Source organism: Streptomyces sp. NBC_01142 (assembly GCF_026341125.1).
In the GTDB taxonomy this organism is placed as follows: Bacteria; Actinomycetota; Actinomycetes; order Streptomycetales; family Streptomycetaceae; genus Streptomyces.
In genome coordinates this window covers 1-109,717 of record NZ_JAPEOR010000003.1, presented here as the reverse complement: position 1 = coordinate 109,717, position 109,717 = coordinate 1, and the positions used below count along the sequence as shown (strand labels likewise).

Annotated in this window: 118 protein-coding genes and 4 pseudogenes (1 of these 122 cut by a window edge); 57 read left to right on the top strand and 65 right to left on the bottom strand. The window is 69.8% G+C overall.

The window, feature by feature from the left end:
- The 11 genes from OG883_RS34570 to OG883_RS34520 form a co-directional block, all read left to right on the top strand.
- Positions 1-1,159 carry the 3' portion of an AAA family ATPase gene (locus OG883_RS34570; protein ID WP_266550048.1) on the top strand. Its footprint begins 149 nt before the window's first position, so 1,159 of the gene's 1,308 nt are visible here — the last part of the coding sequence; its start codon lies off the left edge, out of view; the stop codon is at positions 1,157-1,159.
- Positions 1,160-1,366: 207 nt separating this feature from the next.
- The gene (locus OG883_RS34565; protein ID WP_266550045.1) at positions 1,367-1,675 is read left to right on the top strand and encodes a hypothetical protein; all 309 of its coding nucleotides are present in this window, start codon (positions 1,367-1,369) and stop codon (positions 1,673-1,675) included.
- A 54-nt stretch (positions 1,676-1,729) separates the two neighbouring features.
- Positions 1,730-1,927, top strand: coding sequence for a hypothetical protein (locus OG883_RS34560; RefSeq protein ID WP_266550042.1), 198 nt, complete (start codon positions 1,730-1,732; stop codon positions 1,925-1,927).
- A complete protein-coding gene (locus OG883_RS34555; protein ID WP_266550039.1) occupies positions 1,927-2,115 on the top strand; it encodes a hypothetical protein in 189 nt (62 codons plus the stop codon). The genes OG883_RS34560 and OG883_RS34555 overlap by 1 nt, the downstream gene beginning before the upstream one ends.
- Positions 2,116-2,126: 11 nt before the next feature.
- Positions 2,127-2,630 (top strand): hypothetical protein, encoded by a 504-nt coding sequence (locus OG883_RS34550; protein WP_266550036.1) that lies wholly within the window; start codon positions 2,127-2,129, stop codon positions 2,628-2,630.
- Between the two features lie 64 nt (positions 2,631-2,694).
- Complete coding sequence (locus OG883_RS34545) at positions 2,695-3,069, top strand: hypothetical protein (RefSeq protein ID WP_266550033.1); 375 nt, start codon at positions 2,695-2,697, stop codon at positions 3,067-3,069.
- Entirely contained in the window at positions 3,066-3,425 is a 360-nt protein-coding gene (locus OG883_RS34540; protein ID WP_266550030.1) for a hypothetical protein, read from the top strand. The genes OG883_RS34545 and OG883_RS34540 overlap by 4 nt, the downstream gene beginning before the upstream one ends.
- On the top strand, positions 3,422-3,667 hold the full coding sequence (locus tag OG883_RS34535; RefSeq protein WP_266550027.1) for a hypothetical protein: 246 nt from the start codon (positions 3,422-3,424) through the stop codon (positions 3,665-3,667). Before OG883_RS34540 ends, OG883_RS34535 begins: the two co-directional genes overlap by 4 nt.
- A 143-nt stretch (positions 3,668-3,810) precedes the next feature.
- The gene (locus OG883_RS34530) at positions 3,811-4,050 is read left to right on the top strand and encodes a heavy metal-binding domain-containing protein (RefSeq protein ID WP_266550026.1); all 240 of its coding nucleotides are present in this window, start codon (positions 3,811-3,813) and stop codon (positions 4,048-4,050) included.
- A 164-nt stretch (positions 4,051-4,214) separates the two neighbouring features.
- Positions 4,215-5,531: a helix-turn-helix domain-containing protein gene (locus OG883_RS34525; protein WP_266550023.1), complete on the top strand. Its 1,317-nt coding sequence runs from the start codon at positions 4,215-4,217 to the stop codon at positions 5,529-5,531.
- A 210-nt stretch (positions 5,532-5,741) separates the two neighbouring features.
- Positions 5,742-6,779, top strand: coding sequence for a tyrosine-type recombinase/integrase (locus OG883_RS34520; RefSeq protein ID WP_266550020.1), 1,038 nt, complete (start codon positions 5,742-5,744; stop codon positions 6,777-6,779).
- A gap of 78 nt (positions 6,780-6,857) precedes the next feature.
- Here the strand turns inward: OG883_RS34520 and OG883_RS34515 are convergent, their stop codons facing one another.
- The 5 genes from OG883_RS34515 to OG883_RS34500 form a co-directional block, all read right to left on the bottom strand.
- Positions 6,858-7,175 carry a hypothetical protein gene (locus tag OG883_RS34515; protein WP_266550018.1) on the bottom strand — a complete coding sequence of 106 codons (318 nt, stop codon included), beginning with the start codon at positions 7,173-7,175 and terminating at the stop codon, positions 6,858-6,860.
- 107 nt (positions 7,176-7,282) lie between these two features.
- Entirely contained in the window at positions 7,283-7,519 is a 237-nt protein-coding gene (locus tag OG883_RS47045; protein WP_353963149.1) for a helix-turn-helix transcriptional regulator, read from the bottom strand.
- Between the two features lie 332 nt (positions 7,520-7,851).
- Entirely contained in the window at positions 7,852-8,361 is a 510-nt protein-coding gene (locus OG883_RS34510) for a hypothetical protein (RefSeq protein ID WP_266550016.1), read from the bottom strand.
- A 198-nt stretch (positions 8,362-8,559) separates the two neighbouring features.
- Positions 8,560-9,645: a methyltransferase domain-containing protein gene (locus tag OG883_RS34505; protein WP_266553078.1), complete on the bottom strand. Its 1,086-nt coding sequence runs from the start codon at positions 9,643-9,645 to the stop codon at positions 8,560-8,562.
- 16 nt (positions 9,646-9,661) lie between these two features.
- The gene (locus OG883_RS34500) at positions 9,662-9,808 is read right to left on the bottom strand and encodes a hypothetical protein (RefSeq protein ID WP_266550014.1); all 147 of its coding nucleotides are present in this window, start codon (positions 9,806-9,808) and stop codon (positions 9,662-9,664) included.
- Between the two features lie 517 nt (positions 9,809-10,325).
- Here OG883_RS34500 and OG883_RS34495 point away from each other — a divergent pair.
- On the top strand, positions 10,326-10,904 hold the full coding sequence (locus tag OG883_RS34495) for a DUF5919 domain-containing protein (RefSeq protein ID WP_323181030.1): 579 nt from the start codon (positions 10,326-10,328) through the stop codon (positions 10,902-10,904).
- 281 nt (positions 10,905-11,185) lie between these two features.
- On the opposite strand, the gene OG883_RS34490 is transcribed toward OG883_RS34495, so the two are convergent.
- The 13 genes from OG883_RS34490 to OG883_RS34430 form a co-directional block, all read right to left on the bottom strand.
- Positions 11,186-13,354 (bottom strand): cell division protein FtsK, encoded by a 2,169-nt coding sequence (locus OG883_RS34490; protein ID WP_266550008.1) that lies wholly within the window; start codon positions 13,352-13,354, stop codon positions 11,186-11,188.
- An 87-nt stretch (positions 13,355-13,441) separates the two neighbouring features.
- The gene (locus tag OG883_RS34485) at positions 13,442-13,636 is read right to left on the bottom strand and encodes a DUF6257 family protein (protein ID WP_266550005.1); all 195 of its coding nucleotides are present in this window, start codon (positions 13,634-13,636) and stop codon (positions 13,442-13,444) included.
- Positions 13,629-13,946, bottom strand: coding sequence for a hypothetical protein (locus tag OG883_RS34480; RefSeq protein WP_266550003.1), 318 nt, complete (start codon positions 13,944-13,946; stop codon positions 13,629-13,631). The genes OG883_RS34485 and OG883_RS34480 overlap by 8 nt, the downstream gene beginning before the upstream one ends.
- An 81-nt stretch (positions 13,947-14,027) precedes the next feature.
- The gene (locus OG883_RS34475; protein WP_266550002.1) at positions 14,028-14,330 is read right to left on the bottom strand and encodes a hypothetical protein; all 303 of its coding nucleotides are present in this window, start codon (positions 14,328-14,330) and stop codon (positions 14,028-14,030) included.
- A complete protein-coding gene (locus OG883_RS34470; protein WP_266550000.1) occupies positions 14,327-14,806 on the bottom strand; it encodes a hypothetical protein in 480 nt (159 codons plus the stop codon). Before OG883_RS34470 ends, OG883_RS34475 begins: the two co-directional genes overlap by 4 nt.
- A 51-nt stretch (positions 14,807-14,857) precedes the next feature.
- Entirely contained in the window at positions 14,858-15,388 is a 531-nt protein-coding gene (locus OG883_RS34465) for a hypothetical protein (RefSeq protein ID WP_266549999.1), read from the bottom strand.
- Positions 15,385-15,645: a hypothetical protein gene (locus OG883_RS34460; RefSeq protein WP_266549997.1), complete on the bottom strand. Its 261-nt coding sequence runs from the start codon at positions 15,643-15,645 to the stop codon at positions 15,385-15,387. The genes OG883_RS34465 and OG883_RS34460 overlap by 4 nt, the downstream gene beginning before the upstream one ends.
- On the bottom strand, positions 15,632-15,946 hold the full coding sequence (locus tag OG883_RS34455; RefSeq protein WP_266549994.1) for an HNH endonuclease: 315 nt from the start codon (positions 15,944-15,946) through the stop codon (positions 15,632-15,634). The genes OG883_RS34460 and OG883_RS34455 overlap by 14 nt, the downstream gene beginning before the upstream one ends.
- Positions 15,946-16,131 (bottom strand): hypothetical protein, encoded by a 186-nt coding sequence (locus tag OG883_RS34450; RefSeq protein WP_266553075.1) that lies wholly within the window; start codon positions 16,129-16,131, stop codon positions 15,946-15,948. The genes OG883_RS34455 and OG883_RS34450 overlap by 1 nt, the downstream gene beginning before the upstream one ends.
- A gap of 5 nt (positions 16,132-16,136) precedes the next feature.
- The gene (locus OG883_RS34445; RefSeq protein WP_266549991.1) at positions 16,137-16,499 is read right to left on the bottom strand and encodes a hypothetical protein; all 363 of its coding nucleotides are present in this window, start codon (positions 16,497-16,499) and stop codon (positions 16,137-16,139) included.
- A complete protein-coding gene (locus OG883_RS34440) occupies positions 16,496-16,669 on the bottom strand; it encodes a hypothetical protein (protein ID WP_266549989.1) in 174 nt (57 codons plus the stop codon). Before OG883_RS34440 ends, OG883_RS34445 begins: the two co-directional genes overlap by 4 nt.
- Positions 16,666-17,412 (bottom strand): hypothetical protein, encoded by a 747-nt coding sequence (locus tag OG883_RS34435; protein ID WP_266549986.1) that lies wholly within the window; start codon positions 17,410-17,412, stop codon positions 16,666-16,668. The genes OG883_RS34440 and OG883_RS34435 overlap by 4 nt, the downstream gene beginning before the upstream one ends.
- Before the next feature lie 112 nt (positions 17,413-17,524).
- The gene (locus tag OG883_RS34430) at positions 17,525-17,974 is read right to left on the bottom strand and encodes a hypothetical protein (protein ID WP_266549983.1); all 450 of its coding nucleotides are present in this window, start codon (positions 17,972-17,974) and stop codon (positions 17,525-17,527) included.
- Between the two features lie 207 nt (positions 17,975-18,181).
- Here OG883_RS34430 and OG883_RS34425 point away from each other — a divergent pair, with 207 nt between their 5' ends.
- The 3 genes from OG883_RS34425 to mug all read left to right on the top strand — a co-directional run bounded on the left by OG883_RS34425 (position 18,182) and on the right by mug (position 20,571).
- A complete protein-coding gene (locus OG883_RS34425) occupies positions 18,182-18,385 on the top strand; it encodes a hypothetical protein (RefSeq protein WP_266549981.1) in 204 nt (67 codons plus the stop codon).
- Between the two features lie 195 nt (positions 18,386-18,580).
- Complete coding sequence (gene purB, locus OG883_RS34420; protein WP_266549979.1) at positions 18,581-20,023, top strand: adenylosuccinate lyase; 1,443 nt, start codon at positions 18,581-18,583, stop codon at positions 20,021-20,023.
- Positions 20,020-20,571: a G/U mismatch-specific DNA glycosylase gene (gene mug, locus OG883_RS34415; RefSeq protein ID WP_266553073.1), complete on the top strand. Its 552-nt coding sequence runs from the start codon at positions 20,020-20,022 to the stop codon at positions 20,569-20,571. Before purB ends, mug begins: the two co-directional genes overlap by 4 nt.
- Before the next feature lie 111 nt (positions 20,572-20,682).
- On the opposite strand, the gene OG883_RS34410 is transcribed toward mug, so the two are convergent.
- Positions 20,683-21,120 carry a hypothetical protein gene (locus OG883_RS34410; protein WP_266549977.1) on the bottom strand — a complete coding sequence of 146 codons (438 nt, stop codon included), beginning with the start codon at positions 21,118-21,120 and terminating at the stop codon, positions 20,683-20,685.
- 34 nt (positions 21,121-21,154) lie between these two features.
- Between OG883_RS34410 and OG883_RS34405 the strand changes: the two are divergent.
- Positions 21,155-21,463, top strand: a pseudogene (locus tag OG883_RS34405) (DNA-binding response regulator); the annotation flags it as partial.
- An 87-nt stretch (positions 21,464-21,550) separates the two neighbouring features.
- Positions 21,551-22,708 carry an ROK family transcriptional regulator gene (locus OG883_RS34400; RefSeq protein WP_266549974.1) on the top strand — a complete coding sequence of 386 codons (1,158 nt, stop codon included), beginning with the start codon at positions 21,551-21,553 and terminating at the stop codon, positions 22,706-22,708.
- Between the two features lie 75 nt (positions 22,709-22,783).
- Here OG883_RS34400 and OG883_RS34395 read toward each other — a convergent pair whose 3' ends face one another.
- A complete protein-coding gene (locus OG883_RS34395; RefSeq protein WP_266549971.1) occupies positions 22,784-23,548 on the bottom strand; it encodes a GntR family transcriptional regulator in 765 nt (254 codons plus the stop codon).
- A 250-nt stretch (positions 23,549-23,798) separates the two neighbouring features.
- The gene (locus tag OG883_RS34390; protein ID WP_266549969.1) at positions 23,799-24,683 is read right to left on the bottom strand and encodes an RNA polymerase sigma-70 factor; all 885 of its coding nucleotides are present in this window, start codon (positions 24,681-24,683) and stop codon (positions 23,799-23,801) included.
- A gap of 173 nt (positions 24,684-24,856) precedes the next feature.
- Here OG883_RS34390 and OG883_RS34385 point away from each other — a divergent pair, with 173 nt between their 5' ends.
- The gene (locus OG883_RS34385) at positions 24,857-25,687 is read left to right on the top strand and encodes an alpha/beta fold hydrolase (RefSeq protein WP_266549966.1); all 831 of its coding nucleotides are present in this window, start codon (positions 24,857-24,859) and stop codon (positions 25,685-25,687) included.
- A 220-nt stretch (positions 25,688-25,907) separates the two neighbouring features.
- Here OG883_RS34385 and OG883_RS34380 read toward each other — a convergent pair whose 3' ends face one another.
- Positions 25,908-26,327 (bottom strand): VOC family protein, encoded by a 420-nt coding sequence (locus OG883_RS34380; protein WP_266549963.1) that lies wholly within the window; start codon positions 26,325-26,327, stop codon positions 25,908-25,910.
- Positions 26,328-26,529: 202 nt separating this feature from the next.
- On the opposite strand from OG883_RS34380, the gene OG883_RS34375 reads away from it, so the two are divergent.
- From OG883_RS34375 to OG883_RS34350, 6 genes are all read left to right on the top strand, one after another.
- Positions 26,530-28,107 (top strand): alkaline phosphatase, encoded by a 1,578-nt coding sequence (locus OG883_RS34375; RefSeq protein WP_266549960.1) that lies wholly within the window; start codon positions 26,530-26,532, stop codon positions 28,105-28,107.
- Between the two features lie 56 nt (positions 28,108-28,163).
- Positions 28,164-28,583, top strand: a complete 420-nt coding sequence (locus tag OG883_RS34370) for a hypothetical protein (RefSeq protein WP_266549957.1) — start codon at positions 28,164-28,166, stop codon at positions 28,581-28,583.
- A 143-nt stretch (positions 28,584-28,726) separates the two neighbouring features.
- Positions 28,727-28,990, top strand: coding sequence for a transcriptional regulator (locus OG883_RS34365; protein WP_266553071.1), 264 nt, complete (start codon positions 28,727-28,729; stop codon positions 28,988-28,990).
- A gap of 63 nt (positions 28,991-29,053) precedes the next feature.
- Positions 29,054-30,538 (top strand): SWIM zinc finger family protein, encoded by a 1,485-nt coding sequence (locus OG883_RS34360; RefSeq protein ID WP_266549955.1) that lies wholly within the window; start codon positions 29,054-29,056, stop codon positions 30,536-30,538.
- Complete coding sequence (locus tag OG883_RS34355; protein WP_266549954.1) at positions 30,535-33,273, top strand: DUF6493 family protein; 2,739 nt, start codon at positions 30,535-30,537, stop codon at positions 33,271-33,273. The genes OG883_RS34360 and OG883_RS34355 overlap by 4 nt, the downstream gene beginning before the upstream one ends.
- Before the next feature lie 76 nt (positions 33,274-33,349).
- A complete protein-coding gene (locus OG883_RS34350; protein WP_266549952.1) occupies positions 33,350-34,717 on the top strand; it encodes a GNAT family N-acetyltransferase in 1,368 nt (455 codons plus the stop codon).
- On the opposite strand, the gene OG883_RS34345 is transcribed toward OG883_RS34350, so the two are convergent.
- Complete coding sequence (locus OG883_RS34345; RefSeq protein ID WP_266549951.1) at positions 34,653-35,852, bottom strand: PLP-dependent aspartate aminotransferase family protein; 1,200 nt, start codon at positions 35,850-35,852, stop codon at positions 34,653-34,655. The genes OG883_RS34350 and OG883_RS34345 overlap by 65 nt on opposite strands.
- Positions 35,853-35,911: 59 nt before the next feature.
- Here OG883_RS34345 and OG883_RS34340 point away from each other — a divergent pair, with 59 nt between their 5' ends.
- Together OG883_RS34340 and OG883_RS34335 are read left to right on the top strand one after the other, a co-directional pair.
- Entirely contained in the window at positions 35,912-36,394 is a 483-nt protein-coding gene (locus OG883_RS34340) for an Lrp/AsnC family transcriptional regulator (RefSeq protein ID WP_266549948.1), read from the top strand.
- A gap of 48 nt (positions 36,395-36,442) precedes the next feature.
- A complete protein-coding gene (locus OG883_RS34335) occupies positions 36,443-38,125 on the top strand; it encodes a DUF885 domain-containing protein (protein ID WP_266549945.1) in 1,683 nt (560 codons plus the stop codon).
- Positions 38,126-38,384: 259 nt separating this feature from the next.
- Here the strand turns inward: OG883_RS34335 and OG883_RS34330 are convergent, their stop codons facing one another.
- A complete protein-coding gene (locus OG883_RS34330; RefSeq protein WP_266549943.1) occupies positions 38,385-38,888 on the bottom strand; it encodes a rhodanese-like domain-containing protein in 504 nt (167 codons plus the stop codon).
- Between the two features lie 94 nt (positions 38,889-38,982).
- Here OG883_RS34330 and OG883_RS34325 point away from each other — a divergent pair, with 94 nt between their 5' ends.
- Positions 38,983-39,429: an Lrp/AsnC family transcriptional regulator gene (locus OG883_RS34325; protein ID WP_266549940.1), complete on the top strand. Its 447-nt coding sequence runs from the start codon at positions 38,983-38,985 to the stop codon at positions 39,427-39,429.
- Positions 39,430-39,438: 9 nt separating this feature from the next.
- On the opposite strand, the gene OG883_RS34320 is transcribed toward OG883_RS34325, so the two are convergent.
- The 3 genes from OG883_RS34320 to OG883_RS34310 are packed head-to-tail and all read right to left on the bottom strand — an operon-like array spanning position 39,439 to position 44,312.
- Positions 39,439-42,480 (bottom strand): SMC family ATPase, encoded by a 3,042-nt coding sequence (locus tag OG883_RS34320; RefSeq protein WP_266549937.1) that lies wholly within the window; start codon positions 42,478-42,480, stop codon positions 39,439-39,441.
- Entirely contained in the window at positions 42,477-43,643 is a 1,167-nt protein-coding gene (locus OG883_RS34315; RefSeq protein WP_266549934.1) for an exonuclease SbcCD subunit D, read from the bottom strand. The genes OG883_RS34320 and OG883_RS34315 overlap by 4 nt, the downstream gene beginning before the upstream one ends.
- A 42-nt stretch (positions 43,644-43,685) precedes the next feature.
- Positions 43,686-44,312 (bottom strand): YigZ family protein, encoded by a 627-nt coding sequence (locus OG883_RS34310; RefSeq protein ID WP_266549932.1) that lies wholly within the window; start codon positions 44,310-44,312, stop codon positions 43,686-43,688.
- A 94-nt stretch (positions 44,313-44,406) separates the two neighbouring features.
- Here OG883_RS34310 and OG883_RS34305 point away from each other — a divergent pair, with 94 nt between their 5' ends.
- The gene (locus OG883_RS34305; RefSeq protein ID WP_266549930.1) at positions 44,407-44,814 is read left to right on the top strand and encodes a CoA-binding protein; all 408 of its coding nucleotides are present in this window, start codon (positions 44,407-44,409) and stop codon (positions 44,812-44,814) included.
- A gap of 47 nt (positions 44,815-44,861) precedes the next feature.
- Here the strand turns inward: OG883_RS34305 and OG883_RS34300 are convergent, their stop codons facing one another.
- Positions 44,862-45,416, bottom strand: a complete 555-nt coding sequence (locus OG883_RS34300; protein ID WP_266549927.1) for a YbaK/EbsC family protein — start codon at positions 45,414-45,416, stop codon at positions 44,862-44,864.
- Positions 45,417-45,459: 43 nt separating this feature from the next.
- Entirely contained in the window at positions 45,460-46,032 is a 573-nt protein-coding gene (locus OG883_RS34295; RefSeq protein WP_266549924.1) for a helix-turn-helix domain-containing protein, read from the bottom strand.
- 93 nt (positions 46,033-46,125) lie between these two features.
- Between OG883_RS34295 and OG883_RS34290 the strand changes: the two genes are divergently transcribed.
- A complete protein-coding gene (locus tag OG883_RS34290; protein ID WP_266549921.1) occupies positions 46,126-46,992 on the top strand; it encodes a DMT family transporter in 867 nt (288 codons plus the stop codon).
- On the opposite strand, the gene OG883_RS34285 is transcribed toward OG883_RS34290, so the two are convergent.
- The 4 genes from OG883_RS34285 to OG883_RS34270 form a co-directional block, all read right to left on the bottom strand.
- Positions 46,989-47,732 carry a DapH/DapD/GlmU-related protein gene (locus OG883_RS34285; protein ID WP_266549919.1) on the bottom strand — a complete coding sequence of 248 codons (744 nt, stop codon included), beginning with the start codon at positions 47,730-47,732 and terminating at the stop codon, positions 46,989-46,991. The two genes, OG883_RS34290 and OG883_RS34285, sit on opposite strands and share 4 nt — an antisense overlap.
- 115 nt (positions 47,733-47,847) lie before the next feature.
- A complete protein-coding gene (locus tag OG883_RS34280; RefSeq protein ID WP_266549917.1) occupies positions 47,848-48,381 on the bottom strand; it encodes a gamma carbonic anhydrase family protein in 534 nt (177 codons plus the stop codon).
- A 72-nt stretch (positions 48,382-48,453) separates the two neighbouring features.
- Positions 48,454-49,110, bottom strand: coding sequence for a DedA family protein (locus tag OG883_RS34275; protein WP_266549914.1), 657 nt, complete (start codon positions 49,108-49,110; stop codon positions 48,454-48,456).
- A gap of 96 nt (positions 49,111-49,206) precedes the next feature.
- A complete protein-coding gene (locus tag OG883_RS34270; protein ID WP_266553068.1) occupies positions 49,207-49,644 on the bottom strand; it encodes a DUF4442 domain-containing protein in 438 nt (145 codons plus the stop codon).
- Between the two features lie 109 nt (positions 49,645-49,753).
- Between OG883_RS34270 and OG883_RS34265 the strand changes: the two genes are divergently transcribed.
- Positions 49,754-50,761, top strand: a complete 1,008-nt coding sequence (locus tag OG883_RS34265) for a hypothetical protein (protein WP_266549912.1) — start codon at positions 49,754-49,756, stop codon at positions 50,759-50,761.
- Positions 50,762-50,828: 67 nt separating this feature from the next.
- Here the strand turns inward: OG883_RS34265 and OG883_RS34260 are convergent, their stop codons facing one another.
- The 3 genes and pseudogenes from OG883_RS34260 to OG883_RS34250 form a co-directional block, all read right to left on the bottom strand.
- Positions 50,829-51,674, bottom strand: coding sequence for a spermidine synthase (locus OG883_RS34260; protein ID WP_266549910.1), 846 nt, complete (start codon positions 51,672-51,674; stop codon positions 50,829-50,831).
- A gap of 89 nt (positions 51,675-51,763) precedes the next feature.
- The gene (gene tuf, locus OG883_RS34255; protein ID WP_266549908.1) at positions 51,764-52,948 is read right to left on the bottom strand and encodes an elongation factor Tu; all 1,185 of its coding nucleotides are present in this window, start codon (positions 52,946-52,948) and stop codon (positions 51,764-51,766) included.
- A 280-nt stretch (positions 52,949-53,228) separates the two neighbouring features.
- Positions 53,229-53,926: pseudogene (locus OG883_RS34250) on the bottom strand (DNA alkylation repair protein).
- Positions 53,927-53,975: 49 nt separating this feature from the next.
- On the opposite strand from OG883_RS34250, the gene OG883_RS34245 reads away from it, so the two are divergent.
- The 6 genes from OG883_RS34245 (at position 53,976) to OG883_RS34220 (ending at position 59,872) form a co-directional block, all read left to right on the top strand.
- Positions 53,976-54,683 (top strand): TVP38/TMEM64 family protein, encoded by a 708-nt coding sequence (locus OG883_RS34245; RefSeq protein ID WP_266549907.1) that lies wholly within the window; start codon positions 53,976-53,978, stop codon positions 54,681-54,683.
- A 228-nt stretch (positions 54,684-54,911) separates the two neighbouring features.
- Positions 54,912-56,921, top strand: coding sequence for an ABC transporter ATP-binding protein (locus OG883_RS34240; protein WP_266549906.1), 2,010 nt, complete (start codon positions 54,912-54,914; stop codon positions 56,919-56,921).
- Between the two features lie 353 nt (positions 56,922-57,274).
- On the top strand, positions 57,275-58,150 hold the full coding sequence (locus OG883_RS34235; protein ID WP_266549904.1) for an undecaprenyl-diphosphate phosphatase: 876 nt from the start codon (positions 57,275-57,277) through the stop codon (positions 58,148-58,150).
- 53 nt (positions 58,151-58,203) lie between these two features.
- Positions 58,204-58,377 carry a hypothetical protein gene (locus OG883_RS34230; protein WP_266549902.1) on the top strand — a complete coding sequence of 58 codons (174 nt, stop codon included), beginning with the start codon at positions 58,204-58,206 and terminating at the stop codon, positions 58,375-58,377.
- Positions 58,378-58,470: 93 nt separating this feature from the next.
- A complete protein-coding gene (locus OG883_RS34225) occupies positions 58,471-58,686 on the top strand; it encodes a hypothetical protein (protein WP_266549900.1) in 216 nt (71 codons plus the stop codon).
- A gap of 28 nt (positions 58,687-58,714) precedes the next feature.
- The gene (locus OG883_RS34220) at positions 58,715-59,872 is read left to right on the top strand and encodes a methyltransferase (protein ID WP_266549898.1); all 1,158 of its coding nucleotides are present in this window, start codon (positions 58,715-58,717) and stop codon (positions 59,870-59,872) included.
- Positions 59,873-59,899: 27 nt separating this feature from the next.
- On the opposite strand, the gene OG883_RS34215 is transcribed toward OG883_RS34220, so the two are convergent.
- Positions 59,900-60,526, bottom strand: a complete 627-nt coding sequence (locus OG883_RS34215; RefSeq protein ID WP_266549895.1) for a flavin reductase family protein — start codon at positions 60,524-60,526, stop codon at positions 59,900-59,902.
- A gap of 84 nt (positions 60,527-60,610) precedes the next feature.
- Here OG883_RS34215 and OG883_RS34210 point away from each other — a divergent pair, with 84 nt between their 5' ends.
- The 3 genes from OG883_RS34210 to lnt all read left to right on the top strand — a co-directional run bounded on the left by OG883_RS34210 (position 60,611) and on the right by lnt (position 63,987).
- The gene (locus tag OG883_RS34210; protein WP_266549892.1) at positions 60,611-61,606 is read left to right on the top strand and encodes an aldo/keto reductase; all 996 of its coding nucleotides are present in this window, start codon (positions 60,611-60,613) and stop codon (positions 61,604-61,606) included.
- A 51-nt stretch (positions 61,607-61,657) separates the two neighbouring features.
- Positions 61,658-62,116: a nuclear transport factor 2 family protein gene (locus tag OG883_RS34205; protein WP_266549889.1), complete on the top strand. Its 459-nt coding sequence runs from the start codon at positions 61,658-61,660 to the stop codon at positions 62,114-62,116.
- Positions 62,117-62,418: 302 nt separating this feature from the next.
- A complete protein-coding gene (gene lnt, locus OG883_RS34200) occupies positions 62,419-63,987 on the top strand; it encodes an apolipoprotein N-acyltransferase (protein ID WP_266553066.1) in 1,569 nt (522 codons plus the stop codon).
- Here the strand turns inward: lnt and OG883_RS34195 are convergent.
- Entirely contained in the window at positions 63,911-64,816 is a 906-nt protein-coding gene (locus OG883_RS34195) for a Gfo/Idh/MocA family protein (RefSeq protein ID WP_266553063.1), read from the bottom strand. The genes lnt and OG883_RS34195 overlap by 77 nt on opposite strands.
- Before the next feature lie 11 nt (positions 64,817-64,827).
- Positions 64,828-66,048 carry an FAD-dependent monooxygenase gene (locus OG883_RS34190; protein WP_266549886.1) on the bottom strand — a complete coding sequence of 407 codons (1,221 nt, stop codon included), beginning with the start codon at positions 66,046-66,048 and terminating at the stop codon, positions 64,828-64,830.
- 81 nt (positions 66,049-66,129) lie between these two features.
- Here OG883_RS34190 and OG883_RS34185 point away from each other — a divergent pair, with 81 nt between their 5' ends.
- Together OG883_RS34185 and OG883_RS34180 are read left to right on the top strand one after the other, a co-directional pair.
- On the top strand, positions 66,130-66,723 hold the full coding sequence (locus tag OG883_RS34185; protein WP_266549883.1) for a TetR/AcrR family transcriptional regulator: 594 nt from the start codon (positions 66,130-66,132) through the stop codon (positions 66,721-66,723).
- 40 nt (positions 66,724-66,763) lie between these two features.
- A complete protein-coding gene (locus OG883_RS34180) occupies positions 66,764-67,276 on the top strand; it encodes a DinB family protein (protein WP_266549881.1) in 513 nt (170 codons plus the stop codon).
- A 54-nt stretch (positions 67,277-67,330) separates the two neighbouring features.
- Here the strand turns inward: OG883_RS34180 and OG883_RS34175 are convergent, their stop codons facing one another.
- The 7 genes from OG883_RS34175 to OG883_RS34145 form a co-directional block, all read right to left on the bottom strand.
- Positions 67,331-67,804: a hypothetical protein gene (locus OG883_RS34175; RefSeq protein WP_266549879.1), complete on the bottom strand. Its 474-nt coding sequence runs from the start codon at positions 67,802-67,804 to the stop codon at positions 67,331-67,333.
- 131 nt (positions 67,805-67,935) lie between these two features.
- Positions 67,936-68,619 (bottom strand): uracil-DNA glycosylase, encoded by a 684-nt coding sequence (locus OG883_RS34170; RefSeq protein ID WP_266549876.1) that lies wholly within the window; start codon positions 68,617-68,619, stop codon positions 67,936-67,938.
- A 68-nt stretch (positions 68,620-68,687) separates the two neighbouring features.
- The gene (locus OG883_RS34165) at positions 68,688-70,268 is read right to left on the bottom strand and encodes an ABC transporter substrate-binding protein (protein ID WP_266549873.1); all 1,581 of its coding nucleotides are present in this window, start codon (positions 70,266-70,268) and stop codon (positions 68,688-68,690) included.
- 117 nt (positions 70,269-70,385) lie between these two features.
- On the bottom strand, positions 70,386-71,156 hold the full coding sequence (locus OG883_RS34160; RefSeq protein WP_266549871.1) for an SDR family oxidoreductase: 771 nt from the start codon (positions 71,154-71,156) through the stop codon (positions 70,386-70,388).
- Between the two features lie 16 nt (positions 71,157-71,172).
- Entirely contained in the window at positions 71,173-71,934 is a 762-nt protein-coding gene (gene fabG, locus OG883_RS34155) for a 3-oxoacyl-ACP reductase FabG (protein ID WP_266549868.1), read from the bottom strand.
- A gap of 148 nt (positions 71,935-72,082) precedes the next feature.
- Positions 72,083-72,466, bottom strand: coding sequence for a DUF3037 domain-containing protein (locus OG883_RS34150; RefSeq protein WP_266549865.1), 384 nt, complete (start codon positions 72,464-72,466; stop codon positions 72,083-72,085).
- Positions 72,463-73,290, bottom strand: a complete 828-nt coding sequence (locus OG883_RS34145) for a HipA family kinase (protein WP_266549862.1) — start codon at positions 73,288-73,290, stop codon at positions 72,463-72,465. Before OG883_RS34145 ends, OG883_RS34150 begins: the two co-directional genes overlap by 4 nt.
- Positions 73,291-73,415: 125 nt before the next feature.
- Here OG883_RS34145 and OG883_RS34140 point away from each other — a divergent pair, with 125 nt between their 5' ends.
- The 3 genes and pseudogenes from OG883_RS34140 (at position 73,416) to OG883_RS34130 (ending at position 74,701) form a co-directional block, all read left to right on the top strand.
- Positions 73,416-73,811 carry a molybdopterin-binding protein gene (locus OG883_RS34140; protein WP_266549859.1) on the top strand — a complete coding sequence of 132 codons (396 nt, stop codon included), beginning with the start codon at positions 73,416-73,418 and terminating at the stop codon, positions 73,809-73,811.
- A 66-nt stretch (positions 73,812-73,877) separates the two neighbouring features.
- Positions 73,878-74,123, top strand: a pseudogene (locus OG883_RS34135) (hypothetical protein); the annotation flags it as partial.
- Between the two features lie 83 nt (positions 74,124-74,206).
- Positions 74,207-74,701, top strand: coding sequence for a molybdopterin-dependent oxidoreductase (locus tag OG883_RS34130; RefSeq protein ID WP_266549856.1), 495 nt, complete (start codon positions 74,207-74,209; stop codon positions 74,699-74,701).
- Between the two features lie 226 nt (positions 74,702-74,927).
- On the opposite strand, the gene OG883_RS34125 is transcribed toward OG883_RS34130, so the two are convergent.
- Positions 74,928-75,347: a molybdopterin-binding protein gene (locus OG883_RS34125; RefSeq protein ID WP_266549855.1), complete on the bottom strand. Its 420-nt coding sequence runs from the start codon at positions 75,345-75,347 to the stop codon at positions 74,928-74,930.
- Positions 75,348-75,627: 280 nt separating this feature from the next.
- Here OG883_RS34125 and OG883_RS34120 point away from each other — a divergent pair, with 280 nt between their 5' ends.
- From OG883_RS34120 to OG883_RS34110, 3 genes are all read left to right on the top strand, one after another.
- Complete coding sequence (locus tag OG883_RS34120) at positions 75,628-76,023, top strand: molybdopterin-binding protein (protein ID WP_266549854.1); 396 nt, start codon at positions 75,628-75,630, stop codon at positions 76,021-76,023.
- A gap of 101 nt (positions 76,024-76,124) precedes the next feature.
- Entirely contained in the window at positions 76,125-76,934 is an 810-nt protein-coding gene (modA, locus tag OG883_RS34115; protein ID WP_266549852.1) for a molybdate ABC transporter substrate-binding protein, read from the top strand.
- A gap of 90 nt (positions 76,935-77,024) precedes the next feature.
- Positions 77,025-78,965, top strand: a complete 1,941-nt coding sequence (locus tag OG883_RS34110) for an ABC transporter permease (protein WP_266549849.1) — start codon at positions 77,025-77,027, stop codon at positions 78,963-78,965.
- 227 nt (positions 78,966-79,192) lie between these two features.
- On the opposite strand, the gene OG883_RS34105 is transcribed toward OG883_RS34110, so the two are convergent.
- Positions 79,193-83,281, bottom strand: a complete 4,089-nt coding sequence (locus tag OG883_RS34105) for a bifunctional nitrate reductase/sulfite reductase flavoprotein subunit alpha (protein WP_266549847.1) — start codon at positions 83,279-83,281, stop codon at positions 79,193-79,195.
- 541 nt (positions 83,282-83,822) lie between these two features.
- Between OG883_RS34105 and OG883_RS34100 the strand changes: the two genes are divergently transcribed.
- Entirely contained in the window at positions 83,823-85,994 is a 2,172-nt protein-coding gene (locus tag OG883_RS34100; protein WP_266549844.1) for a prolyl oligopeptidase family serine peptidase, read from the top strand.
- A 73-nt stretch (positions 85,995-86,067) separates the two neighbouring features.
- Positions 86,068-86,517 carry a Rieske (2Fe-2S) protein gene (locus OG883_RS34095; protein WP_266549841.1) on the top strand — a complete coding sequence of 150 codons (450 nt, stop codon included), beginning with the start codon at positions 86,068-86,070 and terminating at the stop codon, positions 86,515-86,517.
- Here OG883_RS34095 and OG883_RS34090 read toward each other — a convergent pair.
- A complete protein-coding gene (locus OG883_RS34090; protein ID WP_266549838.1) occupies positions 86,504-87,154 on the bottom strand; it encodes a cysteine hydrolase in 651 nt (216 codons plus the stop codon). The two genes, OG883_RS34095 and OG883_RS34090, sit on opposite strands and share 14 nt — an antisense overlap.
- Positions 87,155-87,278: 124 nt before the next feature.
- Here OG883_RS34090 and OG883_RS34085 point away from each other — a divergent pair, with 124 nt between their 5' ends.
- Positions 87,279-87,746, top strand: coding sequence for a pyridoxamine 5'-phosphate oxidase family protein (locus OG883_RS34085; RefSeq protein ID WP_266549835.1), 468 nt, complete (start codon positions 87,279-87,281; stop codon positions 87,744-87,746).
- A gap of 84 nt (positions 87,747-87,830) precedes the next feature.
- Here the strand turns inward: OG883_RS34085 and OG883_RS34080 are convergent, their stop codons facing one another.
- Positions 87,831-88,748: a LysR family transcriptional regulator gene (locus tag OG883_RS34080; protein ID WP_266549832.1), complete on the bottom strand. Its 918-nt coding sequence runs from the start codon at positions 88,746-88,748 to the stop codon at positions 87,831-87,833.
- A 74-nt stretch (positions 88,749-88,822) separates the two neighbouring features.
- On the opposite strand from OG883_RS34080, the gene OG883_RS34075 reads away from it, so the two are divergent.
- On the top strand, positions 88,823-89,818 hold the full coding sequence (locus OG883_RS34075) for a DMT family transporter (protein ID WP_266549829.1): 996 nt from the start codon (positions 88,823-88,825) through the stop codon (positions 89,816-89,818).
- Positions 89,819-89,964: 146 nt separating this feature from the next.
- Here OG883_RS34075 and OG883_RS34070 read toward each other — a convergent pair whose 3' ends face one another.
- The 3 genes from OG883_RS34070 to OG883_RS34060 all read right to left on the bottom strand — a co-directional run bounded on the left by OG883_RS34070 (position 89,965) and on the right by OG883_RS34060 (position 92,799).
- Positions 89,965-90,990, bottom strand: coding sequence for a DMT family transporter (locus OG883_RS34070; protein ID WP_266549826.1), 1,026 nt, complete (start codon positions 90,988-90,990; stop codon positions 89,965-89,967).
- Between the two features lie 161 nt (positions 90,991-91,151).
- Positions 91,152-92,228, bottom strand: coding sequence for a DMT family transporter (locus OG883_RS34065; RefSeq protein ID WP_266549823.1), 1,077 nt, complete (start codon positions 92,226-92,228; stop codon positions 91,152-91,154).
- A 31-nt stretch (positions 92,229-92,259) separates the two neighbouring features.
- On the bottom strand, positions 92,260-92,799 hold the full coding sequence (locus OG883_RS34060) for a Clp protease N-terminal domain-containing protein (RefSeq protein WP_266549820.1): 540 nt from the start codon (positions 92,797-92,799) through the stop codon (positions 92,260-92,262).
- A 272-nt stretch (positions 92,800-93,071) separates the two neighbouring features.
- On the opposite strand from OG883_RS34060, the gene OG883_RS34055 reads away from it, so the two are divergent.
- Positions 93,072-93,500 (top strand): SRPBCC family protein, encoded by a 429-nt coding sequence (locus OG883_RS34055; RefSeq protein ID WP_266549818.1) that lies wholly within the window; start codon positions 93,072-93,074, stop codon positions 93,498-93,500.
- A gap of 134 nt (positions 93,501-93,634) precedes the next feature.
- On the opposite strand, the gene OG883_RS34050 is transcribed toward OG883_RS34055, so the two are convergent.
- A complete protein-coding gene (locus tag OG883_RS34050; protein WP_266549815.1) occupies positions 93,635-94,249 on the bottom strand; it encodes a PadR family transcriptional regulator in 615 nt (204 codons plus the stop codon).
- Between the two features lie 996 nt (positions 94,250-95,245).
- Between OG883_RS34050 and OG883_RS34045 the strand changes: the two genes are divergently transcribed.
- On the top strand, positions 95,246-95,485 hold the full coding sequence (locus OG883_RS34045) for a DUF397 domain-containing protein (protein WP_266533135.1): 240 nt from the start codon (positions 95,246-95,248) through the stop codon (positions 95,483-95,485).
- A gap of 164 nt (positions 95,486-95,649) precedes the next feature.
- Positions 95,650-96,540: a helix-turn-helix transcriptional regulator gene (locus OG883_RS34040; RefSeq protein WP_266533132.1), complete on the top strand. Its 891-nt coding sequence runs from the start codon at positions 95,650-95,652 to the stop codon at positions 96,538-96,540.
- On the opposite strand, the gene OG883_RS34035 is transcribed toward OG883_RS34040, so the two are convergent.
- The 11 genes and pseudogenes from OG883_RS34035 to OG883_RS33985 form a co-directional block, all read right to left on the bottom strand.
- The gene (locus tag OG883_RS34035; protein WP_266541112.1) at positions 96,537-97,361 is read right to left on the bottom strand and encodes an SAM-dependent methyltransferase; all 825 of its coding nucleotides are present in this window, start codon (positions 97,359-97,361) and stop codon (positions 96,537-96,539) included. The genes OG883_RS34040 and OG883_RS34035 overlap by 4 nt on opposite strands.
- A 179-nt stretch (positions 97,362-97,540) precedes the next feature.
- Positions 97,541-97,966: a hypothetical protein gene (locus tag OG883_RS34030; protein WP_266533129.1), complete on the bottom strand. Its 426-nt coding sequence runs from the start codon at positions 97,964-97,966 to the stop codon at positions 97,541-97,543.
- Between the two features lie 197 nt (positions 97,967-98,163).
- Complete coding sequence (locus OG883_RS34025) at positions 98,164-98,352, bottom strand: hypothetical protein (RefSeq protein ID WP_266533127.1); 189 nt, start codon at positions 98,350-98,352, stop codon at positions 98,164-98,166.
- 273 nt (positions 98,353-98,625) lie between these two features.
- Complete coding sequence (locus OG883_RS34020; protein WP_266533125.1) at positions 98,626-98,790, bottom strand: hypothetical protein; 165 nt, start codon at positions 98,788-98,790, stop codon at positions 98,626-98,628.
- A gap of 49 nt (positions 98,791-98,839) precedes the next feature.
- Complete coding sequence (locus tag OG883_RS34015; protein WP_266533123.1) at positions 98,840-99,706, bottom strand: IS5 family transposase; 867 nt, start codon at positions 99,704-99,706, stop codon at positions 98,840-98,842.
- A 231-nt stretch (positions 99,707-99,937) separates the two neighbouring features.
- Positions 99,938-101,098, bottom strand: coding sequence for an IS701 family transposase (locus OG883_RS34010; protein ID WP_266533120.1), 1,161 nt, complete (start codon positions 101,096-101,098; stop codon positions 99,938-99,940).
- A gap of 76 nt (positions 101,099-101,174) precedes the next feature.
- Positions 101,175-102,148: pseudogene (locus OG883_RS34005) on the bottom strand (IS5 family transposase).
- Positions 102,149-102,220: 72 nt separating this feature from the next.
- Positions 102,221-103,411, bottom strand: coding sequence for a TniB family NTP-binding protein (locus OG883_RS34000; protein WP_266549812.1), 1,191 nt, complete (start codon positions 103,409-103,411; stop codon positions 102,221-102,223).
- 5 nt (positions 103,412-103,416) lie between these two features.
- Positions 103,417-105,552 (bottom strand): transposase, encoded by a 2,136-nt coding sequence (locus OG883_RS33995; RefSeq protein WP_266549809.1) that lies wholly within the window; start codon positions 105,550-105,552, stop codon positions 103,417-103,419.
- Positions 105,552-106,319 carry a TnsA-like heteromeric transposase endonuclease subunit gene (locus tag OG883_RS33990; protein WP_266549806.1) on the bottom strand — a complete coding sequence of 256 codons (768 nt, stop codon included), beginning with the start codon at positions 106,317-106,319 and terminating at the stop codon, positions 105,552-105,554. The genes OG883_RS33995 and OG883_RS33990 overlap by 1 nt, the downstream gene beginning before the upstream one ends.
- The gene (locus OG883_RS33985; protein ID WP_266549804.1) at positions 106,316-108,106 is read right to left on the bottom strand and encodes a TniQ family protein; all 1,791 of its coding nucleotides are present in this window, start codon (positions 108,104-108,106) and stop codon (positions 106,316-106,318) included. Before OG883_RS33985 ends, OG883_RS33990 begins: the two co-directional genes overlap by 4 nt.
- Positions 108,107-108,176: 70 nt before the next feature.
- On the opposite strand from OG883_RS33985, the gene OG883_RS33980 reads away from it, so the two are divergent.
- From OG883_RS33980 to OG883_RS33970, 3 genes are all read left to right on the top strand, one after another.
- Entirely contained in the window at positions 108,177-108,431 is a 255-nt protein-coding gene (locus tag OG883_RS33980) for a helix-turn-helix domain-containing protein (protein WP_266549802.1), read from the top strand.
- Between the two features lie 12 nt (positions 108,432-108,443).
- Complete coding sequence (locus OG883_RS33975) at positions 108,444-109,067, top strand: TniQ family protein (RefSeq protein ID WP_266549799.1); 624 nt, start codon at positions 108,444-108,446, stop codon at positions 109,065-109,067.
- Positions 109,068-109,135: 68 nt separating this feature from the next.
- Positions 109,136-109,687: a hypothetical protein gene (locus OG883_RS33970; protein ID WP_266549796.1), complete on the top strand. Its 552-nt coding sequence runs from the start codon at positions 109,136-109,138 to the stop codon at positions 109,685-109,687.
- Positions 109,688-109,717: the final 30 nt, after the last annotated feature.

Genomic DNA, 109,717 nt, shown 5'->3' with positions numbered 1-109,717 from the left:
CGCCAGCAATGGCGCGCACCCGCCCGAGGAAGAAGGGCCCCGCAGGTCGCTGCTGTTCAGGCCCGCATCGGCCATCAAGATCCGGCCCGTCCGCTGGCTATGGGACACCACGCCGGAAGGCGCGCCGCCCACCTCGCACGGCCGCATCCCCATGTACTCGCTCGCCATCGCGGCCGGCGGGCCCGGCATCGGGAAGTCGCAGTACGCCGTGTGGATGGTCGCGCGCATCACGACCGGCACCTTGCCCGGCGAACTATGGGGTAAGCCGCGGGGAGTCATCTACGCCGCGGCCGAGGACTCCTGGGCAATGACGATTGCGCCGCGGCTCATTGCAGCCGGCGCCGACATGAATCTCGTATGGCACGTCTCGGTACGGGATGACGAGCAGGCATATGCGCGCCTCACGCTGCCTCTGGATACCTCGCTCCTCGGCCAGGAGGCGGAGCGGTACAGCGTGGCGCTCCTCGTCATGGATCCGCTGCTCTCGTACATCGACAAGGGCATCAACGACTACCGGGCGGCGGAGGTCCGGCAAGCCCTCGAGCCGCTGGTGGCTGCCGCGGACAGGCACCACTTCACCATCCTCGGCCTGGCCCACTTCACCAAGGCTGGCGGAGCGGATCCGCTCTCCCGTATCGCCGGATCCGGCGCGTTCGGTCAGCTCATCCGCTGCCTCATCGCGTTCGCCAAGGAAGAGGGCGAGGACGGGGCCGACAGCCGGTTCGTCATGTCGCTCGAGAAGAACAACCTCGGCCGTCTCGGGCTCCCGTCATACGAGTACGTGATTCAGCCGGTCACGGTGCCCACAGAGGAAGGGCCGTCCTACGTCTCGAGGTTCGTCCTCGGCGACGAGACGACCACCTCGGTACGTGAGGTCATGCGAGACGAGTCCGTACCCAGTGGCGACCGTGCCGAAAGTGACGAGATCCGCGTCTGGCTTCGCGACTACCTGACCGACCTCGGCGGATCTGCGGAGCAGGCCGACGTCATGAAGGACTCGCAGAAGCTCGGGTACAGCAGGTCTTCCGTCTACCGGGCAAAGACCAAGCTGCGTCTCGTCACCCGGCCCCGCGGATTCGGCAAGGGCAAGACCTCGGACTGGTACCTGCCGGAAGCTGCGCCTTCGGACCAGGACGAGGAGTCATCCGACACACGCTGAGACGAATGGGACGACTGAGAAACATGGACCTGACCTGCATCTATGCCAACAAGGGGAGATGAGACGAATGGGACGACTGATGGAACGCATGACATGCAGTCGTCTCACCCCAGCTCAAGCGTCCCACCAATCGTCTCAAGGCAAAACAGCAGGTCGGAGCCAATAGTCCCAACAATCTCAACAATTCCCCTTTACGTAGGAGACACCGTGACCACATCCACCGTCATCGCCCTGGGCGACGACCGCGACACCAAGTACATCGTGCAGACCATCCCCGTCAGTACCGGCAAGTGCAGCCACGGGCACGGCAGTTGCGGCAAGCCCGGTGTCATCGCCGTCCGCAACACCATCGACCAGCAGCACCCGACCGAGGTCAGCACCTATCGGGTCACTGTGTGCGCCGAGCACCAGGACGGCGCCGCCCATATGCACGCGGTCTGGGTGGCCAGCGCCCGCGAACTGCAGGACCCCGTCAAGAACGCCGAGTTCCTCGCCAGCGCCGGGGTGACCGACTGATCCGCACGCAAGCGCCGAGCCCGGCACCACCCAGCATCCATCAAGGAGAAGCCCGTGACCGACACCCGCCGGCTGTACCAGCGTCCCCTCGCCAGAGCCCACGCCCTCGCCGAACAGTGGGCCGACGACCAGACGCCCATCACCCGCGCCGAAGCCGCCCGCCAGCTGCTCGAGGCCATCAACCCGGACGGCTGGACCGAGACCGACCAGCCCACCGCCGGCCTCACCCTCGTACCCGCGGAGGTCCCGTGATGGACGTCAACGACGTCGTACAGGAACGCATAGCCGCCGCCCGCCGGAAGGCCGAGAACGACAAGCGCCGCCGCGAAGAACTCGCCGCAGCCCGCAAGCGCGGCCTCGCCTACCGGCACGCCCAGAAGCTCCGCAACCTCGCCAACAGCCTCAACAACCAAACCCTCGCCGCATCCGGCGCCCACTGAAGGAGATCCCCATGCACAACGCATTCAGCTTCACCGTCGGCGGACGTCGCGTCGAACTCCCCTCCCTCGAGCACGTCCCCCCGAAGCTCCGCACCTCCCTCGAGAAGGCCCTCGAAGCCCGCGAAGCCATCGACACCGCCCGCAAGGCCGAAGAGACGTGCGGCCACGGCACCGGCCCCAAGCGCGCCAAGTACGAGACCGCCGTCACCGAGGCGCGCGAAAAGGCCGAAGCCGCCTTCACCGCCGCCGCCGACACCGCCAACGCCACCGCAGGCGAGTGGGTCACCTACTGCGACGACGGATACCGGGCCGCGATGATCGAGTTCGAGAAGGCCCGCGAGACCGCAGCAGCCGCGCTTGAGAAGGCCGCCGGCTTCGCCCGGGTCAAGCCCATCGCGACCAGCAAGCCCTACGCCCTCGCCGTCGACCGCCGCCTGAACGGCAAGGCCGTACCCACCCTCAGCTTCATGGCCGGGCAGCTCCGCGAGTTCAACGCCCCCGGCATCGACGACTAGCCACCCCGGCCGGGCCTCGAGACGGGGCCCGGCCCTCGCCGCGACCACGAGGGGACGACCGCCGATGTCCACAAATGACCTGCAGAAAAAAGATGAGGCCGCGCTGCTCCTCGCCCGCGGCATGACCTCCGACAAGGTCGGCGAACAGGTCGGCGTGACCGGGCGCACGGTCCGCCGGTGGCGCGAAGACCCCGACTTCGAGGCCGACGTCCGCAGCGCGCGTACCGCCCTCCTCGGCGAAGCCGTCGCAGCATTGGGAGCGGCAGCCGGCGACGCCATCGTCGTACTCCGTTCCGCTCTCACCGACGACTCCGTCAACGTCCGCATCCGCGCCGCCACGGTGCTCATCGGCGCGCTGCCCAGCTTCAGCGAGCACGCCGAACTAGACGCCCGCCTCACGGCCATTGAGACGGCTCTCGAGAAGGGACAAGCCGCATGAAGGGACGCAGCATCCGAGCCCGCCTCGACCGGCTCGCCGAGCAGGTCACCATCCTCGGGCCGGAGCAGCCCGAGTGCCGGTACCACGGCCAGGCCTGCCAACTGGGCGCAGCCTGGCCGCTGCCGCTGCTCGACCAGGACAGGGAACTGCAGCAGATGATTCGCGCCGCACGGATCAAGGCTCGCAAGCCCGTTGACTTTCCCGAGCTGGCCGACCCGCTCACCACCGACATCCACGAAGCGCTGTCGCCCGAGGAGCGGCAGGAGCGGCGGCGCGAGGCTCAGCAGCTGCTCGCCGAAGCCAAGGCCCGAGTCGCAGTCGAAGAGGCCGAGATCATCAACGGAGGAATCGTATGAGCAGCGAGCAGAAGACCCGGCCGGCTACAGCCGCGGAGAAGTTGGCGGCACGCGCCCGGGGCGAGGAGATCCCTGAGCTGATCGTGCTGCCGAGCGTGTCCTCGAGTGAGCAGCACCTGGCCCGTATGCGGGAGCGCCGTGCGGAGCCGGAGCGCAGGCCGCCGGGGGTGAGTACCGCGGATTGGTTCGCACGGCACTATCAGCCGCAGGACGAAGACGAGGGGCCGGACGACGCGGCCTGAACCATCTCGAGCGCCCGGCTGGTCACCACGACGGCCGGGCGCAGCCATGTACGGGTGTACCGAATGGATACCCCATCTGCCGGGGCTGCTCATACGGCCCAACTGCACTCGCTGCACCTCGGGCCCTGCTCGAAGCTGAGGCTATGGACCTGTACACAACCGATGCGATCCCCGTCTCCAGCAGTCCCCCTATCCGTAAGGCGTGGCTCGTTTCCGCACGGGACCAAGTCAGTGACGAACACGCCGTGTCGGCACTCGAGGAGCGGGCGGCCTCGGAAGGGGCCGACGCCATCGTTGGCCTTCGGATCGCCATGTCGCAGTCGGAGAGCGACAGGGGCTTCGGATGGACGTTCCTGGCCTACGGCACCGCGGTCAAGCGCTAGGGGCATTGATCGCCGTCCGCAACCCAAGGGGTCTAACCGCATAGGGGATGCGTTTTCCTGCCCCTGACCTGCGGGTTAGGTGGCCTGATGGCACCCGTATGGCACGATTTGGCGGACAGGGAAATGCCGAGACGCGGCCAGAGGTGCGCTCCTATGCTGGCGCGATGGCCAGCACATGGACCCGCATTCACCAGGAACTCGGCGTTCCGCCCGGCCCTCTCACCTACGAACTGGTCGCGCAAGCCGCAGCCGACATCGACGGGGAGCGGGATGATCTCGACTGGAAGCGCGACCTTCCGAAGAAGGCTGAACCCGGCGAATGGAACGAGTTTGCGAAAGACGTCGCCGCGATGGCAAACGCCCGCGGCGGCCTGCTGATCTATGGCGTTCGCAACGACCGCACCATCACAGGTGTTGACCCCCAGGCGGTCAACACCGAACACCTGCACAAGTGGCTGCGAGCCAACACCCAGCCCTACGTGGCCGGCGTCGACGCGTACACGCAATCGTCGGCTGACGGCAGCAAGACCGTCCTTGTGGTCGACGTGCCCGCGAGCGCCATGGCGCCCCACTTTGTGCTGGGGAGCTCGCAGCGGGACAGGCAACTGCAGGCCTTCGCTGTTCCCTTCCGGTACTCAGACCACACGGGGTGGCTCGCCGAACACGAGATCGACCGGGCCTACCGGGACCGCTACGCCCGGCAGGCCGCAGCCGACGAGGCCCTGGAGCGGCATCTTGAGCACGCCCGCGAGGTGGTCCTGACCGGCGACCCGTCGGTCGCATGGCTGATCGTCGTATCGCGGCCTGCACGGCCCATCCCCCCGCTCGTGCCGTCCCCTGCCCGGCACGAAGCAAATGACGTCTTGAGTGCCGCGCTCAGAACCGCAGCCGACATACAGGGGGAATTCCGTACTCCGGGGCTGATGCGTAGCACCCTCGTCGGAAACCCTCAGGTCGGTCTACAACGGTGGGTTGAGGGCAACTTCCTGCATCCGTTCAAGGGGCCGCTCCCAAAGGGTCGGTTGCTGATGGTGGAGCTGCACCACGACGGGACGGTCGTGTACGCCGTTGACGTATCCAGTTTCGTGCTCGCTAAGAACGCCGGACCGAATACTCCGAATGTCGCGCCATATCTTCCGGTGGAATCCCTGGTTGTGCAGGTCGGCGTGTGCGAAGCGGTGGCCCTGGCGCACGAGTTCAGGATGGCCCGCCGCATCGACAGCAGTACCGACCTCACCGCTGTGGTCACCTGCAATCCGGAAGCTCATAGACGCGGCAGTCAGCCCTTCGCCGGGTTCGCGCCAGTCCTCGAGAGAAACGGGTTCATGGACGTGCCCTCGGGCGCCCGGTGCCCGACAAAGCTCCTTCCCGCAGGTTCCGAGCTGCCTCCGGCACCGGATTCGGCGGCCCTTCGCGACTGTGCTCAGTCGCTCTCCGCCGGCGTTCTGAATCAGCTCGGCATCGAGTCCATCTTCATCTGACCTTGCGCGCCGATGCCCCGCCCTTGGCGCTGTTCGGGGGCGGGGCGTCGGCGCACCAGTGCAAGCAGCCAGTGAGCACGGATAAGACGCCTCAGCGGTACGCGCGGGCACCGACAGCCCGGATTCCGGCCGTTGCCCTAGGGCAACACTCTGGCTCCTGATAATCTTTATTCTCTGGAGTTAGAACGCGACTGTATCGAGGGGGAGTTCATGACCGACATCGAGCGCTACGAAGCGGCACCCGCGCCAGTTCGACGCCAGCTGTCGCCGGAAGCGCAGGCCGCCCTCGCCGCTGGCCGCGCTGACTCCACGCGCCGCGCCTACCGGCAGGACCGCGAGGCGTTTGTCGCCTGGTGCGCAGCCCGCGGAGAGCGGCCGGTACCCGCGACGCAGGATCTCCTCGTCGAGTACGCCACGCACCTGACCCTGACGCCGCGCCCCCGCACCGGCCGGCCCGCCTCGCCGAGCTCCATCGAGCGGGCCCTGTCCGCCATCACGACCATGCATGCCGAACTCGCCCAGCCCCGACCTGAGACGAAGGGCGCCCGTACCGTCCTCGCCGGCTACAAGCACCGGCTCGCCGAGAACAAAGGCCCCGGGGCCAGGCAGCGCCAGGCGAAGGCCGCCGTGCCGACCGCGCTACGGCAGATGCTCGCCACCCTCGACCGGGACACGCTCATCGGGAAGCGAGACGCCGCCATGATGCTCCTCGGCTACGCGGGAGCGACCCGGTCCTCGGAGCTGGTCGGCCTCGACATTGGCGACCTCGTCGAGTGCGAGGAAGGTTTCATGGTCCAGATCTACCGGGTGAAGATGAAGGCCTTCACGGACACGGCCGTGCCCTACGGCAAGAACCCAGGGACCTGCCCGGTACGCGCGGTGCGCGCGCTGATCGCGGCCTTGCGCAAGTCGGGCCGTGCCGACGGACCGCTGTTCGTTCGCATCGACCGACACGGCCGCATCGCCCCGCCGATGATGCGCCACGGCAAGCCGATCGGTGACCCGTCCGGCCGACTCACCCCCGACGCAGCGTCCGATGTCATCGAGCGGCTGGCTGATGCGGCTGGCATGCAAGGGCGTTGGCGCGGCCACTCCCTGCGCCGGGGTTTCGCGACCGCGGCGGTACAGGGAGGGGCGACGATGCTCCGCACGGCGCGGCAAGGCGGCTGGGCGGACAACTCCACTTCCCTCGCCCGGTACTACGAGGCCGGCGACCCTTGGGAGGACAACCCCGTCACGGGACTGTGAGCCTCAACTGGCTTCCCTGAAGGAAGTATGTCGCCGAAGGGTCCGCACTGATGCGGACCCTTTCGTCATGCGCGCCGACTATCGGCCTGGCTTCCAGTCGGTGTCGAGGATGGCGGCGTGCACGGCAGCGACGATCATTGTGATGGCGAGGACTCCGCCAACCCAGTTCCCGGGATTTCCAGTCAGTGGCTGCCCGAGCATGCCCACGGGATAGATGATTCCCGCGTAGATCGCTGCCGGAGCGAAGCTGATCACGCCCTTCTTTGCCGCGATGAAGAACAGTGCCGGTGCAAGCAGTCCGGCCGACAGCACGACGGCCACCACCCATTTCACCTTGTGGGCGCTGCTCTCATACATGCGGGCTCGGATCGGCGCATTGATGTACGGGTTGGCCATGAAGTCCCCCTCAGGATTCGTGGGGAGACAGCGTGACGCGCTGGCCTCAGGTGCGAGGAGTCTTTGGGTGAACCTCGCCGCAGGACTGCCGGCCCCTGCTATGGCATTCAGGCGGCCTCGGTGCGGCGCGGGTGGTCGCGGCCCGCATCGTTGACCGCGGCAGCCAGCAGCACGACCCTTTCGACTTCGTCGACCTCTAGCAGCCCCGCGAGGCAATGAGCTACCGATACGGACGGGCACCGCTCCCCGGCCTCGAGATGCGCCAGGTAGCCAGGGGATAGGCCAGCCTGCCGGGCGAGCTCCCGCAGGCCTAGCCCCGCCAGCTCCCGCGCTTGCCGCAGCATCGGGCCGAGCTCTGGCGACGGCATGCGCCTCACTCGGATCTCAACCACCACAACCCCCCAAGGGTGACGAATCAAAGGTCATAGTCAAGTATCACCTTTGAATCAATGGTCGCGGTGGGCCCTTGGATCTACACTCCAACCAGGATTAGCGCGGGTCGGCGCACAGGTAGCCCAGGCAGGGCACAACGGACCCACCGGTCACCGCAGACGAAGCTGCCTACGACCGGGCAATAGCTTGCCTCAAGACCAAGAAGCAGAGCGTCAAGGTCACGGTCGACCTGGACACCCGGCAGGCGGCCGACCATGTAGTAGCCGTCGGCGGCTCCATGAGCTCAACTCAACGAGGCGGCGAACTTCCCCTGCTCCGCTTCATCGGAACCGATGGAGATCTTGCCACGGTGAGACACCTCGACCTGGTAGATCTTGCTCCCCTTCGGGACATCCGGAACCGACACAGGGAACGCGCACGCCAGGGTGAATCCCGAGCCGGAGTACTTCGGCTCCCCCAGCGAGCCAGTAGCCACGACCTTGCCGGCCGCGTCGTAGACCGTGACCGCAGCCCCGGGAATGATGTCCGAATAGCCGCCCAGGCCGCGGCAGCCCCCGGTGCTGGGGCGACCGATCTCGCTACCGCCGCCGACCAGGGTCATGGTGCCCTTCAGCTCGAACGCATCGGTTGCGCCCCAAGTGGACGCGGAGACGGCCCAGACGCCGCCCACAATCCCCGCACCGACAGCGACGCCAGCAAGGCCGCTCAACAGCCAAGCAGGCCGCCGATGCTGCGGCTTCTGGTCAGGGGTGTGGTCAGGCATTGCGGGCACAGGGGCCTCGTTGGCAGACATTCATGGATGGTGACAGAGGCACACAACGTGGGTGCCGCTGTAACCAGTTCGTGACGGAGTGAAGTGTCATGCCCAGGCGCACAGGCGGCGCGTGTGCTCCACCCCGGGCCCGAGAACGTCGACCAGACGGCATCTGGGACTGACGAAGCCCCGGCCTGTCCGCGACGGGGGACGCAGACAGACCGGGGCTGGCTTTCTCTATGCGGCGGGCTGGACCCTGGTGCGTGGCTCACGCAGCCACACGTGCTGACCGTCCGCGTCCACGGTCAGGCCGAACTCTTCGGCGTCGGGCGAGTCGAGCGCGGCGTACTCCAAGAACACCTGCTCGATCTCCTCCCACAGGTTCCCGGCGCCGTACTGCCAGACGTCCTCGCCCGTGGCTGCGGTCGCTGCCGAACCGTCCCGGCGGCTGGCCCACACCTGAACGTGACCGGGCTTCTCGCTGTGCCACATCGACACACCGGGCAGGCGGGCCCCGGCGTACAGCGCGAACCCGAGGGTCAGCATCCCCGCCGGATCCGGCCCACCCTTCCGAGAGCGGGCAGTCGACGAGTCGACCGGCGCCCCGGCGCCCAGACGGTGCGAGCGCATCGGCATGTACGACGCTCCGCCACGGAACGGGCCCGACGCAATGCCGTCCCCCTGGACAGTGAGCTGGACCAGGGCGCCGCTCCAGAAGTCGCGGGCGATCGGCGAGACGATGACGCCACCCGGCCGGACCTGCTCGACGAAGCCCCGCGGGATGTGCCGCAGAGCGCACGTAGCGATGAGTCGGTCGAAGGGCGGCACGCCTGGCCACCCTTCCTCGCCGTCCCCGCACCGCAGCTGCGGCATGTAGCCGGCGGCGTGCAGGTTGCTCGCCGCAAGCTCTGCCAGGGCGGGGTCCAGTTCGACGCTGTACACGTTCTGCTCGCCGAGCCGCTCAGTCAGCAGCGCAGCGACATACCCGGATGCTGTGCCGATCTCGAGGACGCGATGCCCGTCCTCGATCTGCAGGTGGCCGAGCATCTTCGCCACCATGGACGGCTGGCTGTTGGACGAGGTGGCCACACCGGGCCCCCCCTCGGCGCCGTCGTCGATCTGGATGACGACCGGCTCGTCACTGTGCACCAGCTCTAGCCAGGCGGCGTGCGAGGTGATGGGCTCGCACGCCTCGGGGGCCTGGCGCCAGATGTGCTCGGGGATGAACAGGTCGCGGGGCACGGCGGTGAACACCTGGCGCCACCGGTCGTCGAGGAGCCCGCGGCCTGCCAAGCCTTGGACGAGGTCGGCGTATCCCTGCATCTGTGCGGTGTCCACGTCAGCCGCCGATGTATCGGCCGCCGCTGCCGTCCGGGGAGGGCGGCGTGGGCGGAGGGGTCCACGGCTTGATCGGCGCGGGCTTGCCGCCGTGCTTGCCGTCGTCGGCCGCTTCGGCCGGGGTGTGGTTGGGCTGGGCCGTGGTCATGAGCCTCACTCCAATTCGATGTCGGGCGAGCTGACGACGATCAGGCGGTACTGCCGTCTCACGACTGGCGGCAGCGCGGGCACCGGCACGGCGGGTACATCATCGAGCCGGGAGGGATGCTCCCCCCTTCGGGGAGCTCGATCGCTGCGCTCTCCGGTTCACCGAGCGCGATGCCGTCGCGCGATGCCATCAGATCTCTGAGCGTCTCCCTGGCGGGTGACTTCTCGACTGCCTGCCTGTCCGTCATACCCCAAAGGTGGTGCACCCGTTGGGACGTTTCTACGGACGCGGCACAGACGGCTGGGCCGCTTCGGCGCTATCGTCCTAGAAAGCCGAAACGTCCTCGGGGGACTCCTTGAACACAGTCCTGCGCGATGCTATGGCCGGTGCAAACATGACTGTCGGCCGACTCGCTCGTACAGTCGGCGTGACGGTTAAGACGGCCGAACGGTGGTTATCCGATCCGTCACGGGTCCCCCATCCACGGACCCGCGCTGACGTACAGGTCGCGTTGGGAGTGAGCGCAGAGGTGCTGTGGCCGAAGGCCGTGCGGTCGGCCGTGAAAACGGGGCCGGACCGCGAGATCGTGGCGGCGTACCCCTACCGCAACGCCTGCCCAACCTCGGTGTGGGCCTCCCTGATAGACGGCGCATCGCAGTCCATCACCTTCGCCGGCTACACCAACTACTTCATTTGGCAGGAACACTCGCGTCTCGGCGACCGCCTGCGGCGTAAGGGCGAGGACGGCTGCCAGGTGCGTTTTATCGTCGGCGATCCCGAGTCGGAAGTGACGCGGCGCCGCGAGGAGATCGAGGGCGTGCCGCTCACGGTGAGCACCCGTATCCGCATCACCCTGGATGCACTGGAGAAGATCCGGGAGGCGCCCGGCCTGCAGGCCCGGTATAGCGACGAGCACATTGCCCTCAGCGTCTTCGCGTTCGACGATCAGATGCTGGTGACGCCCCATATCTCGAACCTGCTCGGGCACGAGTCGCCGATGCTGCACCTGCGGCGCCTCGGCGAGGATGGCCTGTACGACCGGTTCGCGTCCCACGTGACGGCACTGTGGGAGACCGGGCGCCCCGTCTGGTCCTGAACGCACGAATGCGCCCCCTGCCACCCGAAGGTGAGAGGGGGCGCTGCTGTCCGGCCGCCTCTACCGGGCGCCGGCGTCGCGGGTGCTTATCCATGCGTGGTGATGCCCACGCCGGAATGGGCGGGGGCTACAGGATCGGGCCCACGGGAGGGATCCGGGCGTAGGGCTCAGACCCCTCTACGGGCCTCTACTTCGCAGGTCAGGCCCCTCTACAGGGGGGATCTACCGCCGTAGAGGGCTCCCGCTACTTCCGGGCCCCCATCGGACCCGTCCGTGCGGGCCTAGTTGGGGGTCTCGGTAGAGGGAGGGGGCTCTACCGCCCGCGCGGCGAGGAGCAGTTCCTCGGGCACGGCCGCCTCCAGATCGGCCCGCCGGTACCCGGCAAGATTCTTGCCCTTGATGTTGATCTGCTTCGTGGTCCGCTTGACCCCGGCGCTGTCCAGCTCCGCGGCAAGCTTGTCGAGATCCCAGTCCCCGTACCGGTCCTCGTCGGCGTTGACCAGGCGGGCGAGCAGGTCGACGGAGTGCATCCGGTCCGAGTGCCGCATCACGTCGAGCGCGTCGGACAGCACGGGGTCGATGGTGAGGCCGGCCAGTCCGGCAGCTGCCGCGACGTCCCCGGACGCATCCCCGGTGATCTGTCCCAGAGGCTCGCGCAGGGCCCGCCCCTTGAGGCACAGGGCGTTGAACTCGGCCGTGGTGAGCAGGTCGTTCTTCACCGTGGCGTGCGACGCCGGCCCGGTCACCAGCACGGTCACGCCCTTGTGGTCCTCGGACAGCAGCGAGGCGTCGGCGCCCATGGCGGCCTTGCCCGAGCCGAGGACCATGTCGCTGCTCGTCTTGTCCGTGACCTGGGTGCAGCAGCGGATGGTGATGATCTCCCGCAGCTTGGTCGGCACGCTCTTGGCGTCCGGGCGCTGGCTCGCATAGTTGCTGATGAACCCGGCGGCCGGCCCGCGGCGAGCGAGGCGCCCGAGGTCGTCGACGATCTCCTCGCGCACCTTGTCGTCGACGGCGAGGAAGCATTCCTGCAGCTCGTCGACCGTGATGAAGATGAACGGCAGCTTGTACTTCTCGATGATGGCCGGGGTGAGCTTCCCCTCGGGGCAGATGGACGTCGGCAGGCCCCGGAGCAGGGTGAACCGGCGCTCCATCTCGGCCAGCAGTTCCTTCAGCATCGCGATGAACGCGGCGATCGCGTCATCCTCGGCACCGAGGACCAGGCGGTGCGCGACGTGCCGCATCCCCATCCAGTCCTGCCCGCCCTTGAAGTCGGCCACGTAGTGCCGCACCCACGGGTCGAGCAGGCCCGCCGCCGTCATCAGTCGCTGTGTGAACGTCTTGCCCCTGCGGGGCAGGCCACCGAAAAACATCGACTGCCACACGACCGGTACGGCGATGCGGTTGCCGCGCGCATCCTGCCCGAACGGCACCGGCTCCCAGATGGAGAACCGCTCCAGCTTGGCCAGCGGCGACGGGGTCGGCTCCGCCAGGTAGGGGTCATCGTCCGCAACCCACATCGACACGCGGCCGGCGTTGCCACCCTTGGCCGCACGCACGCGGGACGCGATGACCTGGATCTCGTCTACGCCGAGCTCCTGCGCGATGACTTCCCGCTTCGCGAGCACGTCGGATGCGGTCTTACCGCCTCCTCGGGGCATGTCGAAGATCACCGCCCAGCCGCGGCCGTCACGTACCGGGCCCATGACGCAAGACACCCGCGGACCGTCCTCGTCGCCCTTGCCGCTTTTCAGGAGGCCGGCGGCGCGCAACGCGTCGTTGAGCTGCTGCGCAGACATGTCCACCTTGATCGGCGGCACGCCATGGTCGAGCAGGTGCGTCTCCTTGCCGCGCCCCAGGTACGCCAGCGGGGTCACCATGGCCGTTGTCATACCGGTCTGCAGCAGCGGGTCGGCCAGCATGAGGCCGGTCGCAGCCGCGGCGACACCCACGGCCGCGGCCCCGAACCGCCAACGGCGGGTCTCGGTACGGGCGGCGTGCGCCAGCTGCAGCCGCACTCCCAGCTCTACGTCCTCGGGTCGGGCCTTGCACTGTGCCCGCAGCGCCCGGATGGCCGCCGTGTGGTCCTGCGCGGACAGGGTGGGCCACATGCCAACCGTCGCCCGGTAGAACCCGCGTGCAGCCAAAAGGACCGTCTTCACCAGGTACTTGGGGGCACGGAGCCCGTGGTAGCGGGTGTGCCACCAGGTAAGCCGGCCGAACGCCTGGACGTTCGCCAGGATGGATGCCTTCGAGCGGGCCCATGCGGGGAGAACGGGCGCGTCCGGCACGGTCAGCCAGTCCGCCAACGGGTTGTCAGGGCGGTCGACCGCCTCGACAACCTCGGGCACGACCGGTGCCGGGGCCGCGGGGGCTTCCTCGGCAGGCTTCAACAGGTTCAGCTTCGTCACTGCGTGCCCGTTGACCGGGCCCGCCAGGGTTTCCGTCATGCTGGTCTCTCCTGCTCTCTGCTGAGTGGCGGGTGGCCCGGGGCGGCCGGACTTCCTTGGCCGGTGTACGGCCGCCCCGGGGCGTAGCTACTTCCTGGCTTTGGCTTCGCGTTCCTCGCGCTTGCGGGCGCCCTCGAGGACGCGTTCGACCTTGCGCTGTAGGTCGCCCTGGTAGACGTCGCCGGTGGGGGAGTTGCTCGCGGCGAGCCCGCGCTTGGCCATCCGTGCGACGAGCCAGGCAACCTTGGTCTTCTCGCCGGCGGTGAGCTTCGGCTCAGCCATTGGAGCCGCCGCGGACCTGGTCGAGGCGGCTCGGGGTGCCGGCGGGGGCGTGCTCGTCGATGTCCCGGAGCAGCGCCTCGATGTGCCGGAGGTTGCGGACGGCCTCTGCGTAGTAGTCGTCGAGGGTGAGGTCCTGCTCGTTGCGTGCGGCGTCGGCGATCTGGGCGGGGGTCGTGCCGGCGGTCCGCGCGGCGGTCTTGGCCAGGTCGGCATTGGCGACGGTCCACGCGTCCGGGGCCGGGCTGGCCTTCAGCTTCGCTGTGGCGTCGACGACCCAGGCGGCGGCGTCCTGCTGGCTCTTCTTGGACATGACGGTCTCCTGTCGTTGTGGGGCTGGGCTGTCCGGCCCCTCCGCACCCCCACGGGCAGGCCGTGGAGGACGGAGGGACCGTCAGCGGCCCTTCTGGAAGTCGCGCCACATGGAGCGCAGGACGAGGACACAGATGGTCAGAGCCACCGCGGAGATCGCGACGGCTACGGCGGACACGGCGACGGTGAGCAGGAAGACGGATCCGCCCACCCCGATGCCGATCCACTTCCCGGCACTGCCCGACGACTGCTGTACGGGCGCCGGCGGGGCTGCCTGCTGCTGGGTGAGCTGCTGTGCCTGCAGTACCGCCTTGATGAACGCCAGGTGCTCCGAGTTGCTGGCCGCTTCGACCGCATCCTTGGCAGCCTTCTCCAGATCGCTCATGACGCCACCTCCGGCCACACGAGCGCCGGCCACTGCTGCTTGGGAGGCTCCGCCTCGCGCTGCTCGTCGAGGCGGGCGAACACCTTCTTCACATACGAGGTGCTGCGGGTGGACTGACGGGCCGTGTCGGCAACTGAGGTGCCCATCACCCAGCACGCCCGGATGACATTCGCCGCCGCTTCGGTCGGCAACCGATCCGCTGGTTCGTCGGACACCTCCTCGTCGTCGTCGAGCGCGGGGACCACGGCGGGCCACACCTTGCGGTCACCGCAGATGACCAGCCGCTTCACGGGCGCCGCAGCAATCGCGGGCACCGGCTCCTCGAGCGCGGTGTCGGTCACCTCGGGCAGGGTGTCCACGGACACCTCGACACGCTCGATGACCGTCTCGACGGCAGGCTGCGGGGTGCCGACGCTGAGCATGTCCGCCAGAGCTGCGTCAGCGCCCTCACGGAGCCGCTCGCGCTGCACCTGCACCAGGTGCGCGCCCAGCTCCGCATCACCCTCACCGACGCGTGCGGCCAGCCGTCACGACGCGCGCAGCGACCGCTTACGGGCCCGCTCGCTCGGATGGTTCGCCGCACGGGCACGGTGATACGCCAGCCGCTGCACCGTATCGGCATTCCGCCGCTGCACCTCCATGTCCATCCCCGTGCGGTGCACCACGATCCGGCGGGCCAGCAGGCCGATACCTTCAGCCGAGGCAGACATTGCCATCGGCGTCATGCCGTAGACAACAGCCTCGGTACCGCTGTCGGCGACCACGATGCCGGTCAGCGCAGCGGCGATCGGAGCCAGCCACAGACCGGCCCGCACCGGCGTCGGGGCCGACTGGCCCAGCATCGTCAGCCCGACCATGACCAGCGCCAGGACCAGAGTCACGCCCTCGCCGGCCGCGACCACACCGAGCGCGGTAGCCGCCCGGCCAAACTCGGTCACGATGTTGGTGTACGTGCCCCACCCGCCGGCGACACCAGCCCCGATCATGGGGGCGGTGGCGGCGACCAGGACGACCTTCTGCCCTCGGGTCAAACGGGCCTGCGGTTCGCTGGCGCTCATCGTCGGCCCCCTTTCTGATCATCGAATCCGGAGTAGTCGCCGGGCGGATAGACGTAGTTGGAGAGGGCGCCTTCGGCAGCCACGACCGCGGCCCCTGCTAGCGATGCGGCGAGAGCGGCGCCGGAGTGCCCGTTGTCGGCGAGGGTGTCGGCGAGCATCGCCGCGCCCTGGGAGGCCCGGCGAGCCGAGGCGGGCGACCCGTCCCCGTTCGTCATGGCGCTGTACAGGGCGTCGCGCGCCCGGTCACGCAGTCCCATGACGGCCCCCGCCCTGGCAGGCAGCCCGCCATACGGGACTGGTGCGCACCTTGCAGAGCAGGACCACGGCCACCGTGTACGGCAGCCGGTCGGCCTTCGCCGTGTTGCAGGACGAGCAGGCCAGCACAAGATTCCACTGACGCCCGGTCTTCCACGCGCTGTACGGGATGTAGTGGTCGAACGTCGGCCGGCGGTTCTCGGTGAACGGGGCCCGGCAGTAGAAGCACCACCAGCCGCAGCCCTTCCGCGACGCCAGCCGCTCGGCCAGGCGAGCACGATTCTTCGAGTTGATGCGCGCCATCACTCGCCCACCTCCCCGCCGAGGCGGGCGATGGCGTGGGCGAACAGGTTCATGCCGTGCTGGTCGTCGATGGCCGTTGCCACGACCAGGTGAGAGAAGAGGGCGGGTACCGGGGGGAGCCGCCGCTCCGACCGGTCCACAGCGCGTAAGGCTGCGTGCTCGGTCGGGCGACGGATCGGCCACATGCTGCTCACTGGCCTGCCTCCTCGATGGCCGCGGCCAGGCGCGCCCGCAGCTCGGGAATCGTCACCGCGGCGAACGTCGCCAGCCGGGCCGCCAGCTGCTGCAGGTCGTCCTGGTCGTACTCGTGCTCACCGCCGGCGAACTCGACCGCCACGAACGGCACTCGGCCGAGAATGCTGTACGGCCACTGGCACAACTGGCCCGACGCCAGCACCTCGCCCTCGAGGAACACCTCGAGCGGCTGGCCGTTGTGGCTGATGTCCGAGCGGGCCCCGCCCGCCGGGTGCACGCCCGTGCACCAGGACGACTCAGGCAGCGTCACCGGGCCGTGGTCGCTCGTCTGCACCGTGACGGTGCGGCCGGGGCTCACGGGGTCTCCTCGGTCGTCAGCTCGATGACGGTCAGAGCGGCGCGCATCGTGCTGCGCAGGTCGCCGATGTGGCCGGCCAGGTCACGGACGTAGGTCGTCGACTGGAGCCTCTCCTGTAGCGCATCGACGAGGAGTCGCTGCACCAGGGCCAGAGCCTCGGACTCGTTCACGCCGCACCGCCGGCGCGGTTGAAGAGGCGCACCGTGCGGGCCTTGTGACGCAGCCGCGCGGCGAACGCCACCAGGTCGTCCGCCAGTTCCTCGGCCATGTCCGGCGTCACGTAGGCGTCCGTCGACGCGCCGTCGTTGATGACGATGTGCGCGGCCCTCAGACGCCGGTCACTCGCCGCCGGGTCCGAGGCGATGGTGGCGTAAATCTCGGAGTGAGCGGTGTCGTCGTCGGTGAGGGTCAGCACCTGCAAGACGTCCGCGTCCGAGTAGTGCATGACGTCCTCGAGGCAGCCCTCGCGGTCGCTGTGGTCGACGACGCACCACTCGGGGCACTCGATGTAGACGACCTGGGCGCGGCCGGACGGGCCGACCTTCGCGGGCACCAGGCGGGTCAGCTTGCGGTCGGCGAGGTACTCCGGGTCGAGCGACTCCGGCAGGATGTGGTGCCGCCTGATGACGGTGTGCGCGAACTCCAGCGCCTCCGCCAGGTCGCTGTCCGGGCCGACGTGGAAGACGTAGCCGCCGGCCTCGTCGCGCCCGAAGTCGGTCGTGGTGTCGCCCTCGCCGCGGTCGCGGATCGCCAGCTTGATGCCGTGCGCGGTGAGGAGGGCCTCCAGCTTGCTGCTCGCGGTCCGCTCGGTGGCGGTCGGCTGCTTCGGGATGCCGGGGAGGGTTCCCTCGACCGGGTACGGCGTGACGATCGAGCCGGACGGCTTGACGTAGGACGGTACGGTTTCGTACATGGTCGACTCCTTGTTGCTGAAGGGTCTGACCCAGGCCCCGGGCCGGTGTTCGTAGCACCGCCCGGGGTCGTCCCGTTTCTGTACGGGACAGGTCAGGGATGGGACTTGATGACTAGGCGGCGACCAGCTCGGCCGCGGTCTCGTCCTCGTCGGCGGCGGCCAGGCGCTCGACCTTGAGGGACGGGGCGGCCGACTTCATCGGCACCGGGCCCAGACCGAGGCGCTTGTACGTGGCGCGGATCTCGTCGAGGTCGGCGGTCTGACGGTTCGAGATCACCCGGGACACGAGCCACGCGCCGTAGCGGCCGGCGGGCAGACGGTCCAGCAGCTTCTTCGCGGCGCGCTTGCCGCGGTCACCCGCACGGGCCAGCTCGGCGGCCTTGCTGTACTGCCCGGCTGCGGCCTCGATGTCCTCGATGGCGGGCATCTCGTCGGCCTCGTACAGGCCGGCCTGCTCGGCAGCGATGGCCTCGGCGGGGGCGTCCGACGCGAGGACGTTGCTGGCAATGTCGAATGCGGCGGAGGCGAGGCGGCCGGCCTGGCGGATGAGGGACTTGATCACAGCGAGCTCCTGGTTGCTCAGGTGTTCCGTGAGACCCGCAGTCGGTGTTCGTAGCACCGCCGGGGCCAGCTTGCGCCAGCTGGTTTCCCTGCCGACACCTCAACTCTAGGGAACATCGTGTTCCCTTGTCAACGCGTCCGACCTAGGCAATTACGCCTCAGATAGGTAACATCAAGTTCCATGGATGCGAATGGAACACTAAGTGCCATGGATAAGCGATCACTGGAACACCTGGCAGGCCGCTTCAGAGAGGCCGAGACCCGGACCAGGATTCTCAGGCTCGAGCTGGCCGCAGCGATCCGACAGGCGGACGCGGACGGTGTCCTGCAGAAGGACATCTGTGAGGCAACCGGGTACACGCGCCAGCAGGTCCGCCGGATCGTTCAGGCGGAGGACGAGACCGCCGAGTAACCGCCGGCCAGGCCCCGGAACGCGAAGAAGCCCGCCATCGTGGCGGGCTTCAGCTGTATGCGGCGGGCGCTGACGCGTCTCACACCTGTCTCACAGACTGCGCGTGATGAGCTGTCCGGAGAGCCCCTGAACTGGCCTCCCTGGACTATATGGACGTTCAGTGGCCGCCCTGGGCGGCGGGTAAGCTCTACTCACGTGACTGCTGTGTCTGCGAAGCCTCGCATCCCCAATGTCCTGGCCGGCCGCTACGCCTCTGCGGAGCTCGCCGTCCTGTGGTCCCCCGAGCAGAAGGTCAAGCTGGAGCGTCAGCTCTGGCTCGCGGTACTGCGCGCCCAGAAGGACCTCGGCATCGACGTGCCCGAGGCCGCCCTCGCCGACTACGAGCGGGTCCTCGACCAGGTCGACCTGGCCTCGATCGCCGAGCGCGAGAAGGTCACCCGCCACGATGTGAAGGCCCGCATCGAGGAGTTCAACGCGCTGGCGGGCCATGAGCACGTCCACAAGGGCATGACCTCGCGCGATCTGACCGAAAACGTCGAACAGCTCCAGATCCGCCTCTCGCTGGAGCTGATGCGCGACCGCACGGTCGCCGTGCTCGCCCGTCTTGGCAAGCTCTCCGCCGAGTACGCCGAGCTGGTCATGGCAGGGCGGTCGCACAATGTGGCCGCGCAGGCCACCACGCTCGGCAAGCGTTTCGCGACCGCGGCCGACGAGCTGCTGGTGGCGTACGGACGGCTCGAGGACCTGCTGGCCCGCTACCCGCTGCGCGGCATCAAGGGCCCGGTCGGCACCGCACAGGACATGCTCGACCTGCTGGGCGGGGACGCGGCGAAGCTCGCGGAGCTGGAGAAGCGCATCGCCGGGCATCTGGGCTTCGCGCACGCCTTCACCTCGGTCGGCCAGGTCTACCCGCGATCGCTCGACTACGACGTGGTGTCCGCGCTGGTGCAGCTGGCCGCCGCGCCCTCCTCCGTCGCCAAGACGATCCGGCTGATGGCCGGGCACGAGCTCGTGACCGAGGGCTTCAAGCCCGGTCAGGTCGGCTCCTCCGCGATGCCGCACAAGATGAACACCCGCTCCTGCGAGCGTGTCAACGGCCTGATGGTCATCCTGCGCGGCTACGCCTCGATGACGGGCGAGCTGGCGGGCGACCAGTGGAACGAGGGCGATGTCTCCTGCTCGGTGGTCCGCCGGGTGGCGCTGCCCGATGCGTTCTTCGCCTTCGACGGCCTGCTGGAGACGTTCTTGACGGTGCTCGACGAGTTCGGCGCGTTCCCCGCCGTCGTCGCCCGTGAGCTGGACCGCTACCTCCCCTTCCTCGCCACGACCAAGGTCCTGATGGGTGCGGTGCGCGCGGGCGTCGGCCGCGAGGTGGCGCACGAGGCCATCAAGGAGAACGCGGTCGCCTCGGCGCTGGCGATGCGTGAGCAGGGCGCCGAGCGCAATGAGCTGCTCGACAAGCTCGCCGCGGACGAGCGGATCCCGCTGGACCGGGCGCAGCTGGACGCGCTGATGGCCGACAAGCTGTCGTTCACCGGCGCGGCGGGCGACCAGGTGGCGGCGGTGGTCTCCCGGATCGAGGAGATCGCCAAGCAGCACCCGGAGGCTGCGGGCTACACCCCGGGGTCGATCCTCTGACCCCCGACGAGCTCGAAGCCGCCCGCGACCGCCTCGTCCCCGATGTCGTCGCGGGCGGCCTGTCCGTGCTCTTCTGCGGTATCAACCCCGGGCTGATGTCGGCGGCGACGGGGCATCACTTCGCCCGCCCCGGCAACCGGTTCTGGCCGGTGCTGCATCTGTCGGGCTTCACTCCGCGCCGCCTGGCGCCCGCGGAGCAGGACGAGCTGCTCACCTACGGTCTCGGCATCACGAACGTGGTGGCGCGGGCGACCGCCCGCGCCGACGAGCTCGGCGACGAGGAGTTCCGCGCGGGCGGAGAGCTTCTGCGGGCCAAGGTGGAGCGGCTACGGCCCCGATGGCTGGCGGTCGCCGGGGTGACGGCGTACCGCACGGCCTTCGGCGACCGCGCGGCGCGGATCGGGCCGCAGGAGCGCACGATCGGCGACACCAGGATCTGGGCGCTTCCCAATCCCAGCGGACTCAACGCGCATTGGACGGCGCAGACGATGGCCGAGGAGTACGGCAGGCTCCGCGCGGCGGCGGAGGCCGACGCAGACCCCGTGTAGGTCACCGGCCCGCCCGGTGGCCGGTCCCCGGGCCGATCACCGCTCGGGGTTCGGGCCGGGCCGGGTGTTCTCGCTGGTCCCCCCGGCCGGGGGCTCAGCGAGATCCCCGCGCTAGGGCGGGTCGACCTCTGTCACCACGGTCACCAGCCGGAACGCGAGCTCCGTGTCCCACTGCGCGACACCTACGGCGATCCAGCGGCCCTCTCTCCTCCAGATGCGGAGATACGGGATGCTGTTGCTCAGTTCGTACCAGGGCTCCGGTATCTCTTCCCCCTCCATGCCCCGGATCAGCACGCCGGCGAGGCTGAACATGTCCGCCACGCCCCAGCGCTCGCCGAGCAGCACCGCCAGTGCCTCGCACTCCGCTTCGTACTGCTCCGCCACCTCGGTCCGTCGGCTGCCGCCGTCGTCCAGGAAGTCCTCGCTGGTACGGAGCTCGGCGAGGTGGTAGCCCGGGCCGCTGGTGACCACGCCCGATCTGCCGCGCTCCGCAGGGAAGGCGCGGACGCGCAGCAGGTCGATGATGTCGAGATGCCGTGCGATGGTCATGCAGTCAGTAAACCTGCCACCACTGACAATTGGCGACGCGTACGTGTACGAGGCGCTGCGCGCCGGGGCCGACGGATTTCTGCTCACGCCGCCCGGCCGGCCGAGCTCGTCCACGCTGTGCGACTGGTGGCGAGGGCGAGTCACTGCTGTTCCCCGCTTCGGTGCGGGAGTGGTCCTGCGGCTGATGGCCAAGGGGCTTTCCGACGCGGGAGGTTGGGGCCCAGCTCGTCGTCGGCACCGAGACGGTGAGAACGCATGTCAGCAGCGTGCCGGCAGAGTTGGGCGCCCGGGACCGCGGGAGGTCATCGCCGCATACGAGTCCGGATTCGTGGCCCCGGCATGAATTCCGCACGCCCCGGACACCGCTCGCCGCGCCAGTTGCCAGCGAGTACGATCCGCTTGACATGCGCGCGAGCTGGGAGGACACACGGTGGGGCGGCTGACCGGCGGGGACCCGTCGCTGCTGCGGCGTATCAATTCCGCGGTGGTACTCCATGCACTGCGGGGCGCTGACTCCCCCACGCTCACCGATCTGACCCGGATCACCGGGCTGTCCCGGCCGACGGTGGAGGGCGTGGTCGAGGGGCTCATCGAGGCCGGTCTGGTGGTCGAGAGCGTTCCCGATGAGGGCGGGACCCGCCGTCAGGGACGTCCGGCCCGGCGGTTCAGGTTCCGGGCCGAGGCCGGTCATCTGCTGGGGATCGAGATCGGACCGCACCGGGTCGCCGTGCTCCTGTCGGGCCTGGACGGGCGCATCATCGGCGCCGGTTCCCGCGAAGTGCCGGAGACGGCGCCCGCGGACGAGCGGCTGGAGCGGGTACGCGTGGTCGTCGCCGAAGTACTGCGGCGGGCCGGTGTCGCGCGCAGCAGCCTGCGGGCGGTCGGGGCCGGCTCCCCGGGGATCGTCGAGGCCGACGGGACCGTACGGCTGGGGACCGCGCTGCCCGGCTGGACCGGACTGGCGCTCGGCGAGCGGCTGCGCAGATCGTTCCGGTGCCCGGTGCTGGTGGAGAACGATGCCAATGCCGCCGCGGTCGCCGAACACTGGAAGGGTGCGGCAACCGAGTCGGACGACATCGTCTTCGTGCTCGCGGGCCTCAGCCCCGGTGCGGGGTCGCTGATCGGCGGGCGGTTGCACCGCGGCTTCGGCGGCGCAGCCGGTGAGATCGGTGCGCTGCATCTGCTGGGCCGCGAAGTGACCCCGGAGAAGCTGCTGTCGACGACCGACGAACCGCTGCACCCACTCGACGAGCAGGCGGTGGCCGATGTCTTCGCCCTCGCCAAGCAGGGCGACTTCCGGGCACAGGCGGCGGTCGAACGGTTCATTCAGCGTCTTGTGCACGATGTGGCGGCGCTGGTGCTGGCCCTCGATCCGGAGCTGGTGGTGATCGGCGGCTGGGCCGCGGGCCTGGACGGCGTACTCGATCCGCTGCGCGACGAGCTGGCCCGCTACTGTCTGCGCCCCCCTCGGGTGGCCCTCTCTTTGCTCGGCGAGGCGGTTGTGGCGACCGGCGCACTGCGCCTTGCCCTCGATCATGTCGAGGAGCAGCTCTTCGCCGTGGAGAGAACGGTGACGGCCCGCCGCTGAGCATGAGCTCACGTGCGAGCTCACGTGCGACGGGCCGTAGGAAGAGGAGCGGGCAGGCCCGGGCGAGTGCGCTGCTCAGGACGCGCGGCGCTCCTGGTCGTGGTGGCTGATCTCCACGTCGCCCGAGTCCCCGAAGGTGAGCCGGCAGGTGTCGGCGCGGTAGGTGGCGACCGAGACGGCAGCGGTCCTGCCCGCCGAGAGGTAGCGGGTGGTGACGACCAGGACGGGCGCGCCCGGCAGCCGGTCCAGCTCCTTGGCGTCGTCGGCGCGCGCCGACCCCAGCTCCACGGCGCGGTCCTGGCCCTCGAGGTCGAGCCGCTGGAGCTCACGCAGTACGGCGCGGGCGCGAGTGGGCCCCGACGGCGCGTCGATGGCCGAGAGCTCGGGCACGGACGAGGCCGGCACATACAGCAGCTCTGCCGCGACCGGCTGTCCATGGGTGACGCGCAGCCTGCGCACGGTGTGCGTCTCTTCGTCGACGTCCGTGTCGAGCAGACGGGCCACCGACAGCGGCGGCACCACTGTCGTGCAGTCGACGGACTGCCAGACCTCCTGGCCGGCTCCGGGCCAGCCGTGCTGCGTGGTCGAGACATCGACGCCCATGCGCGGCGGGGCGACGGTCGTGCCGACGCCGCGGCGGCGCTGCAGCCGGCCCTCGAGCTCGAGCTGCTCGAGTGCCTGCCGGAGGGTGGCGCGGGCGACTCCGAAACGAGCGGCGAGATCGCGCTCGTTCGGCAGGATCTCCCCGACCGCGAAGTCCGAGTCGAGTGCTTGGCCGATCACGGTCTTGAGGTGCCAGTACTTAGGCTCCGGCACTGTTTCCAGCTGCGTGGTCCCCACCCTGATCCTCCGCAATCGCCGTGTCAGCGGCGGCTATTTCCGCGCCCTTGTTTATTAAAGGTTCTTGCACTAACTCTGCCGACCATAGGACGGCCCACTCCTTTGGTCAAGACCAATGCTGTGCCGGTCACGCAGCGGAACGGACTGGATTCGCAGAGCGTTCACACGACGTTCGTACCCTGTGGGGCGCACACGGCAAAGACCCCGTGGCCGAATCTGGACACGGGGTCTGACGTGCGACGGAAGCGTCCTACACCGAAGCCAGCGAGGTGAGTTTGTCGGGGTTGCGTACGACGTAGACGCACTGGATGCGTCCGTCCAGAACCTCCAACTGGAAGACGCTGTCCGGCTTTCCCGCGGAGAGGACGAGCAGTGCGGGGGAACCATTGAGCTCCACGAAGCGGAGTTCCATCTCCTGGATCGGCTGCTGCGCCACCGCGCAGAGGAACCGCCCCACCTTGTCGGCGCTCTCCAAGACACGCAGCGGCGCCTTGGACTTGCCGCCGCTGTCGCCCACGAGGCGGACATCGGGTGCCAGCAGGGACAGAAGTTCCTCCAGGTCACCGCCGGACGCGGCGGCCAGGAAGCGCTCGGTCAGATCGCGGCATTCGGCCGGGTCCACGTCGTAGCGGGGCTTGCGCTCCTCGACGTGCCGGCGCGCTCGGCCCGCGAGCTGCCGCACGGCCGCCTCGGACCGGTCGAGCGTGGTGGCGATCTCTCCGTACGGGAATCCGAAGGCCTCGCGCAGGACGAACACCGCGCGCTCCAGTGGCGACAGCGCCTCCAGAACGACCAGGACGGCGAGCGATACGGAGTCGACGAGAACGGCGCGTTCCGCCGCATCGGGGACGGTGTGCCCGAAGTCCGTGGCGATCGGCTCGGGCAGCCAGGGGCCCACGTATGCCTCGCGCCGCGACTGAACGTGCCGCAGCCGGTCGATGGCCAGGCGGGTGGTGATCCGTACGAGATAGCCCCGCGGCTCGAGGACGTCGGTCCGCTCCTCGGCCGACCAGCGCAGCCAGGCGTCCTGCACCACGTCCTCGGCATCGGCCACGCGACCGAGCATGCGGTAGGCCACACCGGTCAGGACGGGCCGGTTCTCTTCAAAAACGTCGGTCACGGAATCTGTAGCCACCCCTCCATCCCAGCCGACCGCGCATCGGCTGTCCAGGCGACATGGGTGCGTCACTCAGCACACTGAGCGACGGCATCCGTGCGGCCCCTTGAACTGAAAGCTACCGAACGGTAATTGTTACTGACAGGCTGTCTACAACGTACGTACGCGGGCGAAAACAGGGAGCAGCAAGCATGGCCGAGAAAATCTCGTTCTCCATCGCGTCACCCCGGGGCAGCCACGCGCTGTCCGTCACCTATGAGCGCGCCGGCGCCGGTGAACCCCTGCTGCTCCTCCACGGCATCGGGCACCACTGGCAGGCCTGGGAACCGGTGATGGGAATCCTGGCCGCCGAGCGCGACGTCATCGCCGTCGATCTGCCCGGCTTCGGCACCTCCCCCGCACTGCCCCACGGCGTGCCGTACGACCTCGGCACCGTGTCCTCGATGCTCGGCTCGCTCTGCGAGGCACTGGAGGTCGAGCGCCCCCATGTCGCGGGGAACTCCCTCGGCGGACTGTTCGCCCTGGAGCTGGGCCGCGCGAAGCTCGTACGGTCGGTGACGGCGCTGTCCCCCGCCGGTTTCTGGTCGGCGGGCGAGCGCCGCTATGCCTTCGGCACACTGCGCGCGATGCGACTGGGGGCCCGGGCGATGCCGCTGCCGATGATCGAGCGGCTGTCCCGCACAGCCGCCGGGCGGGCGGCGATGATCAGCACCATCTACGCCCGGCCGGGGCGGCGTTCAGCCGAGGCGACCGTCGCCGAGACCCTTGCCCTGCGGGATGCCACCGGATTTCACGAGACGCTCGCCGCCGGTCTCGACGTCCTGTTCACCGACGATGTGCCGGATGTGCCGGTCACCATCGCCTGGGGCACCCAGGACCGGCTGTTGCTGCGCCGCCAGGGCATCAGGGCCAAGCACGCCATCCCCGGTGCGCGGCTCGTCCGGCTGCCGGGCTGCGGCCATGTCCCCATGAACGACGACCCCGCGCTCGTCGCGCGCGTCATCCTGGACGGGAGCCGCTGACCTGAGCGCGGGAGCCGCCGACCTGAGGGCGGGTCGCCGACCTGAGCGCGAAGGCCCCCGGGGCGAGCGTCACTCCCGCGGCGACCGGCGCGCTGCCCGCCGCCTGTGCCACGCCGTACGTCCTTGTGCTCGCGGCGGGCGCGGCCAGCGCGCCCGGGGCGGGAACCGGACCGGACCGGAGAAGGGTCACACGCATCCGGCCCCGCCCCGGTGAAAGGTCTCAGGCCAACGGGTCGTTGGACCAGCCACGTCGGCACAGGACCAGTCGGTAGCCGTCGGGGTCCTCGATGGTGACACCCCACTCGTTCCAGTACGGATTGGGTGAGGTGACCCGCTTTCCGCCGTGCTCTTCCAGCCGGGCCACCAACTCGTCCGGCACCGGCTCCTCGAGATAGATCACCAGCAGATCCTCCTCGGTGGGGCGCGGCTGGACGGGGCGGCCGGCCTCATGGACCAGTTCGAGGTGCCAGGAGGCGTCAGGGCGGGCGAGCATCAGCAGCGCGTGCTCACCGGGTGCCTCGCCACCCTCGTCCCGGTAGACGACGCCGAGGCCGAGCCCTCCGGACCAGAAGCGCTCCGCCGCCCCCAGATCGCGGGACGGGCGGGCAATGCGGATGTGCGACTGACCGTCGAACGGCATCGAGGTCCCCCTTCGTCCCCCGCACCGTACACAGCCCGTGATCAAGAGATCGATCGGTCATTGGTCCTGCATCGCACGGCGTAGGGCCAGTTGTCCCGTGGGGGTCGTGGGTCCGTTGTTCACTCGGGGTTCGCGTGCCCGCCTCGGCCGGGCACTAGGCATGGCACGGCACACCGGCCCGACCTGCCCAGGAGGCGCAGCGATGTCCCACAGCCCGCGGATTTCGTCCCCCGACCGCCGTTCTGTTCTGCGCGGCACGCTCGCCGCCTCTGCGGCGCTGGCACTGCCCGCGGTGAGCGCGGCGCCCGCGCTCGCGCGTTCCGGCCGCCCGCGCGCCGCGTGGGGTGTGCAGACGGGCGGTGTCACCTCCTCGTCCGGCCTGGTGTGGGTGCGCTCCGACCGGCCCGCCCGGATGATCGTGGAGACCTCCGCGACGGAGTCCTTCCGGCGCGCACACCGGTGGCACGGCCCGCTGCTCGGCGCGGGCACCGACTTCACCGGAACGACGTCGCTGCGCGGTCTGCCCGCGGGTGAGCAGGTGCACTACCGCGTCACGCTCGCCGACCCCGACGACCCGCGCCGCACCGGCGAGCCGGTGTACGGGACGTTCCGTACCGCGCCCGCGAAGCGCCGCGAGGGCGTCCGTTTTCTCTGGTCGGGCGATATCGCGGGGCAGGGCTGGGGCATCAACCCGGACATCGGCGGTTTTCGCGCGTACGAGGAAATGCGCGCTCTCGACCCGGACTTCTTCCTGTGCAGCGGGGACACGATCTACGCGGACGGTGTGATCGAACCGAGTGTGACGCTGCCGGACGGCCGGATCTGGCGCAACATCACCACCGAGGAGAAGTCCAAGGTGGCCCAGACACTGGCCGATTTCCGCGGGAACTTCCGCTACAACCTGCTCGACGAGAACGTCCGCCGCTTCAACGCCCAGGTGCCGACGGTCGTGCAGTGGGACGACCACGAGGTGCGCAACAACTGGTACCCGGGACAGATTCTCGACGACCCCCGCTACGCCGAGAAGAGCGTCGACGTCCTCGCCGAGCGCTCGATGCAGGCCTTCGGAGAGTACTTCCCGGTCTCGACACTCCCCGCGCACCGGCGCGAGGGCCGCGTCCACCGGGTGGTGCGCTACGGTCCGCTGCTGGACGTGTTCGTCCTCGACATGCGTACGTACCGCAACGCCAACTCCCCCGGCCGGCAGCCCGCCGACGAGCACGGCATCCTCGGTACCGAGCAGCTCGCCTGGCTGAAGCGTGAGCTGTCGCGATCGCGCGCGACGTGGAAGGTGATCGCCTCGGACATGCCGCTCGGCCTGGTCGTGCCGGACGGCTCCGCGAACTTCGAGGCCGTCGCGCAGGGCGACCCGGGCGCTCCGCTCGGCCGCGAGCTGCAGATCGCCGAGCTGCTGCGCTGCATCAAGCACCGCCGGATCACGGGCACGGTGTGGCTCACGGCGGATGTGCACTACACCTCGGCCCAGCACTACGCCCCGGAGCGGGCGGCCTTCAAGGACTTCGCCCCGTTCTGGGAGTTCGTCTCGGGGCCGCTGGCCGCCGGCGGCTTCCCGGCCAACGCCCTGGACGGCACCTTCGGCCCCGATCGCGTCTTCGTCCGGGCACCGGAGCGCGCGAACCTCTCACCGCTGGAGTCCCCGCAGTACTTCGGGGAGGTCGACATCGACGGCGGCAGTGGCGAGTTGACGGTACGGCTGCGCGCGGAAGGCGGAACGGTCCTGTTCAGCAAGGTGCTTCAGCCCGGGCGGGTGGGGCAGTAGGCGTACGGATCTCTCCCTATTTGCCAGATTGGAAAGTAACTGCCATTGTCGCAAGTATGACCGAACAGATGGACGCCGCAGCGGCGTTGAAGCACGCGAACCAGGTGGAGGGCGCCACCCGCCGCGACAGCGGGTGGTACGCGCGGTATCTCGTGGTCTTCGCCGTCGGCCAATTGGTGCTGGTGCCGATGGCGGTGCTCTGGCGCGGGCCGGCCGCGGCGATCGTCTTCTCCCTCACCAATGGCGTGCTGATCGGTGGTCTCAGCCTGTACGCCTCCCGGCAGCGCGTCATTCGCAGGGGGTTCGGCGCACGGCACGGCTCGGTGATCGGGTCCTGGGGGGTGGCGTTCGGCGTCACTGTCGCGCTGGGCGGTACGGCCTTCGAGGACAGCGCATTCCTCGCCGTGGCCGGTGCCCTTGCCTGCGCGCTGCCTCCTGCGATCGGAGCATGGCTGGAGACGCGGCGGTCGGCATGACGGAGAAGACCGAGAAGACCGGCACACCGGAGAAGCCGGAGAGGCCGGAGAGGCCGGAGAGGCCGGAGAGGCCGGAGCACGAGGCGAAGTCGGAGAGGGAGGCGAAGGAGGCGGGCACTCATCCTCGCCACGCACTCGCCCCGCTGCTCACCTCGCCCGTCCGGCTGTCGATCGTGGCGGCCCTGGCGCCGCTGGACAAGGCCGAGTTCGCATTCGTACGCGATCTGGTCGAGGTCACCGACTCGGCTCTGTCCAAACAGGTCGCCTCGCTGGAGGAAGCCGGCTGGGTCACGGTGGCCAAGGGCCGGGTGGGGCGGCGGGCGCGGACCTGGCTGGCCCTCACCCGTGAGGGGCGGGCGGTCTACCGGCGGCATCTGGAGGCACTGCGCGCCATCGCAGGCACCTGACGGGACCCGTGACCGTTCCCCGGCCGGGCTCGATTGTCAGTGGCGGGTCCTACCGTCTTTTCCATGACGCGATCACTGCAGGCGATTGCCTACCACCGACCGTCCGCTCTTGAGTCCTCACAGGGCGGACGGCTGCTCGGCCTGGAGACGTCGGGTGGCCTCACACCGAGAGGTGCCGAGGCCCATCCTCACTTCTTCTCGGGCTTCCTGGCGTCGCCGCAGTCGGCCGCGCGGGGGCTCCTCGCGGTCGCGGATGTGGCGGGCGCCCGCTACTTCGACCGCAGCCTTCGCCCCGTGCTCGACCCGGTGGTGACGGGGAACGGCGACCGGCTGCGCTTCGAGTCCTTCTCCGGCTGCTGCGGGGTCTATGCCCGGCTCGACGTACTGCCGGAGGGGCTGGACAGCGCGGAGACCGGTCACGGCACGACCAATGTGGACGTCAACAATCCGCTGCGCGAGGCGCTTTCACGCATGACCGGCGACGACCCGCTCCATCTGCGGGTGGGGCCCCAGGAGTTGGCGGTCACCACGCTCGACGGCGCGGTGGTGGAGAAGAAGGTTCCGCTGCCGGACCGCTGGCTGCGGGGGTTCGCCGAGGCACAGGTGGCCACCGTCGGTTTCGATCTGCGGGCCGAGCTGCCCGCCGCCGAGGCGGTGCGTTTCCTGCGCGCGCTGCCGCGCGCGTCCGGCAACGCCTCACGGGGCGCGATGTGGGTCGTACCGGCCGGGAAGACGTTGCGGCCAACCACCCGGCCGGTGGCGGGGGCCGTGTGCCTGCCCGGTCCGGAGCGGCTGGCGGCGCTGCAGCGGGTGCTGCGGCAGGCGACGGCGCTGCGGGTGTACGGCCCCGCGGCCGACGGCGCGGCGACGACCGCGAGTGCCTGGGAAGTGGTGCTGCCGGGGATGCGGCTCACCCTCACCCTGTCGCCCGAGGTCTCGCGCGGATTCTCCGGCGAGGGCGGGGTGCTGGAGGCGCTGGCCACCGAGGAGGCGGCTGCGGACGCCGAGCTGGTCTCGGTGCTGCTGGCGTGGGAGCCGAGGATCGACCCGGCCGACCTGGCCGCGCAGTCCGGTCTGACCGTCGAGCGGGTACGGGCCGCGCTGACCCGGCTCGGCACTGCGGGCCGGGTGGGCTACGACATCGCCGAAGCCGCGTACTTCCATCGGGAGCTGCCGTACGACTCCGATCGCGCGGAACGACACAACCCGCGGCTGGTCGCCGCTCGCACGCTGGTCTCCTCGGGGGCCGTGGAACTCACCGGGGAGCCGGCCTCCGTCGTCTCGGGCGAGCGGCGGTACCGGGTGAGAGAGGAGGACGGGGTGCTCAGCTGCACCTGCCCGTGGTGGGTCGGCTTCCAGGGCAGGCGCGGCCCGTGCAAACACGCGCTGGCCGTGCGCATGGCCCGGCGCCGAGCCACCGCCGGCGCCGCGGCCGACAGCGCGAACACGACCAGGACCGGGACCACCGCCGGGACCGGGACCACCGCCGGGACCGGGACCGGGGAGAGTGCCCTCACCGCCGTCCGGCGCGCCGGAGGTGCGCGATGAAGCAACTGCTCGACGCCGTTCGTGAAGGACGGTTCAGGGATGTCCCGGGGCTGCTCAAGCCGCTGACGCCGGCTGAACGCAGGGCTTGTCTGGCCGAGTTGAAAGCTCTGCGTACCGAGCTGCGCGGCTTCGGCTGGGAGCGGTGGCAGGAGCGCTTCAAGATCCTTCGGGCACTGCTGCCGGCGGGCGCCGGCTGCCACACGGGCGCCGCGGCCGCGGCCGCCTGGATCGGCGCCCGGGATCTGCGCATGGGGGACCGGCCGGTGTACACCGTACTGCTCGAGGTGCTGTCGGACCGGTCCCCCGGCTGGCTCGGCGATGTTGCGCACCGGCTTGCCGGGCGGGCCTCGACCGTGCAGGAGGACTACCCGCTGATTCATGAGCTGGTCCGGCTGGCGAAGTGCGCGGTGCCCACGACGGACGGTTACGTATACGGCTGGGCGGAAGCGGTCGCCTCGGCGCGCGGCCCGGGGCTGCGTTCGCTGGGCAAGGACCCACAGGTGCGGATCCTGGCACCGCGGCTGTTCGAGACTCCCGAACTCGCCCCCACGCTCAGCTGGTACGACGACCCCGACGCGCCGGGGCACTGGCCGTCGGCGCTCAGCGACCTGGCCGCTGAGGGGGTGCTGGACAGGTCGATGCTGGTGGACTCGTGTGTTTCCCGGCTGCTGCGCGGCGGACAGCCCGGTGACATGCGGTTCTTCCTGATACTGCTGCGCCGTCTCGCTCTGACGGCGGAGGAGGAGCGAGCCCGTGTCTCCGACTGGATCGGCATGGCGGCCGACGGGGCGTCGACGGTGGCCGCTCACGCGCAGAGCGTGCTCGCCCGGCTTGCGGAGAGTGGCGAGCTCTCCTCCCGGTCCCTGGCCGAGGCGTCGGGTTCCGTTCTCTTCCGTAGTGAGAAGAAGCTGGTGCGGGCTCAACTGGTGCTGATCGGGAAGGTGTTGCGGCTGCGGGATGCGGAGGCGGCGCGCGAGCTGCTGCCGGTGGCCGCCGAGGCGTTCGGCCACGAGGACGTGGGTGTGCAGGAGCGGGCGCTGAAGCTGGTAGGCCGGTATCTGCCCGTCGCCGACGCCGCACTGCGCGAGGAACTGGCCGCGTCGGCAGTGCTGTTGAGCCCGGTGCACCGGCCCGCTGCTGTCGAGATCTTCGGCGCGCTGCCGGAGGAGGACTCGGGGGCGTACGAGGAGACCCTGCCGCCCGCCCCGGAACTCCGGAGGCCGGCCCCGGCTCCCGGTTCCGTCGCGGAACTCGTGGAGGACGTGCTGGTTCTGACGCGGCCCGGCAACGGGCCGAGTGACTTCGAGCGCACACTGGACGGTCTGGTCCGGCTCGCCCACCGGGAGCCGGAGGCGCTGACCGAAGCGCTGCGCGGCGCGCTGGCCGGTCGCTGGTGGCTCGACGGAGATGCGCCGTGGGACCCGGACGACCGTTTCTCGGCGCATCCGCATGGGGTGGAGGTGGTTGCGGCCGCGCTGCTGGGCAGGGTCAGCGTCCAGGCCCTCGACCGCTGTCGTGCGCGGTCGCCGCTGGGGGACTGCGCACACGCGGGGCTCGTGAGCGTCGTCCATGCCCGCCTGTGGGAGGCCGCCTACTTCGTACGGACCGAGCCCCTGCCGTTTCTGCTTGCCACACCCACCTGGCACACCGGCGCGCTGGACCCCTTCGACCTGGTCGAGCGGTTGCGTGACTACCAGCGGCTCGGGGCCACTCCGGCGCCGGTGGACTTCGGGCAGGCCCTGCTGCGGGTACGACGGGGCGGGGATGCCGCCGCGGCGGAGGCTGCGGCGCGGCTGGGTACCGACGAGGGCGACCGCCTTGCCGCGTGGATCCGCAAGGGGGAGCCCGCCATACCGGCGCTTCGGACCACGACCGAGCCGGCAGAGGCGGCCACGACCGGGACCACGCGGCGCCTCTTGACCGAGACCAGGGAACGGCTGGCGATTCAGCGGGCGTTCCCCCGGCCCCTTCGCTGGCTGGGCCGCCCGCACTCCGTCTCGCACGGCTGCTGTTATCACTCGACGGGCCGTCAGCACTGGACTGCCGTGCTTCCGCACGACCGCGAGACGCTCGCCACCTGGCTGCTGCCGGGGGTGAGAGCCTGCGCGGAGGACGATCAGACCGGTGGTACCTGGTGTCTGCCGCTGCTCGCCGAGGCCGGCGGACCGGCGGGACCGGCCCTGCACCTGGCCCTGGCCACCGGTCTCGGAGCCCGTCGCGCCGAGGACAGGCTGGCGGCGGTGGACGGGCTGCTGGTGCTGGCCGCCCGCGGACAGCTGGACGGCGGGCGGCTCGGCCGGCTTCTGTCCGGGCTGGTCGTGCCCGGCACGGTGAAGCCCAACCGGCTGGCCGAGTCCGCCCGCACGGCTGCTGCCACCGGTGCGTATGCGACGACCTGGTCCGTGCTCGCCGCCGCACTGCCGGGCCTGCTGACCGGTGATGTTCCTGCCCGTGGGCTGGGAGAGATACTGGCGGTGGCCGCCGACTGCGTGGAGCGATGTGGTGCAGGCCTGTCAGGGTGGGGCTCAGCGGGCGCGGTCCCCTCGGCTACGGACGTGGACACAGACGCGGACCCGGTCAGTGACACGGCGGAGATACCGGGGTTCTCCGCCCTCGCCGCTCTCGCCGGACGCGGGGGGTCGTCCCAGCTGGTTGCCCAGGCGTCCCGGTTGGTGGCCGCGTTGCATCACGGAGGCGAACACTCCACGCCAGAAACGGCGAAAAGCAGCCGATAGCCATCCAGATCCGCACTTAACCTGTCAGTCACAAAGCGTTGGTGATCACGCAACACGACTCGGTCACAGTGTTGCCATGACAGATGTGACTTCTGCGAAGAGTGCCCGCCGTCCACACCACTGGCGGCGGGATCTCATCGAGCTGGCAGCCTTGTTCACCGCCGTCGCGGTCGCCGACGCCGTCGCGAACATGATCGGGCACACACCGGACGGTCCGTTCCTGCTCATCGCCTCGGCCGTGGCCCTCGTCGCCACGGCCGCCTTCCACACATGGTGGGCACGACACCACAGTCATGCCCCTCCGACGGCGGGGCCCGCCGCGACGGGCCCCGCCACCCAGGAAGAGGGGCGCGAGACCGCGTTGTGGAGGATGCGCACCACCGTGCAGGACACGCCCGGCAGCCTGGCGGCGCTCTGCACGACCCTCGCCCGGCACCGGGTGGACATCCTCACCCTGCAGACCCACCCGCTGGCCGACGGTACGGTCGACGAGTTCCTGCTGCGTGCCCCCGCGTCCCTCCAGGCCCAGCACCTCACCCGGGAGGTCTCGGCGGCGGGCGGCACCAGCACCTGGATCGAGCGCGCCGACGCCCACGATCTCGTCGACACCCCGACCCGGGTCCTCGGCCTTGCCACCCGTACGGCGCTGGACGCGGCCGAACTGCCGCTCGCACTGCGCCAGTTGCTCGGCCGCTGCACGATCCACTCCCTGCCTGCCGTCTCGCTGACCGGCAGGCCCACCGGGGACACCCCGCCCGTGGAGGGTGTACTGGAAGAGACGGTAATGCGCCTGCGCGACCCGAACGGCGGCGCCATCACCGTCGAGCGGCCCTATCTCCCCTTCACACCGACCGAGTTCGCCAGGGCCCGGGCCCTGGTCGAGCTCGACGCCCGGCTCGGCTCGCGCATCCCCCGCAGCGAGGACGTCCTCACCCTCCCCGAGGGCAACGAGATCACCGTACGGCGCGTGGACCAGAGTGATCTCGCAGCCGCCCGCGCCATGCACGACCGGTGCTCCGAGCGCACTCTGGGCCTGCGCTACCACGGCCCGGTCGGCGACGCCGACCGCTATCTCAACCACCTGCTCAGTCCGCGCTTCGGCCGTACTCTCGCCGTCCAGACGGCCTCCGGCCGGCTCGTCGCCCTCGGGCATCTCCTCTGGGACGGCGACGAGACCGAGGTCGCGCTGCTCGTCGAGGACGACTGGCAGCGCAGGGGCATCGGCTCGGAGCTGCTCGGCCGCCTGGTCGCACTCGCGACCGAGGCCGGCTGCGGCAGTGTCTATGCCGTCACCCAGTCCTCGAACACCGGCATGGTCGCGGCCATGCGCGGTCTCGGCCTGCCGCTCGACTACCAGATCGAGGAGGGCACGCTGGTGGTCACCGCGCGACTCGACGCGACTCCCGTGCGTCCACTCCCCCGCTACGAACAGGCTGAGCGCTGAGCGCCTCGGTCAGATCCCGCCACAGGTCCTCAACGTCCTCAAGACCGACCGACAGCCGCAGCAGCCGGTCGCTGACGCCCGCCGAGCGCCGGTCTCCCTCCGCCACGATGCGGTGGCTGATGGAGGCCGGGTGCTGGATCAGGGTGTCGACGCTGCCGAGACTGACGGCCGGCGTGATCAGCCGTACGCCCGAAATCACCTGGTGCGGGTCCCCGTACACCTCGAAGGAGACCATCGCCCCGCCGATGCTCGGATAGTGGACCCGGGCGATCCGCGGGTCGGCGCCCAGCCGTCGGGCCAGGTCGGCCGCGGTGACGGAGGCGGCCCGGACCCGTACCGGCAGGGTGGAGAGACCGCGAAGGAGCAGATATCCGGCCATCGGATGCAGGACGCCGCCGGTCGCGAACCGCACCTGGCGCAGCTTGCGGGCGAACTCCTCGTCACAGGCCACCACCCCGCCCATCACATCGCCGTGCCCGCCCAGATACTTGGTCGCGCTGTGCAGCACGATCCGCGCGCCCTCCTCGAGAGGCCGCTGAAGGACGGGCGTGGCAAAGGTGCTGTCGACGAGCAGCGGCACCGAGCCGCAGGCGTGCCGGACGGCGCGCAGGTCGATCTCCGCAAGGGTGGGGTTGGCGGGCGTCTCCACCATCACCAGACCGGTCTCGGGCCGGATCGCGTCGGCGATGCCCGCGGGGTCGGTCCAGGTCACCTCGGTCCCGAGCAGGCCGGCATTGAGAAGATGGTCACTACATCCATACAGGGGCCGCACGGCGACCACATGGCGCAGCCCCATGCTCGCCCGCACCAGCAGTACGGCGGTGAGGGCCGCCATCCCGCTGGCGAAGGCCACCGCGCTCTCGGCCCCTTCCAGCCGGGCGAGCGCCGTCTCGAAACGGGCCGTGGTCGGATTGTCCAGCCGGGCGTAGACGGGCGGGCCCTCCGGCCGCTCACCGGTGGCCGCGAAGGCGTCGATCCGCGCGGCCTCCCCGGCGGCATCGTGCGACGGGTAGGTGGTGGACAGATCGATCGGCGGGGCGTGCACGCCGAGCTCCGCGAGATCGTCGCGTCCGGCGTGCACGGCTTCGGTGGCCAGCGCCCGGGGTGCGGGGGCGGCGAGAGCTGCGTTCTCCATGGCGGCACTGTGAACACTTGGCGGAAGGTATTGGCCAAGGCCCGTGTTACGTTCGACGAATGGCTGAAAGTGTCGCACTGGACGCGGTTGATCTTGAGATACTCCGCCTCCTGCAGAACGACGCCCGGACCACCTACCGCGATCTGGCGGCCGAGGTCGGAGTGGCGCCTTCCACCTGTCTGGACCGGGTCGCGAGGCTGCGCCGCTCCGGCGTGATCCTCGGGCACCGGCTGGCCCTGGATCCCGCCCGGCTGGGGCGTGGCCTGCAGGCTCTCCTGCTGGTCCAGGTGCGGCCGCACCGACGCGAACTGATCGGACCGTTCGTCGAGCGGATCCGCGCACTGCCCGAGTCCCGGGCGCTGTTCCATCTCACCGGCCCCGACGACTATCTGGTTCATGTCGCAGTGACGGACACAGCGGATCTGCAGCGGCTGGTGCTCGACGAGTTCACCTCGCGGCGTGAAGTCGCCCGTGTCGAAACCCGATTGATCTTCCAGCAGTGGGACTGCGGCCCGCTGCTCCCTCCCTCGACAGGCGACTGAGATCCAATGATGGTGACGCGGACCCCTTACTCGTATGAGGATGTGCGCATGCCAGACACTTCCAGCAGCGCGCTGCCCCGCCAGGTCGCCGACGCCTATGTCGACGCACTCATCGAACTCGACCCCACCGTGGGCACCTACTTGGGGGTCAGGGAGAGCTCGGGTCTTCTTCCCGACTACTCACCGGCCGGTCAGGAGGCCTTTGCCGAACTCACCCGCGAGACACTCGCCAGGCTCGACGATGCCGAAAAGCTGCCGGGTGCCGAGAGCGATGCGGAACGGCGCTGCGGCCGACTGTTGCGGGAGCGTCTGACGGCCGAACTCGCCGTGCACGAGGCGGATGAGGGACTGCGCACGGTGAGCAATATGCGCTCGCCCGCGCACACCGTGCGCGAGGTCTTCACCGTGACGCCGACGGAGACCGATGAGGACTGGGGGGCCGTCGCCCAGCGGCTGCGGGCGGTCCCGGGTGCCCTGGAGGGCTACCGGTCCTCGCTGGCGCTGGGACTTGAGCGGAAGCTACTGGGTGGCCCGCGCGCCACGGAGACGTTTGTCGGTCAGCTGACCGAGTGGATCGGTACGGACCGGAGCTGGTTCGAGGACTTCGCGGCGGGCGGCCCCCTCACGCTCCGCGCCGAACTCGACGAGGCGGCTCGCTCCGCGACCGGGGCACTGGTCGAACTGCGGGACTGGGTGCGCGATGTCTACGCCCCGGCCGTGGCGGACGCGCCCGACACGGTCGGCCGTGAGCGCTACGCCCGCTGGTCGCGCTTCTTCAACGGCACCGACCTCGACCTCGACGAGGCGTATGCATACGGCTGGTCCGAGTACCACCGGCTGCTGGCCGAGATGAAGACCGAGGCGGACAAGATCCTTCCGGGCGCCGGGCCCTGGGAGGCGCTCGCCCATCTCGACGTGCACGGTGAGCACATCGAGGGGGAGGAGGAGGTGCGGGCCTGGCTGCAGAAGCTGATGGACGAGGCGATCGAGGCGCTGGACGGCACCCACTTCGAACTCGCCGAGCGGGTACGGAAGGTGGAGTCCCGAATCGCTCCGCCGGGCGGCGCGGCGGCGCCGTACTACACCGGTCCGTCCGAGGACTTCACCCGCCCCGGCCGCACCTGGCTGCCGACCATGGGCGCCACCCGCTTCCCGGTGTATGACCTGGTGTCGACCTGGTACCACGAGGGCGTGCCCGGTCACCATCTGCAGATCGCGCAGTGGGTGCATGTCGCGGACCAGCTGTCCCGCTACCAGGCGACGATCGGCGGGGTCAGCGCCAATGCCGAGGGCTGGGCGCTGTACGCGGAGCGGCTGATGGACGAGCTGGGCTTCCTGCCCGACCCTGAGCGCAGGCTCGGCTACCTGGACGCGCAGATGATGCGGGCGTGCCGGGTGATCGTGGACATCGGCATGCATCTGGAACTGGAGATCCCGGCGGACTCGCCGTTCCATCCCGGCGAGCGCTGGACGCCTGAGCTGGGGCAGGAGTTCTTCGGCAGCCACAGCGGCCGGCCGGCGGACTTCGTGGAGAGCGAGCTGACGCGCTATCTGTCGGTTCCGGCGCAGGCCATCGGTTACAAGCTGGGCGAGCGGGCGTGGCTGCTGGGACGGGAGAACGCCCGCAAGGCGCACGGTGACGCGTTCGACGCGAAGGCGTGGCACATGGCGGCGCTGTCACAGGGCTCGCTGGGGCTCGACGACCTGGTCGACGAACTGTCCAAGCTCTGACACCGGACCGGCCGACCGGCGAACCGACTGGGCCGCCCGCCGTACAGGCGGCCCGTCGGTCGGCAGCGACCGTGACAGGGCCGTCAGTTCGGCTCGTGGCCGCCCGTGCAACCACTGCGCACCACCGGCTACGCGCCCGGTCGGCCGCGTACCGGACGAGCCCGCGGGCGCGGGCTCGTCGTCCACTGGCCGAAACCAGCTGCTCGGACGCGCCGCTCCTTCGCGCCTCCCCCTCCGTCATACGGTAGCGGGCGAGGGATCAGCAGCCGCAGTCGTCGGAGTCGACGGGCGCCGTGAGCGGGTCGGCGGCGCGCTTGGCGCTGCCCTCCCAGGTCTCGAACGCGAAGCCCTCACGGGCCCAGTACTCGAAGCCGCCGAGCATCTCCTTGACCTGGTAGCCGAGTTCGGCGAGGGCGAGGGCGGCGCGCGTCGCACCGTTGCAGCCCGGGCCCCAGCAGTACGTGATGACCGGCACGGACTTGTCCAGCAGCTGCTCCGCCTGCTCCGGGATCAGCGCGGTCGGCAGGTGGACGGCACCGGGAACGTGCCCCTGGTCCCAGGACTCGGTGGAGCGGGAGTCGAGGACGACGAATCCGGGGTCACCGCCGGCCGCCAACGCCGAGGCGACGTCGGAGACATCGGCGTGAAAGGCCAGGCCGGCGCCGAAGTAGGCGGCCGCAGCGGCGGGAGAGGCCGGCGGGACACGGAGCACGGCGTTGGCGGTCGCGGGAGCCTGGGAAGCGGTGAGCTGCGTCGTCGTCATGACTGAAAATCTACGATCGTTGATCGTTTCCATGAAGTGACAATCCCCGGGGCTTGTCTTGATCCGCCGGGGATTTCCCTGTTATCTCTCGAGCATGACCGGATATTCACCGGACGCCACCGACTGGCGCATCCTTCACGCCCTGCAGAACCAGGGCCGGGCCACTTTTGCCGAGCTGGCCAGGGCCGTTTCCATGTCCGCGAGCGCCGTCACCGAGCGCGTGCGGCGGCTGGAGGAGGCCGGGGTCATCACGGGCTACGCCGCGGTCGTCGACCAGGAGCGGCTGGGGCTGCCCATCCTGGCCTTCGTGCGGCTGCGCTACCCCAACGGCAACTACAAGCCCTTCCATGACCTGCTGGAGACGACGACCGAGATCCTCGAGGCCCACCATGTGACGGGCGACGACTGCTTCGTACTCAAGGTCGCCGCCCGCTCGATGAGTCATCTCGAAGAGGTCTCGGGGAAGATCGGCGCGCTGGGGTCGGTCACGACGAGCATCGTCTACTCCTCGCCGCTGCCGCGCCGCGCGGTCGGCGGCTGATCGCCCGGATCAGTCGGCGACCCCTGCCGTGCGGTGGCGCACCGCCGAGCCGTGCCGGCCCTTGACGACCTCCAGCTGCGCGGGGATACGGCGGCGCAGATCGGCGACATGGCTGACGATGCCCACGCTGCGGTCCCTCTCGCGCAGCGAGTCGAGCACGTCCAGCACCTCGTCCAGCGTCTGGTCGTCCAGGCTGCCGAAGCCCTCGTCGATGAAGAGGGTGTCCAGTCGTACGCCGCCGGCCTCGTCGGTCACCACATCGGCGAGGCCCAGCGCCAGGGCGAGCGAGGCAAAGAAGGTCTCGCCCCCGGAGAGGGTCGAGGTATCGCGCTCGCTGCCGGTCCAGGCGTCCACGACATGCAGTCCGAGCCCGGATCGCCTGCCGCCCACCCGGGCGTCGGAGTGCACCAGGGTGTACCGCCCGGACGACATGCGCTGGAGCCGTACGGTGGCGGCCGCGGCAACCTGTTCGAGGCGGGCCGCCAGGACGTACGACTCGAGGCGCATCTTGCGTTCGTTGTCGGCGGAGGTGCCGGCGGTGAGCCCGGCGAGCCGGGCCACCCGGTCGTACTCCGCACGCAGCGGGCCGAGCCGCCGTACCTCCGTCTCGGCCTGCCGCGACAGCCGGGCGAGCGCGGCGCACCGCTCGCGGGCGGCGTCGAGCACCGACGCCGCGTCGCGCAGGGCGCGTTCGGCGGCGTCATGGGAGGCCCGGGCCGCTTCGGGGTCCGCGGCCGGGTGTTCGGCCGCGCTGCGGGTGTCCGCTTCGGCCAGCCGGTCGGCGACCGCGGCGGCCTCGGTCTGCCAGGCGTCGATGCGGTGCTGGAGGTCACGCTGTTCCGCGTCGCCGACCAGCGCGGCGGCGGCTGCCGCGGGTGTGTCGAACCCGGTACGGAACGCCGCGTCGGCCAGCCGGCCGTCGGCGTCCTTCAGACGCTGCGCGGTCATGTCGACGGACCGTACGGCCTCTGCGGCCTCGGCAAGGATCCGCACCCGCCGCTCCAGCAGGGCGGCATGCTCGGCGACACTGCCCGCACCCCCCTTGGCCAGGGTCAACTCGCTCTCCAGTGCCGCCTGTTCACGGTCGATGGCTTCACGCCGGGACGTACGTGCGGCGGCGCGGCGCTCGGCCTGCTGCAGCGCGGCGAGCCGCCCCTCATGCTCCCGCTCGGCCCGGTCGAGCGCCTCGCGGGCGGCGTGCATCCCGGAGGCCACGCCATGCACGTCTGCGTGCTCACGCTCCAACCGCCGGACGACCGAGAGCAGTTCGGCCGCGTCGGGATCGACGTCCCCGGCCGCAGGTCCCGGCGGCATCGGACGGGCCTGCTCCCGGGCCGCCGTGAACGCCTCGCGCACCACCGCCAGTTCCCGTTCCGCGTCCGCTTTCGCGGCGTCCGCCGCCGCATGCTCCTGGTACGCCGCGTCCTCCGCCGTACGGTCCACGTGCCCGTCACCGGCGCGGGCCGGTGCGGGGTGTTCGGACGAACCGCAGACCGCGCACGGTGTGCCCGGCGCCAGGCCTGCCGCCAACTCGGCGGCGATTCCCCGCAGTCGGCGTTCCTTGAGATCGAGCCAGCTCTCGCGGGCGGTGCCGGCGTGCTCGCGGGCCGTACGGAGCAGGTCTTCGGCGCCCTCGGTGCGCGCCGCCAGCCGGTCCCTTTCGCGTGCGGCCTGCAGTCTGCGGCGGGCCGGTTCGAGCTGTCCCGCAAGGTTCTCGGCACGCGTGGCCGCCTCCTGGGCGGCCACGATCCGCTCCTGGTGGCTTCGCCGTGCGGTCTCCCAGCCGGCCATCCAGCCCGCCGCGTCGTGGAGGATCTCGTCGTCGGCCCGGGCCTGGCGGTCCAGGTCCGCCCGCTCGCCGGTGATCTCCGCGCTGCGCCGCTCCGCCCGGCGGGCGGCGTCGAGGCCGCCCAGGTCCTGGCGCAGCCGGCGCTCCAGTACCGCCAGCTGTTCCGCGCCCGCGTCCGCCAGGTCGGGCGGGAGCAGGGCCCGCACCCGCTCGTGCTCCGCGCTCGCGCTGTGGTGCTCCCGTTCGGCGTCGTCGCGCAGCCGCAGCGCGGGGCCCACGAGCTCCGCCTTGCGCGCCCGCTCCAGCCTGGCCTGCAGCTGTTCCCGCTCGGGACGGCGCGTCGCGAGCGCATCGGCCCGTTGCCGCGCGTCCTCGTACCGCTGTTGCAGCCGGGCCAGTTCACGCTCGGCGTCCAGGGCGTGGCGGGCGGCTGCCTGCCTGCTCTCCGAGGCGGACAGCGCGGAATCGGCGATGTCCAGCGTCTCCCGGGCTCCGGCACGGGCGACGGCGGCCCAGGCGAGGACGGCCTCGGCGAGTCCGGGGTCGCCCGGCTGCTGCTGCGGAACCGGCCAGCCGCCGGCCGCCGCGCCGGCTGCCTGTTCCATCCGGTGGGCGACCGCGAGGAGCCGCTCGTCTCCCGCCCGTACCTGCTGCTCCGCGGCGCGCCGCTGTTCCGCCAGGCGCTCCTCGACCGCGGCGAAGCGGCGGGTGTCGAAGAGCCGGCCGAGCAGCTTGCCGCGCGCTTCGGCGTCGGCGCGCAGAAAACGCGCGAAGTCGCCCTGCGGCAGCAGCACCACCTGGCAGAACTGGTCGCGGCTCATCCCGACGAGCTGGGTGATCTCCTCGCCGATCTCCTGGTGGGAGCGGCTCAGCGCCTTCCACTCGGCGCCCTCGGAGTCGTACTCGCGCAGCCAGCTCTGGGCGCGTTCGGTGGTGAACCCCTTCCCGCGGGCCTTGGGACGCGGCTGGGCGGGACGGCGTCTGATCTCCAACCGCCGTCCCCCGACGGTCAGTTCGAGGCAGACCTCGGTGGAGGTGCCGACGGGGGCGTGGCCGCTGCGCAGCGAGGCGCCCGGGCTCTGCCGTGCGCCCGGCACCGCCCCGTACAGCGCGAAGCAGACGGCGTCGAGGACGGACGTCTTGCCCGCGCCGGTCGGGCCGTGGAGGAGGAAGATCCCGGCGGTGGAGAGCGCGTCGAAATCGACTTCCTGACCGGAGCCGAACGGGCCGAACGCCGTGACGGTCAGCCTGTGCAGCCTCACCGGGCCACCTCGCGCACGCCCTCGTCCACCCGTACGTCGTCGAAGGCGCCGCGCAGCACCGTGCGTTCCCCGTCGTCGGGTCCGCTGCCGCCGCGCACATGTGCCACGAAGTCCTCCGCGATCTGCTGGTCGCTGCGCCCCTTCAGGCGCTGTGCGTACGACGCGAGGCTGTCCTCGCCGGAGCGTTCGGGCTCGAAGAGGAGGCTGAGCGTGTGCGGGAACCGCTCGGTGAGACGCGCCATCGGTTCCGCCGGGCGCACCGGGTCGGTGAGGGTCACCTCCACGAACGACTGCTCGTGCCTCTCCAGCGCCGGGTCGTCGAGCAACGCGTCGAGCGTGCCGCGCAGCCGGGCGAGCGGGCGGGGCGCGGGACAGTCGATGCGCTCGGCCGTGATGTCGCCCTGCGCGTCGAGGTCGAGGAGCCACATGGTCTTGCGGTGGTGGGTCTCCGAGAAGGAGTAGGCGAGGGGTGATCCGGAGTAGCGCACGCGCTCAGTGATCGTCTGGCAGCCGTGCAGATGTCCGAGGGCGACATAGTCGACACCGTGGAAGACGCCGGCGGGTACGGCGGAGACACCGCCGACGGTGATGTCGCGCTCGCTGTCGCTCTCCTCTCCGCCGGCGACGAAGGCATGGGCGAGGACGACGGACCTGGTGCCCGGCTCACGGCCGGCGAGATCGGCGCGTACGCGCTCCATGGCCGCGCCGAGGACCGCCTCGTGACGGGCCTTCTCGGTTCTGAACTCGTCCTTCACCAGGGCGGGTTCCAGGTACGGCAGTCCGTAGCAGGCCACCTCGCCGTGGGCGTCGCCGAGCAGCACCGGGGTGGCGCACCCCGCCGGATCCGTGCGCAGATGTATCCCGGCGCGCTCGATGAGCCCCGCCGCGACACCGAGCCTGCGCGCCGAGTCGTGGTTGCCGGAGATCATGACGGTCGGTACGCCCGCGGCGGCGAGCCGGTGCAGCGCCTCGTCGAAGAGCTCCACGGCCGCGAGCGGTGGCACGGCCCGGTCGTAGACATCCCCTGCGACCAGCACCGCGTCCACGTCGCGCTCGCGCACCGTGGCCACCAGGTGGTCGAGGAACGCGGCCTGGGCGTCGAGCAGGCTCACCCGGTGGAACGACCGTCCCAGGTGCCAGTCCGACGTATGCAGGAATCTCATGATCCTCGAGAGTATCGGTGGGGTCGGACATCACGGGCGGCTTCAGGCATCTCCATACGCTTCACCGCCGAGCTCCAGTCCCGCGGTGCCCGCCGTGGTGTCGGCCAGCCACGCCCGGAAGGCGTCGACCTCGGTGTCCGGCAGCCCGATCCCGATGGTCACCGCCTCCGCGTAGTGCACCTCGCGCACGTTCCGTCCGGTCGCCCGCAGATCGTTCTCCAGCTTGCCCGCCCGCTGGTGGTCGACGGTGACGGTGGCCAGCCGGAAGCGCTGCCTGGTGAGGGTGCCGAGCGCGTCCAGGGCTTCGCCCACCGCTCCCCCGTAGGCCCTGATCAGCCCGCCCGCGCCGAGTTTCACACCCCCGTAGTACCGGGTGACGACGGCCACGGCGTACCGGATCTCGCGGCGCATGAGCATCTGCAGCATGGGCACTCCGGCGGTGCCGCCCGGCTCGCCGTCGTCGCTCGCCTTCTGTACGGCGGCGTCGGCGCCGATCACATACGCGAAGCAGTTGTGCGTGGCGGTCGGATGCTCCTTGCGGATGCGTGCGACGAAGGCCTGCGCCTCCTGCTCGGTCGCCGCGGGGGCGAGCGCGCAGATGAAGCGCGATCGGTTGATCTCGGTCTCGTGGACACCCTCGCGGGCGACCGTCCGGTACTGGTCCTGCATTCCGCCCACCCTATGTGCCGCCCGGCGGCGGAATCACCGGGAGCACCCGCCTGTTGTCGCTGAGCGAGACTGTCGACCGCAGGAGGAGCAGGCCATGTACGGCGACCCGGCAACCATCCGCAGGATTCTGACGTCGACGGGCGACACCTGGGCGGTGGTCGGCCTGTCCGGCAATCAGGCGCGGGCGGCGTACGGCGTCGCCGATGTGCTCCAGCGTTACGGCAAGCGCATCGTGCCGGTGCACCCCAAGGCGGAGACGGTCCACGGCGAGCAGGGGTACGCCACGCTCGCCGACATCCCGTTCGAGGTCGACGTGGTCGACGTCTTCGTCAATTCCGGCCTCGCGGGATCTGTCGCGGAGGAAGCCGTCGCGGTCGGCGCGAAGGCGGTCTGGTTCCAGCTGGGGGTGATCGACGAGGAGGCGTGGGAGCGTACCCGCGCGGCCGGTCTCGACATGGTCATGGACCGCTGCCCGGCGATCGAGATCCCCCGGCTCGGCTGACTCCCCGGGCCGGCCCACCTCGGCTGACTCCCGGGGGCCGGCCCACCTCAGATGCCGAGGCCGTCGAGGACGACGGCGCCCGGCAGCCCGGCGAAGACCTTGCCGGGCACGATCAGCTTGCCCCGCCTGCGGCCGCTGCCGATGAGGACCCACTCCGTGTCGAGGACGGCGGAGTCCACCAGCAGCGGCCAGTGGGCGGGGAGCCCGATGGGCGTGATACCGCCGTACTCCATGCCGCTCTCGCCCGTCGCCGTGTCCATGGGCGCGAACGATGCCTTGCGGGCACCCAGTTGCTTGCGTACGGCCCCGTTCACGTCGACGCGTGTGCGGGAGAGGACGAGGCACGCGGCGAGCGTCGATTCGCCGCCCCGCTTGCCCGATACGACCACGCAGTTCGCCGACTCGTCGAGCAGCTCCTGTCCGTGGTGCTCCGCGAAGATGGCCGTGTCCGCGATCTCCGGGTCGGTGTCGACGTAGATCAGCTGCTCGGCCGGGACGTCGCCGTGCCACGCGCGTACGGCGTCGGCGACCGGCCGTGTCAGCAGGCCGAGGCAGTCGGGCGCGGGCCTGGCGTCGTCGAAGTTTCCGATGGGAGCGCGCATACGGCCACGCTAACAGCGGTGTCCGGGCGTGCGGTTGACCGTCTCATCGGGCGGGCACGACCGAGACGGCCATCGTCATGTCCACCGCTTCCTCGCCGTCGTTGCGGTAGCTGTGCGGGACGTTCGCCTCGAAGGCGGCGGACGTCCCGGCAGGCACGGGGTGGGACTCGCCGTCGACGACGAGGGTGAGCTCGCCCGCGGTGACGTGGAGGAGCTCCATCGTCCCGTCGGGGTGCGGGTCGGAGGCGCTGCTGTCGCCGGGCATCAGATGCCAGGCCCACATTTCCAGGGGGCCTCGGCTGTCGGTGCCGACCAGCAGGGTGGTGTGGCTGCCGGTCGAGGTGGACCACATGCGCACCGCCTGCTCCGGAGGCACGAGGCGGACCTGGGGCCCCTGTTCCTCGTCGAGGAGCGTGGTGATGCTGACACCGAGGGCGTCGGCGAGCTTCACCGTGGTCCCGACGCTCGGGTTCGTACGCGCCTGCTCGATCTGGATGATCATGCCGCGGCTGACCCCTGCGCGGGCGGCGAGGGCGTCGAGCGTGAGGCCCAGTTCGCCGCGCCGGCGCTTGAGGTTGCGGGCGAGCGACTGCGTGAGCTGGTCGAAATCCGACACATTCCGTCCAATATTTTAGATGGCATAGTTCAATGGACTGAACTATGGTGTGGTGCACCAGAACGTTCACTGCACTGTACTGCGAGGCACGACATGACCGCACTCTTCGCCCTGGCCACCAGCCTGCTGTGGGGGCTGGCCGACTTCGGCGGCGGACTGCTGACGCGACGTACACCGGCGCTCACGGTCGTGGTCGCCTCGCAGTCCATCGCGGTCGTGGTGCTGGGCGCCATCGTCGTCGCCACCGGCGGCTTCGCCGAGGCCGGCCCGCAGCTCTGGTACGCCGTCGCGGCGGGCGCCGTCGGCCCGGTGGCACTGCTGTGCTTCTACAAGGCGCTCGCCCTGGGCCCGATGGGTGTGGTCTCGCCGCTGGGATCGCTCAGCGTCCTGGTGCCCGTCGGCGTCGGGCTGGCCATCGGCGAGCGGCCCGGACTGCTCCAGATCGCCGGTATCGCGGTCGCCGTGGCCGGCATCGTACTGGCGGGCGGACCTCAGCTGCGGGGTGCGCCGGTGCAGCGGCAGGCGATCCTGCTGACCGTGATCGCCGCGTTCGGGTTCGGCGCGGTGCTCTCCCTGATCGCCGAGGCCTCGACCACCCTCACCGGGCTCTTCCTCGCGCTCTTCGTACAGCGCGTCGCCAATGTCGTGGTCGGCGGCGCCGCACTGTACGTATCGGTGAAGCGGGGCGGGCGGGCGCTCCCTGAAGACGGTGGGATACGTGTCGTGTGGAGGGCACTCCCCGCCCTCGCCTTCGTCGGTCTCGCCGATGTCGCGGCCAACGGCACGTACGCCGTCGCCGCGCAGATCGGGCCCGTCACCATTGCCGCCGTCCTCGCCAACCTCTATCCGGTGGTGACGGTGCTCGCCGCTCTCGTGATCCTCAAGCAGCGGATGCGCGGTCTCCAGGCGACCGGTGCCGGTCTCGCGCTGGTGGGCACGGTCCTGCTCGCGAGTGGCTAGGGAGTGTCCGGTTCCAGGTCGGCCAGCGCCAGCAGCTGTTCGGGTGTGACGCCTTCCGGGATCGGCACGGGCGCGGGCGTACGCAGCGGGGGCTGCCAGCCCCGTACCGGATCCCAGCTCCGTACGACCCGGGCCGGGGCGCCTGCCACCACCGAGTGGTCGGGGACGTCGCCCCGTACGACCGCGCCCGCCGCGACCACGACATTGCGGCCGAGCCGGGCACCGGGCAGGATCACCGCGCCGGTCCCCAGCCAGCAGCCCGGCCCGATCTCCACCGGTTCGGCGCGCGGCCACTGCTTGCCGACCGGCTCGTGCGGGTCGTCGTAGCTGTGGTTGGTCGAGGTGATGTAGACGTACGGACCGCAGTACGTGTCCGAGCCGATCGTCACCCTGGTGTCGGCGATGACATGGCTGCCGCGGCCCAGCACCACGCCGTTGCCCAGGGTCAGGATGGGGTCGGGGCCGAGATCGAGGCCCGGCATCATCCCGGCGGTGAGGGTGACCTGCTCGCCGATGATGCAGTGGTCGCCGAGTTCGATCCACGCCTCGCCGAAGACCGTGCCCTGCGGGAAGGCGAGCCGGGTGCCGGAGCCGAGCAGCCGGAAGCGCAGCAGTCCCGGGTGCTCGGCGGTGACGGAGCCCGCTTCCTGCACCCAGCGCCAGCCGCGGTGGACGGCGCGCGCGAGGAAGCGTCGCCGCCAGGAGGCCGGCGACGAGAACGTGTTTCTGTTCTTCGGCACCCGCACACGGTAGTCGGCACTGCCTGTGGTGATCACTGCGACGTGCTGTGATGTTCGCCCCACCCGGGCGGTCCGCTCCTCGTCGCGGCCGCCGCAGCCGCAGCCGCAGCCGTGGTCAGGCGATCTCGGGCACTGCGCGGTGCCCCTTGACCAGTTCCAGATACATCACGGCGTTGAGACTGATGCCCTCGCGCTCCTCCTGGGTCAGCTCGCGCTTGACCTTGGCGGGCACGCCCGCGACCAGGGAACCCGGCGGGATCTGCATCCCTTGCGGCACCAGTGCCTGCGCCGCGATCAGCGAACCCGCGCCGATGTGCGCGCCGTTCAGGACGGTGGCGCCCATGCCGATCAGTACGTCGTCCTCGACGGTGCAGCCGTGCAGTACGGCGTTGTGGCCGACCGAGACACGCTCGCCGACCGTGACCGGGAAGCCCGGATCGCCATGCACCGTGCAGTTGTCCTGGATGTTGGTGTCGGCGCCCAGGACGATGGGGCCGCAGTCGGCACGCAGGACCGTGTGGTACCAGACGCTGGAGCCCGCGGCCATGGTGACCTCACCGAGCACCACGGACGTAGGGGCAGTGAAGGCCCCGGGCGCGATGCTCGGTTCCTTTCCGCCCACTCCCGCGATCAATGCCTGTCCCGCCATCGCCGTCTCTCCTCTTCAGCCTTTCGACCCCTGCTCCGCGCGGCGCCGCACCACGCCGGTGCGCCGAGTCGGTCAGTCGGCGACGGGCACGGGCTCGGCCGCCTCGGAACGGTCCTTTACCTCCGCGGCCGCCTTCTTGGCGCGGCTCTTCAGCACCAGCATCGAGGTGACTCCGATCAGCACGGCGAGGACCAGTCCCAGCCAGGAGAACCGCTTGAGCCAGGCCTCGGCGACCACGCCGACGGAGTAGATGACGGCGGTCGTGCCGCCGGCCCAGAGGATTCCGCCGAAGACGTTGGCGATCAGGAACTTCCAGTACGGCATGTGCAGTACGCCCGCGAGCGGCCCGGCGAAGATCCGGAGCAGCGCGACGAAGCGGCCGAAGAAGACCGCCCACATGCCCCACTTCTCGAACGACCGCTCCGCCATGGCGATCTGCGCGTCACCGAAGTGTTTGGGGAACTTCTTGCCCAGCCAGGCAAGCAGCGGTCTGCCGCCCTTGCGCCCGATGGCGTAGCCGATCGAGTCGCCGATGATCGCGCCGGCCGTCGCGCTGGCGCCGAGGATGTACGGATTGATGTCCCCGTGCTGGGAGGCCAGCAGCGCCGAGCTGACGAGGACGATCTCCCCCGGCAGCGGGATGCCCAGACTCTCGAGCCCGATGACCACCCCCACCAGGAGATAGATACTGACCGCAGGGACGGTCTCGAGCCACTCCTGGACGTGCAACGCCGCTCCCGAATTTCGCTGTAGCCACTGCCCGGCGCGCGCCCCCTTCGGCGCACGCCGGGCAGCCTACCTGGTCGTCGTCGGGCCCGGCGGTGCTCAGGCGTTGGGGCGCAGCGTCCAGACGATGGTCATCTCTCCGGTCACCGCGCCGTCCTCGCGCTGGATGGCGATGACGACGGGGAACTCCGGGCGCTCGCCCGCGTCCAGCTCCGCGACGACGTCCGCGATCGGCCGGCCGAGGGTGGCGGTCGCCGTGACGACGCCCATCGCCAGCTTCTTGTAGCCGATTTCCGCCTTGACAGCGAGCGGCACGGCCCGGGTCATCTGGTCGCCGAAGGCGGCTATGACGATGGCGCCGCTCGCGGTCTCGGCGAGCGTGAACATCGCGCCGGCGTGCGGGCCGCCGACGTGGTTGTGGAAGTCGGACTGGTCCGGCATACGGACGACAGCACGGTCTGCGGTGGTCTCCAGGAACTCCAGGTTGAGGGTCCTGGCCATGGGAACCGTGGCGGCGAGCATCTCGCCGACGGACATCTGATCAGCGCTCATGGGATGCGATGTTACCCACGAGTAGCCCGCTTGGCCATCCCCGACGGGGGGCGGGCGTGGCATGCGGAACGCCACACCTCTATCGTTACTCGCCATGTGGCCAGGACAGCAGCCGCCCGGGGGCGAGCAGAACCCGCAGGATCAGAACCCGTACCAGCAGCCGGGTTACCAACAGCCGAATCCGTATCAGCAGCCGGGGTGCCAGCAGCCCAACCCCTACCAGCAGCCGACCGCGCCGCAGTACGCCGTGCCCGGGCAGCCGCCCGGTGGGCCCCAGCCGCCGCAGGACGACAAGAAGAAGACGACCATCGTCGCGATCGTCGCGGCCACGGCCGTCGTCGCGGCTGCGGTGATCACTGGCGTCCTGGTACTCAAGGACGACGACAAGGGCACCTCTGACGAGGGCAGCAAGGTCAACTCCTCGCAGAAGCCGACAAAGAAGCCCAGCGCTTCCACCTCGGCTCCGGCCGAGAACCCGCGCGGCGGCGGCACCACCGAGCCGACCATCGCGGGCTGGAAGGTCGTCACCAATCCCCAGCACGGCACGCAGTTCGACGTCCCTCCGGAGTGGGAGGTCGCCGGTACCGGTGTGGGCGTCGGCTTCGAGGACGAGAAGGCGGGCGACGGCACGCTCGTCGTCGGCATGTCGGCCCCGGCGCACTACAAGAGCAAGTGGTGCTCGGTCGACGGTGACAAGGACGGCAAGGCAGAGGACTCGGGCCTGAGCACGGTCGGCACCAAGGGCGGCAAGGGCGCGAAGGACGCCGACACGGCCGCCTACAACGAGGCCGGGAACTGGGTCTGGGCCGGATACGCCCAGAAGGAACCCAAGGGCACGGTCAAGATCACCAAGGCGCAGCCGTACACCACCAAGTCCGGTCTTCAGGGCAGTGTCGCGACGGCCACCGCGCTCGGCGTCAAGAAGGAGGACAAGTGCTCCACCGACGGTAAGTCGATCGCCTTCTCCTTCAAGAACCCCGAGGGCGACTTCAAGTCGTGGGTCCTCTACGCCAACACCGGCATCAAGGACGAGCTCCCGGACGCAACCATCCAGAAGATCCTGGGCACAGTGCGGCTCGCCGAGGGTTCCGGCGGTTCTTGAGGCGCCCGGCCCCCGAGCCCGGAGACCGACCGGAGGCCGACCGGAGCCGCTCGAAAGGTCCGCGCCCTCAGCCGACGCTGAAGGCGCCGTCGGGTGGCTCGGGTGAGGCCACCGCGTCCTCGTCGCGTACCGCCTTCGCATCCCCGATGAGCCGCGCCAGCGGCGGGCCGTGCTCAACCCGTGCGGGGAAGGTGTCGGAGGCGGTACGGCGGGCCAGGGCGGCAGTGTCGAGCGGAGCGTGCGAGGCGAGCAGCACCGCGTTGCCGAAGCGCCGACCGCGCAGTACGGCCGGTTCGGCGATGATCGCCAGATACTCGAACACCTCGGCGAAGGTGGCCAGTTGGGAGCGGAGGAAGGTGAAGGGCGCGCCGTCGGCGAGGTTGGCCGCGTAGATCCCTTCGGGCCGCAGCACCCGCTCCGCCGCCCGCGCGTAGGCCACCGAGGTCAGATGGGCGGGCACCCGCGAGCCGCCGAAGACGTCGGCGATGAGCACATCCGCCGAATCCGCCGGAGCCGACTCGACCCAGGCGCGGGCGTCCGTGCCGTGCACCTGGACGCCGGAGCCGTCGGGCAGCGGCAGTTGCTCGGTGACCAGTGCCAGCAGGCCCCGGTCCGCCTCTGCCACCTCCTGGCGCGATCCGGGGCGGGTCGCGGCCACATAGCGGGGCAGGGTCAGCGCGCCGCCCCCGAGGTGCAGCACATCCAGCGGCGCGCCTTCGTCCGCTGCACAGTCGACGACATGGGCGAGCCTGCGTACGTACTCGAACTCCAGATGCGTGGGCGCGTCGAGGTCGACGTACGACTGGGGCGCGCCGTCGACGGTCAGCAGCCATGCCCGTTCCCGGTCCACGTCCGGCATGAGCTTGGCGGTGCCGCCGTCGACGTCGCGGATGACGGGTATCTGCTCGTTCACCGTCCCATTGTGCCCGGACTCCGACGAGCCCCGGCCGGCCTCCCGTGGGGTACGGGAGGCCGGCCGGAACCGGGGCGCCGCGCCGGTGGTCAGACCAGCGCGGTGACCGTGCCCGCGCCGACGGTGCGGCCGCCCTCGCGGATCGCGAAGCCGAGGCCGGTCTCGAGCGGTACGTCACGGCCGAGTTCGACGGTCATGGTGACCGTCTCGCCGGGGCGTGCGACGGCCGCATCGCCGAGGTCGATGTCTCCGACGACATCCGCGGTGCGGATGTAGAACTGCGGCCGGTACCCGGTGGAGACCGGGGTCGTACGCCCGCCCTCCCGGCCCGAGAGGACGTACACCTGCGCGGTGAAGCGCCGGCTGGGTACGACGCTGCCGGGTGCCGCCACCACATGGCCGCGGCGCACGGCGTCACGCGCCATACCGCGCAGCAGCAGTGCGACGTTGTCGCCGGCCTCCGCGCACTCCATCGGCTTGCCGAAGGTCTCCAGGCCGGTGACGGTGCTGGTCTGCGGATCGCCGTCCGCGCCCAGGACCTGCACGCGGTCGCCGACACGGACACTGCCGCGCTCGATCGCACCGGTGACGACCGTGCCGCGGCCGGTGATGGTGAGCACGTTCTCCACCGGCAGCAGGAACGGAGCGTCCGTGTACCTGACGGGCATGGGCACATAGGTGTCGACGGCGTCGAGCAGTGCCTCGACGGCAGCGGTCCAGCGTGGGTCGCCCTCCAGCGCTTTCAGGCCGGAGACCCTGATGACCGGGGCGGCGTCCCCGCCGTAGCCATGGGCGGTCAGCAGCTCCCGGACTTCGAGCTCCACCAGGTCGGTGAGCTCGTCGTCTCCCGCGTCCGCCTTGTTGAGGGCGACGACAATGTGGTCGACGCCCACCTGGCGGGCGAGCAGGACGTGCTCGGCGGTCTGCGGCATGACCCCGTCGAGCGCGGAGACGACGAGGATCGCCCCGTCCAGCTGCGCGGCTCCGGTGACCATGTTCTTGACGTAGTCGGCGTGGCCCGGCATGTCGACATGCGCGTAGTGGCGGGTGTCGGTCTCGTACTCGACGTGCGCGATGTTGATGGTGATGCCCCGCTGCGCCTCCTCCGGCGCCCGGTCGATCCGGTCGAACGAAACGTAGGAGGTACCGCTGCCGGTGCGCTCGCTGAGGACCTTGGTGATGGCGGCGGTCAGTGTGGTCTTGCCGTGGTCGACGTGGCCCATGGTGCCGATGTTGAGGTGCGGCTTGGTGCGCACGTATGCCGTCTTGGGCATGGCTTTCTTCCTCGGATCTCGAAGCGTGATGGGGACCCCTGGTCCTTGCCGACCCTCCCCCTGTGGGGTCCGCCGGACGATCCGGGAAGGGTCAGCTTCGGGCGCCGTCGACGGGCGCTGCGACAGCGGCGGCTGCGGCCGCTGCGGGGAATGCGGCAGCCTTCGGCGCGTCCGCGACTGCGGACGGCGCTGCGAGGAAGGCGTACCGGAACATGTCGTCGATGATCGCCGACCGGCATGGCCGCGTCGAATGGTTTTCCGTGTGCGGGAGTTCAGCGGGTCACAGATGCTTGAGCGCTTCTCGTACGGACAGCGGCGCGAGCCGGTCGCGGGCACCGTCGACGAAGTCGCGTACCGCGTCCGGATCGGTCCTGGCGTACTCGCGCAGGCTCCAGCCGATCGCCTTGCGGATGAAGAAGTCGGGGTGGGCGGCCTGGCGCAGGCAGTAGCCGAAGAGCCGCCCGGTGTCGGTCGCGTCCTTGTAGCGGAGATGGTGGAGCAGCGCGGTGCGCGCGACCCACAGGTTCTCGTCCTCGATCCAGGCGTCCATGTCGGACTTCAGTTCCGGGTCGGCGGCCACCAGGGGGCCGACGACATGCGCGGCGAGCAGGTCGACCGTGTCCCACCAGGGGACGGTGACAACGAGCCGGTGGGCCACGGGGAGGAAGCCCGACGAGCAGCGCCCCGCATGGCGGCGCAGATAGTCGACGGCGAAGTACTGGTACTCGCGCTCGGGCAGAGCCCAGCAACGCAGGGCGACGGCCGCGCAGTCCACCTCGTCGGGGCGCGGGGTGCCCGTGAGGACGGTGCGGGCAAGGCGCGGCGGGCGGGGGTGGGGATACCGAGGAAGGGGGCGACGTCCTTCATGTATGCCCTGGCCCGGGTGGCGCGCGTCGGGTCGGCTCCGGTGGGGTACACGGCGGTGAGCCGTTCCATGACGGTGTCGGCGAGATCGCTGCGCGGGACGGCAGGGGGCATGCGGCTCACATTACGGCGATCACACCTGTCTGTCGGTTAGTCTCCCCGGATGCTCGACCCCGTCCCCAGGCCCGCCTCCGGCCTCGCCATCCGCTGTTCCAGGGCACTGTTCTCGCCCTGGTCCCGGTTGTCGCTGCTTGTGATGGTGCTGGCGTCGGCGGCGGTCATGGTGGTGCTGTACGAACCGCAGCGGCTGCTGTCTGCCGGCTGGCCGCCACAGCTGAGCGGCGGTGCGGCGGCCGTGGTCCTGTTCGGTGTCGGGTACGGGGTGTGCACCGCGGCGTTCGTTCCGCGTCCGCTGCTGAATCTGGCGGCGGGGGCGCTCTTCGGCTCGCAGGCCGGTCTGGTCTCGGCGATCGCCGGGACGGTGCTGGGTGCGGGCATCGCGTTCACTCTCGGCCGGGTGCTGGGCCAGGACGCACTGCGGCCGCTGCTGCGGGGCCGCTGGCTGAAGGCGGCCGACGGTCAGCTGAGCCGGCACGGCTTCCGCTCGATGCTGGCGATCAGGCTCTTCCCGGGAGTGCCGTTCGCCGCGGCCAACTACTGCGCGGCCGTCTCCCGTATGGGCTATGTGCCCTTTCTGCTGGCGACGGGTCTGGGGTCGATCCCGAACACGGCGGCGTATGTGGTGGCGGGCAGCCGGGCGGGTTCCCCGACGTCGCCCGCGTTTCTGATCGCGATGGGCTTCATCGTGGTGACCGGTCTCGCCGCGGCCGTGGTCGCCTGGCGCAAGCGTCACCACATGCGCGACCGCTGATCCCGCCGCGTCGCGTGATCCCTCCGCGCCGCGTGGTACCTCTGCACCGCCTGATCCCGCCTGCCTGGGCCTGATCCGCCCTGCGCCGCGCGCGTACGCCTATTGAGCCGCCCCCTCGAGATCGAACTGTCGTACGGGAAATAGCCCCTCGCTCCCCGTGACGAGGCGGCGATCAAGGGCGTTCTACGACCGTTGGCCCCGCACCCCCGGTCTGCGACAGGAGCGCCCATGCCCAAGCGCACCCCCCGTACCGACGAGACACCGCACGCCGAGCCCTCCGAGTCCGAGCAGCTGCTCTTCGGCGGCCCCCTGCGCTACGACATGGGCTGGAACAAACACGAGGACGCGTTTCTGCAGCTGAACCTGCGGTCGATGGTGTCGCGGCTCCCGCGTCTGATCGGTATCACCGTCCAGTTGGCGTGGGAGGCGGACAAGTCGGCCCTGCGCCTTGTGGCGTGCGCGGAGATCGGCCGCGGGATCAGTCAGGCGGCCGGCCTCATCGCCGTGAACCGGATCCTCGCCCATCTCCTCGACAAGGGCAGCACCGCCGAGCGCCTCACCGCGGCCGGACCGGCGCTGGCCGTCGCCGGTGTCGCCGCGCTCATCGGCGCGGTGCTGGGGGCCCTGTCCACGGCCGGCACCGGACAACTCGAACCGAAGGTCGAGCGGGTGGCCACCGAGCGCTACTTGACGCACACCGCGAAGGTGGAGCTGGAGGCGGTGGAGGACGACGAGTTCCACAAGCTCCTCGACAGCGCCTCGTACGGCTCAGGCTCCGCCCGCCGGATGGTGACGTACTGCACGAACGTCATCAATGCCGTGCTGTCACTGGTCGCCGCGGCCGGTGTTCTCGCCGTACTGCATCCCCTGCTGCTGCCGCTGCTCGTCGCCATGACACTGCCCAGCGCATGGGCGGCCCTGTCCGTCGCACGTCGCCGGTACCTGTCCTTCCACATCTGGGTGCAGCACTCGCGGGCCGGGCAGCTCATCGGCCGCTTACTGATCTCCCCCGAGGCGGCTCCCGAAATCCGCGTACACAACGTCGGGCCGTTTCTCCTCCACCACTTCCGGGCCATGTCCGAGTCGCAGGAGGCGGAACAGCAGAGGCTGGCCCGGCTCGCCGCCCGTACGGGCCTGATCGCGGCCGGCTGGACCGGGGTCGCGGCGGCTGCCGCCTATGCCACGCTCGGCGGCCTGCTGTGGACCGGGGCGATGGCTCTCTCCGTCGGCGGCACAGCGGTGCTCGCCATCCGCAGCGGCTCCTCCAGCCTCGAGAACCTGGTGCTCCAGATCAACTACCTGCACGAGGAGAGCCTGTTCGTCGGTGATCTGCACCGGCTCTGCGAAGAGGCCGCCCAGCGGGCCATCCCGGTGGGCGGACTGCCGCTGCCCGCCCGACCACGCGTGATCCGCTTCGAGGATGTCGTCTTCACCTACCAGGGCAAGGACAACAAGAGGGCACTGGACGGAGCCAGTCTGACCATCCCCACCGGGAAGATCGTCGCGCTCGTCGGGGAGAACGGCAGCGGCAAAAGCACCCTGGTCAAGCTCTTGTGCGGGCTCTACCGACCCGACTCGGGCTGCATCCTGTGGGACGACGTCGACGCCGCGGAAGCCGACCGGCAGGAGCTGGTCTCCCGCGTCGCGATGGTGGGCCAGGACTTCTACCACTGGCCCTTCACCGCGGCAGTGAACATCAGCATCGGACGCCCCGAGGCACCGGTGAGTCAGGACCGTCTGGACCGGGCCGTCGCGTACGCGGGCGCCGACGAGCTGCTCGAGGAGCTGCCGCGCGGCCGGCAGACCCTCCTCGCCCGCGGCTACAAGGGCGGCCATCAGCTCTCCGGAGGTGAGTGGCAACGCCTGGGCCTCGGCCGCGCGCACTACCGCTCCGGGCAGATCCTCATCGTCGACGAGCCCACCTCGGCACTCGACGCGAAGGCGGAGCAGCAGCTCTTCGAGCAGATCCGCACCCTCGCCGACGCGGGGCAGACCGTCATCCTCATCACCCACCGGCTCGGATCGGTCAGGGCCGCGGACCTGATCCACGTCCTTGAGCACGGCCGAGTCGTGGAATCCGGCTCGTTCGCCGACCTGCTGTCCGACGAGGTGACCGGACCGAAGGTCTTCCGCGACCTGTACCGGATCCAGGCGGCGCAGTACGCCGTGGAAGCGCCGACGCTCCCCTCGCAGCGCGGGCCCGCATCGGCGCAGGACTCGGCATCGGGCGGGTGCTGAGGGGAGGTCCACGGCAGCCGGCGGGCACGGAGGGGAAGGTCCACGGCACCCGGCGGGCTCGGTGCCCCGCATCACGGTGGGCCGCACGGCAGATCCCACAGGGCCCGCGGCATACCCCGTCATCCGGGGACGCTACGCTGCCATCCGACTGGCGCTTGATCGGGACAGCGACGCGCCATGAGTCCGCGAGCATCTGACAGACCGTCAGCCAAGTCAGCAAAGGGTCAGCATGACGACGACCACACGCGCCATCGCATGAGCACACCGGTGCACCGACCGGCAGCCGGTACCTCATTGCTGACCCGCGCGTTTGCCGGTCAGACCGTGATCATCTCTTGGGTGGCGTAGTTTTCATGTCTTGGTTCGAATCATTCATCCTCGGGCTCGTCCAGGGGCTGACCGAGTTCCTGCCGATCTCTTCCAGTGCGCATCTGCGGCTCACCGCCGCCTTCGCCGGCTGGGAGGACCCGGGTGCGGCGTTCACCGCGATCACGCAGATCGGTACGGAGACGGCCGTTCTCATCTACTTCCGCAAGGACATCGTGCGGATCGTCTCCGCCTGGTCCCGCTCGCTCACGAACAAGGCGCTGCGCAGCGACCACGACGCCCAGATGGGCTGGCTCGTCATCGTCGGATCGATCCCGATCGGCGTGCTCGGTGTCACGTTCAAGGACCAGATCGAGGGCCCCTTCCGTGATCTGCGGCTGATCGCCACCACTCTGATCGTCATGGGCATCGTCCTCGGCATCGCCGACCGGCTGGCCGCGCGCGACGAGGCCGGCGGCAAGCACCGCGCGATCAAGCAGCGCAAGACCCTCCAGGAGCTGAGCGTCAAGGACGGCCTGATCTACGGCCTCTGCCAGGCGATGGCGCTGATCCCCGGCGTCTCCCGCTCGGGTGCCACGATCAGCGGTGGTCTGCTCATGGGTTACACCCGCGAGGCGGCGGCCCGCTACTCGTTCCTGCTGGCGATCCCTGCCGTCCTGGCTTCCGGCGTCTTCGAACTGAAGGACGCGAGCGAGGGCGGGCATGTGTCCTGGCCGCAGACGATCTTCGCGACGATCATTGCCTTCGCGGTGGGCTACGCGGTGATCGCCTGGTTCATGAAGTTCATCACGACGAAGAGTTTCATGCCGTTCGTGATCTACCGGGTGCTGCTCGGAATCGTGCTGTTCATCCTGGTCGGCACGGATGTGCTGAGCCCTCACGCGGGCGAGTCCGGCGACTGAGGCAGCCGCACGCGGTGCAGACGGCTGCCGGACCGAGGTCCTAACCTGTCGCCATGTCCCCCTTTCCCAAGGCATCGGACACCACGTTGTCCGCCGCCGAGCTGAACACCCGGATCCGCGAGCTGTGGGCGGACGGGGAGCTGCCCGACGAGAGGCGGCCGGAGTACGAGGCACTGGTCGTGGAGTGGGCCGCGGCAGCCCATCAGGACGTCGAGCGGGCGGCCTGAGCGGACTCCGGCGACAGCCTGCGGACCCGCCGCCTCCCCGGCCCACGGGCCGCCCGACCTGCGATCTCCGCGCCGTCGGCGCACCCTGGGGACATGGCCTGGCAGCCGCCGATCGTCGTGCTTCCGCCCTCCCCCGGAGGCGGGCGCCGTGTCACCGTGCGCGGCGAGATCGTCGGTCTGGCCCACAGTGACCGGGATCTCGTGGAGTTTCTCCGGCGGGCCGGTCTGGAGGACGCCGACATGATCCTCGACGACCCTCACCTCGTCGAGTGGCGTGGCGGCCGGGCCCACCACGGATACGCGGCATGACCGAGCACTCGGCTAGCCTGAGTGCACAATGAATCGTTTGACGACGTCATGGGGCGAGTACGACCTCACTCGCTTCCCCGAGGACCCCCGCGAAACACTCCGCGCCTGGGACGCTGCCGATGAGTACCTGCTCCGGCATCTCCAGGGAATCGACGCGGCCGCGCCGACGGACCTGAGTGGCTCCGTGGTCGTCGTCGGCGACCGGTGGGGCGCTCTGGTCACCTCGATCGCCGGACACCACCCCGTACAGATCACCGATTCCTACCTCGGCCAGGAGGCCACCCGGGTGAATCTGGCGCGCAACGGCGTCGACCCGGGCGCCGTACGGCTGCTGTCGGCCAGGGAGACCCCGCCGGAGCGGATCGACGTCCTGCTGATCCGGGTGCCCAAGAGCCTCGCGCTGCTCGAGGACCAGCTGCACCGCCTGGCCCCCGCCGTCCACGCCGGCACGGTCGTCATCGGCACGGGCATGGTCACCGAGATCCACACCTCCACGCTGAAGCTGTTCGAGCGGATCCTCGGTCCTACCCGGACCTCGCTGGCGGTGAAGAAGGCGCGGCTCATCTTCTGTACGCCCGACTCCCAGCTCGCCCGCGTCCCCAGCCCCTGGCCGCTGCGGTATGCGCTGCCCACCGATGTCGGCACGCTCGCGGGCCTGACCGTCACCAACCACGCGGGCATCTTCTGCGCCGAGCGCCTCGACATCGGCACCCGGTTCTTCCTGCGCAGCCTGCCGAGGCGCCACGGCGCCGAGCGCGTGGTGGACCTGGGCTGCGGGAACGGGGTGATCGGCACGGCCGCCGCGCTGGCCAACCCGGAGGCCGCGGTGACCTTCGTCGACGAGTCGTTCTCCGCGGTGGCCTCGGCCGAGGCCACCTACCGCGAGAACATCGCCTCGGACGCCAAGGCGGAGTTCGTGGTCGGCGACGGCCTGTCCTACGTGCCGGACGAGGCTGTCGATCTGGTGCTGAACAATCCGCCGTTCCACTCGCACCAGGCGACGACCGACGCGACGGCCCGCCGGATGTTCGGCGGCTCGCGCCGCGCGCTGCGCCCCGGCGGCGAGCTGTGGGTGATCGGCAACCGGCATCTCGGGTACCACGTGAAGCTGCGCCGCCTGTTCGGCAACTGCGAAGTCGTCGCGAGCGACCCCAAGTTCGTGGTCCTGCGGGCCGTCAGGAGCTGACCGCCCCCTCGGGGCGGTGAGCGGCGCTCACCCTTCGGGGCGCTGTGCCTCGCCGTCCCGCCACTGCGCGTACGGGATGCGGGAGATCTCACGTACGCCGCCGAGCATGCCCCACTCGTCCTTGCCGAGGCGCGTGAGCGGCGCCAGCTTCGTCACCTCGGGGTGCCCGCCCACCATCACGTCGTCGCTGATCGCCGCGTGCACGACACGGCCGAAAACGACGGTCGAGTCACCCAGCCGTACGGTGCTGTGCAGTTCGCACTCCAGAGCTACCGGGGACGCTGCGACACGCGGCGGCTTCACCCGCAGGCTCGCTTCGCGCGCGATACCGACCGCGTCGAACTCGCTGACGCCGCGCGGGAAATCGGTGGCGGTCGCGTTGATCTGCTCGAAGAGCGGCTCGGGCGCGAAGTTGACCACGAACGCGCCGGTGTCCTCGATATTGCGCAGCGAGTCCTTGCGGCCGACCGAGGTGAACTGGACGACCGGAGGCGAGACGCACGAGATCGTGAAGAAGGAGTGCGGGGCGAGATTGTCGGTCCCCTCGGCCGATGTGGTGGAGACCCAGGCGATGGGCCGGGGGACGACCGTGGCGGTCATCAGCCGGTAGAAGGTGTCGCGGTCGCACTGAACGGGGTCGAAATCGATGCGCATGAGGGCAGTATGGCGGGTGAGACACAAGGTCACCGGGTCAGTAGGCTCGCAGGTCCATGGAGACGACGGAGGGGGACACAGCACATGGCGTACGTCGCCGATGACGACCGGTATTCCGGCATGCGGTACCGGCGGTGCGGGAACAGCGGTGTCCGGCTGCCCGAGATCTCCCTCGGGCTGTGGCACAACTTCGGCGACACCAGCCCGCTGGAGACCCAGCGCGCCGTACTGCGCCGGGCGTTCGACCTCGGTGTGACGCACATTGATCTGGCCAACAACTACGGCACGCCGTTCGGCTCCGCCGAGGCGAACTTCGGTGTCCACTACCGGGCCGACTTCCGCCCGTACCGGGACGAGCTGTTCATCGCCACCAAGGCGGGCAACGAGATGTGGGCCGGCCCGTACGGCGAGTGGGGTTCGCGCAAGCATCTGCTGGCCAGCCTCGACCAGTCGCTGAGCAGGCTCGGGGTGGAGTACGTCGATGTCTTCTACTCGCACCGGCCCGACCCCGACACTCCGCTCGAGGAGACGATGGGCGCGCTGGACACCGCCGTACGCCAGGGAAAGGCGCTGTACGCCGGCCTGTCGAACTACAGCCCGGCCGGGACCGCCCAGGCCGCCGGGATACTGGGGCAGCTCGGCACCCCTCTGCTGGTCAACCAGCATCCGTACTCCCTGCTGGAGCGCCGCATCGAGGACGGTGTGCTGGATGCCTCCGAGGCGGTGGGGGCCGGACTCGTCGCCTTCTCGCCGCTCGCGCAGGGCCAGTTGACCGACCGCTATCTCTCCGGCGTACCGGCGGACTCGCGGATGGCGGCCGGCCGCTATCTGACCCGCGACGTTCTCACCGGGGAACGCCAGGAGCTGCTGCGCTCGCTGGATGCGCTGGCACGGGAACGGGGCCAGACGCTCGCGCAGCTGGCGCTCGCCTGGCTGCTGCGTGACACACGCGTCACGTCCGTACTCGTCGGAGCCAGCAGTGTCCGTCAGCTGGAACAGAACCTGGGAGCGCTCGACGCGCCCGGCTTCTCGGGCGACGAATTGGCAGAGATCGACCGATTGTTGACCAAGAGCGGGTGACGGGCCCGCAAAGCCCTTGGCCTGAGACCCCGACTACCCGAAACTGAGCCGATGACGCAGCGCGTGGATCTCGCGACCGTGATGGACCGGCTGACCATCGACGAACTGGTCAGCCGTTATGCAGTGGCCGTGGACGACGGAGACTGGAGCGCCTACCGGGCCCTGTTCGCGCCGGAGGGGCGCGCGGACTACCGCAGCTCGGGCGGGATCGAGGGGCCGGCCGCCGAGGTCGCCGACTGGCTGGCGGAGGCGATGGGGCTCTTTCCCGTACGCCAGCACCTCATCGTCAACCGCCTGCTGGACATTCAGGACCTGGGTGGATATCCGGGTGACCGGGCCGAGGTGCAGGCCGACTATGTGAACCCGATGCAGCTGGAGTCGGGCGACGACTTCGTCTCCGGCGGGCGGTACACCTTCAGCCTGGTGCGTCTGGATGCCGGCTGGCGGCTGCGCACCGTGGTGATCAATGAGAAGTGGCGCCGGGCCGCCGGCGCACTCGGCGGGGCCTGAGGTGCCGGGGCAGCCGAGGTGCCGGGGCAGCCGAGGTGCCGGGACGGCTGAGGTGCCGGGACGGCTGAGGTGCCGGGACGGCTGAGGTGCCGGGACGGCTGAGGTGCCGGGACGGCTGTGCCGAGGGCGCCCTGTCGGCGGCCGCCGTCCTCCCGCACACTGGAGGTGACACTGCTCGGGCCTGGGGCACTCGGGTCCTGCGGCCCCTTCGGGTCTGGACGAGGAGGCGCGGTATGCGGATTCCGGTCGCCCGGGACGAGCGGTGTGAGCGGCGCGAACGGTGGGGGCGCGGCCGACGGCTGATGGCATCGCCCCGGTGGCGCGGCGCCGCCGCGCTCACGGCCGGGGCACTGCCCGCACTGGCCTTTCCCGAACCCTCCCTGTGGTGGTTCGCGTATGTCGCGCTGGTGCCGTGGATGCTGCTCGTCCGCTCCGCGCCCACAGGCCGCCGGGCGGCGATCGAGGGATGGCTGGGCGGCATCGGCTTCGTGATCGCCGTGCACCACTGGCTGGTGCCCAGCCTCCATGTGTTCCTCGTGGTGCTGGCAGCACTGCTCGGGCTGATGTGGGCACCGTGGGGGTGGCTGGTGCGCTCACTGCTGGGCGGGGCGCCTTCCGCAGCCCGTACCGCCGCCGCCCTGGCCGTCGTCCCCTCGGGCTGGCTCATGATCGAACTGGTCCGGTCCTGGGAAGGGCTGGGCGGGCCCTGGGGACTCCTGGGAGCCAGCCAGTGGGAGGTCTCCCCCGCCCTGCGGCTCGCGTCGATGGGCGGGGTCTGGCTGGTGAGTCTGCTGGTGCTGGCGGTGAACACCGCGGTCACTGTGCTGGTGGCGATACCACCGGCCCGTACGGCAGCGGTGGGCGGAATCCTCGTGTGCGCCCTCACCATGACGGCGGTCTGGATATGGGCTCCGCAGCCACAGCAGTCGGGGCGGACCCGGATCGCGATCGTCCAGCCGGGCGTCGTCGACGGCATGGGCAGCGTCGACCGCCGCTTCGACCGCAGCGAGGAACTGACCCGTGAACTGGCCGGTCAGGACCTCGATCTGGTGGTGTGGGGCGAGAGCAGCGTCGGTGAGGATCTGCGCGAGCGGCCCGATCTGGCGGCGCGTCTCGCGGTGCTCTCGCGCGCGGTGGGCGCCGAGGTGCTGGTCAATGTGGACGCGCGCCGCGAGGACGCCTCCGGCCGGGCCGGCATCTTCAAGAGCTCCGTCCTCGTCGGCCCACAGGGTCCGACCGGCGACCGCTACGACAAGATGCGGCTGATCCCCTTCGGCGAGTACATCCCGGCCCGTGCGCTGCTGGGCTGGGCAACTTCGGTGGGCAAGGCGGCGGGAGAGGACCGGCTGCGCGGCAGCCGACCGGTGGTGATGGTGCTGCCGGGCGACGGGCAGGGCGGGCTGCGGCTCGGCACTCTGGTCTGCTTCGAGTCGGCGTTCCCCGACATGAGCCGCCACCTGGTCCGGGATGGCGCGCAGCTGCTGATCGCCCAGTCGTCGACCTCGTCCTTCCAGGGGAGCTGGGCCCCCGAACAGCACGCCTCGCTGGCGGCGCTGCGCGCGGCCGAGAGCGGACGTCCGATGGTGCATGCCACGCTCACCGGCGTCAGCGCGGTGTACGGTCCGGGCGGCGACCGGGTCGGCAGCCCGCTGGGCACGGACAGCAGTACCGCGGCGGTGTACGACATCCCGCTGGCCCGCGGCACCACGCTGTACGTGAGGTTCGGCGACTGGCCTCTCTACGGCGCGTTCGCCGTGCTTGCCGCGTTCTGTGCGGCCGAGGGCGCCCGGTCCCTCAGGAAGCCTGCTCCAGGGCCCGGAGCAGCAGCTGTTCACACAGCTCATGAGTCCTCAGCGCGTCCTGCGCGCTGAGCAGCTTTCCCGCGCGCACCGCGTCGAGGAAGGCAAGCACCGACTGCTCGATACCCCGCTGCCGGGCGACGGACACCCAGTCCCCGCGCCGCCGCAGGCTGGGCTGTCCCTTGTGGTCCACGATCTCCGCGAGATTGCGGACCTCCCTCTTGGTGTCCTGCCCCGACACCTCGAGGATCTCCTCGGTGGAGCCGCTCATCCGGTTCATCGTGCCGATGGCGGTGAATCCGTCGCCGGAGAGCTGCAGCACGACATGGTGCATCAGCCCGTCGACGATCCGCGCCCGTACGTCGGTGTGCTCGACCGGCCCCGGGACCAGGAAGCGCAGGGTGTCGACAACGTGAATGAAGTCGTCGAGGACGAGGGTGCGCGGATCCTCGGCGAGGCCGACGCGGTTCTTCTGCATCAGGATCAGCTCGCGCGGGTGCTCCAGGCATTGGGCATAACCGGGCGCGAGACGGCGGTTGAAGCCGACGGCCAGGCTGGTTCCGTGCTCCTCGGCGAGCTGCACCAGCCGCTCGGATTCGGCCAGTTCGTACGCCAGCGGCTTGTCGACGTACGTCGCCACGCCCGCCTCGAGCAGCCGCGTGACGATCTCGGCGTGCGCGGAGGTCGGGGCGTGCACAAAGGCGGCGTCCATGCCCTGCGCGAGGAGTGAGCCGAGGTCGGTGTGGCATCGGCCGGCGGGGATGTGATGGGTCTCGGCGACCCGCTCCAGGGTGGCCGGCGTGCGGGTCTGCAGATGCAGTTCGACCCCGGGAAGCATGGTGAGCACAGGCAGGTAGGCCTTCTGCGCAATGTCTCCGAGCCCGATGCAGCCGACCTTCACTGAGGCCTCCCTCAACGCTGTGACGGTTGCCCGTCCGGTACGTCCTGTGCACCGGCAGCATACGTGCGCTGCGGCGGCTGCCAGTCGGCGATGCCGTCGAAGGTCCGCAGGACGACGCCGGGTCCGAGCCGGGAGACCGCGGACATCAGGGTGTCGCGCACCGCGACGGCCGGGGCGCTGGTCAGGGACATCATCCGGGCGATCTGTGCGGACTTGCGGACGATGCCCATGGTCCGCGGAAGACGCTGCGCGCTGTACGCGGCGAGGCCGGCGCCCAGGTCGGCACCGGGCGCCGCATGATGGGCGAGGACGATGCCGTCCTCGATGGCCTGGTTGCCGCCCTGACCGAGGGTGGGGGCCATGGCGTGGGCGGCGTCGCCGACGAGCACGGTCCGGCCCCGGTGGAAGGACGGAAGCGCCTTGATGAGGTGGTGGATGTCGTTGCGCAGGACGTGGTCGGGCCGGGCGGCGGCGATGATCGCGGGGATCGGGTCGTGCCAGGCGCCGAACCTGCGCAGCAGTTCGGCCTTCTCGTCGTCGGCGGCGCGGCCTCCGGCGGGGGTGACGGCCGCGGCGTAGGCGTAGATCCGGCCGTCCTTGAGGGGCTGCGTACCCCACAGTGCGCCCGGTCCCCAGGTCTCGTGGGGTGCGAAGGGCCGACCGGGCGCGGGGACGACCACGCGCCAGGCGGTGATTCCGGAGTAGGACGGGCCGGGGTGCTCGGGGTAGAGGGTCCGGCGCACCGCGGAGTGGATGCCGTCGGCGCCGATGACGAGGTCGGCCTCCCATTCACCGTCCGGTGTGGACACCACGGCCCGGCGGCCGCCCGCTTCGCCCGCGTCGACGAGGGAGGCGGCGGCCTTGGTACGGACGACACCGTCGGGCAGCCGGGCGGCGAGGCGCTCGATCAGGGTGGCGCGGTGGACGAGCACCAGGGGTCCGCCGAAGCGTTCGGTCGCGGCGGCGCTGTTCGTACGGGCGAGCCAGCGGCCGCCCGGGGTGCGCATGCCGCCGTCGCCCTGCCAGGCGGCCAGTTCGCGGATTTCGTCGCCGAGGCCGATGACGTCGAGGGCGCGCTGGGAGTTGGGGGCCAGACCGATGCCGGCTCCCACCGGCTCCAGCGAAGCGGCCCGCTCCAGGACAGTGACCTGCCAGCCGGTCTGCTGCAGGGCCACGGCGGCGGTCAGTCCGCCGATTCCGCTTCCGACGACCACGGCACGGAGTTCGGGCATGGCTCCTCCTCAATCCCCAACTACATCTGTAGTGACAGCTTCACCGTACTACAGCTGTAGTTGAAGCGGTAGGTTGTACCCATGACCGCACGCACCACCCCGGGGACCTCCCGCGCCGAACTGATCGCCGACGCCGCGCTGACCCTGCTCGCCGAGCGGGGGATGCGCGGGCTCACCCATCGCGCGGTGGACGAGGCCGCCGGACTCCCCCAGGGCTCGACATCGAACTACGCCCGCACCCGGCAGGCGCTGCTGGAGGCCGCGGTGCGGCGGCAGGCGGAGCGTGAGGCGTCCGTCCTGACCCCGCACGAGATGCCCGTACCCAACGGCGGCATGGACGGCCTGGTCGATGCGCTCGCGCTCGCACTGCACCGCTATCTGACCCACCACCGCGAACTGCTGATCTCCCGCTACGAACTGGCACTGGAAGCGACGCGGCGGCCGGAGCTGCGCGCGTTCTACGACGCGACGGGCAGCCAGTTCCGCGGGCCGCTCAACGCACTCATGGCCGCGGCGGGTTCCCCCGAACCGGAGCGCCATGCGCTGTCGTTGGTGGCGTGGTGCGAGGGGCTGATGTTCTCCTGCGCGGCCGGGTCGTACCACGCCTCCGTCCCCGAACTGGACGAGCTGCGCACCGGATTCGGCGAGCTGCTGCGCGGGATGCTCGGCGAATAAGCTCTGGCGGCACGGCGATCCATGATCGAGGATGACCGCCATGACGACACCTGAGCGCACCGAACCCTCCACCCTGGCCGGCGAGCGCGAGATGCTGGAGGGCTGGCTGGAGTACCACCGCGAGACACTGGAGATGAAGTGCGCCGGCCTGGACGACGAGCAGCTGCGGCAGCTGTCCGCGCCACCCTCCGAGATCTCGCTGCTCGGCCTCGTACGGCACATGACAGAGGTCGAGCGCAGCTGGTTCCGTAAGATCCTCGCCGGCGAGAGCGTGACCTACCTGTACTGCGACGAGGACAAGGACGGGGACTTCCACGTCTCGGAGCAGGACACCTACGCCGAGGCGTATGCCGCCTGGCAGGCCGAGATCGCACGCGCGCGTGAGCTGGCCGCCTCCCACGGGCTCGACGACGTGGCCAAGGCGCAGCACCCCCGCACCGGGGAGAGCTTCAATCTGCGGTGGATCATGACGCATATGATCGAGGAGTACGCACGCCACAACGGCCATGCCGACCTGGTCCGGGAGCGGATCGACGGCGCGACCGGCGACTGAGAGCCCTACGGCCCCGGGGCCCGGATCTGCCGGGAGATCTACGGGAATTGAGCCTCACTCGTCGCGCAGGCTGCGCTCCAGCCGGTCGATCGCGGCACGGACGCCATTGGCGTATCCGTCGTCCGCCAGGACGTCCGTCGCCGCACGCGCCCGGTCGAGATGCACCCGCGCGGCCTCCGGACGCCGCAGCTTCACATAGTCGGCGGCGAGGTTGAGATGGAGCGAGGGGTAAAAGGCCCGCACCTCGAGCGCCTCCTGGTGCCGGGACAAGCGCTCCTCGCTCAGCCCTTCGACGGCCGACAGCGCCCGCAGGTCCCAGGCGAGCTCATCGCCGGGGTCGTCCTGGGTGTCCGCCATGTAGTGCGCCAGTGTGCAGCGGTGGAGCGGATCTCCGACCTCGCCGATCTCCGACCAGAGCGCGCCGAAGCGGTTGCGCGCCTCCTCGCGGTCTCCGCCGTGCAGCAGCATGATCGCCTGCCCGATCCGGGTCATCACGGCGTCATCCGACGCCTCCTGCTGCTCCCTCACTGCGGCCTCCCACGTCCGTACGCGAATGCGACGATCCAGCGATGCCGACGCTAGCCGCCGCCACGGACAAACCGGCACAGGCTCGGGCACCGGCACGGGCCTGTCAGCCGGGTGCCCGAGCCTGGCGAACCTCAGCCGAGGTCCGGGATCCGCCAGTCGATGGGCTCGTGCCCCTGGGCCGCGACCGCCTCATTGATCTGCGTGAACGGACGAGAGCCGAAGAACTTCTTCGCGGAGAGCGGCGAGGGGTGCGCACCCTTCACCACCACATGGCGCTCCTCGTCGATCAGCGGCAGCTTCTTCTGCGCGTAATTGCCCCACAGGACGAAGACCGCCGGATCGGGCCGCGAGGCCACGGCGCGGATCACCGCGTCCGTCACCTTCTCCCACCCCTTGCCCTTGTGGGAGTTGGCCTCGCCGGCCCGTACGGTCAGCACCGCGTTGAGCAGCAGGACACCCTGCTCCGCCCACGGCATCAGATAGCCGTTGTCCGGAACGGGGTGGCCGAGCTCCTCCTTCATCTCCTTGTAGATGTTGCGCAGGGAGGGCGGAGTCCTGACGCCCGGCCGCACGGAGAAGCAGAGGCCGTGCCCCTGCCCCTCCCCGTGGTACGGGTCCTGGCCGAGGATCAACACCTTGACCTTGTCGTAAGGCGTGGCGTCGAGCGCGGCGAAGACCTCTTCACGCGGCGGATAGACCGGCCCCTTCGCCCGCTCCTCCTCGACGAACTCGGTGAGCTCCTTGAAGTAGGGCTCCTGCAGTTCTTCGTCGAGGACGCCGCGCCAGGACTCGGGCAGCATGTCGGTGTCGGTCACGTCAACAACCTCCGGTATGCGATCAGTTCTCGTTCACAGAACCTACCGGTGGCCACTGACAACCGCGTCTACCAGCTGGCCTTGCGGTACAGCTCCCACATCTGCATGACCGTCTGCGGGTCCAGTGCCCGCTCGCCGCCGCCGATCTCCTCGCTCGAGGCGACGTACAGCTTGCCCTGCCACAACGGCAGCAGACGCACATCGTCGACGAGGATCTCCTGCGCCCGCTTGAACTGGTCGAGGACCGCGCCGCGGTCGCTCTCGCGCCGCGACTGGGGCAGCAGCTGCCCGGTGATCTCGGGGCTCTCGTACGGCGTGCTGAGCACGTTCTTCGAGCCGACGAAGGGCGCGATGAAGTTGTCCGGGTCCGGGAAGTCGGGGAACCAGCCGCGGCCGAAGACGGGGTACTCGCCCGACTTGTAGCCCTTCTGGAAGTCCTTCTCGGGCTTGCCCTGGATGGTGATCTTGAACAGGCCCGAGGCGTCGAGCTGCCGCTTGAGCTCGGCGAACTCCGGCTCGGTCGCGGAGCCGTACCGGTCAGTGGTGTACCAGAAGGTCAGCGGTACCGGCTGGGTGATCCCGGCGTCCTTGAGGATCCTCCGGGCCTTGTCCACGTTCGGCTCGCCGTAGCGGTCGAAGAACTCGGTGGTGTGGCCGGCGATGCCCTTGGGGACCATGGAGTACAGCGGTTCCGCGGTGCCCTGGTAGACCTTGGCGACCAGGCTGTCCCGGTCGACGAGCTGCGCGATCGCGCGCCGCACGGCGAGCTTGCCCGCCGCCGGGTCGTTGGAGTTGAAGACGAGGTAGCGGATGTCCGCACCGACCGTCTCGACGAGCTGAAGGTGATCGTTCTCTTCGCGCTTCTCCTGCAGCTCGACGACCTCCTCCGCGGTCAGACCACGGTAGATCGCGTCGATATCCTTCTTCTTGAGCGCGTTCACCATCACTTCGGAGCTGGCGAAGTAACGGATGGTGACGGCGTCGTTCTGCCGGTTGGCGAACCCGTGGTAGTCCCCGTTCTTGGTCAGCTCGACCTTGTCGCCCTTCGCGTACGAATCCATGACGTACGGGCCGGAGCCGGTCAGCTTCCCGTCCTCACGGAGCTTGTCGGCGGGATACTCCGACGGCGGCACGAGGGACATGGCGGGCGTGGCGAGAATGAACGGGAACGTGGCGTCCGGCGTCTTGAGGCGGAAGGTCACGGTGCGGTCGCCGGTCGTCTCGATCGTGTCGAGCGAGCCCAGAAGACCGTTGGGGCCACCCTTCACATCGATCGTCCGGATCCGGTCGATCGAGTGCTTGACGGCTGCGGCGTCGAGCTTGTCGCCGTTGGAGAAGCGGAGGTCCGCGCGGAGCTTGCACTCGAAGACCTTGTTGCCGGTGTCCGCGAAGCGGCACCCTTCGGCCGCGTCGGGGCGCGGCACCGCGCTGCCGGTCGGGAAGCTCACCAGGGTCTGGAAGACATTTCGCATCAACTCCCACGAGCCGTCCCAGGCAGCGGCCGGATCGAGAGTGGTGGGCTCACTCGTCGTACCGACTGTGATCTTCTGCTCACGCTCCGCGTCCTCGTCCGAGAACACGCCGCATCCGGCCAGCAGAGATATGGACGCTAGGGCTGCAGCGGCCTGCAGACAGGTCCGGTAGAACACGTGCACGCTCCTCGTTCAGCCATGGGTCGGCCGACCATACCGCAGCGCCCTGCCGGGTCAACCTGGAGGCCCGGCAGGGCACTTGGCGCAATCAGGAACAAAACGTCTCAGGGCGCCTCAGTGCACACCGGCATTGAGGAAGATACCCCCGTCCACCACCAGTGTCTGCCCCGTGATCCAGTCCGATTGCCCGGAGGTGAGAAAAGCGGCCGCGCCGCCGATGTCCTCGGGTACTCCGAGGCGCCCCAGCGGGTAGGCGGCGGCCGCCTCGGCCTCGCGGCCCTCGTAGAGCGCCTGGGCGAATTGCGTCTTGATCACGGCGGGGGCGATCGCGTTGACCCGTACGAGCGGCGCGAACTCGTGCGCCAGCTGCAGCGTCAGATTGACCATCGCCGCCTTGCTCATGCCGTAGGCGCCGATGAAAGGCGAGGCGGAGACGCCGGCGACCGACGCGATGTTCACGATCGCACCGCCGTTCTCCTTCTGCCAGGCCTTCCAGGTCTGCTGCGCGAAGCCGAGCGCCGAGATGACGTTGGTTTCGTAGACCTTGCGGGCCACATTCAGGTCGAGCTCGGCCATGGGACCGAAGACCGGATTGGTACCGGCGTTGTTGATCAGGAAGTCGACGCGGCCGAACGCCTCCATGGTGCGCTCGACGGCGGCGGCCTGGTGGGCCTCGTCGTGGGCCTTGCCCGGGATGCCGATCACACGGTCGGCTCCGAGCCTCTCCACGGCCTCCTTGAGCGCGTCCTCACCGCGGCCGGTGATGCACACCCGGTCGCCGCGGGCGACGAGCGCCTCGGCCACGCCGTATCCGATACCGCGGCTCGCGCCGGTGATGAGCGCGACCTTTCCGCTGTCCTGTACCTCTGCTGCCTCAGCTGCCATGACGTCGATCCCCGATTCAGTTGAGAGGTCCGCCGGCCACGTACATGACCTGGCCGGAGACAAAGCCGGCGTCCTCGCCCGTGAAGAAGGCGATGGCGTTGGCGATGTCCTCGGGCCGTCCGACGCGCTGGACCGGGATCTGGGTGGCGGCAGCGGCCTGGAACTCCTCGAAGCCCATGCCGACGCGGGCGGCCGTCTGTGCCGTCATCTCGGTGACGATGAAGCCGGGGGCGACGGCGTTGGCGGTGATACCGAACCTGCCGAGCTCCTTGGCCAGGGTCTTGGTGAAGCCCTGCAGACCGGCCTTGACGGCGGAGTAGTTCGCCTGGCCGCGGTTGCCGAGCGCGGAGCTGGAGGAGAGGGAGACGATGCGGCCGAAGCCCGCGTCCACCATGTGCTTCTGACAGGCCTTGGCCATCAGGAACGCGCCCTTGAGGTGGACGTTCATCACGGTGTCCCAGTCGGACTCGCTCATCTTGAAGAGCAGGTTGTCGCGGAGCACGCCCGCGTTGTTGACGAGGATCGTGGGCGCGCCGAGCTCGGCGGCGACGCGCGCGACGGCGGCCTCCACCTGGGCGCTGTCGGACACGTCGCAGCCGACCGCGAGGGCCGTGCCGCCCGCCGCGGTGATCTTCTCGACGGTGTCCTTGCAGGCCGCCTCGTCAAGGTCGAGTACGGCTACGGCGCGGCCCTCGGCCGCAAGCCTTACCGCGGTGGCGGCGCCAATGCCGCGCGCCGCCCCGGTCACTACGGCAACGCGCTGCTCGGTGGTGGACATGCTGGTTCTCCTCGCCCTTGGAATGCGGCTCACGCGGTACGACCCATTGGTGAGCGACCGCTTAGTACCTTCAGCAATCGAGACGCTAGAAGCCCTGGCACGCGGTGTCAACGGCCCCGCCGGGTGACGGGCATGTGTCACACGGCGATCAGCGCACCAGCAGGTCGAGCAGCCGCTCGACCTCGGCCTCCGGATCGGCGGTCAGGCCGGTGTGCACCGGCCCCGGCTGTACGACGGTGGAACGCGGCGCGATCAGCCAGCGAAAGCGCCGTCCCGCGTCGTCGCGCGCGGCCTGTCCCGCGTGCTCCCCGCCGCGGCAGATCCCCTCGACCGCGTGCAGCGCGGCGCGTACCCCCCTCACGTCCGCGGCGGGGTCCAGGGCCCGCAGCTTCGCCTCGTCCAGGTGGGTACGCGCAGCCACGAAGGACTTGGCGCGGCAGTAGACGACCACGCCCGCGTTGAACTGCTCGCCGCGCTCCACGCGCGGCACGACGCGCAGCAGCGCGTACTCGAAGACCTCGCGCCTGCTCACTTCTCGCCCTCCATGTGCGGCCAGGGGCCGGCCAGCCAGCCGGGCGCCCGGGAGGGTTTGTCCTTGCTGGGCGGGCCGAGAGTGATCCGCTCATGGACCGTCGCGGCGCGCGGCAGCAGCGCCTCGACATAGGCGCGGCGCAGTGAGTCTGTGGTCTCGAAGCCCGGCTCGTCGACCAGCCACTCGTCGGGCACATCGGCGGCGACCTCGGTCAGCAGCCGCTCGGTGACGAGCGGGGCGAGCTCGGCGGCGGCCGAGGCGACATCGGGGCCGAAGGGGGCGAGGGCGTGGTCGGAGGCGTCGTACGGCTTGGCGGCGGAGGCGGCGGCGCCCGGCCAGTTGTGGTGCCAGATCATGGTGGCCCCATGATCGATGAGCCAGAGATCGCCGTGCCACACCAGCATGTTGGGATTGCGCCAGGAGCGGTCGACATTGTTGATCAGCGCGTCGAACCAGACGACCTTGCCGGCCTCCCGCGCATCCACGGTGTAGGCGAGCGGATCGAAGCCGAGCGAGCCGGGCAGGAAGTCCATCCCGAGGTTCAGACCACCGCTGGCCTTGAGCAGCTCCTGCACCTCCTGGTCGGGCTCACCGAGACCGATGACGGGATCGAGCTGGATGCTGACCAACTCGGGCACGCCCAGGCCGAGCCGCCGCGCGAGCTGTCCGCAGATGACTTCGGCGACCAGCGTCTTGCGGCCCTGTCCCGCACCGGTGAACTTCATGACGTACGTACCGAGATCGTCGGCCTCGACAATGCCAGGCAGTGATCCGCCCTCCCGCAGGGGTGTGACGTAGCGGGTCGCGGTTACTTCTGTGAGCATTTTCCCAGGCTATCGGGCCCAACGTCCGGTCTTCTCGCACCCGGAGACATCCGCACCGGGCGCGGCAGCATCGCCGGCGACATGGTCGCCACGGCCCCTGCCAGGCACTGGCCTAGAGTGCGGGTGTGCCGTCGTACAGCATTGGGCAGGCAGCAGAGTTGCTGGGTGTGAGTTCGGAGACCGTTCGCCGGTGGGCGGACGGCGGTCGGCTGCGTATGGACCGGGACGGCTCGGGGAACCGCGTGATCGACGGGGTGGGTCTGGCGGCGTTCGCGCAGGAGCGGGCCGCGGGCATGCATCCGGTACCGGACGCCGTGGCCACCTCCGTACGCAACTCGTTCGCCGGGATCGTGACCGCCGTACGCGTCGACGATGTGGCAGCCCAGGTGGAGATCCAGTCCGGTCCGCACCGGCTTGTCTCGCTGGTCACACGAGAGTCCGTCGAGGAGCTCGGCATCGAGGTCGGTGTCACCGTCACTGCGCGGGTGAAGTCGACGAACGTGCACATCGACCTCCCGTGACGAGCGATACGTGTCAGCGGCAGAGCAGCGCGGCACGCAGGTCGAGCTTGTGGTCGAGGCGGGACAGGTCCCGGCGGCGCCAAATCCATGAGCGAGAGCCCGTTCAACCCGGTCGCCCCCGCCTTCGCCAACGCCCTGCGGGACGCGACCGGGATCCGCTTCACCGAACTCCCCCTCACCCGGGACCGCGTCTGGCTCGCCCTCGACCGGCAGGCTCGTGCCGTGCCATGCAACACCGGATCGGACGATGGCCTGGAAGATGCCGGGGCAGCGTTCGTAGCAAGCTCACAATCGCAAGGGAAAACGGCGTAGAAGGCTTGCAGGCACGATTCCCTGGAGCGATGGTCGGGTAGTACTGGCCGCAGCGCCGCGCCGACCGTTCGAAGGGGAAGCCGATGAGTCGACTCAGCACCGCACCCCTCACCTTCGCCGTCTGCGGGGAGGTCCACCGGCCGACGGCCCTGAGCGTCGCCGACCTGCGGTCGGGCTGGGAGCAGCACCGGGCCGACGTGATCTTCGAATGCGCCACCAGCGGCCCCCAGCATCACTCGTTCGAAGGTCCGCTGCTGCGCGAGGTGATGACCACAGCCGGCCCCGCCTTCGACCGGCGCCGCCGCAAGGATCGTTCTCGGTTCCTGCTGATGGTAAGCGGCGGCGACGGCCACCACACGGTGCTGTCCTGGGCCGAGATCGACGCCGACTTCGGAAATACACCGATGTTGCTGGCCACCCGCATGGACGACCGCGACCTGGACACGGCAGGCAGTCAGCTCGTCGTCCCCTCGGACCGCTGTGGGGCGCGCTACATCAGCGCGATCACCACCATCTGGATCGGCGCGTGCCGGCTGCCTGACGAGCGCATCGCCTCGGGGCAGCAGGCCACCGTATGAGCCACCGGAACAACTCGGATTGATCGAGGGAGAAGTGCGCACATGGGCGGCACCCGGGCTCCACGGGGGCACGCGCCGAGGCGCTTCGACGACACGCTTCACGAAGGCGTCCGGGGCAGGCCGGTTGCTGTGGCCTTGACCGCCGCGTCGCCGACTTGAGCCAACGACCTCGCACAGGGCGCGTGCGGGCCTTCCCGTGATCGCGACGGAGGGGTCCGCCGCGGGGTCAGACGTTGGCGAGCGAGATCTCGGTGGACTTGATCAGCGCGACGACCGAGGACCCCGAGGCGAGACCGAGGTCGGCGACGGCGTCCTTGGTGATCGCCGCGGTGAGGCCGCCGCCCTCGACGTCGACCTTGACGCTCGCCATGGCGCCACCCGCCGCCACGTCGCTCACCGTTCCGGGGATCTGATTGCGGATGCTCAGCCCTTCGACGGGGCCAGTGGCCAGAGCCACTTCGGTGGACTTGACGAGGGCGCGTACGGCGGAACCCTCGGCGAGTCCCAGCTCCTTGACGGCCTCAGCGGTGATGGCGGCTGTGATGTCCTGGCCCCCGTCGAGGCGCACCTTGACGGTCGCCATGGCCTCGCCGGAGGTGACCGATGTGACGGTGCCGGGGATCTGGTTACGAATGCTCAGGCCCATGGAGAAACGCCTCGATTACTGGACGGAATGTCGGTTACATCCTGCAGCGCCTTCTGCACTCTACCCACACCCGTCGCAGCGGTTCAGTCACGCATCGCAAGCACCATGGCGTCTCCGTGTCCGGCCCGGCAAACCAGAGGAGACCCGGTTTCCGCCCGATCGCAGGACAGGGTGCCCCTCCGCGGCGCAATTGCTCATTCCTCCAATCGCCGTAGCACCTGCCATGGAGAATCGACTGATCAATTGCAAATGAGAGGAGAAACGCCATACGGTGTCGCACATGCAGTCCTACACCATCGGACAGGCGGCACGTCTGCTCGGCGTCAGTCCCGACACCGCGCGCCGCTGGGCGGATGCCGGCCGTGTCGCGACCCATCGCGACGACGGCGGCCGCCGTCTCATCGACGGCCGTGATCTGGCCGCCTTCTCCATCGAGGTCGCCCAGGGCGGCAACGGCGAGGACCACTCCTCCTACACCTCGGCCCGCAATGCCTTCCCCGGCATCGTCACCGCCGTAAAGCTCGGCGACGTCGCCGCGCAGGTCGAGATCCAGGCCGGGCCGCACAGGCTCGTCTCACTCCTGACCCGGGAGGCCGTGGAGGAACTGGGACTCGAGGTCGGCATGCAGGCAACTGCCCGCGTGAAGTCGACCAGCGTGCACATCGACCGCACCTGACCCCTCGCGCAACCAAGCGGCGTCGCCCGTCACCGGCGCGGCTCATCACCATCCGCTCGGACGGCACCGGCCGACCACGTCCCCCAGGGAGTTCCACCCTCATGTCCCTCACGTTCACCAGACGCCGCGCGGCCGCTGCCGTACTGGCCGCTGCACTCCTCGTTCCGCTCACGGCGTGCGGCAACGACGACTCCGAGAAGGACACCGGCAGCGCGAAGTCCACCGGGTCCGCCACAGGGGCTCCCAAGGCCAACTTGACGGTGCTGGCAGCCTCTTCGCTGACCGACGTGTTCAAGACCGCCGGCGCCGCGTACGAGAAGAAGAACCCGGGGACGAAGATCACGTTCTCCTTCGCCGGATCCCAGGAACTGGTCGCCCAGGTCAAGCAGGGCGCCTCGGCCGACGCCCTGGTCACCGCCGACACCAAGAGCATGGACAGCGTGAAGGCGGACACCGGCACCCCGGCCGTCATCGCCAAGAACCGCCTCGTCATCGCGACCGTCGAGGGCAACCCCCACAAGGTCGACGAACTCAAGGACCTCGCGGACACGAAGCTGAAGGTCGTCCTCGCTGCCCCCGAGGTACCGGCCGGCAAGTACAGCAAGAAGATCCTCGACGCCCAGAAGATCACCGTGAAGCCCGTCTCGCAGGAGCCGAACGTCCGGGCCGTGCTGAGCAAGGTCGAGCTCGACGAGGCCGACGCGGGTCTCGTCTACAAGACGGACGCCGAAACGGCCCCGGACAAGGTCGACGCGGTCGAGATCCCCGACGCGCAGAACGCCATCGCCGAATACCCGGCCGCCGCGCTGAAGCAGTCCAAGAACGCCGAGGCCGCCGCAGCGTTCGTCGCGTGGCTGTCCACGCCCGAGGCACAGAAGATCCTCCAGGACGCGGGCTTCCAGAAGCCGTAGCCCCGGCAACTGCCGTGAGGGGGCTGTCCGTTCCGGGGGAACGGACAGCCCCCTTCACTCATCCAGAACCGCGAGTCCCAGGGATCTCCAATGAAACGCATCCGCAGTCGGGCACCGGGTCCCCGCACCCCGATCACCCTGGCGATCCCCGCGCTGCTGGCCGTCGCGTTCCTGTTGCTGCCGCTGATCGGGATCCTCGTACGGACTCAGTGGGGTGAACTCGCGGACCATCTCACGGCGCCGGGGACCACCGAGGCGCTGCGGCTCTCCCTCCTGGTTTCGCTCTGGGCGCTCGGCCTGTCGCTGGTCCTGGGCGTACCGCTGGCGTGGCTGCTGGCCCGGGTGCCGTTCCCCGGCAAGTCGTTCGTACGGTCCCTCGTGCTGCTGCCGATGGTGCTGCCCCCGACCGTCGGCGGTGTGGCACTGCTCCTCGCGTTCGGCCGCCGCGGACTGCTCGGCCCCTGGCTGGAGAACAGCTTCGGCATCACCCTGCCGTTCCACACCTCCGGGGCCGTCCTCGCCGCGACCTTCGTCGCCATGCCTTTCCTCATCATCAGCCTCGAAGGCGCGCTGGGCGGACTCCGTCCCCGCTACGAGGAGACCGCCGCGTCCCTGGGGGCCTCGCCGGTACGGGTGTTCTTCACGGTCACGATGCCCATGGTGGCCCCGGGCCTCATCGCGGGAGCGGCCCTCACCTGGGCGCGGGCGCTGGGCGAGTTCGGCGCCACCATCACCTTCGCCGGCAATCTCCCGGGCACCACCCAGACGCTGCCGCTCCAGGTGTATCTCCTGCTCCAGGACGAGCCGGAGGCGGCGACGTCGGTCTCTCTGCTGCTGCTCGCCATCGCGATGCTGGTGCTCATCGCGCTGCGCGGCCGCTGGACCGGTACGCCCGCCGTCCGCTCGCCCGAATCCAGCCCCTCGGTGGACGAAGCCGAACCGGGTGTGGCCCCGGCCCCCGAGCCCGCCGACGCACAGCACGCGGCTCCGCAGGAGCTCTGGTCCCTGCACGCCGAGGTCACCGGCTTCAACCGGCTCACCCTCGACGCCGAACCCGGCACCACCATCGCCGTCGTCGGCCCCAACGGCGCCGGCAAAACCACCCTGCTGCGCGCACTTCTCGGCCTCACCCCACGCGCCCACGCCGAACTCCGGCTCGGCGACCACGATGTCACCGCGCTCCCTCCGCACCGCAGGGGCGTGGCCTGGGTCCCGCAGGACGGTGCCCTCTTCCCGCACATGAGCGCCCTCGCCAACACCGCGTACGGACTGCGCGCCCACGGCGTCCCCCGCACCGAGGCCCGCCGCACCGCCCGGGAATGGCTCGACCGGCTCGGCGTCGGCCACCTCGCCCATCGCAAACCGGCTCAGCTCTCCGGCGGTCAGGCCCAGCGTGTTGCGCTCGCCCGGGCACTGGCCGCCCGCCCCCGGCTCCTCCTCCTCGACGAACCGCTCGCCGCCCTCGACCAGACCACCCGAGCCCACGTCCGGCACACCCTCCGCCGTCATCTCGACGGCTTCGGCGGTGTATGCCTGATCGTCACTCACGACCCCGTCGAAGCCGTCGCGCTCGCCGACCGGGTCCTCGTCCTCGACGACGGACGCTCCATTCAGGACGCCCCGCCCACCGACGTGACCCGGCACCCCCGCTCCCCCTGGGTCGCTCGCATGCTCGGTCGTAACGCCTGGACCGGCACCGCCGGCGCCGAAGGAATCCAGCTCACCGGCGGCGGCACGCTCGTCGTCGCGGACCCTCTCCCCGTCGGCATCGGCGCCCTCGCGATCATCGCTCCGGAAGCCGTCGCCGTGCACCGCGACAAGCCCAGCGGCAGCCCCCGCAACGTGTGGCCCGGCACCGTACGGGAGATCACCACCAGCGGGAGCCGGCTACGTGTCCTGATCACGTCCGAGCAGGCACCGGACCTCGTCGCCGAGATCACCCCGCAGGCCGCCGCCGAACTCGGCCTCGCCGACGGAACTCCCGTCTGGACCAGCGTCAAAGCGACCGAAGCAACCGTCGTGGCCCTCTGAGCCGTTCCCGCCGCGCGCGAACCGGGCGGGACGCTGACCGGCAAGCCTTCACAGGACAGGGGGAGCGAGCCGTGTTGCTGCGTCAGCCGGAGCAAACCTGGTCGCGCTCGCCCGGGAACGGCACTTTCGCACGAGCGGCCGCCGCCCGCCTCGTGTCGCAGCCGTCCCTGTCGGCCGCAACGTGCAAAAGCGGGAACCGGAGCCCACTCCTGCTCGACCAGCGCGGATCAGTAGACGTCGCGGACATACCGCTTGTCGGCGGCGAGCTGCTTGACGTACAGAGCCGCTCCGTCCTGGTCGAGACCGCCGTGGGTGACGGCGATGTCGCGCAGCGCCTGGTCGACGTCCTTGGCCATCCGCGCGGCATCGCCGCAGACGTAGAAGTGTGCGCCGTCCTGGAGCCAGGACCAGAGCTGGGGACCGTGTTCGCGCATCCGGTCCTGGACGTAGATCTTGGCGCGCTGGTCGCGGGAGAAGGCGGTGTCGAGGCGGGTGAGGGCGCCGTCGGCGAGGAAGGCGTTCAGCTCGTCCTCGTAGGAGAAGTCGGTGGCACGGTGCTGTTCGCCGAAGAAGAGCCAGCTGGGGGCGCGGTGGCCGCGGGCCCGGCGTTCTTCGAGGAAGCCGATGAACGGAGCCACTCCGGTCCCGGGGCCGACCATCACCATCGGGGTGCCGGGGTCCGCCGGCGGCCGGAAGTGCGGGGAGCGCTGCACGAAGACCGGCACAGGAGTGTCAGGCGCGGCATCGGCGAGGAAGGGGGAGCAGACACCCTTGCGGGGGCGACCGTGGAGATTCTCGTAGCGGACCACGGACACCGTGAGCGAGACCTGGTGGGGGGCGGTGAGCGGGCTGGAGGAAATGGAGTAGAGGCGGGGCTGGAGGCGCTTGAGGACGCCGGCCCACTCCTGAGCGGTGGCGCGCACGGGATGTTCGACCACGACGTCGACGGCCTGGCGGCCCCACGACCAGCGGGCGAGCTCGCCCTTGTTGTCGGGGCGCAGCAGCTTCTTCAGGTCGCGGTCGCCGGAGCGTTCGGTGATGAACCCGAGCAGGGCGGGGGTGAGCTTGGTGATGTCCAGGTGTCGGCGCAAGGCGTCGGTCAGGGGAACCTCGCCGACACCGGCGACGTCGACAGCGGCGGCAGGGTCAAGGCCGGTGACGGCCAGCCATTCGGTCACGAGATCGGGGCAGTTGACGGGATGCACGCCAAGAGCGTCACCGGCCTCGTAGACAAGCGGAGTCTCGCTGTCGCTGGTGTCGAAGGTGAACCGGCGGACCTCCTTACCCGCGCCGCGGAGGCTGAGGAGCCGGTTGCCGGTCAGCCGGGCTACGGCGGGGGCCGGCTTGGCGCTGCGGACAGGTGCGGCAGCCGGGGCAGGGGCATCGCCAGTCGTCGGCTGTGCGGTGAGGTTGGTGAGGACCTGGTCGAGCCAGGCATGGGCAGAGGGCTCGTAGTCCGGTTCGCAGTCGGTGCGCGGGGCCAGGCGTACGGCTCCCAGCTCGTCCAGGCGCTGGTCCAGGCGGCGGCCGTGGCCGCAGAAGTCGTCGTACGAGGAGTCCCCGAACCCCAGGACCGCGTACCGCCTGCCGTCCATGGACGGGAGGTCGGCAGCTGTCAGAGCGTCCCAGAACCCGGACCCGTTGTCGGGCGCGTCGCCATCTCCGAAGGTGCTGGTGATCAACAGGAGGTCGGCAGCGGGAGGGAGGGCGCGCGGGTCCGCGTCGTCCATGCCGACGAGCGCGGCACGGTGTCCGGTTGCGGTGAGTCGGTCGGCTGCGGCCACGGCGAACTCCTCGGCGTTGCCGGTCTGCGAGGCCCACAGCACGACCACCTCACGGCCATGAGACGTGGCCTGCGTCGTCGTCGATTCCGCTGTGGTCTGCGGGGTGCGCGAGTACATGCCGGCGAGCACGCCGTTCACCCAGCGCGCGTGCTCTGCGCTGAACGGCGCGCCGGGCGGCAGCACGGGAACACCGGGCGCGCCGGTTTCAAGCCCGGCGAGGAAGCCGATCAGGTACTGACGTTCGTGCTCGACGAGCACGGGCGGTGGTGTGCTCTCCAGCCCGAAGACCGAGGCCGCGCCGGGTTGGACAGTGGTCGGCACGACGGCGGCCGGCTCCTCGGCGGGGGCGGCAACGGGCGCCGGAGCCACGGCTACCGGAGTGGCGACCTTCGCCAGTGTCACCGCGCACACCTTGAACTCGGGCTGGAAGGAAATCGGGTCCACGGCGTCGCTGGTCACCGCGTTGACGCTCAGGTACTCACCGAACAGGTCGTTCCAGTGGAACGGCGCGAAGCAACACCCCGGCCGCACCCGGTCCGTCACCACGGCCGGCAGCACGGCCCGGCCGCGCCGGGACGCGACCTCCACCGAGTCACCCTCCCCGATCCCCAGCCGTTCGGCGTCCTGCGGATGCAGTTCGACGAACGGCGTCGGACTGAGCTTGTTGAGCTTGGCGACCTTTCCGGTCTTGGTGAGGGTGTGCCATTGATGCTGCAAACGCCCGGTGTTGAGGACGAACGGATAGTCGTCGTCCGGCATCTCCGCAGCCGGAATGTGCGGACGGGCGAAGAAGACGGCCCGTCCGCTCGCCGTGGGGAACACCGGACCGCCGTCCTCGGCCAGGTAGCGGATCGGATTGCGGTCCGGGCCGTCGACGGAGGTGGCGGGCCACTGTACGGGCGTGGTGCGCAGCCGCTCGTAGGTCACGCCCCGCAGGTCGTATCCGGTCTTCGGGTTCGCTGCGCGCTTGATCTCCTCGAAGATCTCCTCGGCGCTGTCGTAGGAGAAGGCATGCTCGTATCCCATTTCGCAGGCGATGCGCGCGATGATCCGCCAGTCCGCGAGCGCCTCCCCCGGCGGGTCCACGGCCGGCTGGGCGAGGGTGAGGTTGCGTTCGCTGTTGATCAGTACGCCGTCGGTCTCGGTCCACAGGGCACCGGGCAGAACGACATCGGCGTATGCGTTGGTCTCGGTGTCGGCGAAGACGTCCTGGGTGATGACGAGTTCGGCCGTCTCCAGCGCTTCGATGACCGTCCTGCGGTTGGCGACCGAGGCGACGGGGTTGGTGCAGATGATCCAGCATGCCTTGATCTCGCCCTCGGCAATCCGCTGGAACATCTCGACGGTGCCCTTGCCGGATCCGTCCTCGCGTACGGTGCCGGGCTCCAGTCCCCACAGCTCCTCCACGAAGGCGCGGTCCTCGTCCACCAGCACCGACCGCTGCCCGGGCAGACCCGGCCCCATATAGCCCATCTCGCGGCCGCCCATGGCATTGGGCTGGCCGGTGAGCGAGAACGGGCCGCTGCCCGGGCGGCAGATCGCACCGGTGGCCAGATGCAGATTGATCAGTGCGTTGGTGTTCCACGTGCCGTGGGTGGACTGGTTGAGCCCCATGGTCCAGCAGCTCATCCACTCTCCGGCCTCGCCGATCCACTCCGCCGCCCGGCGGATGTCCGCCTCCGGGATTCCCGTGATCTCGGCGACCGTCGCGGGCGGATAGTCGGCGAGAAACTCCGGCATCGCCTCCCAGCCCTCGGTGCGCTCCGCGATGAAGCCGGCGTCCGTGTCGCCGTTCTCGTACAGGAGGTGCAGCAGGCCGTTGAGCAGCGCAAGATCCGTGCCGGGCTTGATCTGCAGGAAGAGACCGGCCTTGTCAGCCGTGGCGCTGCGCCGCGGGTCGACGACGATCAGCTTCGCGCCCGCCTTCACCCGCTCCATCAGCCGCAGGAACAGGATCGGATGGCAGTCCGCCATGTTGGAGCCGATGACGAAGAAGACATCTGCGTGTTCGAAGTCCTGGTAGGAACCGGGCGGACCGTCGGCGCCGAGGGAGAGCTTGTAACCGGTGCCCGCGCTCGCCATGCACAGCCGGGAGTTGGACTCGATCTGGTTGGTTCCTATGAAACCCTTGGCCAGCTTGTTCGCCAGGTACTGCGCCTCCAGGCTCATCTGCCCGGACACGTAGAACGCGAAGGCGTCGGGCCCATGCTCGTCGATGATGGTCCGCAGCCGCCGTGCCGTGCCGGTGATCGCCTCGTCCACACGAACGGGTGTGGGCTCGGCCCCGCGCTCGGGACGCACCAGTGCGGTGGTCAGCCGGCCGGGGGCAGCGAGCATGTCGGCCGTTGTCGCGCCCTTGGTGCACAGACGGCCGAAGTTGGCGGGGTGGGCCTTGTCACCCGATGCCTTGAGGACCTTGCGGTTGCCGTCGGGGCCGGAGGCGATGTCGAGAACCAGGCCGCAGCCCACACCGCAGTACGAGCAGACCGTCCGAACCTGGGCGCTACCGGTCCGCGACTCGTGTGTGGTCACCGGGTGGCCTCTCTGTGGATCGGATCGTGCCCCCGACGGTACGAAATGCCCGTTACGCCGATGTGACTTCGGCCGATCATGGACGGTAACGCCCGTCACACACGCGCTGGACCAGCACTGTGAGATCAAGCGGAATCACGCATGTGCCAGGCGAGACTTCGGGGCACTTTCGCATGTGCCGCACATGCACGTCATGCGGGATGCATCTGTGGCCCGGGCGGACGAAGGATGGGGCGATGGGCGTCGTAGTCGCGCCGCACGTGCCCGGCGAGGCCCCCTGTGCCATCGCCACGGGGCTGGAATCAGCACGGCACGCCGGAGGGGCCGGCGGCACCGGCCGAGCTTCGCGCGCCTGAGAGGACCGCTTCGCCCACCAGGCCCCGTCCTACGCGGCAGCCGTTGCCCGTATGAGCGTGAAGCCCGGGAAGACAGCGGGTCGCGGAAGGCCAGGCCGTTCCGCCCCACAGCGTCCCACTCGGTTCTCCCCAGCCGCCCGGAAATTCGCTTGCCAGAGTGCCGGCATCGATGACAACGATGCCTGATGGATACCCAAGGATTTCCCCGCCAGTTCGCCCGCACCCGGCGCTTCTCGCTCGGTGTCCCCCAGCACTTCACCCTCTCTCCGGACGGCGCGCGCGTGCTCTTCGTCCGGAGCACGGGCGGTACGGACCCGGTGAGCCGGCTGTGGCTGTACGAGGAGGGTGCGGAGCGCATGCTCGCCGACCCGCTGTCGCTGGGCGGGGCAAAGGAGGTGCCGGAGGAGGTGCCGGAGGAGGTGCCGGAGGAGGAGCGGGTCCGCAGGGAGCGCGCCAGGGAGATGTCGTCCGGGGTGGTGGCGTACGCGACCGACCGCGAGGTGCGGGTCGTGGCCTTCGCGCTGGGCGGCGAGCTCTGGGTCCTGCGGACGGACGGGGGCGACGCGCAGAGGATCGCGGCCGCGGGCCCGGTGGTGGACCCGCGCCCCTCCCCCGACGGCACCTCGATCGCGTACGTGACGGGTGGCGCCCTCCGCGTCGTGCGTACGGACGGAACGGACGACCGGCTGCTGGCGGCGCCGGAGGGACCCGAGGTGACCTATGGACTCTCGGACCATGTGTCGGCGGAGTCGATGGGGCGGCTGCGCGGCTACTGGTGGTCTCCGGACGGGAACGCGCTGCTGGTCGCGCGGGTGGACACCTCGCCGGTGCAACGTCGGTACATCTCCGACCCGGCCAACCCGACGAAGCCGCCGAGGTCGATGCGGTATCCGGCGGCGGGCACGGCGAACGCGGAAGTGACGCTCCACATCGTGCGGCTGGACGACGGGCGGAGCGGCCTGGGGGTCCCCCCGGCCGAAGGCCGGGGGAGGGTGCGCGTACGGATTCCTGCCGCGGCCCCGGAGGAGCACCACTGGCCGGGCGAGTGGACCGACACGGCCTTCGAGTACGTCACCTCCGCCGACTGGGACGCGCGCGGCCCGCTCGTCCATGTGCAGACCCGCGACCAGCGCACCGCGTGTCTCCTGTCCGTCGACCCGGATTCGGGCGAGACGGACCTGCTGCATACGCAGCGGGATGCGGCGTGGGTCGATCTGGTGCCGGGCGCTCCGGGCCGTACGGTCTCCGGCACCCCGGTCGTCACCCGGGCCAACACCGACGACACACGCGGACTGCACATCGGCTCTGCGAAGTCCCCTGCCGGACTCCACGTCCGCAAGGTCATCGGCGCCGTCGGGGAGCGGGTGTTCTTCACCGCGAGCGAGGAGCCGACCGAGATCCATGTCTGGTCCTACGACCCCGGCGCCGGCTTCGTCCGCATCAGCGACGGCCCCGGCGTCCACACCGCGGCCGTCGGCGGCGACACCGTCGTACTGGACAGCAGGACGGACGACGGACAGACCGTGACAGTGCTGCACGGCGGCACGCCGGCCGGGCAGATCGCCGTGCTCGCCGAGGAGCCCCTGGTCGCTTCCTGCCCGGTCCTGCTCACGCTCGGCCGACGAGAACTGCGCAGCCGGCTCCACCTCCCCTCCTGGTACGAGCCCGGCTCCGGCAGGCTGCCCGTCCTTCTCAGCCCGTACTCCGGGCCCGCCGTCCAGCTGGTCGTGCGGGCCCGTGGGTGGTGGACCGCCGTCTCGCAGTGGTTCGCCGAGCAGGGTTTCGCCGTACTGGTCACCGACGGGCGGGGCACCCCGGGCCGCGGCCGGGGGTGGGAGAAGTCGATCCACGGCGACCGGCTGACACCCGTCCTGGAGGACCAGATCGACGCGCTGCACGCGGCCGCCGCCCGCTGCCCCGATCTGGATCTCAGCTCGGTGGCGATCCGCGGCTGGTCGTACGGCGGCTATCTCGCGGCCGGTGCGGTGCTGCACCACCCCGAGGTCTTCCACGCCGCGATCGCGGGCGCCGCCCCGACCGATCGTCTGCTCTATGACACACACTGGGAGGAGCGCTTCCTCGGCCATCCGGAGGTGACTCCTGAGAACTACGAACGCTGCTCGCTCGTCGCGCACGCCGACAGGCTGACCCGCCCGCTGCTGCTGGTCCACGGCGTCGCCGACGACAATGTGGCCTTCGCCCACCTGCTGCGCTTTTCCTCGGCGCTGCTTGCCGCCGGCCGGCCCCACAGCGTGCTGCCGCTCTCCGGTGCGACACATCTGGTCACCGAGGAGGACGCGGCGAGCAACCTCATGCTGCTCGAGGCCGACTTCCTCAAGAAGTCCTTGAGGATCTGAACAGCAGGTACCGGCCACCCGTACCACATCACGAACCGGCCGATGCAGGGCCGGCCGTGGAGAGGGAGCCATCATGACCGGATCGCAGGGAGCCGCACGGACCGTGGCACGCCGCACCGTCATCGCCACGGTGGGCGGAGCCGGTCTCGCCGTCGCGCTGACCGCTTGCGGCGGCTCGGACGACGGCGGACAGACGGTGAACGACAAGCCCGCCGGCGGAGAAGCGGGCGGGGACGCCGGTGGCAAGGTACTCGCCAAGACCACGGACATTCCCGAGGGCGGCGGCAAGGTCATCGGCGATGTGGTGGTCACACAGCCGAAGGCCGGCGAGTTCAAGGCGTACTCGTCCAAGTGCACCCACCAGGGCTGCGCGGTCAAGGACGTCATCGACGGCACCATCAACTGCCCCTGTCACGGAAGCAAGTTCAGCGCCGCGGACGGCAGCGTCACGGTGGGGCCCGCCACCTCGCCGCTGCCCCCCGCGTCGATCACCGTCGTAGGGGACTCGATCAAGCTCGCGTGACGCGGCGCGGCCGTTTCCAGCAGGAGAGCACCTCGTCGGTGGTGGCGATCGTGGCGACGAGCGCAAGCGTGTTGCGGATCATCGCGGGGGTGTACTCGGCGGGCACCCCCGCGATCGCGTCGCTCGGGACCACCGCCGTATAGCCGAGGTTGACCGCGTCGAAGACGGCGTTGGGGATGGCGATATTGGCGGAGACGCCAGTGACGACGAGAGTGCGGCAGCCGAGGTTGCGCAGCAGCGCATCGACGTCCGTGCCGGCGATGGGCGACAGCCCGTGCAGTCTGCGTACGACGAGGTCTTCGTCCGCGACCTCGATCGGCGGTGCGATACGGACGGCCGTCGTGCCGGTGTGCTGCTGCACGGGCAGTCGGCCCGCGGCCCGGAAGAGCCGTGCGTTGTGGTTGGCGCCACGGCCGTCGGGGCGTCGCTCGGCAACCGCGTGGAGCACCTGGACACCGGCTTCATGGGCGGCCGCGACCAGGCGTGCCACATTGTGGAGCGCGCCCGACGAAGCGGCCTGCGCGGCGAGTTCGGGCAGGGCGCTGTCCTTTCCGACGACACCCACCTGACACTCGACGGTGAGCAGCACCGCGCCGGTCGCATCCAGCTGTTCCGCGAGCTGTTCGAAAGACGGCAAGGCTTCCCACGCTCTCTTCTCGTATCGCATCGGACCGGGCGCGCGACAGTAGCCGCCATTGCGCGACGAAGAAAGAGCCTCCATGATTTCTGACACCTAGTCAGCACCAGGAGGGAGGCCGCACATGGCCGTCACACAGCGCCGGGGCCGTCGCATCATGATGACTCCTGGCGAGCTGGACGCGTTCCTGACCGAGCAGCGCACCTGCCGGGTGGCCACCGTCTCCGCCGACGGCCGTCCGCATGTCAGCGCACTGTGGTTCGCCTGGGACGGGACCTCGCTGTGGCTGTACTCCATCACGCGCAGCCGCCGCTGGGCCGAGCTGCGGCACGATCCGCGCGTGGCCGTCGTGATCGACGACGGCGACGAGTACGGCGAGCTGCGCGGCGTCGAGCTCTCCGGCACCGCCGCCTTCGTGGGCGAGGCCCCGCGCACCGGTGAGCCGTGCCCCGAACTGGACGTAGCGGAGCGCCTGTTCGCCCGGAAGAACTTCGCCATGGACGAGATGCCGCACGACGGCAGGCACGCCTGGCTGCGGCTCACCCCCGACACGATCGCGTCCTGGGACTTCAGGAAGCTGTCAGGCCTCTGACCCACGGGATCCCTCGGACCCGCGACGCGATCCCTCGGACCGGCACGATCACTCGGCCCCGCGCGACATCGCGGACCCGCGCGATCACTCGGACCCGCGCGACATCCCGGACCCGGCGGCCGCGCGCAGCGCCTCGACCGCCGCCCTGATCGACGGGCGGCGGTCCGCGTCCGTCCGCCACACCGCGTACACGTGCCGGCGCATCCGCTGCCGTACGGGAACGAGTGCGACGCCCTCCGGGACGGGCCCCCGGCCCAGCCTCGGCGCGACGCACACCCCGAGGCCGGCGGCGATGAGCGCCAGTTGGGTGTGGTGTTCCTCCGCCATGTGCGCGATGCGCGGCTCGAAGCCCTTGGAGCGCAGCGTGAACATCAGCCACTCGTAACAGAATTCACCCTCCGGCCAGGACACCCACTCGTCGTCGGCGAACTCCTCGAGATCCACCTCCGCCCGGCCCGCCAGAGGATGATCCGCGGACATGGCGACATCGGGGACGTCGTCGAGCAGATGGGCCTGCGCAAGCCCACCCGGCACGGGCAGCCGCTTGTTGTTCCAGTCGAGCACGACCGCGAGGTCGAGGTCGCCCCTGACCACTTCCCTGACCGCCTGCTCCGGCTCCAGCTCCCTCGAGTGGACGCGCAGCTCGGGGTGGTCCTTGCGCAGTGAGGTGATCGCCGCGGGGAAGAGCCCGCGGGCGGCCGTCGGAAACGCTCCCACCCTCACCTCCCCGACCACCTCGCCGCGCTGTGCCTCGATGTCGGCCTGGGCCAGCTCGACCTGCGAGAGGATGCGCGCCGCATGGTCGGCAAGGAGGCGGCCGGCATCGGTGAGCCGGACCCCGCGCCCGTTCTTCGCCACCAGCTGCTGGCCCACCTCACGCTCGAGTTTCGCCATCTGCTGGGAGACCGCCGAGGTCGTCACATGCAGCCCGTCGGCCGCTCCGCTCACCGAGCCGTGGCGGGCCAGGGCATCGAGGGTCCGCAGGCGCTCCAGATTCAACATGTAAGCAATGCTAAGCGAACCATTCAAATAATTCTCGCTTGTCCTACGAGATTCAAACGCCGAGCATGGACGTCATGAGCACCGCCCTCCCCTCGCGGACCCCGTCCGTCCCTGCCGCCGCCACTCCTGCCCCCACTCCTGCACCCACCCGCACACCGACCGGCGCCGTACGCCGCCGCAAGGTCGACTGGCGCATCCGGTTCGCGGTGCTCTCGGCCGTCTGGGGCTTCAGCTTCCTCCTCATCAAGGTCGGCACCGGGGCGTACGCGCCCTTCCAGGTCACTTTCGGCAGGCTCTTCTTCGGTACGGCGGTGCTGGCCGTCGCCATGGTGGTGCGCAGGGACCGGCTGCCCGGCGGAATCCGCACCTGGATGCATCTCGCCGTCGCCGCCTTCCTCCTCAACGCGCTGCCGTTCTCGCTCTTCGCCTACTCCGAGCTGACGATCCCCTCGACGCTCGCCGGCATCTGCAATGCCACCTCACCGCTGTGGGGGATGGTCCTGTCAGTGGTCGCGCTCTCCGAGGACCGGCCCACCCGCCGCCGGGTCGCCGGTCTCGGCATCGGCTTCCTCGGCGTACTGACCGTGCTCGGCGCCTGGCAGGGCTTCTCCGGGCTCGACTTCGGCGGTACGGCGATGGCGCTGCTCGCCTCGCTGAGCTACCCGATCGGCTGGATCTACATACGCCGCACCCTGGCGGGCAGCAGCCACTCCCACCTCTCCCTGACCGGGGCCCAGTTGCTTCTCGCCACCGTCCAGCTCGCCGTGGTCACGCCGCTGTTCACCACACTGCCGACGTCCTTCCCGCTCGTCCCGCTGCTCGCGGTGATCGCGCTCGGCGCTCTGGGGACGGGTTTCGCGCTACTGCTCCAGTACGGACTGGTCGCGGAGGTCGGCCCGACGACCGCGCAGATGGTCACGTACTTCATCCCGGTCATCGCCACCGCGGCGGGCGTCACGCTCCTGGACGAGCAGCTGAGCTGGAACACCCCGGTGGGAGCGCTGATCGTCCTGGCGGGCGCGGCCCTCACCCAGAGCAGACCGAAGAAGCGCAGGTCTACCGCCCTGTGACCGGAAGCGTGGTGAGTTTGTCGCCCGCGTTCCTGTCCGTACCCTCGCTCACGCTGCGACGCCCTCCCGGCGCTCCGACCGGCAGCCGGCCACCCCTCGGGTGGCCGGCGCCATGAGGCGGGGTCGGCGCCATGAGGCGGGGTCGGCTACGCCGGCGCCTCGGCCCTCCTGCGTACGGACGCGATCCGGACTTCCGCCGCCGCGAGGCCCGCCACCGCTGTCAGCAGCAGCAACGTCCCCGTCACCGTCGCCGTCGTCAGCCGCTCCCCCAGCACACTCACGGCGATGGCCGCCGCGCTCACCGGTTCGAGGAGCATGATCACCGAGACGGTCGCGGACCGGACCACGGCCGCTCCCGCGAAGTAGAGCGCGTACGCGAGAGCCGTCGGCACCGCCGCCACATAGACCAGCAGCCAGACCACACGGGCGAGTTCGGCGGTGTGCGGCAGCAGCCCCTCCGCGATCGCTGTCGGCAACAGCCCCACCGACCCGATGGCGAAGGCCCACGCTGTCGTGGAGAGTGCATCGCCGCCGCCCCCGTCACGCCCCAGCCAACGCGTCAGCAAGGTGATGGCCGCGTATCCGGCCGCGGAGAGCAGCGCGAGCGCGACGCCGACCGGCCGCACCGTCCCGCCCTCGCCGCCGAGCACCAGGACGAAGAGACCGGCCAGGGCTCCGGCGACAGCGATGACGCCGCCCCGGCCGAGCCGCTCCCCCATGGTCAGCCGCGCGCCCACGGCGATGAGCACGGGGCCCGCGCCCAGGGTCACCACGGTGCCGACCGCGAGGCCCGTCGACTGCACGGCCGCGAAGTAGCTGCTCTGGAAGAGGGTGAGCCCGATGCCCGTACCGAGAATGCGCAGCAACCGGCGGCGTCGCGGCTCCGCGCCTGTGCGGGCACCGCCCACCGCGGCTGCCGCGCCTGTCCACCCGGACCGCCCGGACCGCCGCTTCCGCAGGGCGAGCGCGGCCAGCAGCAGCACCAGACCCCCCACGCAGCGCCAGAACGACAGCGCGAGGGGACCGAGATCGCTCACCTGGAAGACCAGCGAGGCAGCGGCGCCCGCGGTTCCCCACGCGACCCCGGCGAAGATCAGATAGATGAGGCTCCGCCCGACGGGCACGCCCACAGTGGGCACACCGACGGAAGGAGTGGAAGGAAGATTCGACACGTGACTTCTCCGTGTGAAGACGGGATGGCTGGCCGCTCGGCTTCATCACGCGGGCAGCGACGAACCGCTCGGGGACACCCCGAGCCCGGTCTTCGTCGAAGAAGGGCCGCCCGCGCTAAGCGGCAGGCGGCGGAAGTACGGTCAAATGCATGATCGGCACCCTACGGGGCGGCCTGCCCGGCCGACAACTCTCCCTCGGCGACGGCATCCCTGCCGCCCGCACCTTTGCCGCCCGCAACCCTGCCGCCCGCATCATTGCCGACTGCATCCCTGCCGCCCGTGCCCGGCACCTCGGCCGCCGGTCCACCGGCCGCCACCGGTCCGGACGGCGCCTTGGGCGCCTGGGACTGCGCGATGAACGCCCCGACCAGTACCACCGCACCGCCGAAGATCTGCGGCGCCGACAGGTGTTCACGCAGCAGCACCCAGGCCAGGACGGTCGCGATGACCGCCTCCAGGCACGCCACCACACCGGCCACCTGCGGGGAGAGCCTGCGGACCGAGATGACCCCGGTGACGTACGCGATCACTGTCGCGATCAGTACGACCCAGCCGAGCAGCAGCGCCGCGGGCACCTGCGTCCCGCCCATGTCCGCGCTGCCGCCGAGAAGCGACCAGTCCATGCCCCAAGGCCGGGACACCAGCGTCAGTACGACGGTGCCGATGAGCAGTCCGTACGCGATGACACCCAGCGGGTCCGCAGCGTCCTCCCGGTCGCTGCCCTGGTCGGACAGGACGAAGTAGCCGACCTGGCAGCACGCGGCGGCCAGGGCGAGGACCAGTCCGAACGCGTCGAAGGTGAGCCCCGCCCACACCTCGACGACGCACGCGAGACCGCCGACGGCGAGAACGACTCCGACCGCCGCGGACCTGGTGACGGGCCTGCGCTGGACGAAGCGGACCCAGCCGAGGACGAGCGCGGGGGCGAGATATTCGATGAGCAGCGCCACACCGACCGGGATCCGGGAGATCGCGGCGAAGTAGCAGGCCTGTACGCCCGCGACGGCGAGCAGCCCGAAGCCGACGAGCAACGCGGGCTTGCGCAGCACCAGGTCACGGTGGCGCCAGGCCACCGGCAGCATGATGAGCGCGGCGCCGGCCACTCGCAGCCACACCACATGCAGCGGGTCGAGACCCGCTTCGATCAGCGGCTTGGCCGCGACACCTGATCCACCGAATGCGAACGCCGAGCCCAGGGCGAGTCCCAGGCCGGCGCTCCTTCCCTGAGACGCGTGCATCGGCACATCATGTCAGCGTGAGTCAGGACCGTCACCCCCGTGACACATGTCGAGATGCCTCGGTTATCCGCTCGGCCAGCAGTTCCGCATCCACCCCGGCCCGCTCGAGCACCTCCACCGCCCGGTATGCACGGTCCGCGGCGAGGCAGCCGAGCAGATCCATGCCGCGGGCCCTCGGTTCGCCGCGCAGCTCGGCCCGCTCCACGGCCCTCTCCATGGCGGTGACCGCCGAGGGAGACCATCCCGGCACATGCGCCTCCCGTACGACCGCAACCGCGCCGGAGTTCTCCACCGAGCCCTGCCAGCGCAGGCCGTATCCGATGCTTCGCTGGACGAGGTAGCCGAGCACCCGCGCGACCTGCGCTCCCTCGCCAAGAGCGGTGCGGACCTCCGGATCCGATTCGATCAGCGAGTGCAGCAGATGAGCCGTGTCGATCTGACGATCGCCGTCGCGCAGCACCCTCCGGCGCGCACCCGCGGCCACCGAGGCCAACTCCGCGGTGAGTCTGGATTCGATCGCTGTACGGGTCGCGGCGGGTTGCTGGGGCACCCGCGGGGTAGGGCTGTGCACATCTCCTACCTCATCAGCTCCCCGAGGCCCGGGCGTCCCCGCGGGGACCGATTTGCCCCTCCCACGGAGGTTGGGCACGCGCGACCGGTTCCTCCTCCTTACGGATGAGATTGCGACAGTTCTCTTCCAGGGGCGCGCGCCGCCTTGCCCTACGCCCGGAGATCCGGCAGGTGCAGCTGATCGAGCAGATCTGACAGTTCATCAGCATTGAATGTTCGGACGGCTCCCGCTACGTTCCGCGACACCGTAACCGGACGAGAAGGGGTGGTCGTATGGCCGAAGTCAGTGCGGAGGCCCGTATCGAGGCGTCGGCCGAGAAGGTCTGGGCCCAGCTGACGGACTTCACGACGTACGGCCAGTGGAACGCCACCCACACCAGCTTCCCCAAGGGCGGGCCCGCGTCGCTGGAGCTGGGAGCCACCTACGAGGAGAACATGAAACTCATGGGGTTCCCCGCCGAAGTGGCCTGGACCGTGGAGGAGCTCGAGGCCGGCCGGGTGCTGGGGATCAGAGGCAAGGGCCCGATGGGCGTCAGCGTCGGCAACCGCTACACGCTCACACCGGACGGCGCCGGCACGAAGGTACGCATCGACGGGGAGTTCACCGGCGCGGCCGTGTCCCTGATGGCCGGCAAGCTCAAGGACTCGGCGACCGCCGCGCTCCACGAGTCGCTCCGCAAGCTGGGCGGACTCATCGCCTGACCCCTCCACCAGCCACAGGAGGACAGCGGCAGCGCGAGGACAAGCGGCCGCACCAGGACACCGACAGCACCAGAACGCCGGCAGCACGAGCAAGGGCCCCGCGCGGCTGCGCGGGGCCCTTCTCGCATCACGGGTCAGTGCTCGTCGGCAAGGATCAGATAGAGCTTCTTACGGGCTTCGTTGATGACGGCGACGCCCTTCTGCCGCTGCTCGGCGGAGCCGGTCTTCCAGACCTGCCCGAACGCCTCCATCAGACCGAACCCGGCCTGCCGGACCTCATTGACGGATTCCCAGTCGACACCGCGGCCGGCCTCTTCCCACGGAGCCTCCGGCCCCGATTCGGCCTCGGCGCGCCCCGCGTCGGTGAGCGTGAACAGCTTCTTGCCGCCGTCGCTCGCGCTGGTGATCAGACCTTCGTCCTCGAGCAGCTGGAGTGTCGGATAGACCGAGCCGGGGCTGGGCCGCCAGGCCCCGCCGCTGCGCTCGCCGATCTCCTGGATCATCTCGTAACCGTGCATCGACCGGTCCTTCAGCAGCGCCAGGATTGAGGCACGCACGTCACCGCGCCGCGCCCGTCCCCGACCGCCGCCACGGCCGCGGCCGCCTCCGAAGGGCCCGCCGAACGGCGGCCCGAACGGACCGAAGGCCCCGCGCCGCCCCTCGTACTCGCCCCGACCCTGATGGCCGGGCCCGCAGTGCCCATGCCCTCGGCCGTGTTCGTGATCCTGGCCTTGTCCATGTGAACGCATCGCTACGCTCCTTCCATCGTTGATCTGTCGCGATACGTCAATGATATATCGGAATAGTTCGCATGGCAATCGTCAATCGGTCCAGCAACTGACCTGTCTCAACGAAGCTGACGTGGATCTCATCTAAGTTGCACCAAATCAACTTCGTCTCAGCGAATCTGCACGTCGCGGTGATACGTCTCAGTGAATCTGCATCTAGCGTCCGCTTTGGGTGACGCAGCCCGTGAGTACGTCACCTACCTTGATGTCGGGACGCACAAAAGATTGCAGTGGGCGTGTCTCTGACCTGGGCGCTGAAATCATTTGTGCGGTGACTTGAGTCACACCCGACGCACGAATGATTTCAGTGCGCTACACGCCCTCTGGGCGCAACCCGCGCCGGGGCCACTCTCCGTAGTCCTACGCTGAGTGGCCGCTGGGCTGTCGTCACAAGGGGTCCCGGTAGCTCCCGCCGGAAGAGCAACGCTAGGGAGTGGTCCGCAGGTCAGGGCGCGGGTTCCATCGCGGCCATCTGCTCGTTGTGCTCGCGGAGTATCCGCATGGCCGGTCGCGGGCGGCAGGTCCTGACCCTTCTTCGCGCCCTTGGTGATGACGAGCCGGGCGGCGATGTCGCGCAGACTCATCTCCTGCTCACGCAGGTGGAGGCCACAGAGAGCATGTGGTCTTCGGTAAGGCCCGCGCCCCCGATGGTCTTGCCGCGCTTGCGAGCAGGTGGCCTTCCAGGGCGCGGTCGCGGACGGGTACGCAGGCCATTGCTTCCGCATGGAAGTCGCCGTGGCACCACGCTTGCCTGGCGGCCACGAGAGGCCTCCGGGGCTGAGCGACCCACCCGTACGTGGGACATCCTTGTTCGAATTTGGGCCGCTAGCATTCCATCCACGCCGGGCCATGAAATTGCATCACGGGATTTCATGGGGCTTTCACCTGTGCAGTCTCGTGGCCGCGAGGAGGAAGGTAGAAAAAATGGGATTATCGAACAGAGAGGGTGCCTCTTCGATGCAGAACTTCACGAACGGTATGGCCGCTGACCTCATCCCGGGGCAATGGGTCAAGAGCCGCATGTCCGAAGCGAACGGCATGTGCATCGAGCTCGCCGAGCTCCCCCAGGGCCGCATCGCGATCCGTAACTCGACCGATCCCGCCGGGGCAGCGCTGATCGTCTCCAGCGCGGAGATGGAAGCGTTCATCGATGGCGCCAAGAAGGGCGAGTTCGACGCCCTCTGCACCCTCAACTAGGCATCGGCGTACATAAGTTCGGCCGCCACCTTCAGCTCGGGCGTGTCATCATGTGAATACGACTGCCCGTTGAAGGAGAAGGCGTGTCCCCGGATCCGATTCCGATCATCCGTCTGGCCCGGCGCACTGCCGGGCCAGACGCAACAAAGACAGCGGCCCACATCATGCTTGGACTTGCCGTCAAGGATTTGCGTGATAAGGCCGGCCTCACGCAGACAGCCCTGGCGAAAGCGATCCTCGTTTCGAACTCAACAATCAGCCGCCTGGAGAATGCGGAAACCACGCCCGAGCGGCGGACGGTCGAAGCGGTGATGAATCAACTGAAGCTCGACAGCCCGGCGCGGGACGAGCTGACGATGCTGCTCTCCCGCGCCGAGGAGCCGGAGTGGTTTCAGAGCAGGTTCGGTGACTTCACAGCCGAGTACCTGCGCCGGCTCCTCGGCCTTGAGTCCATGGCCATCGTGCTCACCACATATGACGTGCGCCTGGTGTCGGGCCTGTTGCAGACACCGGAGTACGCGAACTGCATCATCCGCACCGGCTTGCACATCAGCGAGTGGGACAGCCCGGAGATGGCAATGCGCGTCGCTCTGCGCCGGGAGCGCCAAGAGCGGGTTTTCGGCCAGGCCGACCCGCCACGCTGCGTATTCCTGATGGACGAGTCCGTCCTGCTCCGACGGGTCGGCCCCAACGAGGTGATGCTCGAGCAGATGCTCCACTTGCTTGAGATAGCTGACCTCCCTCACCTCACCCTCCGGTTCGTGCTCCTCGACCGCATGATCGCGGGCAACGAGGCATCGATGGCGGGCGGCATGGCCCACCTCCAGTTCGGCCGCGGCGGACTGCCCGACCTCGTCTACGTCGAGGGCTACGGCAAGGCCGACTACTACAACAAGCCCGCACGGAGCGCCGAGGAACGCACGAAGCCGTGGCCGACCAAGGACAACGAGTTCGAGCGGCACCTTCAGTTGCTCCTGCGCATCCAGGGTGAGGCGTGCGCTTCACCGGCGGACAGCCGGCGCATGCTGGAGGCAGCCGTCAAGCGGTACTCCTAGCCGGCGCCCCCGGGCCTACTCCCGGACGGCACCTTCCCCAGCCCGCCGAACTCCGTCCACTCGACGCTGCGTTGGCGCTGCTGGATCTCGGAGTCAGGTCGCCAGTCGGTCACATCGACGAGACCTGGCTCCTCTACGAGGAGCTTCTCGAAGATCTCCTCCACGTCCGCCTTCTCGCGAACCCTTCCCCAGTTGCCCCCGGTCTGGGTCCGCATGAGTTCGGTGACCTCGTCGCGGACCTTCGGGTCGTCGCTCACCAGCTGACACACAACGACGAAACTGCCCGGGACGAGCCTGTCGGCCACCCGCTCCACCAGAGCCTTGGGACCGGCACTGTCAGGCAGGCAGTGCAGCACGGAGACGAACAGGGCGGCCACCGGCTGGGTGAAGTCGATGAGCCGCGTGAAGTCCGGGTGACCGAAGATAGTGTCGGTGTCCGTCATGTCGACCGGCAGTAGCGCGGTGTTGTCGTTCTCATCCAGCAGAGACTGGCCCAGCGCCAGGACGACCGGATCGGTGTCGATATAGACGACCCGTGACTCGCGGTGGGCCTCCTGCGCGATCTGATGCACGTTCCGCTGGGTCGGGAGGCCGGAACCGAAGTCGATGAACTGCTTGATCCCGTGCTCCTCGGCCAGCACCCGGACCACACGCTGAAGGAACCACCGGTTGTTCAGAGCGATCTCACGCGACGTGGGCGCCACCTCCAGCAATAACTGGCAGGCAACCCGGTCTACTTCGAAATTATTGCTGCCACCCAGCAGCCAGTCGTACATCCGCGCCGCACTCGGCACCGACAAATCGACATGCTTTCTCTCCACCAACGGCCCGTCCCCTAACCGATTCCGCCCCGATCGGAGTGAAGTTGCCCATCCTAGAAGGGCAGCACGCAACTGCACCACCGCCGGTACGGGTGAAGGGTGGCACAAGCTGGCAGAAAGTGGCGCATCCGAGCGAGCGTGGCCAGAGAGCGAATATGCCGGAGGAATTCACAGGTGAGTCAGAGGCGCCTCCCCTCGACGAGATACGGCAGCGCGCGCTGCGCGACAGTGAGGGCCGCTTCGATCGTGGGCGATTCGGCACCCATCAGCTCGGCCGCCTCGTCGACGTCAAAGCCAAGTCGGCAGCACAGCACCACGCTGTCGGCGCACCCGTCCGGAAGCTGTCCGTACAACGCGGTCAGGGCCGGATCGTGCGGCGCGGTGCGGTCGGCCTGCCAGCCCACCCGAAGGCGAAGTTCCTGCCAGACCTCGGCCGCGGGGCAGGGCTGGCTCAACAACCAGCCCCAGCGCTCCCGGGCGGATATCAGCGTGGTGCTTACAACGGCCGAAGAACCCACCTCAGCAGGCAGGCGAGCTCCGGCGTAGCGCATGTAGCGCGGCCGGTTCCGTTCGACGAAGGCCGCGAACCCCAGGTCCGCGGCCACCGCAGCAACCGTCGTCGGCACGGGGTAGCGAATGGGGAGACCGCTCTGCGGCACAGCGGAACGAGGGGAGAAGAGAATGAGGGCTCCTCAAGGGCGCGGGACCGCTGCGCCGGCCCCTGTGCTCAATGCCGCATGTACAGGCGGCAAAGGGAATGGGCCTCGCGCTCAATGGGAACGCGAGGCCGAAATGCCCAGGGCTACTCGCCCAGGCCCCAGCTGAAGTGGACACCGGCATGCCAGGCGAAGCCGAGCATGGTGACGATGAAGGCGGACTGGACCGTGTCAACTGCGGTGCCGGAGACCACGGTCCACGTGAGGACGAAGGCGGCGAGAACAGCACTCAGCCGCACCGCTACATGGCCTCCCGGGTCGGCGTGAATCCCCACGGGGACAATATTGAAACTGGTACCGTTAAATTGCCCGGAGGGCAGCTGCAGGCGCCCTCGGCGAATCGGTTCGATCATTTGTTTGTTTCCTTGTCGATCTGTTCGTCCCCGGGGACGTGGATGCACACTTCCCGGGCGGGCCCTCGAGCGGGCCTGAAAGGAAACTACCGCGCCGAACAGGGGGGCTGGCCCCTCAAGCCCCTCTATGCAAAGTCATTTTTGCGCACATAGCATTGCGATCATCAGGGGTCGATTTCCGTCATGCTTCGATCCTCACTGGCGGCGAAGAGACAATTCAATGCATCCTCGATCACATTCGATCAGCGCGCCGTCGGGGTATTTCGTACCGCTTCCCGAGCTGCCGAGCCCCGTCGCCTCCCGGGTGAGCCCGGGAGGCGCGTCGGCCCGCTTCCGGTCGGCCTTCAGGTAGAGGCTCATTCTTCGGCGGCACAGGGTGTGGATCTAGGGTGCGTTTTGAAAGTGCTGGTCACAGCCACTCGTTGATGGCTGCGATCGGCACGGTCGCTTCGTAGCGGACGGCGAGCTTGTCGTATCTCGTGGCGACCGCGCGGTGGCGTTTGAGGCGATTGATTCCGCATTCCACCGCGTGGCGCTCCTTGTAGTCGGCCTTGTCGAACGTGGGTGGCCGGCCACCCTGGGAGCCGCGTTTCTTGCGGTTGGCGATCTGGTCGCGCTTCTCCGGGATGGTGCATCGGATACCGCGCTTGCGCAGGTAGGCGCGGTTCGCGCGGGACCCGTACGCCTTGTCGGCGCGGACCTTGTCCGGCCGGGTGCGCGGGCGGCCCGGCCCGAGCCTGGGCACCCGGATACGCCCCAGGACCACCTCGAACTGCGGGGAGTCGCCGCGATGTCCGGCCGTGATGACCAGCGACATCGGTTTCTGGGCCTGCTCGACCGCCAGGTGGAGCTTGGTGGTCAGCCCGCCCCGGGAGCGTCCGAGCCCGTGGTCCTCGGGCTCGGTGAAGACACCACCCGGCGGCTCGATCTGCAGATTGCGAGCACCAGCCGCATGCTGGTGGGCGCGGGCGATGGTCGAGTCCACCGAGACGTCCCAGGTGATCAGTCCTTCGGCGTCGGCCTGAGCCTGCAGTTGCTCGAAGATACGGTGCCAGGTGCCATCCCGCTGCCAGCGCCGGAACAGGCCGTAGACCGTTTCCCACGGGCCGTACCGCTCGGGCACGTCCCGCCAGGGAGCACCGGCGCGGGTGCGCCAGCGTATGCCGTCTATCAACTGCCGCTTGGTGTGCACCGGCGGCCGGCCAGGCTTCTTGCCGACCGGGAGCAAGGGCTCCAGCTTCGTCCACTGCGCATTCGTCAGATCGTGCCGCCCCATGAAGTGGATCTTGACACATCAAGATCCACTTCTGAAACGCACCCTAGTACTGCAACGGTCTTTGCTCTGATGGTTTGTTGGCTTCTGGTGGTGTGTGGCCGCGTCGTTTGTAGTGGCTGATGCGGGCTTGGTGTTGTCGTCTGCGGCGCCAGTGTGACCAGTGCAGGACGTGGTCGGTGCTTGGGCGGGGTCGAGTGAGGCGGGTGATCAGGCGTCTGAGTTCGGGGAGGGTCAGGGGTATGAGCTGGGAGGATCCGTTTCTGCTTTCCCGGTGTCGAGTTCACGGGCCCGCAGGACGGTGAGGCAGGCGTGTGCGGCCATGGCCAGGGTGATGTGGCGGTGCCAGCCGTCGTAGCGGCGGACCTGGTAGTCGTCCAGGCCGCACTCCTGCTTCGCGGTCTGGAAGCACTCCTCGACCGCCCACCGGCTGCCCGCGATGCGGATCAGCTCGTCGAGTGTGGTGTCGGCCGGGCAGTAGGCGATGTAGTAGGAGATCTCCTCGGGCCGGCGGACACTTCGGCGGGCGATCACCCAGTGACGACGGTCCTCGCGGTGCCAGGGACGGACCTCGACCCTCGCCCAGTCGTAGACCCTCGGGCCGTGGGCGCCGTTGCCGCAGGAACGGCGCTTCCACTTCTGCCGGGACAGCCCGGGAAACAGATCGTGAACGGGGTGGTCCATGGCCCAGCGGGTGACGACGGTGTCATGCCGGGTGGTGGCCATCACGTGGAAGACATCCGCCCGCTCCAGCTCAGAACGCCAGCCCTTGGAGAAGCCGTAGGCGGCGTCGGCGGTCACCCACCGGAACGGGATCCGGTCCGTGATCGCCCGGCGGACCATGGCCTTGGCCATCACCACTTTCGTCTCGAAGGCGACCGTGTCGTCGATGCCCGCGGCCCGGCACCGGTCGCGGTCATCGGTCCATGAGGTGGGCAGATAGAGGCGGCGGTCGATCAATGTGCGGCCGCGTCCGCCGGCATAGGCGAGGAAGACCCCGATCTGGGAGTTCTCCGTCCGGCCGGCGGTTCCGGAGTATTGGCGCTGGACCCCGGCCGAGCGGATGCCCTTCTTCAGGAACCCGGTGTCGTCCACGATCAGCACCGCATCCGGATCGCCGAGGTGCTCGACGACGTAGTCCCGCACGTCGTCCAGGACTTCGTCCGCGCTCCAGTCGATCCGGTTCAGCAGCCGGTGGATCCGGTCCGGGCCGCCATGCCCGGCCTCCTCGGCAAGCGTCCAGCCGTTCTTCCGCTCCAGCGGAGCTATCAGCCCCCGCATATAGGCGAGAGCCGACTCCCGCGGCTCCGACCTGGAGAAACGGTGCACGAACCGCTCGTGCAAGGCCTTCAGTTCACCGGCCCACGACCGGGCATCAGCAAGTTCCCCACCCATGACCTGATAAACGACCGACCTGCCCAACCGTCACGGCAAGCACCGTTGCAGTACTAGGGCCTGTATCTGGTTGTGATCAGAGGGTGGTTCGCGTGAGGTCCTTGATCCAGATCATGGAGGCACGAAGATGCAGGCCGGCGAGGTAGCTTTCGGGCCTCTTGTCGTAGCGGGTCGCGATGCCCCGCCAGGCTTTCAGCTTGTTGATCAGGCGCTCGACGGTGTTCCTCTCCTTGTAGAGGTCGATGTCGTGGCCGACGGGCCGACCACCCCGGCTGCCCTTCTTCTCCGGGATGACCGCCTTGATCTGGCGTCTTCGCAGGTAGGCGCGGTTGCCGCGGGACGAGTACGCCTTGTCCCCGGCCACCGCGTCGCGCCGGGTGCGGGGACGACCGACGGGTCCGCGGACCCTTACCTTCTTCAGGACGGGGATGAACTGCGGGCTGTCGGCGGCCTGTCCAGCGGTCAGGATGAGCGCGAGCGGACGGCACTTGCGGTCGGAAGCGAGGTGGACCTTGCTGGTCTGTCCGCCGCGCGAGCGCCCGAGCAGAGCGGCCCTCAGCCGGAGTCGGTGTCGCCTTCGCAGGCGGCGTCGCTCCTCCCGGGCGGGGTCACTGTCGGCGGATCGCCCGTCTTGTCCTTGCTCATCGCCCCCTTTGACTGGGTCTTCTCCTCCTCGGCGGCCTTCTCCAGGGCGGTGAGCACCTCCTCGTCGAGCTGCACCCCGGCGGCGTCGTGGTGGGCGCGGGTAGTGGTGGAGTCCACGCTGACCAGCGACAAGTCCACCTCGCCGCGCTTGGCGGCCTCGGCTGTCAGACCCTCCAGCAGGGCCTCGAAGACACCGGCGTCCCGCCACTGCCTGAAGCGGTTGTGCACGGTGGACCAGGCGCCGAACTCGGTCGGCATCTCCCGCCACTGCCCGCCCGTCTTGAAGCGCCAGATCACGCCCTCGAACTGCTGCCGCAGCCGCTCGGGATACGGGCCAAACCTGCCGATCGGCAAGTACGGCTCGATGAACTCCCATGCTTCGTCGGTGAGTTGCGCCCGCGTCATGCACGACGATCTACCAGATCGCGGCACAGGACGCAGGCGTCCCCACAGATTGATCACAACCAGATACAGGCCCTAGCTGGCTTCGGCTTGCCCGTCTTCTTCGTCGGGGTTCTGGGTGTCGCCAGGAGGTGGCGGGGTGGGGTCGGTGTGACCCCAGTCGGTCTCGTAGGTGCTCTGGGCGTGCTCGTTGATCGTGATGCTGGCCAGGAGGTTCCGGTCGATGCGCTCGGCTCCGGTCAGGACCGCGTCGGCTGCCGCTTCGCGGATGAGTTCCGCGAGAGAGCTGATGTTGCCTCCGGTGCGGCGGTACAGGTACTCCCACTGGCCGACGAGGGTGCCGGGCCGGTGTTTGTACAGGACGAGGGCGTCTTCCATCGCGGTGATGACGGAGACCCAGTCGGCCTTCTCGTCCCTGGTCCCGATGCGGTAGGGGGTCATGTGGAGCAGGGTGTTGCGGCCAGCGGTCTGGGTGACGCGCGCGTCGCCGGTGCCTTCGAGGAAGAGGCCCGAGTACTTCAGGTCGACACCGGTGTAGATAAAGGTGGCGGCGGTGTGGTTTGCGATGAACTTCAGGTGGTCGTTGACGACCTTCCCCTCCTTGAGGGAGAGGTCCATGAAGTGCGCGTCGTCGATGATCACGAGCTCGACGCCCGTGCGGCGCATGTTGTCCAGGACGAGGCGGGTGATGTCGCTCTTGGTGGCGCCGGACCGGTAGGGCTGGGCGAGGTACTGCGCCAGTGCGACCGACAGGTCCTTCGGGGTGGCCTGGGAGGGGATGTTGATGTAGACGACGGGCGTGTAGTCGATCAGCCGCCCGTCGACGATGTACCGCTTCTCGAAGCGTTCGGGGTGGTTGCGCCGCAGTTCGTGCTCGAAGTCGTACGCGAACGTCTTGACCAAGGTGGATTTGCCGAGGGTGGCGGGACCGTCGAGGACGATGCTGCGCCGTGCCCCGGCGGGCTGGAAGGCGTTGGTCATCATCCGGCGGCGGATCTGGTGGTGGATGGTCTTCATCTGGCTGGTGCGGACGATGACCAGGGCACTGTGGTGGGCGAAGCGGGCCATGTTGTGCCGGTGCCGTTCCTCGGCGTCAAGCTGCTCGTAGTCCGCGAGGGGCAGCAGGACCGGCTGCAGGGGGAGGATGTAGTCGAGGTATTCGCGCCATTCCTCCTTGGTGCGCGGCTCGGACAGGCCGGGGTGCCTGAAGTCGCCCGGCCCGTACGGCTCTTCGGGCAGGTCGTCGGAGGGGAAGGGGGTGGGCACTGCGGTCAGCCTTCCTGACTGGTGTGGGGGTTCCAGACCTCGGCGGGCTGGACGGCGAACGGGTCGAAGTCGTCCTCGCCGGGCAAGTCGGGGACGGCGTGGAGCGCGGGGACGGTCGGCTCGACGACTTCCGGCACCGGCGGCGGGACGGTGGCGGGGACCGCGGGGGTGGAGCGTGCTTCGTCCTGGGCCTGGGCTTCACCGCGGTGCCGGTCGCGGGTGTGACGCGTGCGGTCGGTCTTGGTCCACATCTCGGGGGCGTCGGTGCGGTTCTGCAGGTCCCACAGGGCCTTGGCGATCTGCTCCTGGAAGTCCTTGTCCTTCGGGTCGCCGCCGCGCTGTTCCACCAGACGCCTGGCCTCGCGCAGGGTGATGTCGGTGAAGGGCTGCAGGTCGCTGAGCGCCTTGGTCCAGCGCAGCGTGTACCAGGTGTCGTTGCGGGGGTTGTGGAAGTAGGTGTGCAGCAGGTTGCGGGGGTCGTAGCGGATGGGCCAGCGTCCGTTGTCGTAGGGGGACTTGGCACGGCGGAACTTGTAGAGGACGTCCTCGTTGTAGACCAGGTAGTCGAGCTCGACGCCGTAGGAGTTGATAGCGCGGCCGCCATCCGCGATGGGCAGCAGTTCGTAGTACATCTTGGGGTCGCGGGGGCAGTCGACGTAGCCGGCCGCTCCGAGCGCCATGGCGTACGCCTCGTTGGGCGAGACGTTCAGGTCGGGAAAGCCCTGCAGGGTCAGGCCTCGGTGGTGCTGGTTCTGGTAGACCGCGATGACGTACTCGGCGAAGAACTCGGCGATCTCGTCCAGGGTCCAGCGGGCCTGTTCTTCGACGTGCTTGCCGCGGTGGGCGACGTTGAAGCCCTTGTAACCGGCGATGTGCATGGAGAACTGTTCCCGGATTGTCCCGAACAGGCGTTCCACGTGGGGTTTGTCGGTGGGCTTCAGCTTGCGGGCGTCCTGCAGGTCGATCCTCCATTTGCGGCAGGCGCGCTTGACGACGTCGGACTTGTAGGGCTTGCCGTGGTCGTAGAGCAGGGTCTCGGGGTAGACGACGGGCCTCGCTGCGGCTTCGGCGAGGCGTTCGTCGACGCTGAGGTGACGCTCGAAGGGGACGCGCAGCATCTGGTAGCGCAGGGCGTCGGCCCACTCGGGGCGCATCGGCTCGGGCGTCATGACGTCCGCCAGCAGCAGGCCGATGTCGATGGCCTTGGTGCCCAGCGGGGTGAGGCGCCAGGCGAGGATGGAGCGGGTGGTGACGTCGATGGCGACGGTGAGTTCGACGTTGTAGGTGTCGTTCATCGCGGGGTCGTAGGCCAGGACGTCGAGCGGGGTGGTGTCGAGCATGACGACCTGGCCGGGCCGGTGGGCGATGACGTTGCCGAAGGTGCGGTCGGGCTGGTTGGCGTCCGAGATCCGCTGGTAGGCGGGGTCGGAGGGACTACGGTGGAGGAGGAGTTTGACCACCCGGCGGAAGGTGTCCGGCTTGGGCAGTTCGACGGTCCCGGGGCCGTAGTCCGCGTCGAGCCGGTTCTGGGTGCGGCGCCGGAAGCGGGTGGAGACGCTGGAGGAACTGTCGCGTTGTTCGGCGGCGGCCTGCTCGCGGATCGCGGTGATCACCCGCTCGTCGATGTTGCGCAGCGGGTTCTTCAACCGGGCTTTGCGGCCGTCGACCAGCGCCCACAGGCCCTTCTCTTCCCACTCCTCGAGCAGCTGCCAGATGCGGCGCTCGGTCAGTCCAAGCTCGGCCGCCTTGGTCACGACTCGCTCGGAGAGCAGGAGGTCGGGGTGGTACTGGGGGCGGGGCTCGCCGGGCTCCTTGTCGAAGGAGGAGCCGGAGCGGAAGCCGGTGGTGGCCTCGTACAGGTGGGCTTCGAGTTCCAGGGCGTCGTCGCGGGCCTGCTTGTTCGTCAGCGATGCCAGAACGCCGCCGGGGTCCAGGCCCGCGGTGCCGTTGTCGGAGGTGGCCGGCGGCGCGGTCAGGGTGCGGAAGGTGGGGTCGGTCAGCAGGATGCTGAGCATGATCGTCTGGTGGCGTCCGGAGATCGAGCGCAGGCGGACCAGGGCGCCGGTGATGCCGGTGACCTGGTGCTGTTCTTCCTCGAAATCGATCCAGTCTTCGACGGCGATGCGGTGGCGCTGGTCCATCAGGTGTGCTCCGGTTCGGGTGCGGCCCACACCTGGGTGTGGTCGCGCAGCGGGCGGGTGAGGTCGAACAGCAGGCGGTCGTGCCACATGAGGTGGTAGGTGACGGCCCGTTCGATATCCGGATCAGGCCAGATGGAGAGCAGCTCGGCGATGGTGACCGGGTGCTGGGCGCGGAAGAGCAGGATGTCCACGAGGGGGGCGGCGGCGTTCAGCGGTCTGCGGTAGCCGGCGAGCCATTCGACGGTGGCCCACAGCTGCTCGTCCGGTTCGCCGACCATCTGGTAGTCCCAGCCGAGTTGTTGGCATGCGGTGGCGCTACGGCGGGCCTGGAGCTGGACTTTGGACTTGTCGAGCTGTTCGGGGTTCTTGACGTCCAGCAGCAGCACGGAGCCGTCACTGCGGCGGACGAACAGGTCCGGGTAGTGGGTCCAGGAGCCGTCGGCGTCGATGCCCTCGAAGATGAAGGGCTGGGCCGCGAAGCAGGCGATCTTCGCGTCGAAGTCGAGGAGCTTCATCCAGCGGGCTTCCAGGAAGCTCTCGTAGTCCAGGACCGTGTCGCTGCTGGCCGCCCAGTAGGAGCCGGGGGTGTGTTCCTGTCCTTCGTAGGTGGGAAAGTCGCGGGCCGGCATGCAGGTCTCGAAGCGCACCTCGCGGGCCTGGTCGGCGGGCAGGAGCCGTTCGGTGCAGTCGGCGTCGTAGTAGTGGATGTACAGGGGGTGGGCCGCGCTGCGTACGGGCCGCAGTGTGTTGGGTCGTTTCGGACTCATGCCCCTCGCTTTCCTTCGGTGGCGCCGTCGAGGAGCGCCTGTCCGTGTGCGGTGAGTTCACAGGCGACGGATGCGGGGAGCCAGGCTGCGAAGCGCCTGGCGCCTTCGCGGACGGAAGTCATGCCGGTCGGGGCCCACAGGTGGGGGGCGTATGCGGGGGCGTCGCGGACGTCTCCGCCGGTGAAGTGCTGCCAGATCCAGGCGGCGGCGTGGCGGCGGCGCTGCTCGGTGACGTCGTACCCCAGGGGGTGGCACACCGCGAACAGCACCAGGTGCGGAACCTCAGTCAGGCCGGACAGGGCCCAGCGCCGGGCGGCATAGTCGATCAGGCCGTGCTCGACGAGGCGGGCGCCGAGGCGTTCGATGTCCTGCCAGAACGCGCCCGCGTCGCCGATCCGCTGCACCAGCGTGTTCGCTGCGCGGGCGGCTTTGAGGGGGTCCATGGCCAGCGCGGCCGCGGCCCGCTGCCAGCTGGTGGCGCCTGCGAGGCGGGCCAGCGCCATAGCGGCCAGGCGCCGGCCGCTGATCTCGGCGGTGCCGGGCAGATGCCGGGCGATCAGTTCGCGGTAGTCGCCCGGATCCGCGAGGTGGCACACGTGGTGGGCGGTGAACGGCGCCTGGCTCTGGGAGCGGCTGGCCAGCACGCCAGCGACGCGGGATGCGGGCCGGATAGCGGCGCGCACCAACGGCTCCAGAGCGGCAGGCCGCGGTATCGGGCGCAGCGGATCGCTCTTGCCGGGCCTGCGGCGCAGCGCGACGGCCCGGTCCATCCAGGCCGCCAGGGCGCCCTGGCAGGCGGCGCGGTCCTCGGCGAAGAGCACCGGGGCGCTCAGTGCGAGGACAGCGGCGGCGTGCGCGGCACTGGGCGGGCTGGCCTGGAGCTGGCTGCGCCCGCCGCCCAGGCTGGCGAGCTGCCGCTGATGCAGGTCGGCGGTGAACGCCTCGACTGCCGCACCGGGCAGCGCGCTGCAGGCGCTGATCTCCTCGGCGGTGGTGACCAGCCGGACCACGGCCGCGGTGAACCGCACCACGGCGAAGAACTCCGCCCCGGTCACCTCGCTGCCTGCCACCTGCGCGGGGCCGCCGTCGGCGACATCAAGGAGGCGCTGCTGCAGGTCGGCGAGTTCGGCCGGGACCGGCACGGTGGGGTGTGTGGCCAGCCTCCGGCTGCACAACCCGGCCTTGCGCCTCCTGCTCGCAGAACGCCGGTTGTTGCAAAGATCCAGGTCGAGCATCTGGCGGCGGGTGGTCAAGCCGCGGGGGTGGCCGGCGTATCCGGAACCGAGACGCGCATCGCACTGCCGGCAGGTATCCACCAGCAGGACACGATGCTCAGGGCACACGGCGGCCATGCCCAGACGCCACCACAGCGGCCACACCGGAGCGGAGGCCAGGCATTTCGGGCACGCGCGGCTGGATGTGAACAGCGCCCACTCGCGGTTGCGGAGCCTGGCCAGGCTCTCCTCCTGCTGTGCCGGCTGGTCGGGCCCGGTGAAGTCCAGCACGGTATCCGCATACCGCGACAGCTGCATCGCCTGAATCACCGGCGCGTCCAGGCCGGTGGCCGCCCTGATGCCCTGAAGGCTTCGCTGTGTGAGCGCGGTGCCGAACCACAAAGGCCTCACCCCCGAGTAGCTCGGGTGGCATGCCAGGCCCAGCACCTGCGCGGCCTGGCCCGGGGCGATCTGCCAGTCGGCCGCCGCGCGGCTGAGCCAGGACGGGAACGACTCACCGTCGACGGGAACCGGTACCGACGGAAGCCGACGCGGCAGTCCTCGGTGGTCCACCGGCTCCTCCTCCCGATTCGATCTTGTAGGAGATCTCCTACAATCGTGGGACCGTACTACGGTTCCGTCTGTGGCGAACAGTGATTCCGGTGCGGGCGTCCCGGCTCAGCGGCTGGTCTTCGGGCGGCGTCTGCGGGCTCTGCGTACGCGTGCGGGGATGACCCAGACCGCGGTGGCGGCCGCTGCGGGGATGGACCGGTCCTTCTACGCGGAGGTCGAGGCCTCCGTCCACAGCATCTCCGTCGACCGCATCCCGGCCCTGGCAAAGGCCCTGGGCGTGACGCCCTCCGAGCTGTTCCAGGACATGGGTGCGGACCACCAGTAACGGCCCGTGTTCATGCTGGATCCAGGCGTCTGCCCGCCTGCCCCACAGGTCGGGGTGCCGCGTCGGCTGCCGGCTGTTCCCCTGCCCGGTGCACGGGAGTCACTGCCCAGCTGGATCAACCGGATCGGTCTCCTCTACGGGATCCACCAGCCGGACATCCTCGCCTGTCTGGGGCTCGCGGTCCGAGGGGAGATGCGCCCGACGACGGCGGGCCTGGCTCTTGCGCCCTCGTCCCTGGACACACTCTCCGCGGCGACGGGCGTACCCGCTGAAACGATCGGCGGCATGCTGCTGTCGCGGTTCGCCGCCACCGCCTTGCCCAACCTCCCGTCCCCACCCTTTCAGCATCGAGGGGACCTGACCGCGTGGGTTGTCGGAGCGTGGGTTCTTCGGCGCCACTCCAACTTCTGCCCCAAGTGCCTCGCCCGGGACGGACAGTGGCGGCTGGAGTGGAAGCTGCCGTGGAGCTTCGTCTGCCTGGATCACCGGGTGTATCTGCGCAACTGCTGCCCGCGGTGCAAGCGAGTACAGAGCGGGCTGTCCTGGGGCTGGGACAGCCGCGTGTGCCGGCTGCGGTGGCGAGCCTCCGCCCCCTCGCTCACCAGCCGCATCCCGCATCCCGCATCCGGAAGGTGACAATGCCACCGTGTGCCGTGGGCGCCTGGACCAGGGCGCGACGGTCCCGCTCGCCGACAGACACGCCTTTGAGGGGCAGAAGCGGCTGCTGCGCTGGCTGTACGGAACACCGGAAGAGTCCCGCCCGGGAGACGGAGTTCGCCTCGCTGACCGCCATCGCCGCCCAGCGCCTCGCCCCCGACATGCTGTCCAGGGCCCAGGCGGAACTCCGGCCTGTGCTCCATTTCACCGACACCGATACCGGCTGGCCCCAGGGCGAGCCGGAGCTGTCGCCGCTGTGGGCTGACCCGCTGCGGATGGCCGGCGCCGCACACGTAGCCCAGCGGCTGTCGACGCATGAGTTCCGCCCGCAACGGTCGGTGCAGTGGCTGAAGCTCAAACAGCCGCGCTTCGGAGATCCGTTCACTCATCTCATGGACCACGGGCACCAGTTGTACGGAACCTCCCTGGTGTTCGGGCCGTTCCACCACGACACCGCGCACATGCGCGAGGCCCTGCGAGTCGACCTGGTGTCCTTGCCCTACCAGGGCCCCGCCTACATCAACTCCCGGTCCCCGTACCGCCTGCACCCCACTGCCGGGAGCGTAGACAGGCCGAACTCCCAAGGGCAGTCCCGATGAAGCCGGACAGCCTCGACACCGAGGTGGACA

Excerpts from the sequence above, each read along its gene's own strand:
- OG883_RS34555 (WP_266550039.1), top strand. The coding sequence starts at position 1,927 with ATGGACGTCAACGACGTCGTACAGGAACGCATAGCCGCCGCCCGCCGG.
- OG883_RS34550 (WP_266550036.1), top strand. The coding sequence starts at position 2,127 with ATGCACAACGCATTCAGCTTCACCGTCGGCGGACGTCGCGTCGAACTC.
- OG883_RS34545 (WP_266550033.1), top strand. The coding sequence starts at position 2,695 with ATGTCCACAAATGACCTGCAGAAAAAAGATGAGGCCGCGCTGCTCCTC.
- OG883_RS34540 (WP_266550030.1), top strand. The coding sequence starts at position 3,066 with ATGAAGGGACGCAGCATCCGAGCCCGCCTCGACCGGCTCGCCGAGCAG.
- OG883_RS34535 (WP_266550027.1), top strand. The coding sequence starts at position 3,422 with ATGAGCAGCGAGCAGAAGACCCGGCCGGCTACAGCCGCGGAGAAGTTG.
- OG883_RS34530 (WP_266550026.1), top strand. The coding sequence starts at position 3,811 with ATGGACCTGTACACAACCGATGCGATCCCCGTCTCCAGCAGTCCCCCT.
- OG883_RS34525 (WP_266550023.1), top strand. The coding sequence starts at position 4,215 with ATGGCCAGCACATGGACCCGCATTCACCAGGAACTCGGCGTTCCGCCC.
- OG883_RS34520 (WP_266550020.1), top strand. The coding sequence starts at position 5,742 with ATGACCGACATCGAGCGCTACGAAGCGGCACCCGCGCCAGTTCGACGC.
- OG883_RS34515 (WP_266550018.1), bottom strand. The coding sequence starts at position 7,175 with ATGGCCAACCCGTACATCAATGCGCCGATCCGAGCCCGCATGTATGAG.
- OG883_RS47045 (WP_353963149.1), bottom strand. The coding sequence starts at position 7,519 with ATGCTGCGGCAAGCGCGGGAGCTGGCGGGGCTAGGCCTGCGGGAGCTC.
- OG883_RS34510 (WP_266550016.1), bottom strand. The coding sequence starts at position 8,361 with ATGTCTGCCAACGAGGCCCCTGTGCCCGCAATGCCTGACCACACCCCT.
- OG883_RS34505 (WP_266553078.1), bottom strand. The coding sequence starts at position 9,645 with ATGCAGGGATACGCCGACCTCGTCCAAGGCTTGGCAGGCCGCGGGCTC.
- OG883_RS34500 (WP_266550014.1), bottom strand. The coding sequence starts at position 9,808 with ATGACCACGGCCCAGCCCAACCACACCCCGGCCGAAGCGGCCGACGAC.
- OG883_RS34490 (WP_266550008.1), bottom strand. The coding sequence starts at position 13,354 with ATGACGGAAACCCTGGCGGGCCCGGTCAACGGGCACGCAGTGACGAAG.
- OG883_RS34485 (WP_266550005.1), bottom strand. The coding sequence starts at position 13,636 with ATGGCTGAGCCGAAGCTCACCGCCGGCGAGAAGACCAAGGTTGCCTGG.
- OG883_RS34480 (WP_266550003.1), bottom strand. The coding sequence starts at position 13,946 with ATGTCCAAGAAGAGCCAGCAGGACGCCGCCGCCTGGGTCGTCGACGCC.
- OG883_RS34475 (WP_266550002.1), bottom strand. The coding sequence starts at position 14,330 with ATGAGCGATCTGGAGAAGGCTGCCAAGGATGCGGTCGAAGCGGCCAGC.
- OG883_RS34465 (WP_266549999.1), bottom strand. The coding sequence starts at position 15,388 with ATGAGCGCCAGCGAACCGCAGGCCCGTTTGACCCGAGGGCAGAAGGTC.
- OG883_RS34460 (WP_266549997.1), bottom strand. The coding sequence starts at position 15,645 with ATGGGACTGCGTGACCGGGCGCGCGACGCCCTGTACAGCGCCATGACG.
- OG883_RS34455 (WP_266549994.1), bottom strand. The coding sequence starts at position 15,946 with ATGGCGCGCATCAACTCGAAGAATCGTGCTCGCCTGGCCGAGCGGCTG.
- OG883_RS34450 (WP_266553075.1), bottom strand. The coding sequence starts at position 16,131 with ATGTGGCCGATCCGTCGCCCGACCGAGCACGCAGCCTTACGCGCTGTG.
- OG883_RS34435 (WP_266549986.1), bottom strand. The coding sequence starts at position 17,412 with ATGTACGAAACCGTACCGTCCTACGTCAAGCCGTCCGGCTCGATCGTC.
- OG883_RS34425 (WP_266549981.1), top strand. The coding sequence starts at position 18,182 with ATGGATAAGCGATCACTGGAACACCTGGCAGGCCGCTTCAGAGAGGCC.
- OG883_RS34410 (WP_266549977.1), bottom strand. The coding sequence starts at position 21,120 with ATGACCATCGCACGGCATCTCGACATCATCGACCTGCTGCGCGTCCGC.
- OG883_RS34385 (WP_266549966.1), top strand. The coding sequence starts at position 24,857 with ATGGCCGAGAAAATCTCGTTCTCCATCGCGTCACCCCGGGGCAGCCAC.
- OG883_RS34380 (WP_266549963.1), bottom strand. The coding sequence starts at position 26,327 with ATGCCGTTCGACGGTCAGTCGCACATCCGCATTGCCCGCCCGTCCCGC.
- OG883_RS34375 (WP_266549960.1), top strand. The coding sequence starts at position 26,530 with ATGTCCCACAGCCCGCGGATTTCGTCCCCCGACCGCCGTTCTGTTCTG.
- OG883_RS34370 (WP_266549957.1), top strand. The coding sequence starts at position 28,164 with ATGACCGAACAGATGGACGCCGCAGCGGCGTTGAAGCACGCGAACCAG.
- OG883_RS34360 (WP_266549955.1), top strand. The coding sequence starts at position 29,054 with ATGACGCGATCACTGCAGGCGATTGCCTACCACCGACCGTCCGCTCTT.
- OG883_RS34355 (WP_266549954.1), top strand. The coding sequence starts at position 30,535 with ATGAAGCAACTGCTCGACGCCGTTCGTGAAGGACGGTTCAGGGATGTC.
- OG883_RS34350 (WP_266549952.1), top strand. The coding sequence starts at position 33,350 with ATGACAGATGTGACTTCTGCGAAGAGTGCCCGCCGTCCACACCACTGG.
- OG883_RS34345 (WP_266549951.1), bottom strand. The coding sequence starts at position 35,852 with ATGGAGAACGCAGCTCTCGCCGCCCCCGCACCCCGGGCGCTGGCCACC.
- OG883_RS34340 (WP_266549948.1), top strand. The coding sequence starts at position 35,912 with ATGGCTGAAAGTGTCGCACTGGACGCGGTTGATCTTGAGATACTCCGC.
- OG883_RS34335 (WP_266549945.1), top strand. The coding sequence starts at position 36,443 with ATGCCAGACACTTCCAGCAGCGCGCTGCCCCGCCAGGTCGCCGACGCC.
- OG883_RS34330 (WP_266549943.1), bottom strand. The coding sequence starts at position 38,888 with ATGACGACGACGCAGCTCACCGCTTCCCAGGCTCCCGCGACCGCCAAC.
- OG883_RS34325 (WP_266549940.1), top strand. The coding sequence starts at position 38,983 with ATGACCGGATATTCACCGGACGCCACCGACTGGCGCATCCTTCACGCC.
- OG883_RS34315 (WP_266549934.1), bottom strand. The coding sequence starts at position 43,643 with ATGAGATTCCTGCATACGTCGGACTGGCACCTGGGACGGTCGTTCCAC.
- OG883_RS34310 (WP_266549932.1), bottom strand. The coding sequence starts at position 44,312 with ATGCAGGACCAGTACCGGACGGTCGCCCGCGAGGGTGTCCACGAGACC.
- OG883_RS34305 (WP_266549930.1), top strand. The coding sequence starts at position 44,407 with ATGTACGGCGACCCGGCAACCATCCGCAGGATTCTGACGTCGACGGGC.
- OG883_RS34300 (WP_266549927.1), bottom strand. The coding sequence starts at position 45,416 with ATGCGCGCTCCCATCGGAAACTTCGACGACGCCAGGCCCGCGCCCGAC.
- OG883_RS34290 (WP_266549921.1), top strand. The coding sequence starts at position 46,126 with ATGACCGCACTCTTCGCCCTGGCCACCAGCCTGCTGTGGGGGCTGGCC.
- OG883_RS34280 (WP_266549917.1), bottom strand. The coding sequence starts at position 48,381 with ATGGCGGGACAGGCATTGATCGCGGGAGTGGGCGGAAAGGAACCGAGC.
- OG883_RS34270 (WP_266553068.1), bottom strand. The coding sequence starts at position 49,644 with ATGTCCGTCGGCGAGATGCTCGCCGCCACGGTTCCCATGGCCAGGACC.
- OG883_RS34265 (WP_266549912.1), top strand. The coding sequence starts at position 49,754 with ATGTGGCCAGGACAGCAGCCGCCCGGGGGCGAGCAGAACCCGCAGGAT.
- tuf (WP_266549908.1), bottom strand. The coding sequence starts at position 52,948 with ATGCCCAAGACGGCATACGTGCGCACCAAGCCGCACCTCAACATCGGC.
- OG883_RS34245 (WP_266549907.1), top strand. The coding sequence starts at position 53,976 with ATGCTCGACCCCGTCCCCAGGCCCGCCTCCGGCCTCGCCATCCGCTGT.
- OG883_RS34240 (WP_266549906.1), top strand. The coding sequence starts at position 54,912 with ATGCCCAAGCGCACCCCCCGTACCGACGAGACACCGCACGCCGAGCCC.
- OG883_RS34235 (WP_266549904.1), top strand. The coding sequence starts at position 57,275 with ATGTCTTGGTTCGAATCATTCATCCTCGGGCTCGTCCAGGGGCTGACC.
- OG883_RS34230 (WP_266549902.1), top strand. The coding sequence starts at position 58,204 with ATGTCCCCCTTTCCCAAGGCATCGGACACCACGTTGTCCGCCGCCGAG.
- OG883_RS34225 (WP_266549900.1), top strand. The coding sequence starts at position 58,471 with ATGGCCTGGCAGCCGCCGATCGTCGTGCTTCCGCCCTCCCCCGGAGGC.
- OG883_RS34220 (WP_266549898.1), top strand. The coding sequence starts at position 58,715 with ATGAATCGTTTGACGACGTCATGGGGCGAGTACGACCTCACTCGCTTC.
- OG883_RS34215 (WP_266549895.1), bottom strand. The coding sequence starts at position 60,526 with ATGCGCATCGATTTCGACCCCGTTCAGTGCGACCGCGACACCTTCTAC.
- OG883_RS34210 (WP_266549892.1), top strand. The coding sequence starts at position 60,611 with ATGGCGTACGTCGCCGATGACGACCGGTATTCCGGCATGCGGTACCGG.
- OG883_RS34205 (WP_266549889.1), top strand. The coding sequence starts at position 61,658 with ATGACGCAGCGCGTGGATCTCGCGACCGTGATGGACCGGCTGACCATC.
- lnt (WP_266553066.1), top strand. The coding sequence starts at position 62,419 with ATGGCATCGCCCCGGTGGCGCGGCGCCGCCGCGCTCACGGCCGGGGCA.
- OG883_RS34190 (WP_266549886.1), bottom strand. The coding sequence starts at position 66,048 with ATGCCCGAACTCCGTGCCGTGGTCGTCGGAAGCGGAATCGGCGGACTG.
- OG883_RS34185 (WP_266549883.1), top strand. The coding sequence starts at position 66,130 with ATGACCGCACGCACCACCCCGGGGACCTCCCGCGCCGAACTGATCGCC.
- OG883_RS34180 (WP_266549881.1), top strand. The coding sequence starts at position 66,764 with ATGACGACACCTGAGCGCACCGAACCCTCCACCCTGGCCGGCGAGCGC.
- OG883_RS34160 (WP_266549871.1), bottom strand. The coding sequence starts at position 71,156 with ATGGCAGCTGAGGCAGCAGAGGTACAGGACAGCGGAAAGGTCGCGCTC.
- fabG (WP_266549868.1), bottom strand. The coding sequence starts at position 71,934 with ATGTCCACCACCGAGCAGCGCGTTGCCGTAGTGACCGGGGCGGCGCGC.
- OG883_RS34145 (WP_266549862.1), bottom strand. The coding sequence starts at position 73,290 with ATGCTCACAGAAGTAACCGCGACCCGCTACGTCACACCCCTGCGGGAG.
- OG883_RS34130 (WP_266549856.1), top strand. The coding sequence starts at position 74,207 with ATGAGTCGACTCAGCACCGCACCCCTCACCTTCGCCGTCTGCGGGGAG.
- OG883_RS34125 (WP_266549855.1), bottom strand. The coding sequence starts at position 75,347 with ATGGGCCTGAGCATTCGTAACCAGATCCCCGGCACCGTCACATCGGTC.
- OG883_RS34120 (WP_266549854.1), top strand. The coding sequence starts at position 75,628 with ATGCAGTCCTACACCATCGGACAGGCGGCACGTCTGCTCGGCGTCAGT.
- modA (WP_266549852.1), top strand. The coding sequence starts at position 76,125 with ATGTCCCTCACGTTCACCAGACGCCGCGCGGCCGCTGCCGTACTGGCC.
- OG883_RS34110 (WP_266549849.1), top strand. The coding sequence starts at position 77,025 with ATGAAACGCATCCGCAGTCGGGCACCGGGTCCCCGCACCCCGATCACC.
- OG883_RS34100 (WP_266549844.1), top strand. The coding sequence starts at position 83,823 with ATGGATACCCAAGGATTTCCCCGCCAGTTCGCCCGCACCCGGCGCTTC.
- OG883_RS34095 (WP_266549841.1), top strand. The coding sequence starts at position 86,068 with ATGACCGGATCGCAGGGAGCCGCACGGACCGTGGCACGCCGCACCGTC.
- OG883_RS34085 (WP_266549835.1), top strand. The coding sequence starts at position 87,279 with ATGGCCGTCACACAGCGCCGGGGCCGTCGCATCATGATGACTCCTGGC.
- OG883_RS34080 (WP_266549832.1), bottom strand. The coding sequence starts at position 88,748 with ATGTTGAATCTGGAGCGCCTGCGGACCCTCGATGCCCTGGCCCGCCAC.
- OG883_RS34075 (WP_266549829.1), top strand. The coding sequence starts at position 88,823 with ATGAGCACCGCCCTCCCCTCGCGGACCCCGTCCGTCCCTGCCGCCGCC.
- OG883_RS34065 (WP_266549823.1), bottom strand. The coding sequence starts at position 92,228 with ATGCACGCGTCTCAGGGAAGGAGCGCCGGCCTGGGACTCGCCCTGGGC.
- OG883_RS34055 (WP_266549818.1), top strand. The coding sequence starts at position 93,072 with ATGGCCGAAGTCAGTGCGGAGGCCCGTATCGAGGCGTCGGCCGAGAAG.
- OG883_RS34050 (WP_266549815.1), bottom strand. The coding sequence starts at position 94,249 with ATGCGTTCACATGGACAAGGCCAGGATCACGAACACGGCCGAGGGCAT.
- OG883_RS34045 (WP_266533135.1), top strand. The coding sequence starts at position 95,246 with ATGCAGAACTTCACGAACGGTATGGCCGCTGACCTCATCCCGGGGCAA.
- OG883_RS34040 (WP_266533132.1), top strand. The coding sequence starts at position 95,650 with ATGCTTGGACTTGCCGTCAAGGATTTGCGTGATAAGGCCGGCCTCACG.
- OG883_RS34020 (WP_266533125.1), bottom strand. The coding sequence starts at position 98,790 with ATGAGCCTCTACCTGAAGGCCGACCGGAAGCGGGCCGACGCGCCTCCC.
- OG883_RS34015 (WP_266533123.1), bottom strand. The coding sequence starts at position 99,706 with ATGGGGCGGCACGATCTGACGAATGCGCAGTGGACGAAGCTGGAGCCC.
- OG883_RS34010 (WP_266533120.1), bottom strand. The coding sequence starts at position 101,098 with ATGGGTGGGGAACTTGCTGATGCCCGGTCGTGGGCCGGTGAACTGAAG.
- OG883_RS33995 (WP_266549809.1), bottom strand. The coding sequence starts at position 105,552 with ATGGACCAGCGCCACCGCATCGCCGTCGAAGACTGGATCGATTTCGAG.
- OG883_RS33990 (WP_266549806.1), bottom strand. The coding sequence starts at position 106,319 with ATGAGTCCGAAACGACCCAACACACTGCGGCCCGTACGCAGCGCGGCC.
- OG883_RS33975 (WP_266549799.1), top strand. The coding sequence starts at position 108,444 with ATGCTGGATCCAGGCGTCTGCCCGCCTGCCCCACAGGTCGGGGTGCCG.